This is a genomic window from Nocardia sp. NPDC052001, assembly GCF_040680615.1.
Taxonomy (GTDB): domain Bacteria; phylum Actinomycetota; class Actinomycetes; order Mycobacteriales; family Mycobacteriaceae; genus Nocardia.
The window spans coordinates 516,185-631,527 of record NZ_JBFAXC010000002.1 but is presented as its reverse complement, the minus strand read 5'-3'; the positions used below and the strand labels follow the sequence as shown (position 1 = coordinate 631,527).

103 protein-coding genes (2 of these 103 running past the window's edge) are annotated in these 115,343 nt (G+C 67.5%); 51 read left to right on the top strand and 52 right to left on the bottom strand.

Annotated features, from left to right (window positions below; all coding sequences use genetic code 11):
• The 3 genes from AB0L82_RS11190 to AB0L82_RS11180 all read left to right on the top strand — a co-directional run.
• On the top strand, nt 1–1,229 hold the 3' portion of the coding sequence (locus tag AB0L82_RS11190) for a TIGR02678 family protein (protein ID WP_364633887.1). 322 nt of this gene lie to the left of the window's left edge; only the last 1,229 of its 1,551 coding nucleotides appear in the window; its start codon lies beyond the left edge, outside the window; it ends in the stop codon at nt 1,227–1,229.
• On the top strand, nt 1,229–5,827 hold the full coding sequence (locus AB0L82_RS11185; RefSeq protein ID WP_364633885.1) for an SbcC/MukB-like Walker B domain-containing protein: 4,599 nt from the start codon (nt 1,229–1,231) through the stop codon (nt 5,825–5,827). Before AB0L82_RS11190 ends, AB0L82_RS11185 begins: the two co-directional genes overlap by 1 nt.
• 353 nt (nt 5,828–6,180) lie before the next feature.
• Entirely contained in the window at nt 6,181–7,359 is a 1,179-nt protein-coding gene (locus tag AB0L82_RS11180; RefSeq protein WP_364633883.1) for a hypothetical protein, read from the top strand.
• 170 nt (nt 7,360–7,529) lie between these two features.
• Here the strand turns inward: AB0L82_RS11180 and AB0L82_RS11175 are convergent, their stop codons facing one another.
• Nucleotides 7,530–8,918 carry a metallophosphoesterase gene (locus AB0L82_RS11175; protein ID WP_364633881.1) on the bottom strand — a complete coding sequence of 463 codons (1,389 nt, stop codon included), beginning with the start codon at nt 8,916–8,918 and terminating at the stop codon, nt 7,530–7,532.
• A gap of 298 nt (nt 8,919–9,216) precedes the next feature.
• Here AB0L82_RS11175 and AB0L82_RS11170 point away from each other — a divergent pair, with 298 nt between their 5' ends.
• Both AB0L82_RS11170 and AB0L82_RS11165 read left to right on the top strand, forming a co-directional pair.
• Entirely contained in the window at nt 9,217–9,903 is a 687-nt protein-coding gene (locus AB0L82_RS11170; protein WP_364633879.1) for a VWA domain-containing protein, read from the top strand.
• 92 nt (nt 9,904–9,995) lie between these two features.
• A complete protein-coding gene (locus tag AB0L82_RS11165) occupies nt 9,996–13,838 on the top strand; it encodes a hypothetical protein (RefSeq protein WP_364633877.1) in 3,843 nt (1,280 codons plus the stop codon).
• Nucleotides 13,839–13,861: 23 nt separating this feature from the next.
• Here the strand turns inward: AB0L82_RS11165 and AB0L82_RS11160 are convergent, their stop codons facing one another.
• From AB0L82_RS11160 to AB0L82_RS11150, 3 genes are all read right to left on the bottom strand, one after another.
• Nucleotides 13,862–14,140, bottom strand: a complete 279-nt coding sequence (locus tag AB0L82_RS11160) for a hypothetical protein (protein WP_364633875.1) — start codon at nt 14,138–14,140, stop codon at nt 13,862–13,864.
• Between the two features lie 99 nt (nt 14,141–14,239).
• Nucleotides 14,240–14,662 carry a M15 family metallopeptidase gene (locus AB0L82_RS11155; RefSeq protein ID WP_364635988.1) on the bottom strand — a complete coding sequence of 141 codons (423 nt, stop codon included), beginning with the start codon at nt 14,660–14,662 and terminating at the stop codon, nt 14,240–14,242.
• Nucleotides 14,663–14,913: 251 nt separating this feature from the next.
• On the bottom strand, nt 14,914–16,590 hold the full coding sequence (locus tag AB0L82_RS11150; protein ID WP_364633873.1) for a fumarate hydratase: 1,677 nt from the start codon (nt 16,588–16,590) through the stop codon (nt 14,914–14,916).
• A 209-nt stretch (nt 16,591–16,799) separates the two neighbouring features.
• Here AB0L82_RS11150 and AB0L82_RS11145 point away from each other — a divergent pair, with 209 nt between their 5' ends.
• The 9 genes from AB0L82_RS11145 (at nt 16,800) to AB0L82_RS11105 (ending at nt 23,912) form a co-directional block, all read left to right on the top strand.
• A complete protein-coding gene (locus tag AB0L82_RS11145) occupies nt 16,800–17,690 on the top strand; it encodes a helix-turn-helix transcriptional regulator (protein WP_364633872.1) in 891 nt (296 codons plus the stop codon).
• A gap of 42 nt (nt 17,691–17,732) precedes the next feature.
• On the top strand, nt 17,733–17,900 hold the full coding sequence (locus AB0L82_RS11140; RefSeq protein WP_364633870.1) for a hypothetical protein: 168 nt from the start codon (nt 17,733–17,735) through the stop codon (nt 17,898–17,900).
• Between the two features lie 148 nt (nt 17,901–18,048).
• Nucleotides 18,049–18,552 carry a MarR family winged helix-turn-helix transcriptional regulator gene (locus AB0L82_RS11135; RefSeq protein ID WP_364633869.1) on the top strand — a complete coding sequence of 168 codons (504 nt, stop codon included), beginning with the start codon at nt 18,049–18,051 and terminating at the stop codon, nt 18,550–18,552.
• A 182-nt stretch (nt 18,553–18,734) separates the two neighbouring features.
• Nucleotides 18,735–19,631 carry an STAS domain-containing protein gene (locus AB0L82_RS11130; protein WP_364633867.1) on the top strand — a complete coding sequence of 299 codons (897 nt, stop codon included), beginning with the start codon at nt 18,735–18,737 and terminating at the stop codon, nt 19,629–19,631.
• A gap of 15 nt (nt 19,632–19,646) precedes the next feature.
• Nucleotides 19,647–20,036, top strand: coding sequence for an STAS domain-containing protein (locus AB0L82_RS11125; protein WP_364633865.1), 390 nt, complete (start codon nt 19,647–19,649; stop codon nt 20,034–20,036).
• Nucleotides 20,026–20,439, top strand: coding sequence for an ATP-binding protein (locus AB0L82_RS11120; RefSeq protein WP_364633863.1), 414 nt, complete (start codon nt 20,026–20,028; stop codon nt 20,437–20,439). Before AB0L82_RS11125 ends, AB0L82_RS11120 begins: the two co-directional genes overlap by 11 nt.
• Nucleotides 20,432–21,088 carry a SpoIIE family protein phosphatase gene (locus tag AB0L82_RS11115; RefSeq protein ID WP_364633861.1) on the top strand — a complete coding sequence of 219 codons (657 nt, stop codon included), beginning with the start codon at nt 20,432–20,434 and terminating at the stop codon, nt 21,086–21,088. The genes AB0L82_RS11120 and AB0L82_RS11115 overlap by 8 nt, the downstream gene beginning before the upstream one ends.
• Nucleotides 21,085–23,385: a SpoIIE family protein phosphatase gene (locus tag AB0L82_RS11110; protein WP_364633859.1), complete on the top strand. Its 2,301-nt coding sequence runs from the start codon at nt 21,085–21,087 to the stop codon at nt 23,383–23,385. The genes AB0L82_RS11115 and AB0L82_RS11110 overlap by 4 nt, the downstream gene beginning before the upstream one ends.
• A gap of 191 nt (nt 23,386–23,576) precedes the next feature.
• On the top strand, nt 23,577–23,912 hold the full coding sequence (locus tag AB0L82_RS11105) for an STAS domain-containing protein (RefSeq protein WP_364635985.1): 336 nt from the start codon (nt 23,577–23,579) through the stop codon (nt 23,910–23,912).
• Between the two features lie 99 nt (nt 23,913–24,011).
• Here AB0L82_RS11105 and AB0L82_RS11100 read toward each other — a convergent pair whose 3' ends face one another.
• On the bottom strand, nt 24,012–25,052 hold the full coding sequence (locus tag AB0L82_RS11100) for an LLM class F420-dependent oxidoreductase (RefSeq protein ID WP_364633857.1): 1,041 nt from the start codon (nt 25,050–25,052) through the stop codon (nt 24,012–24,014).
• A gap of 155 nt (nt 25,053–25,207) precedes the next feature.
• Here AB0L82_RS11100 and AB0L82_RS11095 point away from each other — a divergent pair, with 155 nt between their 5' ends.
• Together AB0L82_RS11095 and AB0L82_RS11090 are read left to right on the top strand one after the other, a co-directional pair.
• The gene (locus AB0L82_RS11095) at nt 25,208–25,858 is read left to right on the top strand and encodes a cyclodeaminase/cyclohydrolase family protein (protein WP_364633855.1); all 651 of its coding nucleotides are present in this window, start codon (nt 25,208–25,210) and stop codon (nt 25,856–25,858) included.
• Nucleotides 25,859–25,988: 130 nt separating this feature from the next.
• Nucleotides 25,989–26,738: a L,D-transpeptidase gene (locus AB0L82_RS11090; RefSeq protein ID WP_364633853.1), complete on the top strand. Its 750-nt coding sequence runs from the start codon at nt 25,989–25,991 to the stop codon at nt 26,736–26,738.
• Between the two features lie 34 nt (nt 26,739–26,772).
• Here the strand turns inward: AB0L82_RS11090 and AB0L82_RS11085 are convergent, their stop codons facing one another.
• Nucleotides 26,773–27,621, bottom strand: a complete 849-nt coding sequence (locus tag AB0L82_RS11085) for a bifunctional 5,10-methylenetetrahydrofolate dehydrogenase/5,10-methenyltetrahydrofolate cyclohydrolase (protein ID WP_364633851.1) — start codon at nt 27,619–27,621, stop codon at nt 26,773–26,775.
• Between the two features lie 288 nt (nt 27,622–27,909).
• On the opposite strand from AB0L82_RS11085, the gene AB0L82_RS11080 reads away from it, so the two are divergent.
• The 3 genes from AB0L82_RS11080 (at nt 27,910) to AB0L82_RS11070 (ending at nt 30,430) form a co-directional block, all read left to right on the top strand.
• Nucleotides 27,910–28,770: a YdcF family protein gene (locus tag AB0L82_RS11080; RefSeq protein WP_364633849.1), complete on the top strand. Its 861-nt coding sequence runs from the start codon at nt 27,910–27,912 to the stop codon at nt 28,768–28,770.
• A gap of 74 nt (nt 28,771–28,844) precedes the next feature.
• Entirely contained in the window at nt 28,845–29,720 is an 876-nt protein-coding gene (locus AB0L82_RS11075) for a putative protein N(5)-glutamine methyltransferase (RefSeq protein WP_364633847.1), read from the top strand.
• Nucleotides 29,717–30,430 (top strand): HAD family hydrolase, encoded by a 714-nt coding sequence (locus AB0L82_RS11070; protein ID WP_364633845.1) that lies wholly within the window; start codon nt 29,717–29,719, stop codon nt 30,428–30,430. Before AB0L82_RS11075 ends, AB0L82_RS11070 begins: the two co-directional genes overlap by 4 nt.
• Nucleotides 30,431–30,483: 53 nt before the next feature.
• On the opposite strand, the gene AB0L82_RS11065 is transcribed toward AB0L82_RS11070, so the two are convergent.
• Together AB0L82_RS11065 and AB0L82_RS11060 are read right to left on the bottom strand one after the other, a co-directional pair.
• Nucleotides 30,484–31,308, bottom strand: coding sequence for an SDR family NAD(P)-dependent oxidoreductase (locus AB0L82_RS11065; protein WP_364633843.1), 825 nt, complete (start codon nt 31,306–31,308; stop codon nt 30,484–30,486).
• Between the two features lie 33 nt (nt 31,309–31,341).
• Nucleotides 31,342–32,913, bottom strand: a complete 1,572-nt coding sequence (locus AB0L82_RS11060) for a succinic semialdehyde dehydrogenase (RefSeq protein WP_364633841.1) — start codon at nt 32,911–32,913, stop codon at nt 31,342–31,344.
• A 135-nt stretch (nt 32,914–33,048) separates the two neighbouring features.
• On the opposite strand from AB0L82_RS11060, the gene AB0L82_RS11055 reads away from it, so the two are divergent.
• Nucleotides 33,049–33,714 (top strand): TetR/AcrR family transcriptional regulator, encoded by a 666-nt coding sequence (locus AB0L82_RS11055; protein ID WP_364633839.1) that lies wholly within the window; start codon nt 33,049–33,051, stop codon nt 33,712–33,714.
• An 18-nt stretch (nt 33,715–33,732) separates the two neighbouring features.
• Here AB0L82_RS11055 and AB0L82_RS11050 read toward each other — a convergent pair whose 3' ends face one another.
• Nucleotides 33,733–34,293 (bottom strand): helix-turn-helix domain-containing protein, encoded by a 561-nt coding sequence (locus AB0L82_RS11050; RefSeq protein WP_364633837.1) that lies wholly within the window; start codon nt 34,291–34,293, stop codon nt 33,733–33,735.
• 111 nt (nt 34,294–34,404) lie between these two features.
• Here AB0L82_RS11050 and AB0L82_RS11045 point away from each other — a divergent pair, with 111 nt between their 5' ends.
• Nucleotides 34,405–35,364 (top strand): oxidoreductase, encoded by a 960-nt coding sequence (locus AB0L82_RS11045; protein WP_364633835.1) that lies wholly within the window; start codon nt 34,405–34,407, stop codon nt 35,362–35,364.
• 117 nt (nt 35,365–35,481) lie between these two features.
• Nucleotides 35,482–35,949 carry a hypothetical protein gene (locus AB0L82_RS11040; protein WP_364633833.1) on the top strand — a complete coding sequence of 156 codons (468 nt, stop codon included), beginning with the start codon at nt 35,482–35,484 and terminating at the stop codon, nt 35,947–35,949.
• Here the strand turns inward: AB0L82_RS11040 and hutG are convergent.
• The 4 genes from hutG to hutU are packed head-to-tail and all read right to left on the bottom strand — an operon-like array spanning nt 35,946 to nt 41,242.
• Nucleotides 35,946–36,902, bottom strand: a complete 957-nt coding sequence (gene hutG, locus AB0L82_RS11035) for a formimidoylglutamase (protein WP_364633832.1) — start codon at nt 36,900–36,902, stop codon at nt 35,946–35,948. The two genes, AB0L82_RS11040 and hutG, sit on opposite strands and share 4 nt — an antisense overlap.
• Complete coding sequence (gene hutI / locus AB0L82_RS11030; RefSeq protein WP_364633830.1) at nt 36,899–38,119, bottom strand: imidazolonepropionase; 1,221 nt, start codon at nt 38,117–38,119, stop codon at nt 36,899–36,901. The genes hutG and hutI overlap by 4 nt, the downstream gene beginning before the upstream one ends.
• A complete protein-coding gene (locus AB0L82_RS11025) occupies nt 38,097–39,527 on the bottom strand; it encodes a cytosine permease (RefSeq protein WP_364633828.1) in 1,431 nt (476 codons plus the stop codon). Before AB0L82_RS11025 ends, hutI begins: the two co-directional genes overlap by 23 nt.
• Nucleotides 39,528–39,562: 35 nt before the next feature.
• Complete coding sequence (gene hutU, locus AB0L82_RS11020; RefSeq protein WP_364633826.1) at nt 39,563–41,242, bottom strand: urocanate hydratase; 1,680 nt, start codon at nt 41,240–41,242, stop codon at nt 39,563–39,565.
• A 188-nt stretch (nt 41,243–41,430) separates the two neighbouring features.
• On the opposite strand from hutU, the gene hutC reads away from it, so the two are divergent.
• Nucleotides 41,431–42,201, top strand: a complete 771-nt coding sequence (hutC, locus tag AB0L82_RS11015) for a histidine utilization repressor (RefSeq protein WP_364633824.1) — start codon at nt 41,431–41,433, stop codon at nt 42,199–42,201.
• Between the two features lie 5 nt (nt 42,202–42,206).
• Here the strand turns inward: hutC and AB0L82_RS11010 are convergent, their stop codons facing one another.
• The 5 genes from AB0L82_RS11010 to recC all read right to left on the bottom strand — a co-directional run bounded on the left by AB0L82_RS11010 (nt 42,207) and on the right by recC (nt 53,680).
• Nucleotides 42,207–43,691 (bottom strand): NAD(P)/FAD-dependent oxidoreductase, encoded by a 1,485-nt coding sequence (locus AB0L82_RS11010; RefSeq protein WP_364633823.1) that lies wholly within the window; start codon nt 43,689–43,691, stop codon nt 42,207–42,209.
• Nucleotides 43,692–43,777: 86 nt separating this feature from the next.
• On the bottom strand, nt 43,778–44,620 hold the full coding sequence (locus AB0L82_RS11005) for an alpha/beta hydrolase (protein ID WP_364633821.1): 843 nt from the start codon (nt 44,618–44,620) through the stop codon (nt 43,778–43,780).
• A 22-nt stretch (nt 44,621–44,642) separates the two neighbouring features.
• Nucleotides 44,643–46,526: an exodeoxyribonuclease V subunit alpha gene (recD, locus tag AB0L82_RS11000; protein WP_364633819.1), complete on the bottom strand. Its 1,884-nt coding sequence runs from the start codon at nt 46,524–46,526 to the stop codon at nt 44,643–44,645.
• Nucleotides 46,527–46,569: 43 nt separating this feature from the next.
• Nucleotides 46,570–50,205 carry a UvrD-helicase domain-containing protein gene (locus AB0L82_RS10995; RefSeq protein ID WP_364633817.1) on the bottom strand — a complete coding sequence of 1,212 codons (3,636 nt, stop codon included), beginning with the start codon at nt 50,203–50,205 and terminating at the stop codon, nt 46,570–46,572.
• 49 nt (nt 50,206–50,254) lie between these two features.
• Entirely contained in the window at nt 50,255–53,680 is a 3,426-nt protein-coding gene (gene recC / locus AB0L82_RS10990; RefSeq protein WP_364633816.1) for an exodeoxyribonuclease V subunit gamma, read from the bottom strand.
• A 199-nt stretch (nt 53,681–53,879) separates the two neighbouring features.
• Between recC and AB0L82_RS10985 the strand changes: the two genes are divergently transcribed.
• The 5 genes from AB0L82_RS10985 (at nt 53,880) to AB0L82_RS10965 (ending at nt 58,701) form a co-directional block, all read left to right on the top strand.
• Nucleotides 53,880–54,065 (top strand): hypothetical protein, encoded by a 186-nt coding sequence (locus tag AB0L82_RS10985; RefSeq protein WP_364633814.1) that lies wholly within the window; start codon nt 53,880–53,882, stop codon nt 54,063–54,065.
• A gap of 177 nt (nt 54,066–54,242) precedes the next feature.
• On the top strand, nt 54,243–55,115 hold the full coding sequence (locus tag AB0L82_RS10980; RefSeq protein ID WP_364635982.1) for a tat pathway signal sequence: 873 nt from the start codon (nt 54,243–54,245) through the stop codon (nt 55,113–55,115).
• A 78-nt stretch (nt 55,116–55,193) separates the two neighbouring features.
• Nucleotides 55,194–56,621 carry an NAD(P)/FAD-dependent oxidoreductase gene (locus AB0L82_RS10975; protein WP_364633812.1) on the top strand — a complete coding sequence of 476 codons (1,428 nt, stop codon included), beginning with the start codon at nt 55,194–55,196 and terminating at the stop codon, nt 56,619–56,621.
• A gap of 133 nt (nt 56,622–56,754) precedes the next feature.
• Entirely contained in the window at nt 56,755–57,738 is a 984-nt protein-coding gene (locus AB0L82_RS10970) for a hypothetical protein (RefSeq protein ID WP_364633810.1), read from the top strand.
• Between the two features lie 240 nt (nt 57,739–57,978).
• Nucleotides 57,979–58,701: a hypothetical protein gene (locus tag AB0L82_RS10965; protein ID WP_364633808.1), complete on the top strand. Its 723-nt coding sequence runs from the start codon at nt 57,979–57,981 to the stop codon at nt 58,699–58,701.
• 212 nt (nt 58,702–58,913) lie between these two features.
• Here AB0L82_RS10965 and AB0L82_RS10960 read toward each other — a convergent pair whose 3' ends face one another.
• From AB0L82_RS10960 to AB0L82_RS10950, 3 genes are all read right to left on the bottom strand, one after another.
• Nucleotides 58,914–59,564: an urease accessory protein UreD gene (locus tag AB0L82_RS10960; protein WP_364633806.1), complete on the bottom strand. Its 651-nt coding sequence runs from the start codon at nt 59,562–59,564 to the stop codon at nt 58,914–58,916.
• 95 nt (nt 59,565–59,659) lie between these two features.
• Nucleotides 59,660–60,370: an urease accessory protein UreG gene (gene ureG, locus AB0L82_RS10955; protein WP_364633804.1), complete on the bottom strand. Its 711-nt coding sequence runs from the start codon at nt 60,368–60,370 to the stop codon at nt 59,660–59,662.
• Nucleotides 60,371–60,445: 75 nt separating this feature from the next.
• Nucleotides 60,446–61,078: an urease accessory UreF family protein gene (locus AB0L82_RS10950; protein WP_364633802.1), complete on the bottom strand. Its 633-nt coding sequence runs from the start codon at nt 61,076–61,078 to the stop codon at nt 60,446–60,448.
• 177 nt (nt 61,079–61,255) lie between these two features.
• On the opposite strand from AB0L82_RS10950, the gene AB0L82_RS10945 reads away from it, so the two are divergent.
• Entirely contained in the window at nt 61,256–62,233 is a 978-nt protein-coding gene (locus tag AB0L82_RS10945; protein ID WP_364633800.1) for a zinc-binding dehydrogenase, read from the top strand.
• A gap of 84 nt (nt 62,234–62,317) precedes the next feature.
• On the opposite strand, the gene AB0L82_RS10940 is transcribed toward AB0L82_RS10945, so the two are convergent.
• On the bottom strand, nt 62,318–63,208 hold the full coding sequence (locus tag AB0L82_RS10940; protein WP_364633798.1) for an SDR family NAD(P)-dependent oxidoreductase: 891 nt from the start codon (nt 63,206–63,208) through the stop codon (nt 62,318–62,320).
• Between the two features lie 115 nt (nt 63,209–63,323).
• On the opposite strand from AB0L82_RS10940, the gene AB0L82_RS10935 reads away from it, so the two are divergent.
• Complete coding sequence (locus AB0L82_RS10935; RefSeq protein WP_364633797.1) at nt 63,324–64,106, top strand: hypothetical protein; 783 nt, start codon at nt 63,324–63,326, stop codon at nt 64,104–64,106.
• Here the strand turns inward: AB0L82_RS10935 and AB0L82_RS10930 are convergent.
• A complete protein-coding gene (locus AB0L82_RS10930) occupies nt 64,081–65,547 on the bottom strand; it encodes an MFS transporter (RefSeq protein WP_364633795.1) in 1,467 nt (488 codons plus the stop codon). The genes AB0L82_RS10935 and AB0L82_RS10930 overlap by 26 nt on opposite strands.
• Nucleotides 65,548–65,660: 113 nt before the next feature.
• Between AB0L82_RS10930 and AB0L82_RS10925 the strand changes: the two genes are divergently transcribed.
• Nucleotides 65,661–66,329, top strand: coding sequence for a TetR family transcriptional regulator (locus AB0L82_RS10925; protein WP_364633793.1), 669 nt, complete (start codon nt 65,661–65,663; stop codon nt 66,327–66,329).
• Nucleotides 66,330–66,412: 83 nt separating this feature from the next.
• Here the strand turns inward: AB0L82_RS10925 and AB0L82_RS10920 are convergent, their stop codons facing one another.
• Entirely contained in the window at nt 66,413–66,823 is a 411-nt protein-coding gene (locus AB0L82_RS10920; RefSeq protein WP_364633791.1) for a YchJ family metal-binding protein, read from the bottom strand.
• Nucleotides 66,824–66,835: 12 nt separating this feature from the next.
• Nucleotides 66,836–67,237, bottom strand: coding sequence for a nuclear transport factor 2 family protein (locus tag AB0L82_RS10915; protein ID WP_364633789.1), 402 nt, complete (start codon nt 67,235–67,237; stop codon nt 66,836–66,838).
• A gap of 101 nt (nt 67,238–67,338) precedes the next feature.
• Between AB0L82_RS10915 and AB0L82_RS10910 the strand changes: the two genes are divergently transcribed.
• Complete coding sequence (locus AB0L82_RS10910) at nt 67,339–67,881, top strand: PadR family transcriptional regulator (protein WP_364633787.1); 543 nt, start codon at nt 67,339–67,341, stop codon at nt 67,879–67,881.
• Here the strand turns inward: AB0L82_RS10910 and AB0L82_RS10905 are convergent, their stop codons facing one another.
• From AB0L82_RS10905 to AB0L82_RS10880, 6 genes are all read right to left on the bottom strand, one after another.
• Nucleotides 67,882–68,013: a hypothetical protein gene (locus tag AB0L82_RS10905; protein WP_364633785.1), complete on the bottom strand. Its 132-nt coding sequence runs from the start codon at nt 68,011–68,013 to the stop codon at nt 67,882–67,884. It lies immediately after the preceding gene.
• A 120-nt stretch (nt 68,014–68,133) separates the two neighbouring features.
• Nucleotides 68,134–68,802: an O-methyltransferase gene (locus AB0L82_RS10900; RefSeq protein WP_364633783.1), complete on the bottom strand. Its 669-nt coding sequence runs from the start codon at nt 68,800–68,802 to the stop codon at nt 68,134–68,136.
• A 62-nt stretch (nt 68,803–68,864) separates the two neighbouring features.
• Complete coding sequence (locus AB0L82_RS10895) at nt 68,865–70,586, bottom strand: urease subunit alpha (protein ID WP_364633781.1); 1,722 nt, start codon at nt 70,584–70,586, stop codon at nt 68,865–68,867.
• Nucleotides 70,586–70,897, bottom strand: coding sequence for an urease subunit beta (locus AB0L82_RS10890; RefSeq protein WP_364633779.1), 312 nt, complete (start codon nt 70,895–70,897; stop codon nt 70,586–70,588). Before AB0L82_RS10890 ends, AB0L82_RS10895 begins: the two co-directional genes overlap by 1 nt.
• Before the next feature lie 3 nt (nt 70,898–70,900).
• Nucleotides 70,901–71,203, bottom strand: coding sequence for an urease subunit gamma (locus tag AB0L82_RS10885; RefSeq protein ID WP_364633777.1), 303 nt, complete (start codon nt 71,201–71,203; stop codon nt 70,901–70,903).
• A 100-nt stretch (nt 71,204–71,303) separates the two neighbouring features.
• On the bottom strand, nt 71,304–71,717 hold the full coding sequence (locus AB0L82_RS10880; protein ID WP_364635979.1) for a PaaI family thioesterase: 414 nt from the start codon (nt 71,715–71,717) through the stop codon (nt 71,304–71,306).
• A gap of 266 nt (nt 71,718–71,983) precedes the next feature.
• Between AB0L82_RS10880 and AB0L82_RS10875 the strand changes: the two genes are divergently transcribed.
• The 3 genes from AB0L82_RS10875 to AB0L82_RS10865 all read left to right on the top strand — a co-directional run bounded on the left by AB0L82_RS10875 (nt 71,984) and on the right by AB0L82_RS10865 (nt 74,761).
• Complete coding sequence (locus tag AB0L82_RS10875) at nt 71,984–72,403, top strand: hypothetical protein (protein ID WP_364633775.1); 420 nt, start codon at nt 71,984–71,986, stop codon at nt 72,401–72,403.
• A gap of 37 nt (nt 72,404–72,440) precedes the next feature.
• Entirely contained in the window at nt 72,441–74,108 is a 1,668-nt protein-coding gene (locus tag AB0L82_RS10870) for a sodium:proton antiporter (protein WP_364633773.1), read from the top strand.
• A 128-nt stretch (nt 74,109–74,236) separates the two neighbouring features.
• Nucleotides 74,237–74,761, top strand: coding sequence for a hypothetical protein (locus AB0L82_RS10865; protein WP_364633771.1), 525 nt, complete (start codon nt 74,237–74,239; stop codon nt 74,759–74,761).
• A 38-nt stretch (nt 74,762–74,799) separates the two neighbouring features.
• Here the strand turns inward: AB0L82_RS10865 and AB0L82_RS10860 are convergent, their stop codons facing one another.
• The 17 genes from AB0L82_RS10860 to AB0L82_RS10780 all read right to left on the bottom strand — a co-directional run bounded on the left by AB0L82_RS10860 (nt 74,800) and on the right by AB0L82_RS10780 (nt 96,471).
• Nucleotides 74,800–76,416: a helix-turn-helix domain-containing protein gene (locus AB0L82_RS10860; protein ID WP_364633769.1), complete on the bottom strand. Its 1,617-nt coding sequence runs from the start codon at nt 76,414–76,416 to the stop codon at nt 74,800–74,802.
• A gap of 89 nt (nt 76,417–76,505) precedes the next feature.
• Nucleotides 76,506–80,315, bottom strand: a complete 3,810-nt coding sequence (locus tag AB0L82_RS10855; protein WP_364633767.1) for an ABC transporter ATP-binding protein — start codon at nt 80,313–80,315, stop codon at nt 76,506–76,508.
• On the bottom strand, nt 80,312–81,658 hold the full coding sequence (locus AB0L82_RS10850; protein ID WP_364633765.1) for an LLM class flavin-dependent oxidoreductase: 1,347 nt from the start codon (nt 81,656–81,658) through the stop codon (nt 80,312–80,314). The genes AB0L82_RS10855 and AB0L82_RS10850 overlap by 4 nt, the downstream gene beginning before the upstream one ends.
• Before the next feature lie 12 nt (nt 81,659–81,670).
• Complete coding sequence (locus tag AB0L82_RS10845; protein ID WP_364633763.1) at nt 81,671–82,393, bottom strand: ABC transporter ATP-binding protein; 723 nt, start codon at nt 82,391–82,393, stop codon at nt 81,671–81,673.
• Complete coding sequence (locus AB0L82_RS10840) at nt 82,369–83,217, bottom strand: ABC transporter permease (RefSeq protein WP_364633761.1); 849 nt, start codon at nt 83,215–83,217, stop codon at nt 82,369–82,371. The genes AB0L82_RS10845 and AB0L82_RS10840 overlap by 25 nt, the downstream gene beginning before the upstream one ends.
• Entirely contained in the window at nt 83,214–84,251 is a 1,038-nt protein-coding gene (locus tag AB0L82_RS10835) for an ABC transporter substrate-binding protein (protein WP_364633759.1), read from the bottom strand. The genes AB0L82_RS10840 and AB0L82_RS10835 overlap by 4 nt, the downstream gene beginning before the upstream one ends.
• Before the next feature lie 165 nt (nt 84,252–84,416).
• Nucleotides 84,417–85,595: an ROK family transcriptional regulator gene (locus AB0L82_RS10830; protein WP_364633757.1), complete on the bottom strand. Its 1,179-nt coding sequence runs from the start codon at nt 85,593–85,595 to the stop codon at nt 84,417–84,419.
• 93 nt (nt 85,596–85,688) lie between these two features.
• Nucleotides 85,689–86,516 (bottom strand): NADPH-dependent oxidoreductase, encoded by an 828-nt coding sequence (locus AB0L82_RS10825; protein WP_364633755.1) that lies wholly within the window; start codon nt 86,514–86,516, stop codon nt 85,689–85,691.
• A gap of 80 nt (nt 86,517–86,596) precedes the next feature.
• Nucleotides 86,597–87,658, bottom strand: a complete 1,062-nt coding sequence (locus AB0L82_RS10820; protein WP_364633753.1) for an LLM class flavin-dependent oxidoreductase — start codon at nt 87,656–87,658, stop codon at nt 86,597–86,599.
• A 67-nt stretch (nt 87,659–87,725) separates the two neighbouring features.
• Nucleotides 87,726–89,396, bottom strand: a complete 1,671-nt coding sequence (locus tag AB0L82_RS10815; protein WP_364633751.1) for a copper resistance protein CopC — start codon at nt 89,394–89,396, stop codon at nt 87,726–87,728.
• Nucleotides 89,393–90,064, bottom strand: a complete 672-nt coding sequence (locus AB0L82_RS10810; protein ID WP_364633749.1) for a YcnI family protein — start codon at nt 90,062–90,064, stop codon at nt 89,393–89,395. Before AB0L82_RS10810 ends, AB0L82_RS10815 begins: the two co-directional genes overlap by 4 nt.
• Nucleotides 90,061–91,542 (bottom strand): pyridoxal-phosphate dependent enzyme, encoded by a 1,482-nt coding sequence (locus AB0L82_RS10805; RefSeq protein ID WP_364633747.1) that lies wholly within the window; start codon nt 91,540–91,542, stop codon nt 90,061–90,063. The genes AB0L82_RS10810 and AB0L82_RS10805 overlap by 4 nt, the downstream gene beginning before the upstream one ends.
• Nucleotides 91,539–92,378: an ABC transporter ATP-binding protein gene (locus AB0L82_RS10800; RefSeq protein ID WP_364633745.1), complete on the bottom strand. Its 840-nt coding sequence runs from the start codon at nt 92,376–92,378 to the stop codon at nt 91,539–91,541. Before AB0L82_RS10800 ends, AB0L82_RS10805 begins: the two co-directional genes overlap by 4 nt.
• Nucleotides 92,372–93,304: an ABC transporter permease subunit gene (locus AB0L82_RS10795; protein ID WP_364633743.1), complete on the bottom strand. Its 933-nt coding sequence runs from the start codon at nt 93,302–93,304 to the stop codon at nt 92,372–92,374. Before AB0L82_RS10795 ends, AB0L82_RS10800 begins: the two co-directional genes overlap by 7 nt.
• Before the next feature lie 140 nt (nt 93,305–93,444).
• Nucleotides 93,445–94,542, bottom strand: a complete 1,098-nt coding sequence (locus AB0L82_RS10790) for an ABC transporter substrate-binding protein (protein WP_364633741.1) — start codon at nt 94,540–94,542, stop codon at nt 93,445–93,447.
• Nucleotides 94,543–94,586: 44 nt separating this feature from the next.
• Nucleotides 94,587–95,600, bottom strand: a complete 1,014-nt coding sequence (locus tag AB0L82_RS10785) for a 2-oxoglutarate and iron-dependent oxygenase domain-containing protein (RefSeq protein WP_364633739.1) — start codon at nt 95,598–95,600, stop codon at nt 94,587–94,589.
• Nucleotides 95,601–95,763: 163 nt separating this feature from the next.
• Nucleotides 95,764–96,471: a hypothetical protein gene (locus AB0L82_RS10780; protein ID WP_364633737.1), complete on the bottom strand. Its 708-nt coding sequence runs from the start codon at nt 96,469–96,471 to the stop codon at nt 95,764–95,766.
• Nucleotides 96,472–96,585: 114 nt separating this feature from the next.
• On the opposite strand from AB0L82_RS10780, the gene AB0L82_RS10775 reads away from it, so the two are divergent.
• The 7 genes from AB0L82_RS10775 to AB0L82_RS10745 all read left to right on the top strand — a co-directional run bounded on the left by AB0L82_RS10775 (nt 96,586) and on the right by AB0L82_RS10745 (nt 103,357).
• Nucleotides 96,586–97,623 (top strand): iron ABC transporter permease, encoded by a 1,038-nt coding sequence (locus AB0L82_RS10775; protein ID WP_364633735.1) that lies wholly within the window; start codon nt 96,586–96,588, stop codon nt 97,621–97,623.
• A gap of 188 nt (nt 97,624–97,811) precedes the next feature.
• Nucleotides 97,812–98,885, top strand: coding sequence for an iron chelate uptake ABC transporter family permease subunit (locus AB0L82_RS10770; protein WP_364635976.1), 1,074 nt, complete (start codon nt 97,812–97,814; stop codon nt 98,883–98,885).
• Nucleotides 98,886–98,920: 35 nt separating this feature from the next.
• Entirely contained in the window at nt 98,921–99,772 is an 852-nt protein-coding gene (locus AB0L82_RS10765) for an ABC transporter ATP-binding protein (RefSeq protein WP_364635973.1), read from the top strand.
• 77 nt (nt 99,773–99,849) lie between these two features.
• On the top strand, nt 99,850–100,251 hold the full coding sequence (locus tag AB0L82_RS10760; protein ID WP_067562558.1) for a BlaI/MecI/CopY family transcriptional regulator: 402 nt from the start codon (nt 99,850–99,852) through the stop codon (nt 100,249–100,251).
• A 43-nt stretch (nt 100,252–100,294) separates the two neighbouring features.
• Entirely contained in the window at nt 100,295–101,236 is a 942-nt protein-coding gene (locus AB0L82_RS10755) for a M48 family metalloprotease (protein WP_364633733.1), read from the top strand.
• A 118-nt stretch (nt 101,237–101,354) separates the two neighbouring features.
• The gene (locus AB0L82_RS10750) at nt 101,355–102,686 is read left to right on the top strand and encodes a DEAD/DEAH box helicase (RefSeq protein ID WP_364635970.1); all 1,332 of its coding nucleotides are present in this window, start codon (nt 101,355–101,357) and stop codon (nt 102,684–102,686) included.
• Between the two features lie 38 nt (nt 102,687–102,724).
• Nucleotides 102,725–103,357 (top strand): hypothetical protein, encoded by a 633-nt coding sequence (locus tag AB0L82_RS10745; RefSeq protein ID WP_364633731.1) that lies wholly within the window; start codon nt 102,725–102,727, stop codon nt 103,355–103,357.
• 246 nt (nt 103,358–103,603) lie between these two features.
• Here the strand turns inward: AB0L82_RS10745 and AB0L82_RS10740 are convergent, their stop codons facing one another.
• Complete coding sequence (locus tag AB0L82_RS10740) at nt 103,604–103,801, bottom strand: hypothetical protein (protein WP_364633729.1); 198 nt, start codon at nt 103,799–103,801, stop codon at nt 103,604–103,606.
• 216 nt (nt 103,802–104,017) lie between these two features.
• Here AB0L82_RS10740 and AB0L82_RS10735 point away from each other — a divergent pair, with 216 nt between their 5' ends.
• From AB0L82_RS10735 to AB0L82_RS10720, 4 genes are all read left to right on the top strand, one after another.
• Entirely contained in the window at nt 104,018–105,454 is a 1,437-nt protein-coding gene (locus AB0L82_RS10735) for a GuaB1 family IMP dehydrogenase-related protein (protein ID WP_364635968.1), read from the top strand.
• Between the two features lie 273 nt (nt 105,455–105,727).
• Nucleotides 105,728–107,104, top strand: a complete 1,377-nt coding sequence (locus tag AB0L82_RS10730) for a hemolysin family protein (RefSeq protein WP_364633727.1) — start codon at nt 105,728–105,730, stop codon at nt 107,102–107,104.
• Nucleotides 107,097–108,161, top strand: a complete 1,065-nt coding sequence (locus tag AB0L82_RS10725) for a hemolysin family protein (RefSeq protein WP_364633725.1) — start codon at nt 107,097–107,099, stop codon at nt 108,159–108,161. Before AB0L82_RS10730 ends, AB0L82_RS10725 begins: the two co-directional genes overlap by 8 nt.
• Before the next feature lie 2 nt (nt 108,162–108,163).
• Nucleotides 108,164–109,039 carry a 3-methyladenine DNA glycosylase gene (locus AB0L82_RS10720; RefSeq protein ID WP_364633723.1) on the top strand — a complete coding sequence of 292 codons (876 nt, stop codon included), beginning with the start codon at nt 108,164–108,166 and terminating at the stop codon, nt 109,037–109,039.
• Here the strand turns inward: AB0L82_RS10720 and AB0L82_RS10715 are convergent.
• Nucleotides 109,036–109,521, bottom strand: coding sequence for a hypothetical protein (locus AB0L82_RS10715; RefSeq protein WP_364633721.1), 486 nt, complete (start codon nt 109,519–109,521; stop codon nt 109,036–109,038). The two genes, AB0L82_RS10720 and AB0L82_RS10715, sit on opposite strands and share 4 nt — an antisense overlap.
• Before the next feature lie 162 nt (nt 109,522–109,683).
• Between AB0L82_RS10715 and AB0L82_RS10710 the strand changes: the two genes are divergently transcribed.
• Both AB0L82_RS10710 and AB0L82_RS10705 read left to right on the top strand, forming a co-directional pair.
• Nucleotides 109,684–111,054: a sensor histidine kinase gene (locus tag AB0L82_RS10710; RefSeq protein ID WP_364633719.1), complete on the top strand. Its 1,371-nt coding sequence runs from the start codon at nt 109,684–109,686 to the stop codon at nt 111,052–111,054.
• Entirely contained in the window at nt 111,047–111,721 is a 675-nt protein-coding gene (locus AB0L82_RS10705; RefSeq protein ID WP_364633717.1) for a response regulator transcription factor, read from the top strand. The genes AB0L82_RS10710 and AB0L82_RS10705 overlap by 8 nt, the downstream gene beginning before the upstream one ends.
• Nucleotide 111,722: 1 nt before the next feature.
• Here AB0L82_RS10705 and AB0L82_RS10700 read toward each other — a convergent pair whose 3' ends face one another.
• Nucleotides 111,723–112,985: a hypothetical protein gene (locus tag AB0L82_RS10700; RefSeq protein WP_364633715.1), complete on the bottom strand. Its 1,263-nt coding sequence runs from the start codon at nt 112,983–112,985 to the stop codon at nt 111,723–111,725.
• A gap of 93 nt (nt 112,986–113,078) precedes the next feature.
• A complete protein-coding gene (locus AB0L82_RS10695) occupies nt 113,079–113,543 on the bottom strand; it encodes a helix-turn-helix domain-containing protein (RefSeq protein ID WP_364633713.1) in 465 nt (154 codons plus the stop codon).
• Between the two features lie 102 nt (nt 113,544–113,645).
• Here AB0L82_RS10695 and AB0L82_RS10690 point away from each other — a divergent pair, with 102 nt between their 5' ends.
• From AB0L82_RS10690 to AB0L82_RS10680, 3 genes are all read left to right on the top strand, one after another.
• Entirely contained in the window at nt 113,646–114,026 is a 381-nt protein-coding gene (locus AB0L82_RS10690) for a PPOX class F420-dependent oxidoreductase (protein WP_364633711.1), read from the top strand.
• Nucleotides 114,027–114,190: 164 nt separating this feature from the next.
• A complete protein-coding gene (locus AB0L82_RS10685) occupies nt 114,191–114,961 on the top strand; it encodes an NAD(P)H-binding protein (protein WP_364633709.1) in 771 nt (256 codons plus the stop codon).
• Nucleotides 114,962–115,144: 183 nt separating this feature from the next.
• Nucleotides 115,145–115,343, top strand: the start of a protein-coding gene (locus tag AB0L82_RS10680) for a hypothetical protein (protein WP_364633707.1). 1,373 nt of this gene lie beyond the right edge of the window; 199 of the gene's 1,572 nt are visible here — the first part of the coding sequence; the start codon lies at nt 115,145–115,147; its stop codon lies off the right edge, out of view.

Sequence of the window (115,343 nt, the reverse complement as noted above, 5' to 3'; positions counted from 1 at the left end):
GTGATCAGATTACGCTGTCGGAGTTGGCGGATCAGGTGGCCTCGTACACCGAGCGGGTGGACGGGCTCGATCTGGCGGCGGACCGGGCCGGGGATCGCGACGCGTTCGTCGATGCCGTCGGCTGGCTGGCGGCGCGCGGTGCGGTCACCCTCGCCGACGGTGATGCCGGAGGCTGGGCGAGCGATCCCGAAGCGGGCGAGGCGCTTTACGATATCGACCGATCCGTGGTGTTCGCGCTGTTCCGGCCGCCGCGCGCGCTACAGCATCTGCAGAGCGTGACCGGACTGCTGGGCGAGGAAGCCGGTGGCGGTGATACCCGCTCCCCCGCAATGGCTTTGGCATCGCGTGCGGTGCGGCGGGCGCTGGTGGAGCAGCCGGTCGTCTATGCCGACGATCTGACGGAGCCGCATCGGTCGCTGCTCGCGCAGGAGAAACTCGTGCACGAGGTCGAGCTGGTCACCGGCCTCAAGGCCGAGCGGCGCGCGGAGGGCGTTGCGCTGATCGACAGTTCGGGGCGACTGTCCGATGTGCGGTTCCCGGGTACGGGCACGCTCGCACAGGTCGCGCTGCTGCTGGCCGGTGAGATCGCCGACCTCGTATTGGATCTCGACAATCCCGTCGCGCGCATCCCCCGGCCCGAACGCCCGCGCGCCGACCTGGCGGACCAGCTCGATACCGCCATTCCGGTCACCACGGTATTCGCGCCGCTCGCCGACACCGTGGATATCTTTGCCGCCGAACAGGATTCGGACGACGAGGACGCCGAGCCCGAGATCCCGGACTATCCGTTCATCGAATCGGGCTGGATTCGCGATACCGTGCGCATGCTCACCGGCCGCTACGGCGCGACCTTCGCCGCCCAATGGCAGGCCGATGTCCCGGGACTCACCGTCGAGGTGGTCGGACTGCTGGAGCGACTGCGCCTGATCGAACGGGTCGACACCACCGCATCAGGCTCGCCCGCCTCGGACGACCTCGGTTCCGGCCTGCTCATCCTGCCCGCCCTGGCCCGCTATCGCGGTGCCATCGTCACCATCCGCACCCGCGCGGAAACCGAATTGTTCATCTCACCAACCGATGTCGGCGCGGACAGCACCGCCACGACGCAGCTCGATTCGTCGGGCGCGGGCACCTCCGCGGCTCCGCACCTCGATGGGCCGGAGGAAGACACTCGTGCGGCCGCGGACAATTCCGAGCTTGTCGCTACAGAGAAGGGATCCGGGAGCTGATGGGCGACCTCATTCACGGTGGAGTCCGCTTCGTCCCCAGTCGCGCGGGCATCGTCAACCTGTGGGACTACCGGGATCAGGAGTTCTGTTTCGCCGATGGGCGATTGGTGCTGCGCGGGCCGAACGGGTCGGGTAAGACCAAGGCGCTCGAGGTGCTGTTCCCGTTCGTGCTGGATGGGCGGATCGAACCGCGGCGGTTGAATCCGTTCGCGGGAGAAGAGCGCACCATGAAGTCGAATCTGCTGTACCGCAAGCAGGAGTCGGCGTATTCGTACGTGTGGATGGAGTTCGCGCGCGGCTCCTGGTCCGATCCGGAGACGGTGACCGTCGGCATCGGTATGCGCGCCACCCGCTCCTCGGACAAGGTGACGCGCTGGTACTTCGTCGCCGACGGCCGGGTGGGCGTGGACTTCTCGCTGCTCGGACCCGATGATCGCCCGCTCACCCGCAAACAGCTGGCCGAGCAGATCGGCGGCGACGCCATCGTGGATCGGCCGGTGGAGTATCGCGCCGCCATCGACGCCCGCATGTTCGGGCTCGGGCAGCAGCGGTACGACCAGCTCATCAATCTGATTCTGACGTTGCGCCGCCCGCAGCTGGCCAAGAACCTGGATCCGCGCGGGCTCTCGCAGGCGCTCACCGACGGTTTGCGGCCGCTCGACGAACAGCTGATCCTGGACGCGGCGCGCTCGTTCAGCGATATGGAGGAGGTCGGGCGCACCCTGGAGGGCCTGATCCAGGCCGATTCCGCGACCAAGGCCTTCGTCGGCGTGTACCGCAAATACCTTGCGGTACAGGCGAAGACCGATATCGATCAGGTGCGGGTGCGCCTGGACGCGGTGACGCACGCCAGTACCGCCCTGCACGCGGCCGCCGCGCTGCGCCGGCGCCGGGAAACCGATCGCGCCGCCGCCGAGACCCGCGCCGAGGATTCCGATCGCGCCTATGAGCAGGCGCTCTCCGATCGCGAAACCCTGCAGCGTTCCAGCGCTTACGAGGGCAAACAGCAGCTCGACGATCTCGCCGACGCCGTGCGCCGCCTGGAAACCTCCTCCGGCGTGCACCGCGATAAGGCGCTCAAGGCCCGCCAGACCGTGGATCAGCGCGCTCAGGAATCCGAGCGCGCCACCGCCGCCGTCCAGCACGCCTCCTCCGCGCTGGCTCGCGGTGAGGACGAATTGCGTTCCGCCGCCGAGGAAGCGGGCATCCCCTGGACCTCACTCCCCGAGCAGGCCCGCGCCGATCACCTCACCACCACCGTCCGCAGTCACGCCGAGGAGCGCGACGCCGACGTCCGCGCCGTGCGCCGCGCCCTGACCATGGTCGACGCCGCCGTCACCGAACGCACCCGCGCCGAACGAGCCACCCAGCGCGCCACCGAACTCCGCGAAGCCGCCGCCGCCGAACTCGCCCAGGCCGAGGCCGCGGTAACCCTGGCTCGCTCCAACACCGCCATCTCCCTGCGCGATTGGTGGGACGAGCACCGCGAGGTCTACACCCCCATCCGCGAGGGCCTGTTCGAAGCCCTCAACGACGCCCTCGCCGCCGCGGGCACCGAAAACCCGTCCCCGCAGCGCCACAACGCGGCGGCGGGCATGCTCGGCACGGCGGGCAAGGCCCGCAAACGCAAGGGTGACACCGTCGACCTCGCTGCACCGGACGCGACGAAAGGCTTGTCCGGCCAACGGGACAACGATGCCCTCCACCGAGTCGACGGTGCTTCGGCCACCTCGATTTCGGCCACGGGATCGGGCACGCGCGCCATCCCGGGAACCGCCTTCCACGCCGACACGGAAGACGGCCCGATCCTCGCCACCCCGGCCGAAGTGCTGGCCGAGCGCACCGAACCTCTCACCGAGGAAATTCGCGGCCGCCGCCAGGAAGCCAAGTCGCGTGCCGCACAGGCAAAGGCGCGGGCGGCGGAATTGCGTAGCGAGCGTGAGCAGGTCGCGGCCGAACGTGACGATGCGCCGAAGGCATTCACCGCACGCACGGATGTGCGCGGCGAGCACGCGGGCGCGCCGCTGTGGCGGCTGGTTCGCTTCGCCGATCATGTCGGTCCCGAAGCGGCCGCTGGAATCGAGGCGGCGCTCCAGGCCGCGAACCTGCTGGACGGCTGGGTATGCGCCGATGCCACCCTGCCGCCTCACGCCTCCGACCAATTCCTGGTGCCGCTGCCCAAGGCCCAGCGCCCGAGCGGTCGCACCCTCGCCGATGTGCTTGTGGTGGAGGACGATTCCGACGCCCTCATCGTGCCTCGTCAAACGGTGGCCGATGTGCTGGCCTCCATCGCCCTGCACGAATCGCCGACCACGAGCAAGGCCACAGGCTCGAAGGCCACCAGGGTCACGACCGAGACCACTACTTCCGCAACGGGCGAGAACGCGATCGTAGCGGCTGTCTCGGGCGGCGCTGCCGGACATACCGGCATCTCCTCCCCCGGTGGTGCCGCCGCACTCCCCGCCGCCAATTCGGTTGCCGGATCCGCCGATTCGCTCGCCATTGCCACCGATGGCTGCTTCCGGCAGGGCGTGCAGGTCGGACGGCATGTCAAGGCGGATGCGGAGTTCATCGGGACCACCGCGCGCGCTCGGCGGCGGGAGCTGCGACTGGCGGAGTTGGCCGCGGCCATCGAAGCCGCCGAGGTCGCCGTGCAGGAGGCGCTGGAGCAGGAGGAGGCCGCCACCGCTGAGTTGGGGCGGGTGTCGGCCGCCGCCAAGGCTTTGCCGCGCACGACGGCGGTAACCGGTGCGCTGCGGGCGGTTTCGGAGGCGGCGGGGATGTTGCGGTCGCGGTCCGAGGCGGCGGCGCAGGCGGAGCGGGATCTGGATCAGGCGGTCGGTGAATACGGCGCCGCTGATAAGAAGGTCCGGGCTATCGCGGCCGAGCACAAGGCACCGCGCGATCCGGCCGAGTTGGACGCATTGGCGGCGGCGGTACGGCATTTCGAGAACGCGGGCACCGCGCTGTTGCGGCTGCGCGGGGACTACCAGCGCGAGAACGAACGCTCCCGCGAGGCCGGGGATCGGCTGGACGAGGCCACCGATCTGGCGGAGGCGTTCGCCGAGGAGGCCGAGGCGGCGCGCGGCGGGTACGAGGAGCAGCTGCGCAAACTGGAGACGCTGCGCGAGGCGCTCGGCGCGGGCGCGGCCGATATCGATCGGGAACTGGAGGCCGCGCGCGAGCGCATCGATGCCGCACGCGCGGAACAGAAGTCGGCCCGCAAGGCCGCGCACGAGGCGATCGAGGCCGTCGGCACCGCCGAGGGCGCGCATCGGGCCGCGCACGACACCCTGGGCACCGCGCTGACCGAATTGCTGGCCGATGTCCGGCATTTGGCCCCGTACGCCCGCCCGGACCTGCTGAGCCTGCTGGGCGCGCCGATCGAGAGCCGCTGGCCCAGCAGCGATGCGGCCTGGTCGACCCCCGAACAGCTGCTGTACCGCATCGAGAACGGTGATCCGGAACAGGAGCCCAAGGTGCTCCCGGACGAGGTCGCCGAACTGTTCGAGAACCTCGCCACCGCAACGGCTTCGGTGCGCGCCGGGGAGGCGACCCGCAAGTCCACGCGCAGCGCCGTCACCACCGCGCTGCAGGAGTTCGACGCCGCGCTCACCGCGGCCCGGCAGGATTACCGCCTGCACTGGGACGCGGCGGACGGGCTCACCGTGGTGCAGGTGCACGACGATCACGGCCTGTCGTCGCTGGCGGATTTCGCCGAGCGCATCGGCGGTGCGCGCCGGGATCAGGAATTGCTGCTCACCGATTCCGAGCGACGCATCCTGGAGGACGCGCTGCTCACCGGTCTGGCCCAGCAGATTCACGAACGCACCAGCGACGCACGCGATCTCATCACCCGCATGGGTATGGAGATGAAGCAGCGCCGCATGTCCTCGGGCAATACCATCGGCGTGCACTGGGTGCTGGCCGACAATCTGTCCGAGCCCGCGCGGGCGGTGTGCAAACTGCTCGACCGCGATTCCGCCGAACTGGGCCCGGACGATCTCGCCACCATCCGTGCGCATTTCGCGGCCGAGATCCGGGCCGCGCGCGCGAGCCATCCGGAGCGTTCGTTCCCGGAGATTCTGGCCGCCACGCTGGATTACCGCACCTGGCGGTCGTTCTCGTTCACCATCATCACCTCCGACGGCACCGAGGATCGGCTCACGGTGGCCAGGCACAGCGCGCTGTCCGGCGGTGAGCAGTCGGTATCGCTGCACCTGCCGCTGTTCGCGGCCGCGCACGTCATGCTGGATTCGGCGGATCCGCAGGCCCCGCGCCTGCTGGCGCTGGACGAGGCGTTCGCCGGTGTCGATGACAATGGTAAGAGCGAACTGCTGGGCCTGTCCGTGCAATTCGATCTCGACCTGTTCATGACCGGTTACGACCTGTGGATCACCTACGCGCATGTCCCGGGGTGCTCGCACTACGATCTCGCGCACTCCGCGGCCGAGAACACCGTCAGCGCAACGCTGCTGGTGTGGGACAGCGCCGATCTGCTGGCCGAACACGATGGCACCGATCTGACCGCCGCCCTGGGCTCCCCCAATCGGCGCCGGCTCCCGCACGGTGTGGAAGGCGCGATGGCGCTGCTCTGACGCACGCCGCCCGCGCGCGAATCACGGTCCGCGCGCGGGGCTTACGCGAAGTTCGCTCGTCATGACCGGTTTCGCACGGTTGCGGTGATCGTCACTCGAATCCCGTCCGCGCCGTGTCCAGAGGGCTGGACACGGCTACGGAACCGCCCTTCGGGGGGTGGTCCGAAACACCCCTGGTAAACAACCCGTGCACCACCGGATTACGCGTGTCGCGGCGCGCCACGCCGTAAGGATTGGTGTATCGGCAAATCAACAGTTTCGCCAATGGCGGTGTATCGACTAGAAATGTTTTCCGTGCCGATCCCTATCGAGTTCACCTGTCAGCCATCGAAACTCCCGGGACGGGGGACCCGATGACGATCGAACATCCGCTCGAGGACGAAGTCTCCGTCCTCGCGAAGCGGGTCGAGAAGGCCCGCGGACGCCTGGCCTACCAGTTCGACCCCGCCCTCACCGAAGCGCTCTCGGAGAACGAACTCCAGGCCGAGCGCGAGCTAGCCGAGCGCATTCGCGATGAAGATCGCGCCCAGCGCCTGAAGCAAGTCGAGGCCGCGGCCGCCACGGCTGACCGCGCCCGGCAGACCACCGAAGAAATCGAGAAGGCCGACATTCGGGACTTGCTGATGGCCCGCAAGGCGATTGCCGCGCAGCGGCGCGAATCCAGCCCGCACGCCAAGCTGGCTTCGCTGTACAAGCATCGCGCGTGGTCGCTGCGCGCGCTGGCGGGTGTGGTCGCCGCGGGCATGCTGTGGTCCGCGGTCAACGTGCAGCACAATATCGCTCCCGGTGGCGCGAAGGATCCGCTGTTCTGGTTCAGCTACCTGCTCGAAGGCATGATCAGCGTCTGCCTCGTGATCATCATGATCGGCACCAACAAGGTCGCCGAGTGGGGTGTCATCGACAGCACCAAGCAGGTCGTCGCGGCCGAGATGGCGCTGCTGGGCCTGACGGTCACGCTGAACACCTACCCCTACCTGAAAACCGGTAGCTGGTACGACGTCTCGGTGCACGCCATCGCACCGGTGATGATCGGCGTGGCGCTGCTCATCCACAATGCCGCCAGCGCCCGGTACGGTCTGGCCATCGTCCGCGCCACCGATCAGATCCGGGATCTCCCCGATCCGGCCGAGACGATTCGCCGCACCCTGCCGAGCATGGTGACCTGGCCGACCCGGCCCACCGGGCCCAGCGCCGCCCCGACCATGGCCGCGCCCACCCCGGCGCTGACCGCGGCTCCCGAGGCCGAGGCCGCACAGGTGGTGGAGAGCACCCCGGATCCGGTGCCGGTCAAACCGCAGCCCAAGCCCGCCCCGCGCAAGGAAGAGCGCACCTCGGCCACCAAATCGGCGAAAACCGCCGAGGCCGAGACGCATTCGGACATCAGCGACGGCGGTCCGCCACTGAACGTGTACGACACCGGTCAGTTCCGGATCGCGGAAACCCTCGAACAGGAACTCGCCGAACTCCAGGCCGCCCGCCGTCGCGCTCGCGCCGCGGCCCGCGCCCGCAATGGGGGAACCGACGTCGACTGATACCCGTACGGCACCCGCCACCGCCCGTAGCCAGCGCTGCGGGCGGTATCGGCGGTTTCACGGGTGATCATGCCGCGCCGGGTGATTCGGACGTCAGCGCAGCCGACCGAAGCACCCGGGCGCGATCGGCGCATCGGATCGCGAAGGGGCGAGTTCCCCCTCACGAGTGCTCAGCTCACCCCGGTGAGCCCCGAGAAGTCGCGCAGCACAACGTGATTGCGCGCGGCCAGACTGCCAAGCGCGTGATCGGGATGCAGTCCGAGGTACTGCCTGCGGGTGCGGGTGCTCCACCGTCGCGCCTGTTCCGAGCGCGTCTTGTAGAAGTTGGCCATATAGCCGCCCTCGTAGATCCGCAGCAGCAGGTACCCGCCCGGATACTCCTTGACCGCCGCCACTTCCAGGAATTCGACCGGAATGCCGGAATCGGCTCGGGTGACGCGGTTTCGGTGCGTATGCCCGCTGTGATGCAGGAAGACCCCCGGGGCCGAATGGTAGAGGGCGTGTAGTGCGGCCGCATTCGCCCTGTCGAGCACGAAACCCGGTCCGCCGGGGTTGCTGACCGCCGCGTGCGTCGTCACCGGGTGGTGGCCGAATACGAGCGTCGGCCGATCCGGTTCCGCGTGCAGCAGATCGCGCAGATGCGCCAGTTGCGGGAGGTCCAGGGTGCCCCCGCCGCCGCGCAGCCGCGTGGTGTCCAGCCCCACCAGACGCATTCCGCCCAAAGCGTATTCGCCGAGCTGCTGGTACGGATAGAACACCTCGCCCCAATGGTCCGGTTCGTCCTTGGGCGGCATATCGTGATTGCCGCGGCAGACGAAATAGTCGCGCCCCAGCTCACCCCAGGTGTCGAGTTGCGCGCGCACCGCCTCGGACTGCTCCCGCGTCCCGGAATCGGTCAGATCCCCCGCCGCGATGAGATGGTCCGCGCCCCGGCCGGTTTCGCGTAATTCCTCCAGCACCGCCCGGAGCATGAACTCCGGATAGTGCTCGATATCGATGAGCCCCTCGACCAGTCCGCCCGGCAGCAGTCCGCTGCGCGCCTCACCGTGATGCAGATCGTTCGCCAGCGCGATGGTGCGCAACAACCGTCCCGGCGGCGGCGTCAGCGTGCGGAAGGTGCCCGTCGATTCCGGAGCACCCGAACGCCGCGTCACCAGAGTGCGCGCGGGCACCGCCCGGCAGCTGTCCGAATACGCCTCGAACCGATACTCCCGGCCCGGCTCCAGCCCGGTGATCTCCGCGTAATGGAAAGCGGTGCGCCGAGTTTCGTGCAGGCGCACCGGCAGCGCCCGCAGACTGTCCGCCGGGCCGATCCGCACCTCGGTATCGGCGGGCGCGGGCTGCGACCGTCCCGCCCGATTCCGGCTGCGGGAGGTCCAGGTCAGAATCACGGACGTATCGGTGACGGTGACGACCTCCAGATCCGATACCGTCAGCGAATCGCGTTGTACCCGAGCCCCGTACCCGGCGAAGACCGGGCGCTGTGCCCGCACCGCCACCGCCGCGGCTCCCGTGGCGGCATTGGCCAGCCACAATGTTCGTAATCGCGGATCCAGCACGACCATCTCCGTCCGCCGCCGACTCCTATTACCCGACGGTACGGTTAACGATTGAACGCAGCTATGACCGCACATGACGGGTCAGCCGCCAGCTCAGGACATTTCTCCCGCACCCGCCCCATAACGGCGAATACGCGGTGATCATTCCGGTCCGGAATATCCGGCAAGCCCCCTGACCTGCGCACGAAGGCGCTCGCGAGGGAAAACGCCGGATCTGCGGCGCGCGGCGAATCTACCGTCGACGCAGTCCCAGACGCGTTGCCGCACCGCCGGTTTCGCCCGCCGAAAGGTGATCCCCATGGTGTCCGCCGCCGATCTCCCCGCGCGACCCGAGCCACCGGTACTGCCGGTATGCCTGCTGGTCGATGTCTCCGGTTCCATGTACGGACCGCCGATCGACGCGATGAATCGCATGCTGCCCGGCTTGCGGCACACCGTCCTCGCCGATCCGGTGGCGGGCACCCGGGTGCTGCTGTCCCTGATCGCCTTCGCGTCCGAGGCGCATACCGTACTGCCGCTGACCGAACTGCCGCGAGCGCGCATCCCATTCCTGCAGGCGGGCGGCGCGACCAATTTCCGGGCCGCGTTCCGGCAGGCGCGCACGACCATCACCGAGGGTATTCGCGTCCTGGACACCGGCATTCGCCATCAGCGGCCGGTGGTGTACTTCCTCGGCGACGGCGGCGATACCGGCGAGGATTGGCGACCGGACTGGGAACGGCTGACCGATCCGGCCGACCCCGAGGGAGCCGAGGTGGTGAGCTTCGGGATGGGCGCGGCCGACCGGCAGGCCATCGGCGCGGTCGCCACCCGGCACGCCTTCTTCGCCCGCGACCGCGATCCGGTCGTCGCCACCGGGGACATCCTGGCGGCCGTCGCCGCGAGCATCGTGCTGACCTGCGCGTCCGGCCACGATGCGACACCGGCGCTGACCGTCCCCACGACCACCGGATTGCTATCGCTGCCGGTGGATTCGGCCGTCTGAGGGCACCGCGCGGCATCGGCCCGCGATCCCGGTTCATACTCCTCGGGGCGGCAGAACGCCCGCAGCACAGCACGACAGGGAGTACGCCGCGCATGACCGATGAGACGGGGCCGCTATTCGGCGACGAACTACCGCGTGAGGTATTCGCACAGCAGCTGACCGGTCTCTGGCGGTACGCGGGCAATCCGACCCTGCAGACCGTCGCCGACGCCGCCAACCGGGTCATGCGATCGAGCCGGGGCGAGACCGCCAAACGGCTTACCGTGCAGCGCATCAGCGATTGGCGCAAGGGCCGCAATCTGCCCGCGGTCTTCGAATCGGTGCGGCCGGTGCTGTTCGTGCTCATCGAGATGACCAAGCAGAAATCCGAACCCGTCCCGGCCCAGCTGCTGGATCCTACGCGCTGGCGGCAACTCTGGGTGAGCGCGGTGTCCTGGACGCCCGTCTCGGATTGCCCCTATCGCGGACTGGAGTCCTATCGCACCGAGAACGCCGCACTGTTCTTCGGCCGCGATCGGGTATCGGCCGAACTCGTCGCGCTGGTGCGCAAGACAGGCGATGCGGGCGGCGGAATCGTCATCCTGGTCGGCGCTTCGGGCGCGGGTAAATCCTCGCTGCTCGCCGCCGGACTCATCCCCGGCCTCGGGTCCGAATGGACGATCCGCACCGGAACCCCGAGCGCCCCGCCCGCACCGGCGGACCTCCCGGCCGAGCGCGGCGCACTGATCATCGACCAGTTCGAGGAACTGTTCACCCAGTCCGCCGCCGCGGCCGAACAGCTCGAGTTCATCGAAACCCTCAGCCGCCAGGCCGATTCCGGAACGACCGTGGTGCTCGGACTGCGCGCCGACTTCTTCGCCCGCTGCCTGGAATACCCAGCGCTGGCCGACGCCCTCGGACAGCGCGCCTATGTGCTGGCGCCGATGCGGGCGGCCGAACTCACCGAGGCCATCACCAAACCCGCACGCGCGCACGGACTCAAGATCGAGGGCGGCCTGGTCGAATTGATCAGCGCCGAACTGCTCGGACTCGGCGGTCACGATGGTTCGGGCACCCTGCCGCTGCTGTCCCACGTCATGGCCGTCACCTGGCAACGCGGCGACGGAAATCGGCTCACCCTGGCGAGTTACCGGGCGGCGGGCGGTGTCGCCGGTTCGGTCGCCCAGACCGCGCAGGAGGCGTGGGCCCGGCTGGACGCGGCCGGACAGGAGGCCGCCAAATCCATCCTGCTGCGCCTGGTCACCGTCGGACAGGACACCCGCGATACCCGGCGGCACCTGCCGATCGCCGAATTGCTCACCCACACCGACCATCCCGACGCCGCGGCCGATGCGCTCGAACAGCTCGCCAGTGCCCGGCTCATCACCCTGGACTCCGACACCGCCGCGTTCACCCATGAGATCGTGATCGACGCCTGGCCCGAACTGCGCGGCTGGATCGATGCCGACCGGGACGGGCACCTCATCCGGCAGCGCGCCGAAACCGATGCGGCGGAATGGGTTTCCGCCGGACGCACGCGCGCGCTGCTGTATCGGGGCGATCGGCTCACCCGGGCGCGGGCGCACGGCCGGGCGGTGGCCGGGCAGACCGGCGAATTTCTGGGTGCCGCGATTCGCGCACGGCGACAGCGCATCTGGATGCAGGCCGGACTCGCGGGCACGCTGGCCGTCCTGCTCGTGGCGGCGCTGACCGGTTTCACCAATACCCGAATCGCCAACCGCGAGAAGGACGCCGGATTCTTCGCGAACGTGCTCAGCGAGGCGAGCCGGGTGCAGAGCAGCGATCCGACCCTCTCGGCCGAACTCGCCATCCTGGCCGCCGGGCTGAGACCGGACGATCTCGATGTGGCGTCCCGGCTGATCGGCACCCAGAGCCTGCCCGCCGTCGCCGCGTTCACCGCCGATACCGGACCGGTGTCGATGCTGGCGTACGCGGACGGGGATGTACTCGCGACCGCGGGGGCGGACCGATCCATCCGGCTCTGGAATACCGCGACTCCGGGCGCGGTCACAGCGGCCGGACCTGCGATCACCGATCACACCGGCACCGTGACCGCACTGGCCGCGCTCGGGACACTGCTGATCTCCGGCGGTGACGACCACACCGTGCGCATCCGCGATATCTCCGATCCGGCGCGATCGCGGGTATCTGCCGTCCTCGATACCGGCGCTCCGATCACGGCCCTGGCGCTGGCACACGACGGCCGCACCCTCGCGGTCGCCGATGAGCACGGGGCCGATCTGTACGACCTCACCGATCCCGCCCGCCCCGTACGCCTGCCGATCCGGTTCCCCGTCGACGGCAGGCTGACCACCCTCGGCTTCGTCAGCGATGACCGCACCCTGCTGACCGTCGATCGGGTCACGCCCAACGCCGCCGCGCAGACGCGCACCCTGCGGGCCTGGAATACCGCTCCGGCACAGGGTATTCCGAATAGCGCGGTGCTCGCGCAATCCGCCGATCTGCGGATGATGCCGAGCCCGGCGGGCAATCTCGTCGCCATCGCCGACGATCGCCCCGGCAGCGCGGCGGCGGTCGACAGCGAGGTGCGGCTCATCCGCGTCGACGGCGCCGATCGCACCACGCCGGTCGGCCCATCATTCGCCGCGTCCTCGGCCACCTATCTGCTCGGTATGGCCTTCAGCCCGGATGGGCGCACCCTGGCCACCTTGACCGCCTTCGGCACCGGACTGTGGAACCTCTCCGATCCGGCCCGTCCGGTGGCGCTGGGCCCACTGCTCACCGGCAATGCGGCCGCCTGTCCCCGAATACCGGCCGAACATCGCTGCACCGCGATCCCGGGTGCCCTGCGATTCAGCCATGACGGACGGGTGCTCGCCATCGGATTCGAGGACGGGGCCGTGCAGCAGTGGCTGGTGCCGCCCGCCGTGCTAGGCGGCCAAGCCGGTCAGGTACGACCGGTGATCAGCGCCGACGGCACCCGCATGCTGACCGTCGCGCCCGGTGCGGACGCGCATATCTGGGATACCCACGATCCGGCGGCCGTGCGATTGGCCGGGACCATCCCCACGCCCGATGTCCGGCTACCCGGTCTGGCGGTGACCACGCTGCCCTCGGTCAGCTCCGACGGTAGGTTCGCCGGTCTGGTCATGGACGGCGCGATGACGCTCGTCGATATCTCCGACCCCGCGAAACCGCTTGCGGGATATCGGTTTTCCAACGCCATCGGGCTGGGATTCGCCGTGGACCGGCCGCTGCTGCTCACGATATCGGCGACGCCGCCGAGCTTCCAGGCGTGGAATTACGCCGACCCCGCCCATCCGGTGCCGCTGGGATTGCCCGTGCAGGTGCAGATTTCGCCGAAGGTCGCCTCAACCGGCGTACAGGTGTCGATGACCCGGGACGGTGCGGTGATCGCGGCGCTGACCGACAAGCTGATGCTGTGGGACGCCGATATCCGGAAGCTGGGGCCGCCGCTGGGCGCAACCGGGGCCGACTGGTCCGGTGGCGGTTTGGGGCTCGCGGTCAGTCCCGATCATCGAATCGCCGTCGCGGCGGGCGATTTCGGCCTGGTGCGGCGCTGGGATATCAGCGATCCGGCGAAAATCGAACCGCTGGGCGAACCCTTCCGGGCCAGTGAGATCACCATTACCGCACTGGATCTCAGCGCGGACGGCCGCCTGCTCGCCACCGGCGGCACCGATTCCACCGTCCGGCTCTGGAATTTCGCCGATCCGGCGCATCCGGTGCCCTACGGCCAATCGCTGACCCCGCCGTCGGCCAGCCCCTGGCAGGTCGCCTTCCATCCGAAGGCGAACTACCTGTTCGGCGGCGGCGACAATGGCGCACTGCGGGTCTGGGATCTCGACCCGCGGCACGCCGTCACCCGCCTGTGCGCGCTCCTCGGCTCGCGGATAAACGCCGACCTCGCCGATCACTTTCCCGCACAACGGCTTCCCCGCCTCTGCGCGTGATATCGACTGCGTCCCGGTATTGTTCAGCGACCCGGGATCGGATGGTCGGCCGGGACCACCACCGCCGGCCGCGGCTGGGCGGGAGTGCCCGAGTGCTGGGCGTAGCCGAGCCAGCCGGTGCCCACGAAGATGGCCAGCAGCACGGCGGTGGGGAGTTCGAACAGCAGCCAGCCGGGGGCCATCACCGATTCGCGAGCGGTGGGGTACGGGGTGCGGACCGGATGGGTGAGGCGGTGGGCTCGAACGGGTGGGCGTTGCCTGCCGATGCTGCCGTGCCTCGTATGTTGCTGTTGCCGGACCACCCATTGCCTCCGTAGCTAGAAATGTGCCGAACCCCAGGATGCCGAATCAGCGGCGAGCGCACAGCGGTGAATGAGCGGACAACAGGGTGTCCGGTCTTTTCAGCGCATGCTCGCATTGGGTAGTCGTGCGGGGCAGGACATTCCGGGCACGGTGACCAACTCGAAGTGCCACCACTCATTGTCATAGGTCCTGCACAGGCCCCAGCGGTTGCCATTGTCCTCGAGCCATTGCGCGCCCGCGCGCGGGCCGACATCGATGGCCTGGCCGGAGACGTGCGTGGACTCCTCGGGCGGGAGCACCCACTGGCGGGCCGCCTCCGGACTGCCGTAGGTGCGAATTCCGTCCTCCCACATGGCCTGCTGTTCGGCGGGCGAGCGGTAGCCGGAGGTGATCCAGATGGTCACGCCCTCCTCGCGCGCCTGTGCGGCGGCCGAGGAGTACGCCGAGGCCAGCAGCGGATCCAGGCCCTCGGTTTCGGCGGAGATGGCCGAGGCGGACGGCAGCGGGGGTACGCCGAACACGTTCCCCGGCAGCGGACTCGCGGGCAGATCGATGATCTCCCCGGGCGCGGCGATCGCGGGAGCGGCATGCGCGGACGGCGATGCGGACGGCAGACCCGCGACGAACAGGCCCGCCCCCGCGATCAGCGAGACCGCGGCGGCTCTGCGGGTACCGCGGCTGATTGCCGGATTCGCCCGGTATGCAAGCTTTTCCGGCTCGCATACCGGATTGTCGTCGCGGCGCTCAGCGCGCATACGGCCCTCTTCCTCGTTCAGATTCGTTCCTTGGACCGCTCGCGGACACGCAGCGCGATCGGCTTGGAGGTTTCGGCAAAGAAGTCGTTGCCCTTGTCATCGACCACGATGAAGGCCGGGAAATCCTCGACCTCGATCTTCCAGACGGCTTCCATGCCGAGCTCAGGGTATTCGAGAACTTCGACGGATTTGATGCAGTCGAGGGCGAGTCGCGCCGCGGGTCCGCCGATCGAGCCGAGATAGAAGCCGCCGTGGGCGTTGCACGCCTTGGTGACCTGCGCGGAGCGATTGCCCTTGGCCAGCATGACATGTGAGCCACCCGCGGCCTGGAACTGATCGACGTAGGAGTCCATGCGACCGGCGGTGGTCGGGCCGAACGACCCCGAGGCGTACCCGTCGGGGGTCTTGGCCGGACCGGCGTAGTACACGGCCATATCGCGCATGTACTGCGGCATCGGCTCGCCCGCGTCCAGGCGCTCCTTGATCTTGGCGTGCGCGATATCGCGCGCCACGACCAGCGGGCCGGTCAGCGAAAGCCGGGTCTTCACAGGGTATTTGGACAGTTCGTCGCGGATCTCGGACATCGGCCGGTTCAGGTCGATCTCGACCACGTCACCGCCCAGGATGGCGTCGGTCTGCTCCGGAAGGTACTGCGCCGGTTCCCGCTCGAGCTGCTCCAGGAACACGCCCTCGGGGGTGATCTTGGCCAGCGCCTGGCGATCCGCCGAACAGGACACCGCGATGGCGACCGGCAGCGAGGCGCCGTGCCGGGGCAGGCGGATGACGCGCACGTCATGGCAGAAGTACTTACCGCCGAACTGCGCGCCGATGCCGAAGGACTGGGTCAGCTTGAAGACCTGCTCCTCGAGCTCCAGATCGCGGAAGCCGTGCGCGGACATCGAGCCCTCGGTCGGCATATTGTCCAGATAGTGCGCGGAGGCGTATTTAGCTGTCTTCAAAGCGAATTCGGCGCTGGTGCCGCCGATGACGACCGCCAGGTGGTACGGCGGGCAGGCCGCGGTGCCGAGCGAGCGGATCTTCTCGTCCAGGAATTCCAGCATGCGATCCGGGTTCAGGATCGCCTTGGTCTCCTGGAACAGGAAGGACTTGTTGGCCGAGCCGCCGCCCTTGGCCATGTACAGGAACTTGTACGAGGGCTTGGCGGGATCGCCTGCGGCCGAATACAACTCGACCTGCGCGGGCAGGTTGTTGCCGGTGTTCTTCTCATCCCACATATTGATGGGCGCGAGCTGGGAGTAGCGCAGGTTCAGCTTGGTGTAGGCGTCGAACACACCGCGCGAGATCCACTCCGCGTCATCCGCGCCGGTGAGCACGCCCTCGGACTTCTTGCCCATCACGATGGCGGTGCCGGTGTCCTGGCACATGGGCAGGATCCCGCCCGCGGAGATGTTCACGTTCTTGAGCAGGTCCAGCGCCACGAACCGGTCGTTACCGCTGGACTCCGGATCATCGATGATCTTGCGAAGCTGTGCCAGGTGCGCGGGCCGCAGATAGTGGCTGATGTCATGCATCGCCTCGGCGGTCAGCATGCGCAGCACCTCGGGCTCCACCTGCAGGAAGGTGCGCCCGTTCACCTCGAACGTGCTGACCCCCTCGGTCGTCAGCAACCGATACGGCGTCTCATCGGCACCGATCGGCAGCAGATCCGAATACAGGAAATCAGGCGCGGTCAAGGTTCGCACTCCTCGAGCAGGGCTGGGGGCTGTCCAGCCGACGGTTCAAGCACAGAGACTCTATCCAGCACCCCGACAAGCCCGGCAAGCAGGCGAACCTAAGCCGCTTGGAGGGGCATGGACCAGCGTTCGACGCGCTTCGGCTAACCACCAGTAGACCAATCGCAAGCACGTCTGCAATTGCAGATGCATGAACGAAAACACTGGAAGTGGTACAGAGCACATGCCAGACTCTGGCGGTGCCCAGTCACAACAGACCCCGACAAACTGACCAAACCACCACTCCCACAGAGGCTTTGCCTGAACTACTCGGCAGTTGGTTGCGACGTTTGCGGGATCAGTACGGGAAGACTCAACATGAGGTGGCCGATGCCATCCACTTCGAGCAATCGACAATCAGCCGACTCGAAACAGGCTGGTATCGCACGAATCGCCAGGAGGCGACGGTTCGCGCGCTACTCGAGCTGTATGGCATCGCCGAAAACGACCACAAGAAGTACCTGACCTGGGGCTATCCCGATCAGCGAGGGCCGGACCACAGTCCGAGGCTGGACACCCTCATGGACCTCGAGCCGCTGTGCGAGATTCTCCAATACGAGCAGACCCTGGTCCCGGACCTGCTACAAACCCCCGAATATGCCCGTGCCGCACTCAGTTCCGGACATCTCGACTACACCGACGACGATATCGACCAAATGCTGGACGAACGTCTATGCGCACAACACGCACTCGATTGCACGAAGCCACCGCACCTATGGATGCTCATCGAGAACGTCGTCCTGTGTAGACCACTCGGCGGTAGTGAGATCTGGCGCAAACAGATCGATCACCTGCTGGAGGTCCGGGAACACCCGAACGTCACCTTGCAGATAATCGCCGACCAGGAATGCGGACCCGCATACGTGCGACACCCGTTCACCTGCTTGCGATTCGCGGAGAAGGAACTGCCAGACCTTGTCTGTCTACCGGACCTGGCCGGCACCAAATACCTCAATCGGCCGCATGACACCGAGCGGTATCGACTCTTTCACGCGTTCCTGGCTTCGAAGGCCGCGAGTTCGAACCGGACAGCCCAGCTTCTCACTGCGGCACGGTTGTGAGAGTCCGCAGCGACGTGGACACCGCTCCTGGAAGGCGATTCGATGGCCCCGCAACACAATCCATGGCCGGATCTCGCGGCCCTGACAATCATCACGGCTGCGGTCGTCGCACTAGTGGTCTACGGCAATGCGAACGCAGCGGTGGTCACCGCCGCAGGCGGGCTGATCGCCGGGGTGCTGCGAATCTGGCGCAGTCCGGGCCGACGGTGAAGTCCCCGTCCCCACAACCGTGCGCGGCCCCCGAGTGCGGATTTGTGTGAATCCCGGTGCGGATTGTGCGAATCCGCACAGGTTGCACCTTCAAGTCGGGGGGTGTTACCTGTGATGATGCGCTTGTCGGCGGCGGGGAGGATCTAGCATGGCAGCAGACACCGGGAGTGGAATCGTGACCGAAACCCGTTGGCTCGACGATGTCGAGACGCGTGCGTGGCTGGGATTCGTGTTCACCCGCGACCTCATCGCCGCCGCGGTCGGGCGCGATTCGCTGCGCGAATCCAATCTGACCTATGTCGAATACACGGTACTGGCCCGGCTGGCCGACGCACAGGACCATCGGCGCAGCTTCGCCGAACTGGCCGGGGTGCTGGAATGGTCGCAGAGCAGGCTCTCGCATCAGATCACCCGGATGGAGAAGCGCGGGCTGGTGGCCCGCGAATCGATTCCCGACGATGCCCGGCGCACCGCCGCCGTACTCACCGCCAAGGGCGAGCAGGTACTGGCCGGAGCCGCGCCCGCGCACGTGGAGAGTGTGCGGCGGCACATGATCGATGTCCTGGACAGCGGGCAGCTCACCGCGCTGGCCGATATCTACGACACCTTATTGGCGCACCACCGAAGACCCGATACGAGGAACCCCATCTGAGCGAAAAATACCCGTCGACCGGCGTTTGGTTTGGCACACGGGGGGTAGTGGGTAAGACTAGGCTCGGCACCGGCTTCCGACGGCGGTCGGCACCGAGCGCATGGTCGGCAAACGACCGCCGCGCTAGTTGACTCGAGTGTGTGCACCCCGACCTGGCCTTAGCGAAAGGGGCAGGAGTTTTCATGTCCGACGTGTCCATCAGCCTTTCGGCGGATTCGCAGCCCGCGGGTTCTGTCGACAACCTGCTCCCGCAGCTCGTCGAACACCTGCGGCAGAACCGCACCGAACTGCGCGAGGAGTGGGCCCGTCGCATCACCGATGCCCAGCTGCTGACCGCCATGACCCCGGAGGAGATCTTCTCCGAAGCGACCTCGGTCTACGACAACTACGTCGAGGTGCTCGAGACCGGTAGCGTCGAAGCGCTGCAGGCCTACGCGCGTGATCTGTCCGAACGCATCATCCCGCGAGGCGTCGAAACCGACGAGGTCGTCGGCATCGTGCTGCTGCTTCGAGATGTGCTGGCCCGCAGCCTCTTCGAGAAGTATCAGACCGACTTCGAATTGCTCAAGCGGGTGCTGGACGCGTACGAACCGGCCGCCAACCGCATCGCCAACACCGTGGCCGTGTCCTTCGTGCAGGAGCGCGAGCGCGTTATCCGCCAGCAGCAGGAGGCGATTCGCGAACTCTCCACCCCGGTGTTGCAGGTGCGCGAGCAGCTGCTCATCCTGCCCATCATCGGCGTGCTGGACTCCCAGCGGGCACGCCAGCTCACCGAACAGCTGCTGCGCGCGATTCGCGCCAACCGCGCCAAGGTCGTCGTCATCGATATCACCGGTGTCCCCGCGATCGACTCCACGGTCGCCAACCACCTGGTGCAGACCGTGGACGCGTCCGGCCTGATGGGCGCGAATGTGATCATCACCGGCCTGTCCTCGGAGATCGCGCTCACCCTGGTCACCATCGGCCTGGATCTGTCGAAGATGAACGCGGTCGGCGACCTCCAGGGTGGTATCGAAGAGGCGGAGCGGCTCCTGGGCTACGAAGTGTCGCGTGTCCCCGCTGACCGCGACGGACGGTAACCCGGGACAGGGCTCATGCCGGTACCCATTCTGAAGCAAGGCACCTATCTGATCGCGTCGGTGCAGTCCGCACTCACCGACGCCGATACCGAACGCCTGCAAGACGATCTGATGAAATACGTCAGTAAGTATCGAGCACAGGGCATCATCGTCGATGTCACCGCAATCGACGTAATGGACTCCTTTGCCGCGAGATCACTGCGTACCATCGCCCACATGACCAAGCTGCGCGGCGCGGAGACGGTCATCGTCGGTCTGCAACCCGAGGTCGCTTTCGCGATGGTGCAACTCGGCCTCACCTTCGAAGGTATGCATACCGCACTGGATCTGGAGGAAGGGCTGGCCTGGCTCAACCACAAGATCAGTAATCGGGGCCAGCGAGACGGTCGTGATCGTGGCCGCTGAAGTCATGGTGATCGCGGTGAAGGTGTCCAACGACATCGTGACCGCTCGGCAGGCGGGGCTGGAGCTGGCAAGCACTCTCGGCTTCTCGCTATCCGATCGCACCATGATCGCCACCGCGATCTCCGAAGTGGCGCGCAATATCACCAGTTATGCGGGCACCGGCGAGATCAGGCTCGCGGTCGGCGAACGGGAAGGCCGCCGCTCGATGGTGGTGCAGGCCCAGGATCAGGGTCCGGGAATCATCGATATCGATCGCGCGCTGGAAGACGGCTATTCCACCGGACGTGGTCTGGGACTTGGCCTTCCGGGTGCGCGCCGGCTGATGGACGGCCTCGTCATCACCTCCAAACCCGGGCACGGCACGCTCGTGGAGATGTGGAAGTGGGTGCCGCGGAATGCGTGAGGACGGGTTCATCGGCACGGTCGAATGGGCCGTCGCCGGGCGTGCCCTCCCCGGGCAACGCGTGTCCGGGGACCGCTCCGTCATTCTCGACGCGGGCGGCGGCTCAGTGCTTTTCGCGGTCCTGGACGGACTCGGACACGGTGCGGCGGCGGCGGACGCGGCCGATCGCGCGGCCCAGGTGCTGTCCGAAAACCGCGCCGAGCCTTTGGATGTACTGATTCTGCTGTGTCATCGCGCGATGGCGGACACCCGCGGCGCGGCGGTATCGCTGGCGCTCTTCGACGCCGGTGATCGACTGACCTGGCTGGGTGTCGGCAATGTCGAATCCCGCATTGTCGCGGCGGCTCCCGGCAAACCGGCGATTCGCGCGGCGGCCCTGCTGTCCGGCGGCATCGTCGGCTATCTGCTGCCGCCGAATCTGCAATCGCAGACCGTGCCGATCCGGCCCGGCGATCTACTGCTCATGTCCACCGACGGCATCACCAGCGACTACTCCGACGGAATCGATTTGGCCAAGCCGACTTCCGAGATCACCGCCGATATTCTGGCGCGGCACGCCAAGGACACCGACGACGCGATCGTGCTCGCGGCCCGCCATCGCGGGCATACGGTGCGATCCCTGCACTCACCACCGGAGCACCACGCATGAGTTCGGCGCTGGCGGCCTTCCGCGACGCGTACACCGGTGCGCTGCGGCTGCATCTGCGCGCACCCAATCAGAACACTCTCGCCGAAGGCTATGAACTCGGGCGGCGCGCGCTGGTCGAGGGCGTGAGCATTCTCGACCTCACCGAACACCACTTCCGCATTCTGGAAGAGCAGGGCATGGCCCCGGTCAGCGATGACGAACGCGCCGAGGCCGCACTGGAATTCCTATTGCAGACCATGGCCGCGCTGGACGTGGCCACCCGCGGCTTCCTGGACGGCACCCGCCGGTATGAGCAACAGCGTTCGCGCGCGGACGATCTCGCGGGCCGCGACGCCTTCCGCACCGCGCTGGTGGAATCGCTGCAGGACGGTTTCTTCGTGGTGGACGCGGATGGCACGCTGGTGGAGGTCAATACGGCCTTCGGCGCGCTCACCGGGTACGGCCCCGATGGCGTGCCCTATCCGCTCCCCCATCCGTGGACCGTGGCCGAAGCGCCGCGCTATCCGGACCTGGGCACCGACGCCGCGCGTTTCGTCATGCCGATTCGCCATCGCGACGGCCGCCGCCTCTGGCTGGCCGTCTCCACCAGTTCGCTGGTGAAACCCGAGAACGACGAACGCATTTTCGTCGGCACCATTCGCGATGTGACCGCCGAACATGACGCTCAGGCCCGCGATCAGGCGGTCTCGCGGCTGGCCACCGCGGTCGGCGCGGCTACCAGCGTGGTCGAGGTGCTCACCGTCGGCCTGGAGGAATTGCGCCGGGCGGTCGGCGCGGAATCCGCAGTGGTATCGGTCTGGCCGAATCGCCATACCGGTCCGGAACTCTATGTCTCCGAGGACAATCCGCAGTTGGAGACGGTCGCCGCCGGCGGTATCGCATTGCGGTCCGGTGCGAGCGCGGATCCGATTCCCCTGGGCGGCAGGGAATCCCGGCAGGTACTCGATGCCCGCGCCCGCGCCCTGCTGGATCGGGCGCGACTGCGGCCCGGCCGCACCATGTTCGCGATTCCCGAGGGCGCGTCGAGTTCGGAGGGCATTGTCGCCCCGCTCGGCGAGGCCGGGGATTCGGCGCTGTGGCTGCGATTCGCCACGCCCCGCGCCATCGCCCCCGAGGATTGGGCGCTGTTCTCGCTGCTGGTGGGGCATTTGAGCCTGGCGGTGCAGCGGGCTCGCAACTTCGATCAGGCGCGCTCGACCTCGCTGACGCTGCAGCGCGCCATGCTCGGACCGATCGAATTGCCGCCGCGCTTCTCCGTGCATTACGAACCCGCCCTGCCGCCATTGGAAATCGGCGGCGACTGGTACGACGTGGTGCGCCTGGCGGACGGCACCATGGGCGTGGTGGTCGGCGACTGTGTCGGTCGAGGGCTGTCCGCCGCCGTCGTCATGGGCCAATTGCGCACCGCCGCACGCGCATTGCTGCTACGCGGGGCCGGACCGGCTCAGCTGCTCGCCGAACTGGACACCGTCGCCGCCCGGATTCCCGGCGCCATGTGCACCACCGTATGCGCCGCCATCCTGGATCCCGTGCGCGGTCTGGTGCGCTATTCCAGCGCCGGGCATATGCCACCGGTGCTGGCCGAACCCGGTACGCGCGGAAGGCTTCTCGAAGGCGGGCGGGCGGTACCGCTGGCCACCTTCGACACACCGCGCCGCCCCGAGGCCACCACCGCGCTGGCCCCCGGCTCCACCCTGGTGCTGTTCACCGACGGCCTGGTGGAACAGCGCGGTGTCGATATCGATGATCGCTTCGTCGAGCTCGCCGACGAATTGACCGGCGTCGCTGGACAATTGCCGCGCGAGGTGGCCGATTCGGTGCTGTCGAGGCTACGCCCGGCGGGCGGCTACGACGATGACGTGGCGCTGGTGGTCTATCGCCAGCCGCCCAAACCGCTGCGCCTGGACGTGCCCGCAACCCCGAGCGAATTGTCCCGTATGCGCCGCGAACTCAAATCCTGGCTGGCCGCCGCCGCGATACCGCATGACAGCGCGGGCGATCTCATCGCGGCCGCCAATGAGGCATTGAGCAACAGCATCGAACACGCCTACCTCAACGGAGACTCCGGCCGCGTCGAGCTGACCGCCGAATGTGGGCTCGACGCAGTCACTCTCATCATCACCGATACCGGTATCTGGCGGCCGCAACCGTCGGATCCCGGCCATCGCGGCCGCGGTATCGCCATGATGCGCGCCCTCACCGATGAACTGGAGATCGATCACGCCGGACCCGGCACCCGGGTCCGAATGATCTCCCGTTTGCCCGCAGTCGCTTTCTCGGCGGCCAGTCGCGTGTGAACATGGAAGGCACATATGCGCCATTGCCTTCCTGGCCACGCAGAAACGGTGCGGTAGCTGGGTATTTCGCGATCATCCGGCAACTGAAACGAAATCGATGTCGCAGACGATGCAACATGATTGGACGGATCATGGCAGATTGTTCCAACGTGACCACTAACTCCGGAGACGCGTATCCCCCCGGCGAGACGATGACCACCACGGTCACCGTGCATGACGGCGCCACGGTCCTCGCGGTGATCGGTGAGGTCGACCTGGCGACTGCGCCCGCACTCGAGAACGCGATCGATTCGACACTGTCCGGTAAACCCGGCGCGCTCGTCATCGATCTGTCCGAGGTCAGCTTTCTGGCCTCCGCGGGCATGGCCGCCCTGGTTGCCGCACATCAGCGCGCGGGCGGTACCCGTATCGCCGTCGTCGCCGATGGGCCCGCCACCAGCCGCCAATTGAAGATGACCAATCTGGATCAGGTGTTCGCACTGCATTCCACGCTGGACCAGGCGCTCACCGCACTCACCGAGAACTGAGCTCCGGCACATTCGAGAATCGAGTTCGGGCACAGACGAATCGAGCCCCGCCGCGACGGTCGCGGCGGGGCTCAGCTCTGGTACAGGGTCGGTACGGAATCAGTCGCAGATGGCGCGCAGCTGCTCGATCAGCTTGACCCGATCGGCGGGCGTGGCGGCCAGCGGCACCACATTGAGCGCGGTCACCCCGGCCTCGCGGAACGCGGCCACGCGCTCCTTGACGAAACCGGCCGAACCGATCAGGCACACATCGCGCACCAGATCATCCGGCACCGCCTTGGCGGCCTCATCTTTCTTGCCCTGCAGGAACAGTTCCTGGATGCGATCGGCTTCGGCGCCGTAGCCGTACTTGGTGGCCAGGGTGTGATAGAAGTTCTTACCCTTGGCGCCCATACCGCCGATGTACAGCGCCAGATGCGGCTTCACGAATTCGCGCAGCGGCTCCACGTCATCGCCGATGGCGAGCGCGGGCCCGGCGAACACCTCGAGCTTGCCGAGGGACGGATCACGCTTGGCCAGACCGGCTTTGAGCGAATCGCCCCAGATGTCATCGGCCTTCTCCGGCAGGAAGAAGATCGGCTGCCAGCCCTCGGCGAGTTCGGCGGCGAGCTCCACGTTCTTCGGGCCCAGCGCCGCGAGCAGCACCGGAATGTTTTCGCGCACAGGGTGATTGATCAGCTTGAGCGGCTTGCCCAGCCCGGTGCCCTGCCCCTCGGGCAGCGGGATGTTGTAGTACCTACCCTGGTACTCCAGGCGTTCGCGCTTCCACACCTTGCGGCAGATCTCCAGCGCCTCGCGGGTGCGGCCGATCGGCGCGTCATAGGGCACGCCGTGGAAGCCCTCGATCACCTGCGGGCCGGACGCGCCCAGACCCAGGATGAACCGGCCGTCCGAGACGTAATCCAGACCCGCGGCCGTCATGGCCGTCAGCGTGGGCGTGCGGGTGTACAGCTGCAGAATGCCCGACGCGAGCTGCACCCGTTCGGTCTTGGCGGCCAGATAGCCGAGCGCGCTCACCGCGTCGAACGAGTACGCCTCGGGCACGAAGACGATATCCAGGCCCGCCCGTTCGAGGTCGGCGACCTCGGCGGCTACCTCTTTGAAGCCGTCCGTGTAGTTGATCGATAGACCGATACGCATGACCCGGACCTTACCGATCTGCTCGACGCCCGCTCACACGGGCCGGGTCCGGACGAACCCGGCGGACGGCCCAGCGACGGCCGAGCCACCGCGCACCGGTACCGTTAGCGGCGAATCTCGCTCGATCACACGCACTCTCAAGGAGGCCATTCCTCATGACTCAGGACGCCGAGCGGACCGGCACCAGCTTCGGTGACTCGACCCTGCAGGGCTACCTGGATGAGCTGGCCGCCAAGGTGCCCGCGCCGGGTGGCGGCGCGGTCGCCGCGCTGCACGCCGCGCAGGGAGCCGCGCTGGTCGCCATGGTGGCGCGCTACACCACCCGCGCCAAGGACGCCGAGAACCGGCCGGTCATCGATCGCATCATCGTGGCGGCCGATATCGCCCGTGATCGCGCGCTGGCGCTGGCCGATGCCGATGCCGCCGCCTTCACCGCGGTCGGCGCGGCCTATAAACTGCCCAAGGAGACCGGCGAGGAGCAGGCCGCGCGAGCCGAGGCCATCACCGCCGCCCTGCTGGGCGCGGCGCGGGTACCGGCCGCCGTGGTGGCCGCCGCCGACGAAGTCGTCTCGCTCGCAAGCGAATTGCTGCCCATCGGCAATCCGAACGTGGTCACCGATATCGGCGCGGCCGCCGATGCCGCGCGCGCGGCCGCGGCCAGTTCGCAGCTCAATATCGCCATCAATGTGGCCTCGCTCGACGCCGGGGCGGGCGCGGAGTTCGCTCCGGTGCTCACCCAGATCGAGGAGATCATCGCGCGGGCCGAGGCGCTGCATAACGACGTAGTGCTCTCGATCACCAAATAGCCCCTCGATCAGGCGTTTCCAACTTCCCACGCCGCAAACTAGGTCACGAAGCGGGAACATTTCCGGAAGAATGGGATGATCAGGTCATAGGCTGAGCCTCCAGACCACACCCTTTCGAAGGGATGGACCCATGCGGAAAGCATTGCGCCTTCTGTTCGTCGCATCGACACTCGCGGCAGCAGCCGCATTCGGCTCCGGAGCCGCGGGGGCGGTGGGTGTCTCACCCAATCTCCCGGCGGTGCAGGCGATTACGCCGGGGCCCGGTGAAACGGTCGGGATAGCCGCACCGGTCAGGGTGCGCTTCACCGAACCCGTCGCCGACCGCGCTCGCGCCGAACAGGCTGTGAGCGTGCGCGCCGACACCTCCCTCGCCGGGCACTTCTCCTGGGTAGACGACCGACAGTTGATCTGGACTCCGGCCGCGTACCTGCCCACCTCATCGCCTATCACGGTGTCGGTGGGACGCCTGCACACCCAGTTCGAAACCAACGGCGGCACAACGGCGGACGCGGATATGTCCGCGCACACCTTCACCGTCTCCATCGGCGGGGTACCGGTGCGCACCATGCCGGCCTCGATGGGCAAACCCGGCTGGGAGACCCCGACGGGCACCTTCCCGGTGCTGTCGCACGATCGTTCGGTGACCTTCGATTCGCGCACCATCGGCATTCCGCTGAGCGATCCGCAGGGCTATCTGATTCAAGGTGAATTCGCCGAAAGGCTCACGTGGGGAGGCGTTTACGTACACTCCGCCCCGTGGTCGGTGGATTCACAGGGCAACTCGAACGTCAGCCACGGGTGCATCAACCTCGCACCGGCCGACGCCGAGTGGTACTACGACAATGTCTCGCTCGGCGACCCCGTCACCGTCCACTGGTAGCGAGAACGGCTGGGGGCACCGCCCCCATAGCGTTTCAGCGAGCGGATTCGGCGGCCTGGACCACATGGCGCATGAGCAGCGCGGTGGTGACCGGGCCGACCCCGCCGGGGACCGGGCTCAGAGCCGCTGCCTTGCCGGTGACGGATTCGGCATTCACATCGCCGGTGATTCCGCCGTTCTCATCCTCATTGGTGCCGACGTCGATGACCGTCGCGCCGTCCCGGATGTGCTCGGCGGTGACCAGGCCCGCGCGGCCGACCGCGGCGACGACGATATCGGCGGCCGAGGTCACCGCCGGGAGATCGGCGGTCCGGGAGTGCGCAACCGTGACGGTGGCATTCTCGGCCAGTAGCAGCTGAGCCAGCGGCTTGCCGACGATATTGGAGCGGCCGATCACCGCCACCAAGCGGCCTTCCAGCGGAATGCCGTGGAACTTGGCGAGCTCCACGACCGCCTCGGAAGTGGCGGGCGGAAAGCCCGGCAGGCCGGAGGCGAGCAGGCCCAGCGAGAGCGGGCTGACGCCGTCCACATCCTTGGCCGCGGCGATCGCCAGGCTCACATCATCGAGACCGACGCCCTTGGGCAGCGGGGTCTGCAGCATGATCGCGTCCACGGACGGGTCGGCGGACAGTTCGGTGAGCTTGGCGCGAATCTCCTCGGCGGTCGCCTCGACACCGAGATCGACGTTCTCACAAGTGATTCCATTGCGCTCGGCGGCGCGATTGAGCGACTTCACGTACCAGGCGCTGGCCGGATCGTCATTGGCGATCACCAGTGCCAGGCGAGCCGGGGTCCCGTTCTCGGTGAGCGCGGCGGCGCGAGCCTTGGTGTCGGCATTGATGGCGGCGGCGAGTTCCTTGCCGATGAGCGAAGTCGTGTCCACGGAAGTACACCCTATCGCCCGGGCGATGCCGCCCGGTAACCCGCGCACGCCCGATGGACTCCGCACCCGGGCCGCGGTGCGCGATCACACGCGCGGGCGCGCGTTCGCGACACGCGCGTATTCCCGCCCGTGGTGACCGTCAAACCCACGAAAATCACTTCGGCAAATACCCGACAACGGCCGTGGTCAGCCGTATTGTGTCCCCAATCGGTACCGAGCCACCAGTCAGCAAAGTGAGTAGATAACCCAGCAAGCATGCGTGACCCTCTTTCGGAAAGGTCGACAGCAGTGCAGATCGCCAGGCGTTTTCCTACAGTTCTCGCGGCGGCGGCAGCCGCCCTGACCCTGTTCGGCCCGGGCATCGCCCACGCCGACCCCGGCCCGCTCTACAACTCCGCACAGGACAATTTCACCGACGGTGACGCCGGCGCGGGACTCGCGGACCTGCGGAACCTGCTCGCCGAATCCCCCGATGACGCGCAAGCGCTTGCCCTGCAGGCCATTTGGTCCGATTACACCGGCGATCTGCTCACCCGCGAGGTGGCGCTGAACCGGCTGCAGGGCGTCGACCCGCAGCTCGCGGACCGCACCCGCAACCTCTTCCACGCCATCGGCGCGGCCGTGGGCACGCTGCCCAATCCGATTCCGGCCATCGCCGGACCGAGTACCGGTATCGCCGTGCTGGGCTACGGTCTGCTGCCCGACGGCAGCATGCGGCCCGAACTGGTGAACCGGTTGCAGGCGGCCTGGCTGCAGGCCATCGCCTCGCCCATGTCCCCGATCCTGGTCACCGGCGGCAACCCGCAGAACGGCATCACCGAGGCCGCGGCCATGCAGGGCTGGCTGATCGGCCACGGCATCCCCGCCGCCCGCATCATCGCCGACCACCGCGCGGGCTCGACCGTGCAGAACGCGCTGTACGGCGCGGATATGCTCCGCAAGGCGGGCGCGACCAGCGCGATCGTGGTCACCTCCCCCAATCACATCCGGCGCGCGGTGGCCGATTTCATCGTCGCGGGCATCCCCGTCGTCGGTGCCACCACCTCCCTGGAGCAGCTCGTCTCCCAGCTCCCCCCGCCCGCCAAGAACAGCCAGCGCGGCATCTACCTCGACGCCACCCGCACCATGCTGCTGCCCGTCGAACGCTGATCCCCCGAACTCCACACCGTGCCCGTTTCGACCCGCGTGGGAACCTGGCGGGTCGGAACGGGCACAATTGCGCGGTGAGCACTACCGGAATCGATACCCTTATCGCTCGTCTGCGGACAGCGGGGTGCGTTTTCGCGGAGGATGAGGCGGCGCTGCTGATCGCGGCGGCCACCGATGACGAACAGCTGGAAACGCTGGTCGAACGCCGGATCGCGGGCTTCCCGCTGGAACATCTGCTGGGCTGGGCCGAATTCCGGGGGCTCCGGGTGGCGGTCGCGCCGAATGTGTTCGTGCCGCGGCAGCGCACCGGATTCCTGGTCGAACAGGCAATCGCCCTGGGGCGCGCGATGATTCGAACCGCGAGTGCCGATCGAAACGACGAAACGAAGGATGTCACCCTGAGCAGCAGTGAGCCGATGACCGTACTCGATATGTGCTGCGGCAGTGGCGCATTGGGCATGGCCTTCGCGATCGAGGCTGCGGCCGAAGGCATTCGGGTCGATTTGACCGCGACCGATATCGAGCCCGCTGCCGTGGCGTGCGCGCGAACCAATCTCGCACCGCTCGGCGCACGAGTCGTCGAGGGTGACCTCTTCACGCCCGTGCCGACCGAACTCCGCGGGCGAGTGCGCATCCTGCTGGCGAACACCCCGTACGTGCCGTCCGCGGCCATTGCCTCCATGCCGCCCGAGGCCCGCGATCACGAACCACGCGTGGCCCTGGACGGCGGTGCGGACGGCCTGGACGTGCTGCGCCGCATCGCGGCGGTCGCCACCGACTGGCTGGCCCCGGGCGGACATCTGCTGGTCGAGGAGAGCGAGGCACAGGCTCCGCGCGCCGTTCAGCTCATGCGCGACCACGGTCTGCACGCCCGCATCGCCGAGGATGACGAACTCGGCGCGACCGTGGTCATCGGCACCCGGCCCGCGCTATCGGGCGCGGCCGCATGAGTATTCGCGGGATTCTGTTCGATATCGACGACACGCTCATCGATTATTCGGCGACGGCTCGGGTCGGTTTGCTGCGGCATTTGCGGGCGGAGGATCTGCTGGATTACTTCCTCTCGCCCGAGGAGGCGGTGCTGCTGTGGCGGGCGCTCGAGGAGGAGGAGTATCCGCGATTCCTGGCGGGTGAGCTCACTTTCACCGGGCAGCAGCAGTTGCGGACCAAGCGTTTTCTGTCCCATATCGGGGTGAAGGAGCGGGATCCGGTGGCGTGGTTCGCGCGCTATGCCGCGCGGCGCGATACCGCGTGGGCGGCGTTCCCCGATGTGCCGCCCACGCTGCGCGGGCTGTCCGGGCAGGTCGCGCTCGGGGTGGTGTCCAATTCGTCGCGGGCGCATCAGCAGGGCAAGCTCGAGGCCGTCGGATTGCATGAGCATTTCGGCGATGCGGTGCTGTGCTCGGCGGAATTCGGTGCGGCCAAACCGGATCCGAGCATTTTCCGGGCAGGCTGCGCGATGATCGGCCTGCCGCCGGATCAGGTCGCCTATGTCGGCGATCGCTTCGACACCGACGGTATCGGCGCGCGCGATGCGGGCCTGCGCGCCTACTGGCTCGATCGCACGGCGCGCGGGGTGGCGCATCGCGACGGCGTCACCGTCATCCCGTCGCTATCCGAATTGAGCGCGACCACCTTCGGGCACTTCGACCCGCACTGAGCCGAGCGCGCCGCCGGACATCAGGTCCGGCGGCGCGATATCGTGCCGAAAAGCTATTTGCGGCCGGTGAATTCGTCCATCGAGTGGTAGACGCCGACGGAGTTGAGATAGAAGTCGCGCACCTTGAGCGGGAGCAGCCCGGAGATGGCACGGTTCAGGCGCGAGGTCCAGGGCAGCACCACCAGCGGCGACCCCTTCTTCATTTCCTCCCAAGAGGTGTTCACCACCGCGTCCTGTTCCAGGATCGGGGTGAACAGGAAACCCTTGGCGCCGTCGAACATTCCGGTGTTGATGTAGGTCGGGCAGACCGTGGTCACCTTCACATGCGTATTGCCGGACTGCTCCAGTTCCAGTCGCACCGAATCCGACCAGCCCAGTGCCGCCCACTTGGAACCCGCGTACACGCTCATGCGGGGATTGGCGACCAGCGCCGCAGAGGACGCGATGTTCAGCACGCGCGCGTCGCCGGTGCCGTTGACCATGGCGGGCAGGAATTCCAGCGTGATGTACATGGGCGCAAGGGAATTGATGGCGACGGTCTTCTCGATATCGCCGCGGTTCTCGGTCTCCCAGAAGTATCCGTTGCCGCGCACGATGCCCGCGTTGTTGATGAGCACATCGATATCGCCGACCTCATTGCGCACCGCCGCCCCGGATTCGGCGATGGCGTCACGATCGGATACGTCGACCACATAGTGGTGAATCCGGCTGCCGCCCAACGCCGCCAGTTCGGTGGCGGTCTGCTTGAGCGCCTCGGCGTTGATATCCCACAGCACCACATCGGCGGCCCGTTCGCGCACCGCGCGCTCGGCGAACGATTTGCCCAGGCCCATGGCCGCGCCCGTGATCAGAACCTTCTTGCCCGCAACGTCTTTCATTACCCCGGTACCCCTTTGTCTCGAGTCAGCGAATCACTTCTGGCGCAGCGTCTTCATCACGCCCAGGAAGAGCGTCATGGTCTTGGCCCACACCTGCTCGGACATGCCGGGCAGCGGGGCGATGGGCAGCATGCGCTGCACCGCGATGGTCTGGGTGTCCACGTATTTGAGCAGGCCCTCGGGACCGTGCCGGCGGCCGGTGCCGGAGATGCCGAGCCCGCCGGACGGTGCGGCGACCGAACCCCAAGCGGCGATGAAGCCCTCGTTGACGTTCACCGATCCGGCGTTCACGCGGGCCGCGACCTCGCGCCCGCGCTCGGTATCCCGGCTCCACACACTGGCATTGAGCCCGTACGCGGTGTCATTGGCCTGCGCCACGGCCTCATCGTCACTGGCGACACGGTAGACCGAGACGACCGGGCCGAAGGTCTCCTCGCGGTACACGGTCATGCCCTCGCGCACCTCGGCCAGAATGGTGGGCTCGTAGAAGTACGGGCCAAGTTCCGGGCGGGCCTTACCACCGGCGAGCACCTTCGCGCCCTTGCTCACCGCATCGTCGACATGCGTGCTGACGGTGTCGATCTGACGCGGGAAGGTGAGCGAGCCGATCTCGTAATCGAAATCGAGGGTCTTGCCCAGGCTCAATTCCTTGGTGTTGGCGACGAATTCGGTGATGAACTGGTCATACACCTTGTCGTGCACGTAGATTCGCTCGATCGATTCGCACAGCTGCCCGGCGGAGGCGAAGCAGGCGCGCACCGCGATCTTGGCGGCCTTGGACACATCGGCGTCTTCGAGCACCAAAAGCGGGTTCTTACCGCCCAATTCGAGCGAGTACCCGATGAGCCGCTCCCCCGCCTGCTGGGCGATGGTGCGGCCGGTGGCGCTGGAACCGGTGTAGTCGACGTAGTCGGCGCGCGCGATGACCTCGGGTCCGAGCTTCGCGCCGCGACCCAATACCGCCTGCCACAGACCCTTGGGCAGGCCCGCGCGCTCGGCGATATCGATGGCCCACAGCAGGGTCAGCGCGGTCTGATTGTCCGGGCGGCCGATGACGGCATTACCGGCGAGCAGTGCGGGCAGTGCATCGGAAGCGCCCAGCGCCAGCGGGTAGTTCCACGGCGAGATGACCGCGACCACGCCCTTGGGCCGGTTGCGCACCTCGACCTGGGTGAGTACCGGCATGACGCCGCGCGGTTTGCGGTGTGCCAGTAGGCGTTTGCCCTCGGCGGCGTAGTAGCGGGTGTTCACCGCGACATCGGAGACCTCGTCGAACGCGTGCACACGGGACTTACCGGTCTCGAGCTGCACGATATCGAGGATGGTGTCCTGTTCGGCCAGCACCAGATCGTGAATGCGGCGCAGCAGCGCGGCGCGCTCACCGACCGGCGTCCTGGCCCACTCGGCCTGTGCGGTGCGGGCGGTGGCGAACGCGGTCTCCACATCGGCGATGGAGGACTGCGGCAGATCGGCGATCTTGGCGCCGGTGGCGGGTGCGAACACCTCGACCGAGGGCGCGCCGCCCGCGACAGCGTGCGCGAGCAAGCGCTGCACCAGGTCGAACGGCAGTGCGTCAGCGGCGGCGAGCTGCGGGGCAGTCGACATTGGTCGCCCTCTCGATAGCGCCCGCGGGTCCGGCCGCGGTGCGTGGAAGCAATTTTCTGAACACCTCTGTTAGGTGAACACTAGTGTTAGATTAATGTCCGTGCCACACCCCATGTCAAGCACCTGGAGCAGTCGATGACCTCGGCCACCCCCGCCACCCGCCGCGGCCGCCCGCCGCAAACGGCCCAGCAGGCCGATCAGGTGCGCGCCCGCATCGTGCTGGCCACCGCCGACGTCTTTGCCCAGCACGGTTCGCGCGGTTTGAGTGTGGCCCGAATCATCGAGGCCGCGGGCTTGGCGCGCCCCACCTTCTACCGCTATTTCGCCAATGCGACCGAACCGCTGCACGCGGTGCTGGCCATCTCCAATGACGATCTGGTCGGCGGTATCCGCACCGCGCTCGAACGCACCGAGGAGCCGGTGCAATTGGGCATCAATATGATCGAGGCCTACCTCTACTGGGCCGACGGCCACGGCCCCATGCTCTCGCCGCTGTTCGCCGAACTCCACGATCCGGGCTCCCCCGTCTCCCCGTACCGCGAGCGGGCCATGGACGATATCCGCGCCCTCATCCGCGCCAAATTCGAGAAACTCGGCCGCCCCACCCCCGCCGACCTCGACCTGGACACCTGCCTGCAAACCTGCGAATTCGTCGTCTACCGCATCTCCGCGAACGGTGAACCGACCCCGGAAACCATCGCCGCGGCCCGCCTCACCATGATTCGCAGCTGTCTGGTCACCCTGGGCAGCCGGGAAGACGTCGAATACGCCCTCACGATTCCGGGCCTGTTCGCGGGCTGAGCGTTCCCGCCGAGCGCGTCAGCGCGCGGCGCGCAGCCCATCGCAGATGATGGACACGATCGGCTCGACCACGGTGATATCGCACGACATGGTGCCCGCCAGTAGGGCTTTCACCTCGTCGTAGCCGACGTCGGCGCGCACCGCGCCGGCGCGCTGGGCATGGTCCAGCAGATCCCGCAGGCGGCCGGGCATATCGTGCCCGGCTCGCTGTCCGGCGCTCTCGACGTCGAATCCCGAGCCCGCCAAGGCTTGTGCGAGGCCGCGGTGGGTCGCACCCTCGCGCACGATGGCGGCGAAGTAGGAGAAGAAGGCCGGGCCGGGTTCCTCGGTACGGGCGAGATCGTCGGCCAACTGGACCAGTGCCGCCATGCGATCGATGAGGATCGCCGCGAACAACTCTTCCTTGGTCGGAAAATGCCTGCTGACGGTTCCGGTGCCGACCCCGGCCCGGCGCGCGATCTCATGGACGGGCACCGACAGCCCCTCGGCGGCGAAGACCTCGGCCGCCACCCGCAGCACCGTGTCTCGATTCCGCTGGGCGTCCGCGCGCAGGGGTCGATCGTTTCGCGGGTTTTCCATAGGCGGCACAGGGCCTTTCGCATCGGACGACAAACGGGATGGCCATCCCGTATAGTCCTAACCGGGATGCGCATCCCGATTCTAACGACTCCCTCGTGATCGAAGGCACGGATGAACTCGACGACACCCGGGCAGCGCTTCACCGCCGCCCGCATTCCCGATCAGAGCGGCCGTACGGCCGTCATCACCGGGGCCAATACCGGCCTCGGCTTCGAAACCGCCCGCATGCTCGCCGAACACGGCGCGACCGTGGTGCTGGCCTGTCGCGATCTCGGCAAGGCCGCTGCCGCCGCGGCACGCATCCGGACCGCCGCACCCGGCGCGGAGGTGCGCGTCCAGCACTTGGATCTGGACTCGCTCGCCTCCATTCACGCCGCGGCCGAACAACTCCGGGCCGAGCATGCGCGCATCGACCTGCTGATCAACAATGCGGGCGGTATGCGCACCCGCTACGCGGTCACCGAGGACGGCTTCGAATCGACCTTCGCCACCAACCATCTCGGCCCGTTCGCGTTCACCGGACTGCTGCTCGATCGACTGACCACGACACCGGGATCGCGCATCGTGACGGTCAGCAGCATCGGGCATCGACGCGGCGATATCCATTTCGACGATTTGCAATCCGAGCGCGAATACCGTTACAGCACAGCATATTTCCAGTCCAAACTGGCGAATCTCATGTTCACCTACGAGCTGCAACGCAGGCTCGCGGCGGCGGGCGCGCAGACCATCGCGGTCGCCGCGCATCCCGGTAACGCGCAGACCGAATTCGGCCGCGAACTGCCCCGGATCGCACAGCTTCTGCTGCACCCCGGGGCCCGGGTCATCACCTGGTGGCTGCTCCAGAGCGCGGCCATGGGCGCACTGGCGTCCGTGCGGGCCGCGGTCGATCCCGAGGCGCGCGGCGGGGACTATTTCGGCCCGCCGGGCCGCCTCCAGTTCACCGGTTATCCGGCCAAGGTCGAATCCACCGCGAAATCCCACGATCGAGCAGCCCAACTGCGGCTGTGGGCCGAATCCGAGCGACTCACGAAGGTGATCTATCCATTGGCGCAACGGGTGGATCACTGAGTCGCCGAGCTCGCGCGACACGCTGTCGGAGTACTCGGGGCGACGCGGTGACGCCGAGTTCGTGAATACCTTCCGCCGCCTACGGCATCGATGCCCGAAATGGACCTACCGTGGGGTATGCGTACTTTCGTACATCTGCTGCTCTTCGCCTGTGCCATCGTGATCGCCGTCGGAACATTCGGCCCATTGCTCGGCAGCGTGAACGCGCGCGATGTCCGGCTGGAGGATCTGCGCAATGGCTTCGATGCCGGTAAGACCCTCGATCAGGTCGGCCAGCAATCCGCGTCGTTCTGGTCCTCGCTGGCCGTGGTGCTGCTCGGGGTGGCGGTGGTCGTGCTGATCTCCGCGCTCGTCGGCTCGCGGGCGCTGGGCGGTCTCGGGGTGCTGGCCGGGCTGGCAGCGCTGGGCGTACTCGCCTGGCGACTGTACGACAGCTTCGACCAGCAACTCCGGGACGACTACCGCGATCTGCTGAACGGTAGCTGGGGCCTGTACCTGGTGGGCGGGGGATTGGTGGTGGCGTTCCTGGCGCTGCTGTTCTCCCGTGAGCGCGTCCGCCCGATCGGAGCTCCCGCCGCCCGCTAGGGGTGGCGGGTCACGATGCGGTGGATGAGCCGGGCGGCGGTGCGCGCGGTGCGGTTGTCGATATCCAGGCCGGGGTTGAGTTCGGCGACGTCGACCGCGATCAGCTTGCCGCTCATGGCCACTCGGTCACAGACGCGCTGAATGGTCTCCAGCGGAACGCCGTACGCCGCCGGGGCGCTGACCCCGGGGGCGACGGCGGCCGGGAGCACATCCAGATCGATGGTCAGATACAGCAGATCGACCGCGTCGAGCAGATCGGCGACGAAGGCGTCGACGAGCGCGTAATCGGCTGGGCCGCAACGATCGTCCAGTAGATAGTGCACGTCGAAGCGGTCGGCGGTGTCGAACAGCGCGCGGGTATTGCTCGGCTGGCTGATGCCGAGCACGTCGTAGCGAATGGACGTGCCCGCCGCGTGTTCGGCCTCCAGTATCTGTCGAAAGGGCGTACCGGAACTCGGGGTCGCCTCACCGCGCAGGTCGAAATGCGCGTCCAGATTGAGGATTCCGAGCCGGGTGCCCGTTCCGCGTGCCTGTGCGGCGGACACACCCAGATAGGTCCCGTACGCGACCTCGTGCCCGCCGCCGAGCACGACCGGCAATCGGCCGGAGTCGATGGCCGCGGCGACAGCCCGGCCCAATCGGGCCTGCCCCGATTCGAGGTCGGCATCGGTGACCGCGACCGTTCCGGCGTCCTCGAGCAACACCGGATCATTGAGCGCCATGGATGCCAGCGCGGCGCGCAAGGCATGCGGACCCGCCGCCGCGCCCTGACGGCCCTTATTGCGGCGCACACCCTCATCGCTCGCGAAACCGATGAGGGCACAGCGGCTTTCGGTAGCGGCCGGATCGTACGGCCGGATGGCCTGATGCCACCGCAGATGCTCGGGCGTATCGCCGTCGTTGCGCCCGGTCCACGCGGCGGGCGGGATATCGACCGGAATCTCCGCGCTCATACCGCGACTCCCGGGGTGACGAGCACGCCGTCCTTCCAGACCTCGCGCACCAGCGCCACACCGGGCCGATAGGCCAGGTGCAGGTACGAGGGCGCGTCCAGGGCAATGGCATCGGCGCGGGCACCGATGGTCAGCTGACCGATATCGTTGCGCCGCAATGCCTTCGCACCACCCATGGTCGCCGACCACACGGCTTCCGCAGGAGTCATATGCATTTCGCGCACCGCGAGGGCGATACAGAACGGCAGGCTGGTGGTGTAGCAGGTGCCCGGATTGCAATCCGCGCCCAGTGCCACCGTGACCCCGGCATCGAGCAGCGTCCGCGCGTCCGGATAGGAGTTGCGGGTGCAGAAGTCCGCACCCGGCAGCAGGGTGGCCACCGTGGAACCGCTTGCCAGCGCGTCGATATCGGCCGAGTTCACATAGGTGACGTGATCGACCGAGGCCGCGCCCATCTCCACCGCGAGCCGCACCCCCGGCCCCTGCCCGAGCTGATTACCGTGCACGCGCGGGATGAGCCCGTGCGCCACACCGGCTTTCAGCACCGCCTGGGACTGCTCCTCGGTGAACGCCCCGCGCTCACAGAACACATCGATCCATTTGGCGTGCGGCGCACAGGCTTCGATCATCTCATCGCACACCATGGCCACGTAGTCATCGGCGCGGCCCGCGTATTCCGGCGGCGGCACATGCGCCGCCAGCAGCGTGACCTCATCGGTGAACCGCCCCGCGACCTGTGCGCTGCGCAGTTCATCGCGGGTGGTCTGCCCGTATCCGGTCTTACATTCCACCGTGGTGCTGCCCGAGCGCAGCGCCTCATTGAGCAGCCGCCGCACATTGGCCTCGAGTAGTCCCTCATCGGCGGCGCGGGTGGCCTCGATGGTGGTACGGATACCGCCGGCGGTGTACGGGGTTCCGGTCATGCGGGCCGCGAATTCCTCGGCCCGCTCACCCGCGAACACCAGATGCGAATGGCTTTCCACGAATCCGGGCAGCAGCGCCCGGCCGCCGAGGTCGACGCCGTGATCGGCGGCGGGCGCGTCGGCGCTGTCGCCGACCCACGCCACGCGGCCGTCGGTGAAGGCGATGGCGGCGTCGCGGCGCACGCCCAGCGTCCCCTCGCCGATGGCTGGATCATTGGTGACGAGCGTTCCGATATTCGTGACGACCAGGCTGGTCACGGTCGAATTCCTTTCAGGCTCGGGCCATCTCGGCATCGGGCGGATAGATCATCTGCTCCGGCGGAGTGGCGGTGCGCTTGGCGAGCGGGTAGTAGAGCCCGGCGGTCACCACGATGCCGACGATCCAGGAGATATCCGCGCCGCCGAGCATGTCGGTGACGGGTCCGGTGTAGAACTTGGTCGCCAGGAAGGGAATCTGCACCCCGACGCCGATGAAATAGCACGCCAGCGCGGGGACATTCCACGCCCCGTAGCGACCGGAGGCGTCATAGAGCGCGGGAATGTCGATGCGCTCCTTGGAGATCAGGTAGTAGTCGATCAGATTGATCGCACTCCACGGCGTGAACACCATGAGCAGCGCCAGCACGAAATTCTTGAAATTGGCCAGGAAATCCGCGCTGGCGGCAATGGCGATCAGGGTCGCCACGGTGGTGAAGCCGATGATGTAGAGCCCGCGCGCCAGGGTCGAAATGCGCGAGCGCCCTTCGAAAGCGGTCACCGTGGTGAGAATCGACATGAAACCGCCGTACGCGTTGAGCACGTTCACGGTCAGCTTGCCGGTGACGATCACCAGATAGATGAGCACCGCTACGGCGGCAGGTCCGGCGAGATCACCGATGAAACCGACCTGATCCTTCATGAACGATTTGCTCGCCACCGCGGCGATGAGCGCACCGAAGGTCATGGACCACTGCGAGCCGATCACGGTGCCCGCGAAGGTGGACCAGAAGGTGGCCCGATCACTGGTCGAGCGCGGCAGATAGCGCGAGTAATCGGCCACATACGGTCCGAAGGTGAGCTGCCAGCCCGCGCCCAGCGAGATCGCCAGCAGGAAGGTAGCGGTCTCGAAACCCTTCACCCCGAGCTGCGCGGTGACGTCGTATTCGGCGAACAAACGGATTGCCAGATAGGTGAATCCGACAATGCCCACCACCGTGGCGATACGGCCGACGATATGAATGAGCTTGTAGCCGGTGACCGCGATGAACGCGGTGAGCAGTCCGAAGATCACCATGCCCAATTTCGGGCTGTCGATATGCAGCACCTTGGCCACGGCCTGACCGGCCAATACGGTGCCGGTGGCCGCGAACCCCAGATACATGACGATCGCCAGCAGCAAAGGCAATATCGCACCCCGCACCCCGAATTGCGCCCGGCTCGAAATCATCTGCGGCAGGCCGAGTTTCGGCCCCTGGGCGGAATGCAGCGCCATTACCGCGCCACCGGCGATATTGCCGATGAGCAGGCCGATGATGGCCCAGAGCGCATCCGCTCCGAAAATGACCGCGAGCGCTCCGTCGACAATCGCGGTGATCTGCATATTCGCCCCGAACCACAGGGTGAATTGGCTGCGCGGACTGCCGTGCCGTTCCGCATCGGGAATGACATCGATGGTGTGGCGTTCGGGGGTGAGTACTACCTCGGCGGGACCGTCGTGCGTCATGGTCTCAGCCTTTCCTGCTTGGCGACCGCGGTGGATCAGTGCTGATTCTCGGACATGGGGATGCGGACTCCGCGCGTGCGGGCCGTCTCGATGGCGTGTTCGTATCCGGCGTCGGCGTGCCGGATGACACCCATGCCCGGATCGTTGGTGAGGACGGCCTCGATCTTGCGCGCGGCCAATTCGGTGCCGTCGGCGATGATGACCTGTCCGGCGTGCATGGACCGGCCCATGCCGACGCCGCCGCCGTGATGCAGCGATACCCAGGACGCGCCGGAGGCGGTATTGAGCAGCGCGTTCAGCAGCGGCCAGTCGGCAATGGCGTCCGAACCGTCCTTCATGGCCTCGGTTTCGCGGTACGGCGAGGCCACCGAACCCGAATCCAGATGATCGCGGCCGATGGCGACCGGCGCGGAAAGCTCACCGCTGGCGACCATTTCGTTGAATTTGCGTCCGGCCAGATGCCGTTCGCCGTAACCCAGCCAGCAGATGCGCGCGGGCAGGCCCTCGAAGGCGACCTTCTCCCCCGCCAGGGTGATCCAGCGCTTCAAATGCTCGTTGTCCGGGAACAATTCGAGGATCGCCTTATCGGTGGCGGCGATATCGGCGGGATCGCCCGACAGCGCTGCCCAGCGGAACGGGCCCAGCCCCTCTTCGAACAGCGGGCGAATGTAGGCGGGTACGAAGCCCGGGAAATCGAAGGCGCGATCGAAGCCGCCCTTGCGGGCCTCATCGCGAATGCTGTTGCCGTAGTCGAAGACCTCGACACCGCGATCCAGGAAACCGACCATGGCGCGCACATGCGCGGCCATGGACAGCTGGGCCTGTTCGGTGAACCAGACCGGATCCTTCTCGGACATGGTCTTCATATCGCCGAAGTCGACGCCGATCGGCAGGTACGCGAGCGGATCGTGCGCCGAGGTCTGATCGGTCACGATATCGATGGGGGCCTCGCGTTCGAGCAGCGCCGGAAACACCTCCGCCGCATTGCCTTCCACGCCGATGGACAGCGGCCGCCGGGCATCGCGGGCCTCGATCGCCAATTCCAGGGCGTGGTCGAGGTTATCGGCCTTCACATCCAGATACTTGTGTGCGATACGCCGGTCGATGCGGGTGACATCGCAGTCGACGCAGATGGCCACGCCCTCGTTCATGGTGACGGCCAGCGGCTGCGCACCACCCATACCGCCGAGACCCGCTGTGAGTGTGATGGTTCCGGCGAGGGTGCCGCCGAATCGCTTGCGCGCCACCGCACCGAAGGTCTCATAGGTGCCCTGCAGAATGCCCTGGGTGCCGATGTAGATCCAGGATCCGGCGGTCATCTGCCCGTACATGGTGAGCCCGAGCTCTTCCAGGCGGCGGAATTCCTCCCAGTTCGCCCAGTCGCCAACGAGATTGGAGTTGGCGATCAGTACACGCGGAGCCCATTCGTTGGTGCGGAAGACACCAACCGGCTTCCCCGACTGCACCAGCATGGTCTCGTCGTTGTGCAGCGTCTTCAGCGTGGCGACCATGGCGTCGAAGGCTTCCCAGGACCGCGCCGCGCGGCCCGTGCCGCCGTAGACCACCAGGGCGTCCGGATGTTCGGCCACCTCCGGATCGAGATTGTTCATCAGCATGCGCAGCGCTCCCTCCTGCTGCCAGCCGAGCGTGGTGAGCTCGGGGCCGCGCGGAGCGCGCACGGGTCGGGCCTCGTGGCCCGGGGAGTTGATGTCCATGGGATTCCTCGTCCTCGGCTATTTCGCACCTGCGGCCCGGTGACTCCGTTCGCGCTGGGCCGTGAATGTGTGCTGGATCGCATTCTGCAACAGTTGTATAGTCCTGTCTATACAACTGTCAAAATCGCGGGATCCGGGCCGGTAGGCTGCATGCTCGGAACGTGCACACGGTAGGGAGCGGTACGGGGATGGCAACGGTCGCGGGATCGAACAGCTCGGGCGAGACCTCCCTGGCCACCCTGTTCGCCGAGGCGGGCGGCGATGCCGTGCCCGCGTACGAGCGGATCAAGCAGTTGGTGATCAACCAGGTGCGTTCCGGGCGCTGGACGGAAGGCGATCAACTGCCGTCCGAGCATCAATTCGTGGCGGCGCTCGGACTGTCCCGCATGACGATCAACCGGGCGCTGCGCGAACTCACCGCCGAGGGCTTGATCGTGCGCATGATGGGCGTCGGCACCTTCGTGGCGAGCACCAAGGGTTCCTCACCGCTGTTCGAGGTGCGCAATATCGCCGATGAGATCCAACAGCGCGGGCATAGGCATCGCACCGAGGTAATCCTGGTGCGCGAGGAGAAATTGGACGGCACGCAGCCTTCGCTGCGGGAGTCGCTCGGCCCCAGGGCTTTCCATTCGGTGCTGGTGCATTTCGAGGATGACACCCCGATCCAGGTCGAGGACCGGTACGTCCATCCGGCGCAGGCTCCCGGCTATCTGGAGCAGGATTTCGCCGCCACCACGCCCAATGACTACCTGAGCCGGGTCGCACCGCTGGTGCGCGGTGAGCACGTGGTGGAGGCGGTGCTCGGCAGCGCCGAGGAATGCCGCCTGCTGGGCATCGATCGCAGTGAACCGTGCCTGCTCATTCGCCGGCGCACCTGGTCCGAACAGGGCCTTGTGAGCGTGGCCCGGCTGGTGCATCCGGGCTCACGCAATCGTCTCGAGGGCGTCTTCGGGCGCTGAGACCGCTACCGCGCCTTGGCAGCCCGGGCCGACTCCCCCGCGCGTTCGAAGCGCATATCCGGGTCCGCGATCTTGCCGTAGCGCAGCGTGGGCAGATCGCGCAGATAGTTCTGACGCAATCGCCACGGCACCCGATCACCCTGTTTGGGCAGGTGATCCAGGGCGCGCAGCACATAGCCCGGCTGGAAATCCAGGAACGGCGCGGTGCCGACCGAGGGGTCGCGGATCGGGGTGGCTTTCGCGTAGCCGTTCGAATCCATATAGCGCAGCAGCCGAACCACGTACTCGCACACCAGATCCGCCTTGAGCGTCCAGGAGGCGTTGGTGTAGCCGATGATGAACGCGAAATTCGGGACGTCGGAGAGCATCATGGCCTTGTACGCCATCGCATTCGGGAGTTCCACTTTCTCCCCGTCCACCGTCAGTTCCAGGCCGCCGAAGGCGATGAGGTTCAAACCCGTTGCGGTGATGATGATATCGGCGTCGAGTTCACGACCGGATTCGAGCTTCAGGCCGGTTTCGGTGAAGGTCTCGATGAGGTCGGTGACCATCTCCAATCTGTCCTGGCGAATGGCGCGGAACAGATCACCGTTGGGCACCAGGCACAGCCGCTGATCCCACGGCTTGTAGCTGGGATTGAAATGCGTCTGGATATCGTAACCGGCTGGGAGCCAACGCTTCTGGAGGCCGAAGATCCACGAGCGCATACGTTTGGGATAGCGCTGCGAGATCTGATACATGGCGGTGCTGAGCGCGACATTCTTGGCCCGGGCCAGACCGTAGGCCGCCCGCGCGGGCAGGATGCGGCGCACCCGGTCGGCGAAGGCATCGCGGGCGGGCATGGAGATGATGTACGACGGTGAGCGCTGCAGCATGACCACATGCGCGCCCTGATCGGCCAGCGCCGGGCCGAGGGTCACCGCGGTCGCGCCGGAACCGATGACCACGACCTTCTTGCCCGCCACCTCGAGCTGTTCGGGCCAGTGCTGCGGATGGACGACCGGACCCGAAAAGCGTTCCATACCGGCGAATTCCGGGGTGTAGCCCTCGTCGTAGCGGTAGTAGCCCGAACAGCTGAACAGGAAATTCGCGGTGATGGTCACCGTTTCGCCATCGTGGTCGGCGGTCACCGTCCAGCGCTCATCGGCGGTCGACCATTCCGCGCGCAGCACCCGATGCCGATACCGAATGTGCTTGTCGATACCCGCCTCCGCGGCGGTATCGCGCACATAGTTCAGAATCGAATCGCCGTCGGCGATGGCCTTGTCCCCGAGCCACGGCCGGAAGCGATAGCCGAGGGTGAACATATCCGAATCGGAGCGAATTCCGGGATAGCGGAACAGATCCCAGGTCCCGCCGATGCCCTCGCGCATCTCCAGAATCGCGTAGGTGCGCCACGGAAACGCGGTCTGCAGATGATGGGCCGCGCCGATTCCGGACAGTCCGGCGCCGACGATGAGCACATCGACGTGCTCGGGAGTGCTGCTCATCGATACTCCTCCGATTCGCAATATGACGGTGCCCGCGCACCCGATTCAGCGTATCCAGCACCGCACCCGCGCAGGGGCGAAGCGCACTACGAACGCGAGAAGAATTCGCCGATGATCCCGGCGACGAGTTCGGGGGCCTGTTTGTCGATGCCGAAATGATCCAGGCCCGGGACGGTGCGGCGCTCGCAGTGCGGCAGGGTTTCCGCGAGCCGGGTGTGGTCGGGATCGGTTCGGCGCTGCGGATCCTTGTCCCCGTCCATGAGCAGCACCTCGGCGGTGATCCCGGCATAGGCGCGATAGGTGTCGTTCAGCCGGATGATCTCGCGATGCTCGCGCAGATTCTCGGCGAGCTGGCTCACCACCATGTCCTTCTCGGGCGCGTTCATGAAGAGCGGCATCATGCGCCGGAACATCCAGCGCGGCACCTTGCGCATATTCTCCGGGCCCATGGCGCGAACGAATTCGACGAAGGCGTCGAAGGGTTTGCCCTGGTCCAGGTATCGCTCATAGGCGGGCATCCAGTCCGAGGGCACCGATCCGGCGATCGAGACGCCCGGTTCGTACAGGGCGAGCTTGCGGATATCCGGATTGTCCCGCGCCGCTTCCAGCGCGATCAGCCCGCCGTAGCTGTGCCCGACGATCAGTCCCGCACCGGTTTTGTCCTGGAGTGCGCGAATATCCTCGCACTCCAGGCTGATTCGATAGTCCGGCCCCTGCGGTCCGCTGTCACCGCGCCCGCGCCGCTCCAGGGTGTGCACGGTGAACCCGGCACCGAGGGCGGCGGCGAAGCGGGCGAAACCGCTCGCCACGGACAGCACGCCCGGGAGCACGATCACCGGCGGCCCGTGGCCCACCGTCAGATACGCGATGCGAGTGCCGTCCGCGGACAACACGGTATCGGCGAACTGTTCGAACCCGGTGTCTGCCATGGCACCCCTCCGGGTTACCAGGCTACGCGCGCAGACCGCTCGCGCGCAGTACCCGGCGGCCGATCGCGGCCCGAATCGATTCGTCGGTGCCCAGCACCCGCACATGTTTGCGGGCGCGAGTTATGGCCGTGTACAGCAACTCTCGGGTGAGCAGCGTCGATTCCGGTCCGGGCAGCACCGCGGTGACGGTGTCGTACTGACTGCCCTGACTGCGGTGGATGGTCATGGCATAGACGGTGGTGACGCCCGGGAACTGGGTGGGGTGCACCAGATACGGTTCGGTGCCGCGCTGTAGCGCCGCGCGCAGCGTGCCGTCGGGCATGCGCACGATGACACCGGTATCGCCGTTGTAGATGCGGGCCTCGTGATCATTGGCGGTGACCAGCAGCGGCTGACCCGGATACCAGTGTCCGGGACCGGGTTCGGTGCTGATGCCCGCGGCGGCCACCCAGCCCGCGGCCATGCGATCCCAGCGTTCCACACCGTATGGACCCTGGCGGTGCGCGCACAGCAGGCGATGCGATTCCAGGGCGGTGAGCGCGGCGGTGGCATCCCCGGCCAGTGCCGCGTCGGTGGCGGCGTGCGCGGCGCGCAGGACGTCCGCGCGCACCTCGGTGTGATCCTCGGGTGTGTGCAGGGACAGTTCGGTGCCGCCCGCGCGCAGCAGATCGAGGGCGGTATCGGCGTCTCCGGCGCGCACGGCCACCGCGAGTTCGGCGATGCGGCCACCGAAGCGGCGGCCCCGGGTGAGGCGCACGATGCCACCGCGCAGGCGTTCCCGTTCGCGGGCGGACAGCGCGTCGGGATGTGCGGCGGTATCGCGCATTTCGCCGCCCAGGATCTTGTCCAGGGCCGGATTCGCCTGTCCGGCAATCGGTCCCGCCACCAGGTCGGCGAGCACAGCGCCAGCGTCGACCGAGGCCAGCTGATCCGGGTCGCCGACCAGCACCAGGCGGGCGTCGGGACGCACCGCGGGCAGCAGGCGGCTCATCATGGTCAGCGAGACCATGGAGGTCTCGTCCACCACGATCACGTCATATGGCAGCCGGTTGAATTCGTGATGCTTGAAGCGGCTCGCGCCGCCGCGCTGCCAGCCGAGCAGGCGATGCAGGGTGGCGGCGGTGAGTTCGGGCAGGCCGATATCGCCCGCCTGTTCACGCACCGATTCCTGTAGGCGCGCAGCGGCTTTACCGGTCGGGGCGGCCAGGGCGATGCGCAGCGCGGGCGCGCCCGGCATCGCTTCCTGATGCGCGACCAGCAGGGCCAGCACGCGGGCGATGGTGTGCGTCTTACCGGTACCTGGGCCGCCGGCGACCACGGTGGTCCACTGGGTCGCGGCCAGGGCCACCGCGAGGCGCTGCCGATCCGGCGGCTCCCCCGGGCCGCCCTCACGCGGGAACAGCCGATCCAGTTCGCGCCGAATGAGTTCCGCGTCCACCATGGGCTGGGTGGTGGAGCGTTCGGTGAGCACCTGCCGGATCGTCTCCTCCTGCCGGTAGTACCGGTCCAGGTAGAGCAGCGGTCCATCCGTGGATCCCGGCGGATCGATGAGGCGTAAGGGTCGCAGCGGTCCGGCCGGGCTGCCGCACACCAGCGGGCTCTTGCGCAGTTCGGCGATCACGGCGTCCACATCGGGCCAGGGCAGGGTGGCCGGATCGATCGAGGACTCTTCGGTCCCTTCGGCATCCACGCCGATCTCGTGCATGCGACGCACCTGGAGACAGACCGAGCCGGACCGCACCGCGCGCACGGCCAGCGCGGTGGCGAACAGCACCAGCGGTGAGTTCTCCTGTCCCAACCGGCCCAGTCGCACCGCGACGTGCACATCGGCCGCGGACAGCACACCGGCGGCATTGAAGATCTGCATCGCGCCGGTTCCGCGCTGCGCCAACTGAATCGAGGTCACGCGATCACCCGCCCTCGCACGATGACAGTATCGATATCGCGGCTCATCGGGCGGCCTCCGGGTCCATGGGTTCACCCGCGAGCAGGCGGGACAGATCCTCCACCAGGGCGGGCGGCGGCATCCAGTCGAAAACGCCCGCGCCGTCCGGAGTGTCGGGGCCGATCATGCCGCGCACGAACAGGTAGCGGATACCGCCGAGGTGCCGGGCCGGATCGTAGCCGGGCAGCCGCCAGCGCAGATACCGGTGCAGGGCAACCGAATACAGGATCGCCTGCAACGGGTAGTGCGAGCGCATCATCTCGGCGGCCATGCGCTCGTGGGTGTAGTGCGCGACGGTGAGGTCGCCGGTGCCCAGGCGGTTGGTCTTGTAGTCGACCACCACGAAACGCGGTCCGGGAATGCGCAATACGGCGTCGATACTGCCGGTGAGGAAGCCACGCAGCGGGGTGTCGTCCAGATGTTCGAGCTGATCCGCGTAGGGGACGAAGACATCGCCGGGCGGGAGGTGCCTGCGCAGCAGTCCGGCGATCTGCGGCACGCTCACCCGGGTGGCGGTGGGCTGATCGCCGCCCGCGAGCGGCAGTTCGAAATCGAGTTCGCTGAGCCGGTCGCGCGCGGAAATCTGTGCCAGCGAACCGAATCCGATGGGCGTGTGCATGACCGCAAGCAGGGCGTGCGCGAGCACTTCGGGATCGGCGTCGAACATCTGCTCGGCGACCGCGTGCGTGCAACGGGCGCGCATCTCGGCGGCCAGATCGACGGCGTCGGTATCGACGTACTCCAGGATCTCGTGCACCAGGGTGCCGAATTCCGCGCCGTAGGGCAGCGTGTTCATGAGTGACGGTGCGGCCGTGGTGAATACGTCCAGGTCGTCGGCGAGCACGCTCGGGGTGGCCGGTTCATCGGCGACGCCGCCGCCGTCGGGCTGATCACCGACCGGCATGGCGTCGTGCGCTCCGGCGGTGAGCGCCGAGTACGAGGTGCGCCGCCAATCCTGATCCAAATGGCGGTGGAAGCGCGCCACGGCCAGATCCGCGGCGGTGGTGGCGGTGTGATCGCGGGGCAGCCGGGCGCGGCGGATCTCATGCACCGGTTCGATGGCGATGACGCCGGGTTCGGCGGTGCTCGCCCATTCCGAGATGCGGCTCAGCACCATCGAATCGGCGGGTACCGCGACCTTGTCCGCCACGGCCGGGCTGCCGGGTTCGCGGCCCAGAATCATGCGGTGCAGGGGTGCGGTCTGGGTGTCGAAGGCGGGCGCCCACCAGGCCACCACCTGTGCGCCCGCGCGGGTCAGCGCCACGTACAGCAGGCGCAGTTCCTCGGCGGCCTCCTCCGCTTCGGCACGCGGTTTGCGCGTGTTGTAGCCGGAGGCTTCCGGACCGCCCACATCCAGCACGCGGCGGCCCTGGTCATCGTGGAAGAGCAGGGTCTGCGGATTGCGGATCTTGGCGGCATCCCATGCGAAAGGCAGGTAGACGACCGGGAATTCGAGTCCTTTGCTGGCGTGCACGGTGGCGATCTGCACGGCCGCCGCGTCCCGGTCCAGGCGGCGGCTGCGATCGGCCACACTGCCCGACGCCGGATCGCGGACCCGATCGGCGAGCCAGCGGGTGAGCGCGCTCAGGCCCAAACCCTCACGCAGCGCGGCATCGTCGAGCAGCTGGGCGATATGGCGCAGATCGGTGAGCTGGCGTTCACCGCCCTCCAATCCGAGCAGGCGCGGCGCGAGTCCGGTTTCCGCGCTCATCTTCTCGAAGACCGCCGCGAATCCCGCGCGGGCGAACAACCGGGCCGAATCGCGCAGTTCGGCACTGAGCCGTCCCACCAGATCCGCACCGCCGGAATCGATCTCATCGGCGGCGAGCCCGAGCAGCGCGGTACCGGCGGCCAGGCGCACCCGGTCGGCGCGATGCGGCTGCTCCAAAGCGTGCAGCACCCACAGCCACTGGGTCGCCGACGGCGTGCCGAAAACGCTCGCACCGCCCGCCAGCACCGAGGCCACCCCGGCGAGTTCGAGTTCCTTGCGCACCAGGTCGAGCTGGTTCCGATTGCGCACCAGCACCGCGATATCGCCCGGGCCGAGCGGCCTTTCACCATCGGCGTCGATGGTGGTGCCGGATTCGAGCAGTCGCACGATATCGGCCGCCACATCGGTGGCCACGCGTTCACGCTGGCGGCCGACGGTCGGATAGCCGGAACGATTGAGCGGTCCGGCACCGGTGCGCGGTAAACACCTGAGTCGGAATGGAATCACCGCTTCGGGCTCCCCGGTCAGCCTGCTGAACGGCCGGGTCGCGGCCACCGTGTGCACGGTGATCTCCTTATGCCCCAGGGCCGCTCCACCGTGCAGATGCTCGAGCGCCGCCAGCAGTCCGGCATCGCTGCGCCGGTTGGTGGTCAGTTCGCGCCGGGAGTCCGCGTGCGCCACCGCATCCAGATAGCTGAGCACTTCCGCGCCCCGGAAGGCGTAGATCGCCTGTTTGGGATCACCGACCAGCACCAGCGTGGTGTGCCCGTGGAAAGCGCGCCGCAGAATGTCCCACTGCAACGGATCGGTGTCCTGGAACTCGTCCACCAGCGCCACCCGGAATCGATCCCGGATGCGCTGACAGGCGCGCGGGCCGTGCTCGGCGTCGGCGAGCACATCGTGCAGCAGCACCAGCAGATCGTCGAAATCGCGCAGTCCCGAAAGCTGTTTGCGCCGTGCGGTTTCCGCGCGCGCCGCCGCCGCGAAGGCGACCCGCTCCCCCGCCGGATCGAGTTCGGACTCGACCTCGGGCACCAGCATGGCGGCCCCGTCGTGCACGGCCGCGGCCGCCAGGCGCTGCGCGTCGGCCGGACTGAACGGCGGCAGCTCACGCGCGTACCGGCTCAGGTACAGATCATCGGCGACGGTGGACACCACCTCGTCGACATTCTCGACCAGCCGGACCCCCGGATCCTGCTCCCCCGCCAGACCCAGCTCATCGAGCATGCGCTGACAGAAACTGTGCGTGGTGGCGATGGTCCCCGCGTCGAAATCCGACAGCGCCGCCAGCAGCCGCTCCCGACGGGCCGCCACCTCCGCCGGATTCGCCTGCGCCAGATGCCGAATCAGCTCATCCCCGGTGGCCTGCGCCCGCTCCGGTTCCGCCAGCGCCGCCGCCACCGAGACGAACCGGTCCCGCGTCCGCTCGCGCAACTCCTGGGTGGCCGCCCGGCTGAACGTCACCAGCAGCAATTCCGAGATATCGACCCCGGCCTCGGCCACGAACCGCACCGCCAGGCCCACGATGGCATAGGTCTTCCCGGTCCCGGCGCTGGCCTCGAGCACCGTGGTCCCCACCGGCAGCGGTCCGGTCAATTGAAAGCCGCTCCCCGAATCCTCCTGCTCACCAACGACATTCGGCACCGGATCGGTGACATTGTCGGCGGCCCAGAGTCCTTCGCTCTGCGACGGCGCCGTATCCGCGTCGACCTCCGTCTCGTCAGCCGTACCGCCGGTCATCGCACCCGAACGCGCGGTGGGCGCGTCGGGGGTGACGTCCGCGCCCAGGGTGAACAGGTCCGCGCCGTCGTCGCCCACCGGATCCGGGTGGGAGTCGCCGCCGGCGGAGTCGTCGCGGTGGCGGGCTCGGGTGACCGCCGGGCGGACGGAAAGGTCCGGGTCGGTGAGCGAGAACAGGTCGTCGGTCATCCGCGCCTTTCGCATTCGGGGCCGGATTGTGGGGCCGGGCGGTGGATCGTCATGGCTGGCCTTGATTCTCGTTGCTGAGCAACGGATTCCAGAGACGGCGCGCCAGTTCACCGAAACGAGTCGGTTCGGCTTCCAGCGCGGTGGGCGCGGTGGTGAGCGATTCGGTCAGCTGATGGAAGCGCGGGGTGGGGCCCAGGACGTAGCGCAGATAGCGGTCGGTGTGTTCGCCGTAGCGGCCGGGACCGTCCTTCCCGCCGTCGAATTCGTGTTCGGCGGCGAGCAGGGCGTCCTCGGCGGAGGAGCCCTGGCAGCGGCGCTCGGCATAGGCCGCCGAGGCCGCGGGTGCGATGGGCAGCGCCTCGGCCAGGCCCTCGTCCCGCAGTGCGGCCAGATCGCGCAGCAGCAGGCGAGCGGCATGCGCATTGGGGGCGACGAGCGTGGATTGCCATGCGGGACGCGACATCTTGCCGCGGCCGATGGTGATGGCCCGCCAGCTCTGATGGTCGCCGGTGGCGGCGAGCGCGAGCAGCCGCACCCAGGCCGCTATCCGGTGTTTGGGTGCGAGCCGGGAGAAGGTGGTGCGCAGCAACGCGTCATCGTGCACATCGGGGACGGTGCCGGTGAGGCGGCGGCCGTCACCCAGATCGACCGCGATATCGACGGTGCGGGAGGGGATTTCGTGTAACGGCTGCGCCACCCGCACCAGGCGGTCGACGGTGTTCTCCACCTCGTCGAGCACGGCCGCGCCGAGCGCGAACGGCGGCAGCGAACCGCGCCGCCATTCGGCCGCGCGCAGGGCGTTGGGGTCCACCCCGGTGAGCCGGGCGGACAGCATGCGTTCACCCATACCCCATTTGGTGAGCCCGTCCAGCTCGATGGGCAGCCGGTCGGCGATCTCCTCCTCGCTCTCGGGGACGCGAATTCCCAAGCGCTGCCACAGGAACGCTCGAATGGGATGTTCGGCGAAGGACACCAGATCGGCCAGTTCCACATCCCCGCGTTCGGTCGCGGGCAGTGCGGCGGCCAGGAACGGCGGGCGCGGGGCGGGCGGTCGCTGGGCCGCGAGCGCACCGGCGAGCGCGACACTGTCGAAGCTGAACGGCTTTTCGGGATCGAAATTGCGACGGTCGAAGGGCTGCAAAGGATGCCGCATGACGACGTGCTCGAGCCCGGCGGGACCGACGTGCGCGCGCACGGTGTCCAGCAGTTCGGCCAGCGGTATCGCGGGCGGCCGATGCGCACCGGTCACCGGATCGGATCCGGTGTGCAGCAGGACGAGTCGCTCCCCCGCCGCCATGATGGCGTCCAGGAGCAGTTGCCGGTCCTCACTGCGCGGATCGCGATCGCCCGGGCAGCGATGCCGCGCCAGCACATCGTCACCGTCCACGCCGCCGGTGCGCGGGAACACCTCGTCATCGAGCCCGAGCAGCACCACCACCCGATGCGGTACCGACCGCATGGGCACCATGGTGCACACGGTCAGCTCACCGGTGCGGAAGTTGGCCCGTGACGGCCGTCCGGCCAGCCTGGCGGCCAGTAGTGCGGCGATATCGGTGAGCCGCAAGGGAATCTGCCCGGCGTGCTCGGTGGCGGCGGCCAATTCCCGGCGCGCCTGCACGCCCTGCCAGCCCTGGGTCAGCGGCACATCGGTGAGCAGATCCAGCGCTCGCCCGAGCACCGAAGCCCATTCCGACGCGGGCCGCGCGGATCCGGCCGGTTCCTCGAGCGTCGGGCCGCGCAGATCCCGCAGGCATACCGCCAGCCGGTCCACGAATTCCGCGAAGCGCCCGGCCAGATCGATGTCATTGCTGTCGACATCGTCCAGCGGCAGCACCAGATCCAGCCAGTCCTCGCTGGATTCACCGGCCGCCACACCCAGCAGAATGCGATCGACCGCCGCGTTGAGCGTGTTCTGCGCGAAATCGCCCAGCCCGAACGCCTGCCGCTGCCGCTGCCCGATCCCCCAGCGCGCCCCGGTCTCGGCGGCCCAATCGCGCAACCGCTCGATATCGTCCTCGTCGAACCCGCAGCGCAGCCGAACCGGTTCCGTCGCAGCCAGATCCAGCACCTCGGTGACGGTGACCCGCCCGTCGGCCAGCTCCAGCAGCGTGGCGATCACATCCAGCAGCGGGTTCACCGCCCGCTGGGCGCGATCGGCCAGCCGCACCCGCAATCCGTGCGCCGGATGCCCCGGCGCCGATCCGTCCAGGGACCACTGTCCGAACGCCGCGCGCACCAGTGGCGCGTAGCTCTCCACATCCGGGCACATGACGATCACATCGCGCGGCTCCAACGTCGGGTCGGCGCTGAACAATCCGAGCAGCGCGTCCCGCAGCACCTCCACCTGCCGAGCCGGACCGTGACAGGAGTGCACCATGATGCTGCCGTCGGCCAGCGCCGGTTCCGGCATGAGCGACCACCGGTCCTGCCGGATGGCGGCCTGCAATTCGGTCAGCAGCGTGCGCGGCGTGATCGGCTCCAGCCGCGAATCGGGCGCACCCGCAAGCGAATCCGGCGTACCGGACGGCTGCGTCCGCGGATCCGCCATTCCCGGCCGGTGCGGCTCCGGGGCGGGGTGGTAGGTGTCGATATGGTCGTAGCCCGCGAGCCGCTGCTGCAATTCCCGCACATCCCGGCCCAATGCCGCGAGCAGCGGATGCCGCACCCGCACACCGGAATTCGGGATCACCTCGGCATCGGCGAGTTTGGTCCACAGCGCCGGGCTCGGATGCACCAGCCACAGGTGCACGCCCCGCCCGGCGGACAGCGCGGACAGCACCTCGAGCTGATCGGTGGTCAATCGGGTCACCCCGAACAGCGAGAGGCGATCGGGCAGTGACACCACGGCCGGATCGGTCCGCAGACGCGCGCAGGCGTCCGAAAGTCGTTCGGCCGGAGAGGGTTCCCCGACCGCCGCGCGCAGTCGCCGCCACAGTTGCGGCTGCCAGAGCAGATCCTCGGGCAGTGGATGCCCGGCCCCGTCGGTATCGGAACCGGCCGCCCAGTCCGTGATCATGCCGGGCCGCTGCATGGCGTAACCCGCGAACAATTCCGCGATCCGCGCCGCCGTCGCATACCGCCGCCCGACCCGATGCCCGCCCGCGTCACCATTGCCGAGATGCCGTGCCAGCACGGCACTCCAGGGTTCGGACAGCACCCCGTCCAGTACCGGCAGCAGCGTCCACACCACGCGCTCACCGGCCCACGGATCATCCTCGGGCACCCAGCCCGTCGCCTCGGCCAGCACCCGCGCCACCAGCGCGGCGGGGTCCGCGAAATCGATATTGGCCGCGACCCCGTCGGCGTGCGCGGCGCTGCCGAGCACCACCCCGAGGCGCTGCTGCAACCAGCGCTCGATGCCCTTGGCCGGAACGGCTACCACTTCCGGGGTGAACGGATCGCCGAGCGGTGCGGCGAGCAGCTCGGCCAGCGCGTCGGCGAGCGTGTCCGCACGCTCGGCCCGGTGAATGTGCACGACCTGTGTTTATACAGTCAGCGAACGACATGCAATCACCGGGTCCCTCGGCTCGCCGGGTGACACCTGCCACACGCCGGAGATTAGCTAGGGCGCGTCACCCCGAAATTCGAGTGTGGTATGCGACAGTGCTTTTCGGGGAGGTCGATTGTGCTGTGAGGAAAGGCTGGTTGCGTCGATGTCTGCGTCGGTGATTCCCATGATCCCGAGGCGCGGGTTCACTGTCCGGCGGGTCGGAGAACGCTGGGAGCTGGTGAATTCCCGCTACTACGGGCGCACCGTGGTACTCGCGTCGTGGCCCCGGGATCAGCATGCCGAGGCATTCGCGCACTGCTATCGCCTCAACGGTCGCAGTGTCGAGGAACTGACCGCCGCATTCCGCTGAACACCCCTTTTCGCACGGCGTGTCCGCCCGCCTTGCGCCGCAAGGCAATCCGGCGCGCCGAAGCGAAATTCGAAACCCGCTGTGACAGCGGGTTTTCCATAGCACAGCCAGTCAATCCACTCAAGACGTGCACATCGGGCATTGTGATGTCTATTGTTTCCCACCGTGCGTTCTCCGATGGCCCGGAACTCCCGTGTGGCCGCCTCCGCTTGCGTCCTCGCCGCCGCTGCCCTGATTCCCGCTGCGCCGGTATTCCTCCCCTCCGCCGCCGCGCGGCCCGTACTCGCGCAGGGCTGCCTGCCGGGATTCGACTGCGATTTGAGTAATCGCATCGCGTCGGTCGACAACTACCTCGCGGGCAGACCCGGTATCACCGGATATGTGGTGCGCGACCGCGTCTCCGGCGGTATCTACCGGAACGCGAACTCGGACAACATGTTCTGGACCGCCTCCACCATCAAACTGGCGATCGCGGAGGATCTGCTGAATCGCGCCCGCACCGGCGCGATCGTGCTGGACCCGGGCGACCGCTCGCTGATGGAGTCCATGCTGGCAACCTCCAACGACAATGCCGCCGACATCCTGTGGAACAAATTCGCAGGTCTGGACCGCATGGCGTTCAACAACGCCTTCCGCGCCAACGGTATGGCCGGGCTCGTTCCCATGCAGCCCAGCACCTCCCTGGAGCAGATGAAACTGTTCCCGGACTGGGGCTTCCAGCAGTGCTCGCCCTCGGATCTGGATCGGCTGATGGACAATGTCCTCACCCGCATGCATCCGGACGATCGCGCCTACCTGGTGGACCGCATGCGCCGCGTCGACACCAATCAGCACTGGGGCGTCTGGGGCGCGGGCGCGGCCATGCAACCCGGTCTCAAGAACGGCTGGTCCGACGAACAAGGCGGCTGGGTGGTCAACTCGGTCGGCTTCGCCGGACCCGGTGAGCGCTACACGCTGGCCATCATGACCGAACAGGGTCCGAACGGTAGCTACACCGACGGATCCGAGACCACCACCCGGGTGGCGCAGCTGCTGTTCGCGGGTCGATGAGCTGAACCGGCGACCATCGCACTACCCTTGACGTGAGAAGTGTCGTAGTTTCACCGTCTGGCTAGGAGCAGGGACTAGATGAACGCCGATAATTCCGTCGCACAGCGCCACCGCGTGGTGGTGATCGGGTCCGGGTTCGGCGGCCTCTTCGCTTGCAAGCACCTGCGGAAGGCCGACGTCGACATCACGCTCATCTCCAAAACCTCCACCCACCTGTTCCAGCCGCTGCTGTACCAGGTGGCCACCGGCATTCTGTCGGTCGGTGAGATCGCGCCCGCCACCCGCATCGTGCTGCGCAAACAGCAGAACGTGCGGGTGATCATGGGTGAGGTCGACGAGATCGACGTCAAGGGCGGGACGGTGACCTCGCGCCTGCTCAACCAAGACACCGTCACCCCCTTCGACAGCCTCATCGTCGCCGCGGGCGCACAGCAGTCGTACTTCGGCAACGATCAGTTCGCGACCTACGCGCCCGGTATGAAGACCATCGACGACGCGCTCGAACTGCGCGCGCGCATCCTGGGCTCGTTCGAAGAGGCCGAACTGGCCAAGGATCAGGAGACCCGCGATCGATTCATGACCTTCGTGGTCGTGGGCGCGGGCCCCACCGGCGTCGAATTGGCCGGGCAGATCGCCGAACTCGCGGACCGCACCCTCGATGGCACCTTCCGCAATATCGATACCCGCGACGCCCGCGTGATCCTGGTCGAGGGCGCGGGCGCGGTGCTCGCGCCGATGGGCCCCAAGCTCGGCGGTAAGGCGCATCAGCGGCTGGAGAAGATGGGCGTGGAGATCCAGCTCAACGCCATCGTCACCAATGTCGACGCGCGCGGGGTCACCATCAAGGACGGCGACGGCACCCGGCGCATCGAATCCGCGTGCAAGGTGTGGTCGGCCGGTGTGCAGGCCAGCGGACTCGGCAAGATCCTGGCCGAGCATTCCGAGGGCACCGAGACGGACCGGGCCGGGCGCGTGATCGTGGAACCCGATCTGACCATCAAGGGCTACCCCAACGTCTTCGTGGTCGGCGACCTGATGTCGGTACCGGGCGTACCCGGACAGGCGCAGGGCGCGATCCAGGGCGGTACCTACGCCGCCAAGGCCATCAAGGCGGGCCTGGCCGGACACGAACCCGCCGAGCGCAAGCCGTTCAAGTACTTCGACAAGGGCTCGATGGCCACGGTGTCGCGGTTCTACGCGGTCTGCCAGGTCGGCAAACTCGAGTTCAGCGGTTTCCTGGCCTGGCTGGCCTGGCTCGGACTGCACCTGTATTACCTGGTCGGTTTCCGCAGCCGGTTCGTCACCGTGCTGGAGTGGTTCACCTCGTTCCTGGGCCGGCATCGCGGGCAGATGGCCGCCACCGAACAGTGGGTGTTCGCGCGCCTGGCGCTCGAGGCGCTCGATAAACCCGAGGATGCGCGCGAGCTCGCCAAGCAGATCGGCGGCGAATCCGCTTCGGAGAACGGCAAATCCGTGGCGAACGCCAAGGACGCGGCCGCCTCGTAACGACACGCTGGCGGTCGCCGATGGCGGCACGCCACGCGGGGATGCCCTGACCGGGCGGCACCGGTACCAATCCGGCATGCAGTCCGGATCCGAATGTCCGACATCTGTCGACATTCGATCGGAAAGGTCATCCATGGGCAAACGCCAACCGGCTGATCAAGTTTCACCGCGCCGCCGCCGTCTCGGGTCGCTTGCCATCGCGGGAGCGCTCCCGCTGGTAGCCGCCCTGTCCACCACCGGAACCGCTGCGGCGGACCCGGTTTCGACCGAGGACAATCAGTCCACGGTGGTGGAGAAGCAGCCCGGCACCGACGCACAGCCCGGTCTCGTTCTCGATTCGCCGTTCGGACAGCTCTCGGTTCCGGTCCCCCCGATGATTTCGGACGAGACCAAGCCCGAGGCCAAGCCGACCGCGGGCCAAGCGGGTTCCTCCGCCGAAGCCGCACCGGTGCTCGAGACCGAGGGCGTAGAAACGGTCACCGCGCCCGCACCCGTCGTCCGGGTAGGCCGCAATTCCTCCACCGGCGTACGCGATATCCCCAATGGCCCCGTCGCGGCGGTGGACATGCAGGGTCTGCGCATGCCGAACCCGGCCCTCGCGGCCGATGTCGCGCCCATCGCGGCGCCGGAAGGCAAGCTGCGTTTCGGCGATACCGTGATCGACATCCCGTCGTTCCTCACCCCCGAGCAGGCCGCTCAGGTCAATGAGCTCTCCGCGGGCGCGGAGGCCAACCTGGCGCGCACGCTCGACTCGGCCGGCTTCGAGCCGAGCCGGTCGGATCGCATCGCCGCGCAGACGGTCGGCACCGCCGCCGTCGGCGCCGCGGTGGGCGTCGGCGTGGCCGCGCCCGCCGAGATCGCCGGTGCGGTCATGGGCGGGTTCATCGGGGCCATGGCGGGCACGCCGTTCGCACCGGCCGGCTGGGTCTTCGGCCCGGCCATCGGCGCGACCGCGGCGGTCTCCCTGATCGCGATTCCCGCGGCCACCGTAGGCGCGAGCATCGGTGCGGCGGTGGGCATGGCCAATGGCGTGCTCGCGCCCGCGACCGGTCCCGCGGCACCGGTGGACCAGCCCGCGGCCTCCGCCGACGATGCCGGAGCAGCTATCAGCGAGTGATAGCCGTTTTGCCGGGGCCGGAATCCATCAACTGGGATTCCGGCCCCGTTCTCGTGAATACGCAAGCAAATAGCTAACTTTCGGCAATGCGGACGTTCTACGCGAGTACGAAATCCGACCAATCCGGTTGACCGACGGGTCCGAATGTCGGGCGTCGATGTTCCCCCGAGCAAGAAAGGTCGTGAATTGGCCGCAGGCAAGCACAGAGCCCTCAACCCGCATCGCAATAAAGTCGGAAACGTGGTGGCGGCGGGCGCCGTTCCGCTAGTCATGGCGATCGTCGGAACCGGAGCCGCGAATGCCGCACCGGTGCAAACTGATCCGGTCGCGCAGCACGATGGCGCGGCTCCCCAGTGGCCCGCCGCCGATGCGCCCAACGTGATGCCGTACGAGGGCCTGCAGATCCCGAGTGACACCAAGAGCTCCATCCAGTGGTCGCGTCAGGCCCCGGACAAGAGCTACCTGGCGCCCGTCGGCGCACTGCACGCACCGATGCCGGTGCCCGCGGTGCCCCCGATCGCCCCGCCCGCCGGTAAGTTCCGGTTCGGCGATGTGATCGTCGACGCGCCGAACTGGATCGATAGCGAACAGGCGATCCAGATCAATGACAACTCCGCTCAGACCGAGGCCAATCTCGCCACGTTCCTCGATTCGATCGGGTTGGAGCGCAGCCGTTCCGACCGCATCGCCGGCCAGACCGTCGGCACCGCGGCCATGGGAGCGGTAGCGGGTGCGAGCGCATCAATGCCGATCGCTCTCACCTCGGCGACCGTCGGCGCGGCCCTGGGCCTCGTGGTCGGACTGCCGTTGTTCCCGGTCGGCCTGGTGGCCGGACCCGCGGCGGGCGCCGCGGCCGGTGCCGCGGTGATCGCACTGCCCGCAGCCGCGGCCGGTGCCGCGGTGGGCGCCGTGGTCGGTGCCGTGAACGCGTTCAACGCTCCACCGCGCGTCGTCGCGAACTGAGTTCGGTTCGCCGACAAGCTTTTCGCGCAACAGTGTGCACGGCGGGAACCAGGGGTGAGGTCTGGTTCCCGCTGTTGCGCGTCGATCCCCATCCAACCGGAAAGAATGGAGTGCCCGCATGTTTCGATTCTTCGGACACCGCATCAGCGCCGACTGGATTTTCGCGCTGCTGAACCTCGACTCGTTCGCCTCGGCACTGCGGCCCTGACGGGCTAGACGCGCAAAAACGTTGCGGTACGGGTGAACAGGGTTCCACCCGCGGCGAGCGGCAGCAATGCCGCTGCCACGCCGGTGAATTCGGCCGGGCGCTCATCCGGGTAGGTCAGAATGCTTTCCAGCGCACGGGGTCCGGACAGCGCGTCATCGGTGCACGCGTCGGCCCCGAGATCCAGGCGATGCCGTAGCAGCGGCACATCACCGATATCGGCATTCAGCTCACCGGACCAGTAGCCGTGATCCTCGCCGATGCGACCGACCTGCACCCGCTCCCGAAGCCGCAGCCGCGCACCGTCTTCCAGCCGCACGGTGCTGAGCGTCTCATGCTCCGCCCCGCCCGCGACCACGGTCGGCTCCGGATCGAAATCCAGTTCACCGCCCGCCGCCACCTCGACATGCCAGTGCGCGAACGACTTCGGAGTCGCTCTGCCCGGCAGTGCGATGGTGGCCGCCACCGAGCGCACCGACAGGCGCGCGCCCGCGCCCACGGTGATTCGGATATCCACCTCGTCACCGCCCAAAGGCGTTGCGGCCGTGCCGATCAGATGCACCGTATCCGGACCGGTGAGCCGCGCCGCCAGACCGCCCACCGCGTGAATCCGCGGCAGCTCCCCGGCGGCGGCATCGATCCGCAGTTCAGTGCGCACCGGTTGTCCGTTCACCGGCCGCTGTGCCGAACGCGACGCTCAGGGCCCCGGGCGCGGCGACCCCGGGCCCCGCGGCGTCCACGCGCGCAGCGAGGTCAGTGTGTGTGCACGGCACCGGACTTCGCATCCTGTTCCGCGGCCAGGGCCAGCTGTTCGCGCACCCAGGTCAGCACCGGGGTGGCGGCCGGATCCTCGGTGAGGGAGGTGAAGACGAAGGGGCGGCCTTCGCGCACCTTGGTCGAATCACGGTCCATCACACCCAGATCCGCGCCGACCATGGGGGCGAGATCGGTCTTGTTGATGACCAGCAGGTCGGACCAGGTGACACCCGGGCCGCCCTTGCGCGGCACCTTATCGCCGCCCGCGACGTCCACCACGAAGATCTGGGCGTCGATCAGGCCCGAGGAGAAGGTGGCGGTGAGATTGTCGCCGCCCGATTCCACCAGGATCAGATCCAGCGGCGGATTGGCCTCGATGAGGTCATCGATGGCATCGAGGTTCGCGGTGATGTCATCGCGAATGGCGGTGTGCGGGCAGCCGCCGGTCTGCACCGCGGTGATGCGCTCATCCGGGAGCACCGCATTGCGGCGCAGGAAGTCGGCGTCCTCGGTGGTGTAGATGTCATTGGTCAGCACGGCCAGGGACAGCTCATCGCGCAGCTGCCGGCACAGCGCGGCGACCAACGCCGTCTTACCCGAACCGACCGGTCCGCCGACGCCGATCCGCACCGGTTCCCCCGGCGTGCGCTCGCGCTTGGGCCGATCGTGGTGCTCGTGCGGTTCCCCGTCGATGAAATGAGGTGGCATGTAGGTGTGCTCCTTTCCGGGCTTCATCCTGTCGGACGCACGTAAAGCGCTTGTTACCCGGCTCGATTCCGCAGGTCAGGAGGCGAACAATGGCATATCGCGGGCCAGATGACGCTCGGCGAGCACATCCTGGAGCGGATCGGACAGCGCGACCAAACCCTTGGTCGCCGACCGCGCGGTGCGATCGCAGACCTCACCGAGCCTGATGGTGCAGGCCGCCACGGCCGCCGGATCCAGGGCCAGCAATCGCTGCGCCGCCGTGGCCGCACCGGTCATGGTCGTGTAGACCACCACCCCGGCGATCTCCTCCGGTGACGCCCCGCAGACCGCACCGACCACGCCGAACACCGTGGACAGATGCGGGCGCGGGCCCAGTCCGCGCCAATCCGCCTGCGGCCAGACCTGTTTCGCCAGCCGCAGCAATCCGCGACCCTGCGCCCGCGACGCCGTGCGCGCGGACGGCGACGGCGTCCGGGCATCGGCCTCGAGCTCTGCCCGAGCCGGATCCAGCGCACCCGCGCACACCGCCGCGGCCAGCGAGGCCGCCACCGCGCCGGACGTTCGGATACGCCTGCGCAGATACAGCTCCACCGAGGCCACATCGCGCAGCAAACCCGAGGACACCGCCTCCTCCACGCCGCCCGAATGCACATGCCCGCCGATGGGCAGCCGGGAGTCGGCCAGGGTCAATAGCGTGGCCAGACTCATCGCCGCACCTCCGGATATCGCATCGCCCGATCCTAAGCGGCCGGGTTCCGGGCACACGTCTCCGGCTCGATCCGCCGCGTCACGAGAGCCGAGTGCGAGATCGAAGGTCTTGACCTGAACCCCGGTCGAGGTTGCAAGCTTGGGCGCGCGACCAGCTTTCGATCTCCAGGAGTTCTCATGCACGCCATTCGCCTGCACGCCTTCGGCCCCGCCGAGAATCTCGAGTACACCGAAGTGCGGGATCCCGAGCCCGGACCCGGACAGGTGCGCATCGCGGTCGCCGCCTCGGGCGTACACTTCATCGACACCACCATCCGCAAGGGCATGGCGATGGGACCGATCCAACTACCGGAACTGCCCACCATTCCGGGCCGGGAGATCGCGGGCATCGTGGACGCCATCGGATCCGTGGCCGACGAAAACTGGCTCGGACGCAGGGTTGTCGCGCATATCGGCCAGGTCCCCGGCGGCTACGCCGAGTTCGTGGTCACCGAAGTCGAACGGCTACAGCAGATTCCGGCGGAGCTGGATCCGGCCGCGGCCGTCGCGATGATCGGCACCGGCCGAACCACCATGGGCATACTGCAATTCGCCGATATCTCCCCCGAATCGGTTGCGGTGGTGCTGGCCGCGGCGGGCGGTATCGGCACCCTGCTCGTGCAATATCTGAAGAACGCCGGGGCGACCGTGATCGGCCTCGCGGGCGGTCCGGAGAAAGTGGATCTGGTGTCCCGCAACGGAGCCGATCTGGCCGTGGACTATCTGCTCCCCGACTGGCTGGATCGCATCCGAGCCGAATACGGCGACCGCCCCGCCACATTGCTGTTCGACGGCGTGGGCGGTGGTGTCAGCCGCACCGCGATCACCCTGCTGGCCAAGGGCGGCCAGTGGCTGACCTACGGTTTCGCCGCCGGACCGACCGGAATCACCGAAGCGGAACTGACTGACCTGGGCATCACCCCGGTCGCCACGCTCGGCCCGGCAATGTACGAACGAGCCGGAGGCATGCGCGCCCTCGAAGACCGCGCCCTCGCGGAAGCCGCCGCCGGACGCCTGGTCCCCGGCCTGCACCGCTTTCCTCTCGCCCAAGCGGCCGCTGCCCACCGCGCCCTCGAATCCCGGGCCACCACGGGCAAAGTCGTCCTCATCCCTTAGGCCCGAGACCGCGCGTCGGCACGATCAGCCGCCGCCCGCGGGACGACCGCGAGTACCGATTCGCGCCGGCGACGTGCACGGCGATCAGTGGCGAAAGCTGCGCTCCATGAGGCGCTGCGCGGCTCCGCGCCGGAGGTCGGTCCACGCCTGTACGGGTCCGGTCCACCACGGGGAGATCTCGCGTGGGCGGGAGACCACCGCGTGGCAGATGAGGTTGGCGGCCTCATCCGCCGTCAGCCCGGGGACGCCGGTGAAGTCGGTGGGTGCGCTCATTCGGGTGTGCACCAGGGGCATGTAGATGGAGGTGGTCGTCACATCGTCGGCGGCGATTTCGGTTGCGACGGTGCGCAACCAGACATCGAAGGCCGCTTTGGACGCGCCGTAGGCCGCCCAGCGCGGGGCCGGGGGCATGCGCAGACCCCAGGTGGAGATGTTCACGATATGGCCGTGGCGGCGCTCACGCATACTGGGCAGCAGGGCCAGCAGCAGGCGGACCGGGCCGAGGTAGTTGATATCGATGGTGCGGGTGAAATCGTGGAAGCGGTCATAGGATTCGTCGACGGGCCGGCGAATGGATTTGCCCGCGTTATTGATTACGACATCCACGTGACCGTGTTCGGCGAGCAGGGCCGCGCCGAGTTCGGCGGTGGCGTCCATGTCGGTGATATCGGCCCGGTACACATGCGCGATACCGCCGTCCGCGCGGATTTGCGCGGCCACCTTCTCCAGATCATCGAGCGTGCGCGCCACCAGCAGTACGGTCGCGCCCGCGGCCGCGAGTTTGCGGGCCGCGGCCTTGCCGATACCGTGTGACGCGCCGGTGATCAGAATGATCTGACCCGCCACGGCCTCGCGCAACGATTTCTCGCGTGGGCGGGTGGTCGGATAGAACAGCCTGGTCGCGACGCGTTCCGCGAAGGGACGGCCGTTCGATTCGGGCTGCTGCCGGTGGTCCGAGGTCGAGTTCTCACCCACGCCTCGACTCTAACCGCCCGACCGGTCCGCGACCGGAGTTGAGTGGAAATACCCAGGGCGCGAGGCACTTTGCCGTACCAGGATGGAGGCAGTGCACGGGGAGAGGACGGGGATGATGTCGGTACGGGAGCAGCGGGAAGGGCCGCCGGAGCGTATTTCGATAGCGGGCTGGGTCGCCCGAATAATCGCGGTGGTGGTGTTCGTCCCTTTGCGATTGCTGTGGGAGGGCTGCAAATTCGTGGGCCGCGCGATCGTCGCGGCGGCGGAGTTCTGCTTCGACAAGCTCATCGAGCCGCTGGCGAAACTGCTCTGGTACTGGCTGATTCGCCCGGCCTGGGCGTTCTGCAAGGATTTCCTGTGGGGCCTGCTGATCCAGCAGCTGCTCTGGGGCATGATCCTCACCCCGCTCGGCGCGCTGATTCTCGACTTCCTGCTGCGCCCGCTCAAACGGGCGGTGGAGGAATGGCTGTGGCGGCGCATTCTGAAGCCCGGCCTGATCTGGCTGTGGGACAGCGTCATCGAACCGGTCGGCGACTGGATCGGCCGCTGGATTCTGGTGCCTGTCGCCAAAGCCGTGCTGTGGCTGGTCTATTCACTCGGCAAATGGCTGATCGTATGGCCGCTCCACCAGCTGTGGCGCTGGGTGCTGCGCCCGATCCTGCTGGCGCTCTCGGCCGCACTGCTCTTCGGCTGGCGGGTCGCCACCACCATTGTGCGAGTGCTGGTGGTGACGCCCTGCCGCTGGCTGTACCGCACGGTGCTGCGACCGATTCTCGCGGTCTGCGGCACGGCCTGGCGGGCCACGGTGGTCCGCCCGGTCCGCTTCCTCTACCTACGGGTGATCACGCCGATGAACAAGGCCGCGGCCGAACTCATGACTTCACTTTTCGGCCACTGATCACGGCGATCACCGCCATGATCGCGAGCAGGATCGCACCGGCCGTGGTGGCGACGTGCATACCGTGCACGAAGGAATCGCGAGCGGAGTCGATCAGCGCGGTATCGCCATTCGCATGGGTGAGGGTCTCCCCCAGCGTCGATCCGAAGTCACCGCCGGACCGGAAGACCAGCGCCGCAAGCGAACCCAGCAGCGCCAGACCCAGACCGTTGCCGAGTTCGAAACTGGTCTCGGAGATGCCGACCGCGGAACCGGCCCGCTCCGGCGGCACCGCGGCCACCGCTACCTCGGACACCAATGTGAAGGCCATACCGAAACCCGCACCGGCGACCACGGTTCCGGCGATGTACCAGCCGATACCCCCGTTGACGCCGATACCGAGCAACATAAGGTTGCCCGCCGCCGCCATGCTGAGCGCCAGCACGAACGCGGTCCGGGTGCCGAGCAGGCGGCCGATGCGCGCACCGCTCACCGAGCAGACGAACACCACGATCGCCATCGGAATACCCAGCAGCGCCGCTCCCAGAGCGTCGCGCCCGGTCACCGATTGCAGGTACACGCTGGTCAGATAGCTCATACCCGCCAGTGCCAACATGCCGACGGTGCTGGAACCGATTGCGACGGAGAACAATCCATTGCGGAACAGGCTCAAATCCAGCAGTGGTTCGGTCAGATGCCGCTGCCGTCGCACGAACGCGATCAGCAGCAGTACCCCGATGACCCCGATACCGATCACCGGCAGATCGAAGCCCTCGGCCGCGAAATGCTTGACCGCGTACACGATCGGCAGAATGCCGCCGATGGACAGCACCACACTCGGCAGGTCCAGGGGTCCGAGCGCGGCCGAACGATGCTCGGGCAGCAGCAGCGGCCCGAAGACCAGCAGCACCACCAGCACCGGGGTATTGATCAGGAAGACCGAGCCCCACCAGAAGTGGTGCAGCAGTACGCCGCCGATGATCGGCCCGACCGCCGACCCGCCCGCGAAGAACGCGGTCCAGACGCCGATGGCGGTCGCCCGCGCCCGCGCCTCCGGGAACATGGTGGAGATCAGCGCCAGGCTGGACGGCAGCAGGGTCGCGCCGCCGACGCCCATGAGCGCCCGCGCGGCGATGAGCACGCCCGCGCTGGGCGCGAAAGCGGCCAGCACCGAGGCCAATCCGAAGACGGTAGCGCCGACGAGCAGAATATTGCGCCGCCCGATGCGATCGCCGAGATTGCCCATGGTGATGAGCAGGCCCGCGATCATGAAGCCGTAGATATCGAGAATCCAGAGCTGCTGGGTGGCCGAGGGGTCCAGATGTTCGGTCAGGGTGGGCATGGCCAGATACAGCACGGACATGTCCATCGACACCAGCAGTACCGGCAGCAGTAGCACCGCGAGTCCGGCCCACGCGCGGCGCGGCGTGCGTACGACGGGACGCGCGAGAATGCTGGTCATCACCTATCCTCCGAGCTGATCAAGGGGCTTTACGAGAAGAGCGCGCGTACGTCGTACGCGCGGCCGGAGTACAGTGTACGCAGATCCGCGGCGGGAAGGAAAGAATTCATCCGATGACCGAGGCCAAGCTCACCCGGGCGGCGATCGTCGATACCGCCATCACCCTGGCCGACGAGTCCGGAATCGACGCCCTGTCCATGCGCCGGATCGCCGAGCGTATGGGCGCGGGAGCCATGTCGCTGTACCGGCACATCCCCAATAAGGACACGTTGCTCGCGGCCATGACCGATGAGGTCTCGCGCCGCAATCCGTACCCGCCGCCCGGTCAAGAGGTCTGGACCTGGCGCGATCGCGTGCGCATCGCCGCCGAGGTGGATTGGCGGCTGTACCAGGAACATCCGTGGGTGCTGTTCACCTTCGCGGTCCCGCGCTACAACTTCGGCGAGAACAGCCTGGTCGTATTGAGCTGGCTGGTCGAGGGATTCAGTGAACTCGGCGTGAGCACCCGCGAGGCCACCCGCATGTCGCTGGCGGTCTGGAGCTATATCGCCGGGGTCGCGCTCCAACATGTCAGTGCGCGACTGCTCATCGACCGCGATTCCGAAACCGAGGAACGGTCCGGTCTCACCGCGCTTCTGGAGGGTGCGCCGCGCTGGCCCACCCCGCCCGCGCTCACCGATCTGATCGGCACCGGCGAGGACGATCTACTGAACCCGGAACAGCTCCTGGAATCCGGTCTGCGGGCGATCTGCGATGGTTTCGAGGCCAGAGCGCGGCGGTAGCGCGGCGAATCAGCCTGTCCGGCACCATCGGCCGCGATGCATCGAGTGCAATCGTGCGGTCGGCGCGAATCCGCGCCCACCGCTCACCCTTCCACGTCGCCGTCGAGGTAGACCCAGGCCCCGCCATCGCGGCGGAAACGGCTGTGCTCACGCATTTCCCCCGCCGTACCGCCCGATCGATAGTGCGCGCGGAATTCCACGGTGGCCTCGGAATGGAACGGCCCGCCACCGGTCGTGGCGAGGATTTCGAGCCGCTCCCAGCGCAGACCGGGATCGAAATCGACATCGGCGGGGCGGGTCTCCGGATCCCAGCTGCGCAGCAGATACGCCTCGTCCCGCACCGCGAAGGCGCTGTATCGCGAGCGCATCAACTGTTCGGCCGTGGTCGCCGCCGCCTCACCCCGATGCAGGCGCCCACAGCAGTCCGCATAGCTCGCGGGCAGGCCGCAGGGACAGTCCGCGGGGGCGGGACGGGGTTTTCCGCGCTTCGACATCCGAACATTCTGTCAGTAGAAGCTGCGGCCGCCTTGACCGCCGGAGACCGACCACACCTCCACGATCTGCCCGTTCTCGGTGCGCAGGATGTCATTGCCGCTGAGCGCGACCGCGGTGCCGTCCGGGCGGGTGATGCGAGCACCGTAGGGCCGGGCGATCAATCCCGTTCGGGTGTCATCCATTTCGACCACCGGCAGGCCCTGCACCTCGAATTCCAGACCGGGTCGCTCGGCCCGGAAGACCTCGATCTGCTTCGTGAAGGCCGCACGATCGTGGATGTCGTCGTATTCGACCGCACCCGGCTGGGCGTAGCGCAGGGTGAATTCGGGGGCCATGATCTCCCCGGCCAGGGCCAGGTCACCGTTCCACATGGCGGTCCAGCGGTCGAACAGGTCGATGGCGAAGTCACGCATGGTCAAGCTCCTCAATAGTATCTCTGATACGGTCTCGCTGGAACGAACATATAGTCTCAGTGATACGGTGTCAACAGGAACCGAAGGAAAGGGGCTGCGCGATGGCCGAACTCGGCCAGCAGGACCACATCGTGCTGGGATTGATCGCCAGGCATGGACCGCTCACGCCCTATGAACTCAAGGCCAGGGTCGAGGAGAGTGTCGAATACTTCTGGCCCATCCCGCACGCGCAGCTCTATCGCATCCCGCCGCGCCTGGCCGAGCAGGGATTACTGCGCGAGGAGGCCGAGACCGAGGGACGCCGCCGCCGCGTCTTCCATCTCACCGCGGCGGGGCGCGCCGAATTGTCGCGCTGGCTGGGCGATCCGGTGGCCGCCCCGCCCGAGACGCGCGATCCGGCGCAGGTGAAACTGTTCTTCGCCGATCTGGGGCAGCCGGAAGACGTTGTGGCGCTGGCGAATAAGCAGGCGGCCGAACATCGCCGATGGCTGGAGCTCTATCGGAAACTGCACGCCGAGATCGATCCGGCCGATAGCGAGCGGGCGGTCTCGCGGGGACGCATTCTGCAACTCGGCATCAAGCATGAGCGGGCGTACGTCGATTTCTGGGAGGATCTGGCCGCGCATCCGGACGATGCGACGTAGCTAGCTCGGGTAGTCACCCTGCAGCATGATGGCCGCGAGCACGCCGACCGTGAGCGCCAGCAGGGCGATGGGGGCGATCAGAATCGCCAGACCACGCAGGCGTTCTCGGGTGCGGCTCGGATGTTCACTCATGCCATCGAACGTATTGATTCAAAATTCGGCCGACAACCGAGTATTGGCAAATTCTCGGCATATCGGATGAATCTGGCAGGAAACCGCCAGGTCACCCGATAGCCGTGAGCTCAGACACGCTCAGTCCTGATCGACCACCACGGCATAGGCGAAACCGTCCCAGCCCTTACCGCCGACGGTCTGCAGCACGGTGGCGTCCAATCGTGGTTCGGCGGCGAGCAATTCGATGACCTCGCGGCTGGCCCGCACCGCGGCATCGGACGAATCCGCCTTCCCGATACCGCCATTGCGGACCACATTGTCGACGATGACGACCGATCCGAGCCGGGTCAGCTGCAGCGCCCACCGCACATAGTTGGCGTTGTTCACCTTGTCGGCATCGATGAAGACCAGATCGAACGGTTCCGGGTTCTCCCCCGCGAGCACCGGCAGACTGTCCAGGGCCGCGCCGACCCGAATCTCCACGCGGTCACCGACTCCCGCGCGATCGAGGTTCTCCCGCGCCACCTCGGCGTGCTTGGGTTCGTATTCGAGGGTCAGCACCTGACCCTCCTTACCGACCGCGCGCGCCAGCCAGGTGGTGCTGTAGCCACCGAGCGTTCCGATCTCCAGCACTCGGCGGGCCCGCGACGACTTGGCGATGAGGTACAGGAATTTCCCCTGCGGCGGTGACACATCGATGGCGGGCAGCCCGGCGGCGGCGTTCGCGCTCAGGGTCGCGGAATCCCCGTCTCCCACCAGGGTATCCACGAGATAGCGATCAACTTCGGCCCAGTCGGAAGTGGTCATATGGCCAGTCTGCCACGCGTTCCGACCGGGCCGCGGAGATTAATTCGGCCTGATCGCAGCCCTCAGAACAGGAAATACCGCTGTGCCATGGGCAGTTCGGTGGCGGGTTCCTCGGCCCACACCTCACCGTCGATGCGCACGGTGAAGGTATCGGGATCGACCTCGATGCGCGGCATGGCGTCATTGCGCGGCATATCGGACTTACCGCGCCTGCGGACATTGGCCACCGGCACCAGTTTCCGATTCACCCGCAGGCGATCGGCCAGACCGTCCTCGATGGCCTGTTCGGAGACGAAATGCAGCGAGGTACCCGCCGCCACCGCCGGGGACGCGCCGAACATGGGCCGCGGCAGCACCGGCTGCGGGGTCGGAATCGAGGCATTGGCATCGCCCATGGCGGCCCAGGCGATGGTGCCGCCCTTGAGCACCGCGTGCGGGCGCACCCCGAAGAAGGCCGGTTCCCACAGCACCAGATCGGCGAGCTTGCCGACCTCGACCGATCCGATCTCCTGATCGAGACCGTGCGCCACGGCCGGGCAGATCGTGTACTTGGCGACGTACCGCTGCACCCGATTGTTGTCCGCCGCACCATCTCCCGGCAGTGAGCCGCGCCGCCGCTTCATCACGTGCGCGGTCTGCCAGGTGCGCATGACCACCTCGCCGATGCGGCCCATGGCCTGGGCGTCACTACCGATCATGGAGATCGCGCCCATATCGTGCAGCAGATCCTCCGCCGCGATGGTGGAGGGCCGAATCCGGCTCTCCGCGAAGGCCAGATCCTCCGGAATGGAGGGGCTCAGGTGATGGCACACCATGAGCATGTCGAGATGCTCGTCGAGGGTGTTGACCGTATGCGGCCGAGTCGGATTGGTGGAGCTGGGCAGCACATTCGCGTACGCGGCGACGGTGATGATGTCGGGCGCGTGCCCGCCGCCCGCACCCTCGGTGTGATACGAGTGGATGGCCCGCCCGCGAATCGCGGCCAGGGTGTCCTCGACGAATCCGGCCTCGTTCAAGGTGTCCGAATGCAGCGCCACCTGGACGCCCGAGGCGTCGGCGACGGTGAGGCAGGCGTCGATGGCCGCCGGGGTGGTGCCCCAGTCCTCATGCAGTTTGAAACCGGCCGCGCCGCCGCGCAATTGCTCCCACATGGCTTCCTGGCGCACGGTGTTGCCCTTGCCGAGCAGCACGATGTTCACCGGCCAGCCGTCGGTGGCCTCGAGCATGCGGCCCAGATGCCATGCGCCCGGGGTGACGGTGGTGGCCTTGGAACCCTCGGCGGGGCCGGTGCCGCCGCCGACCAGCGTGGTGATGCCGCTGCCGATGGCCTCGTCCAGGATCTGCGGGCAGATGAAGTGCACGTGGCAGTCGATGGCCCCGGCGGTGAGGATGCGGCCGTTGCCCGCGATGATCTCGGTGGAGGGTCCGATCACCAGATCCGGATGCACGCCGGTCATGGTGTCGGGGTTACCGGCCTTGCCGATGGCGCTGATGCGACCGTCGCGAATACCGATGTCGGCCTTGATGATTCCCCAGTGATCGATGATGACCACACCGGTGATGACGGTATCGGGGGTGCCCTCGGCGCGGGTGGCGCGGGCCTGGCCCATGGATTCGCGCAGCACCTTGCCGCCGCCGAAGACGGCCTCGTCACCGGCGAGTCCCGGTCCGCCGCTGCGGTCTTCGGTGATCTCGATGAGAAGGTCGGTGTCCGCCAGGCGGATTCGGTCGCCGGTGGTGGGCCCGAACAGCTGGGCGTAGCGGGCGCGGGAGAGTTCGGCCATCAGGCGTCCAGCTTTCCGGGAGGGGTGAGGCTGATACCGTGCACTTCGCGGGTGCCGCCCAGCGGAACGAGCGAAACACGCTGGCCCAGACCGGGTTCGAAGCGTACGGCGGTACCGGCGGGAATATCGAGGCGGCGGCCGTGCGCGGCCTCGCGATCGAATGCCAGCGCGGAGTTGGCCTGCGGGAAATGCACGTGGCTGCCGACCTGAACCGGCCGGTCACCGGTGTTCACCACATCGACCTCGATGCGATCGGCTCCGGCATTGAGCTCGATAGTGCCTTCGGCACAGAGGAATTCACCAGGAATCATGACTCAGCCGATCGGGTGGTGGACGGTGACGAGCTTGGTGCCGTCCGGGAAGGTCGCCTCGACCTGTACGTCGTGAATCATCTCCGGCACCCCCTCCATGACATCCGCACGCGTGAGCACGGTGCGCCCCGAGGTCATCAATTCGGCGACGCTGCGCCCGTCCCGCGCGCCCTCGAGCACATGATCGACGATGAGCGCCACCGACTCCGGATGGTTCAGCTTGAGTCCGCGAGCCTGCCGCCGCCGGGCCAGCTCGGCCGCATAACTCAGCAGCAGGCGTTCCTGCTCGTGCGGCGACAGTCGCATTCGGGCTCCTCGGCGAACGGCGTGGCGGGTCGTCGGCCATTCTGACATGACCCGCGTTACCTGGATGTTTCGTCCGAGATCAGCCCTATCGCGCCGCGATTCAGCCCTGTGCGGCGAGGTTCTGCAGGCGCACCTGACCGCGCGCCACGGTCCGATCCTGTTCATCGGTGATCACCACGACCCACAGCTGCTGCGACCGCCCGCGATGAATCGGCGTCGCGACCCCGCGCAATACGCCCTCGCGCACCGCCCGCAGGAAGTCGGTGTTGTTGTTGACCCCGACCACGGTCCCGCGATCGCCCAGCCACACGCTGCCCGCGACGCTGGCCAAAGTTTCGATGACGGTGCAGTACACCCCGCCGTTCACGATTCCGGCGGGCTGATGCTGGCTCGGCGTCACAACCCATTCGGCCGCAACCCGATCCGGGCTCATCTCGGTCATCTTCAGCCCGAAGGTGTCGACGAAGGTGCCGGCGGCGAATTGGTTCATCAGCTCGGGAGTCACATCGGCCATGGACTTGATCGAGGAGAAGTCATCGGTCATGACCTCACACTCGCATGTCCGCCCGAAATACGAAGCGGCGGGCTCCCCTTGGATAGGGGAACCCGCCGCGGCAATGGACCGGGGGTCTCGGCAGCCCTCCGGACACTCGCTCGGTCCCAACGCCGATTCCAAGTGTAGGTCAGGCTTACCTAACAAAGCAAGCCCTTCGCCCGGTCCGTCCACTCCGGCGAATCTTGTCATTGACAACTTAACTTCCATTGTGGAATGTTGGCGGTATGCCAAAGATTCCGTGGATCGCGGTCGCCACCCCCGCCACACCCGAGGTGCAGTGCATGGCCTCACGCCTGCAGGTCACATCACTGCGCGATGTGCCCGGCTTCCTGATCGCCTCGATGGCGCTGTGGCGACAGGCCCGCCGCTCGCCCGGAGCGGTCGGCGTGGCCCTGGACGCCGAACTGTTCAAGGGCACGTTCTGGACCTATTCGGCCTGGACCGATAAGGCCGCCATCTACGCCTATGCGGGCGCGGAGCCGCATAGGTCGACCATCGAGCGCAAGCGAAAAGTCATGAAGGACGCCACTTTCACGTTCTTCAGCGCACCGGCCGCCGAATTGCCGATGAGCTGGGACGAGGTCCGCACGCGGATCGCCACACAGGCCGAAGCCGACCGGTCGGCACACCGACCCGAGGAGTAACCGGGAATCGGCGGCGATCGCTGCCACTATTGGCCGGGTGACCGAACTGCTGATCGTGAGCGTGACCGCGCTCCTGATGATCGCCGCCTCGGCCGTAGCGGGTCCCCGGCTCGGGATCGCCTCCCCGCTGGTACTGGTGGCGATCGGTGTCGTGGTGAGTTACCTGCCGATGTTCGCCGGAGCTCATATCGAGCCCGAGTGGATTCTCGAAGGGGTGCTGCCGCCGCTGCTGTACTCCTCGGCGGTCTCCATGCCCGCGATGAACTTCCGGCGCGAATTCGGCGCCATCAGTGGACTTTCCGTGGTGCTGGTGGTGGGCACAGCACTGGCGCTGGGCCTGTTCTTCATGATCGTCATCCCGGATGTGGGCTTCGCGTGGGGTGTGGCGCTGGGCGCGATCATCAGCCCGACCGATGCGGTGGCGACCTCGATCATCAAACAGACCTCGGTCTCCAAACGCGTGGTCGCAATGCTGGACGGGGAGAGTCTGCTCAATGACGCGACCGCGCTGGTACTGCTGCGCACCGCGATCGTCGCCACGGCCGCGACCTTCTCGTTCTGGAGTTCGGTCGGTGAGTTCGTGTACTCGGTGCTGGTGGCCGTCCTGATCGGCTGGTGCGTCGGGCGGCTCAATCTGATGATCCGCAAACGCGTGACGGATTCGACGGTCAATACCGTCATATCCTTCACGGTCCCGTTCATCGCGTCGGTGCCGGCGGAACTGCTGGGCGCATCGGGTCTGGTCGCGGCGGTGGTGGCCGGTCTCATTACGGGAATCCGTGCGCCACGGGATCTTTCGCCGCGCAACCGGCTCTCGGATTCGCAGAATTGGCGCACCATCGAACTCGTGCTCGAGGGCGCGGTCTTCCTGACCATGGGTCTGCAGATCCGCGCCATCGTCGCCAAGGTGCACGACGATCACGGCGGAGTCGGCACGGCCGTGCTGATCGCCGCGGGCGCCCTGATATTGACGCTCGCGGTGCGCGCGGCGTTCGTCGCCCCGCTGCTGCGCGTGCTGTCGAGCAGCGTCCGCCGCGGTGAACAACTGCAGCCCCGGCTGGAGAGCATGCAGGAGAAGATGAGCACCGATGCGGGCAAGCAGGAAATGCTGTCCCGGTCGACCAGCCGGCGCACACTCTCCGAGCACGATATCGACCGCCTCGCCCGGCGGGTCACCAAGGGGCTGGCCAATATCGAGTACTTCCTGCGCGAACCGCTCGGCTCCCGCGAGGGCGCGGCGGTCGTCTGGGCGGGGATGCGCGGCGCGGTGACCGTGGCCGCCGCGCAGACCCTGCCCGAGGACACCCCGCAGCGTTCGGTGCTGGTGCTCATCGCGTTCGCGGTCGCGCTCATGTCACTGGTCGTGCAGGGCGGCACCATCGGGCCGCTGTTGCGGATCCTGCCCGCCGATACCGATCCGGGCGAGTCCGAGGAGCAGACCCAGACCGAACTGACCCGGATCATGGAAATGCTGCGCGAAAGCGCGCAGACTGTCCCCGAACCGCCGCATCTCGACGGCGAGCCCAGCCGGGAGACCTTCGAAACCGCGCGCGACCATCGCCTCGCCGTGATTTCCGCTCAGCGCTCCGCACTGCTGGACGCCCGCGATAACGGCACCTTCGACGCGGATGTGCTCGCGAACGCCCTGGCCAATCTCGACGCCACGGAGATCGCGATCGAGCTGCGCGGCACGCTCACCGGCTGAACGCGCCGAGGGTGTCCGCTGGGACAATCGGGCACCCGGGAGTTTGAACGGCTGGACAAGAACCGCTGGTACGTGGCGTACGACTATCGAATGGTCCACGTTCCAACTGTTCGTAAGGATCTGTTCCCATGAAGAAGAATCTCGTCACCATCGCCGGCACGGGAGTCATCGCCCTGGCCGCGCCCGCGCTCATTCTCGCGGCGGGCACGGGTACCGCGGGCGCGGCGACCGTGACTCCCCCGGCCCCGGCGGCGCAGCAGCAGCCCTCGAATCCGATCGCGAGCGGTGCGGCGGTCGGCGCGGGCATCGGCGCCGGTGTCGGTGCGGTCGGCGGCGGTATTGTTGGCGGGGTCGCCGGGCTGCCGGTGGGTCTGGCCGGAGCCGCGATCGGCGTGCCGATCGGTGCGGCCACGGGCGCTGCCATCGGCGGTGTGGCCGGACTGCCCGCGGTCCCGCTCGAAGGGGTCACCGTTCCGGGTGGCGCCATCACCGGCGGATTGGTCGGCGGCGCACTGGGTTTCGCGGCCGGTGAGGCGGTACCGGTGGCGGTCGGCGCGGGTGTCGGCGCGGCGATCGGTACCGGTGTGGGTGCGGGCATCGGTGCGGCGGTGGGCGCGACGAACCCGAACGCGGTACCGAATGTGGTGCACTGACCGCATCCGCGACGGCTACCCGGGATCGCGAACCGCGATCACCGGAGGCCGCGCCGCAGGCGTAACAGCCGAAGTTCCAACTGCGCCAGCAATATCGCGTCCGCGTCCTGCAGATCCAGTCCGCTGACCTCCTGCACCTTGCGGAGGCGATATCGCAGCGTATTGATGTGCACATGCAGCCGGGCCGCCGCCGCGTCCAGCACGCCGCCCGATTCGAAATACGCGGACAGCGATTCCAGCAGTTGCCCGTTCGTGCCCTGTTCATCGGCCAGCACGCGCAGCGGGCCCGAGAACGGCGGCAGGTCAAGCGAATCCGCGTAATCGGCGAGGCGGCCGAGCAGCATCGGCAGTGCCACATCCGCCAATCGCGCACTCGCGGAGCCGGGTTCGCGCAGCATGGCGGTCAGGATCGCATCGGCCTGCGCCCGCGCCACGGCGACCCGCGACACCGCCGCGATCGCGGGGGCGACGGCAATGCGATAGTCGGTGCCGTCAAGCGAGCGGCGCAGGAAATCATCTGCCAGCGAACGAGTTTCGGTGACGGCGGCATCGTCGTCGAGTCCCGGCCAGCCCAGCAGCGCATAGAGCACGCCGTCATTGCGCAGCACCACGCTGGATGGATGGACGGCGCCGAGATAGTGCTCGAAGAGGCTGTCGACTCTCCGCCGATCCGCGATCAGCGAACCGTCTCCCCTGCCCGGTGCAGCGCGCGGATCCTCCGCGCCGATCGCGAGCACCACCAGCGGTCCGGGCGTCAATCCGAGCCGATTCGCCGCGATCACCGCTCCCGGCCCACCCGCGAAGATGGTCTCGCCCAGTTCACGGCGCTGCTGCCGGATGGCCGAGGGCGGATTCATGGTCAGCTGTGCGAGCTGCAATGCCACGATGCGTGTCAGGTACCGCAATTGCCCGGCGGTCTCCGCCGATAGCGGCTCATGCACCACGATCCAGATATAACCGAGAATGACACCGCCGCTGCGCACCGCGATCGCGACCCGGGGCAGCGGCTGACCGTCGATCGAATGCGCGGGCACGAACACCGGATCCGGGGATTTGGCGATTTCGGCGAGCACGCCCTCCTCGGCGAGCAGCCGCACCCAGCCCGGGCGCACCGAACGCACCAGAATCGATTCCACGCGCAGCACGTCGGCCCCCTGCTGCCCGGTCGACCAGGCCAGCACCTCGGAGGATTCGGATTCGATGGTGACCGGTCCGCCGACCAGGGTGCTGATCGAATCCGCCAGTGCGAAAAGCTCATTCGCCGCCGAACCATCGGCGGCGGGCCGCGATCGGACGCGGTCGATGAGCCGCTGGCGCAGACATACCGCCACATCCAGCCATGCCATATCCTCGCGCAGCCACACCACCGCGATATCGGCGGCCAGATCCGCGGCGATCTTCGCGGACGTCCCCTTGACGACCACTCCCGCGACGCCATCGCGTTCGGCGGCGGTGAGCAGGGCGCGCACCCGATCCTCACCGTCCACCCCGACTGCCAGCACCAGCGCGCCTGATTCGAGTGCCACATCGACGGAATCGAATAGCTCGATACTCGTCACCGGCCGATCCGGCGCGCCATTCGCCTCGAGCAGTCGCGCGATTCCGTCGTCCAATCCCTCGACGATGTCCTGGACAGTAGCCACATCATTGCCCATAGCTTTGAAAATAGCCGCCAGCTATTACATTCTGCACTTAATCAGGCAGTGAAAAAGTAGACATCGACTAGCCGGAAGTTCGCTGTTATTCAGGCGTGCATCGGCTCCGATTCCACGGCGTCGCCGACGTAGGCCGACCACAGCCGCCGATAGGGGCCGTCCTGTTTGAGCAGATCGCTATGGCGGCCGGTTTGCAGCAGACGACCCTCGCCGACCACCACGATGAGGTCGGCGGTGGCCGCGGTCGCCAGGCGGTGCGCCACCACGATGGTGGTGCGGCCCGCCGTCAGCACCTCCACCGCGGTCCGGACCCGGGCATCGGTGGCCAGATCCAGCGATGCGGTGGCCTCATCGAGGATGAGAATGTCCGGATCGACCAGTTGGGCCCGGACCAGGGCCAGGAGTTGGCGCTGGCCCGCCGACAGGGCCGCACCGTGCGCGCCGATGGGCTGGCGGTAGCCGTGTTCGAGGGCGGCGATCATCTCGTGCGCGCCGACCGCCCGTGCGGCCCATTCGATTTCGGCCGGGGTGGCATCGGGTTTGCCGTACGCGATGGCGGCGTGCACGGTATCGCCGAACAGGAACGGTTCCTGCGGCACCACACCGAGGCGATGCCGATAGTCACGCAGCCGGTAGTCGCGGATATCGACGCCGTCGACCAGCACCGCGCCGTCGGTGGTGTCGTAGAGCCGCGCGAGCAGTTTCACCAGGGTGGATTTGCCCGCGCCGGTCTCGCCGACCACGGCGACCTGCTGACCGGGCGCGATCCGCAGATCGATACCGGACAGCACCCGGGTTCCGGCGGTGTCGTAGGCGAAACCCACACCGCGGAATTCGATATCGCCCGCGAGCCCTTCGACCGGGCGGGCATCGGGCGCGTCCGGGGTGGCGACCTCCTCGCGCATGAGCACACCGAGGCGCTCCACGCCGATCACCGCCTGCTGATAGCTGTCGAACACCTGCGACAGCTGCTGGATCGGCGCGAACAGCAGATCCACGTACAGCAGGAATGCGATCAAAGTGCCTGCGGTGAGCACACTTTCGCGGACCTGATGCACACCGACCGCAAGCACGGCCGCGGTGGCGATCAATGACATGATCTCGATGAACGGGAAGAACAGCGCCATCAGCGTCTGACTGCGCAGTCGCGCGTTGCGATATCCCCAGGAGCGCCGGTCGAATTCGCGCTGATTCACCGCTTCGCGGCGGTACGCCTGCGTCACCGCGATGGTGTCGACATTCTCCTGTAGATAGGCGTTGGCGGCGCTGACCTGCTCACGCGCCAGGTTGTAGGCGGGCACCGAGGCGCGGCGGAAGGCGATGGTCGCCACCACCAGCACCGGGAGCAGCGGCAGCACCACCGGGGCCAGCCCGGCGTCGATGACGACCAGCGCGACCACGACTCCGGCGATGGTGAGGGTGCTGGTGAGCGCCACCGCGAGACCGGTCTGCAGGAACGTGGACAGACCGTCGACGTCGGTGATCATGCGGGTCATGATGCGCCCGGCCAGTTCTCGTTCGTAGAACTGCAATCCCAGGCGCTGCAATTGCGCGAACACCTTGACCCGCAGGCCGTAGAGCAGCCGCTCCCCCGCGCGCCCGGTGACCCGGACCTGCGCGACCGTGATCGCCCAGTCCACCGCGACCACCACCAGCGCCAGGCTCGCGGCGATCAGCAGGACGCCGCGCGCGTTCTCGAGCACGCCGTGGTCGATGCCGAAGCGCACCAGGAAGGGGATCAGGATCTGTGCCAGGGCGTCCAGGGCGACCAGACCCAGACCGGCCAGCAGCGGCAGCGCGAACGGGCGCAGCAGCCCCGGCAGATTGAAGGAGGTGTCGGGGGTGTGCGAGAAGTGTTCGGGCACTTCGGGCTCCCCGGACAGCGGCGGCAGGCGGTCGATGAGGGCCTGGACATCGCCGCTGGGCGGTGCGCCCGACATCATGCCGCCGCCGACGCCGCCCATCGGCCCGGGCGCGCCCGCGGCGCGCTGGGAGAACGCCTTGGCGATCTGTTCGAGCACCCGGCTCTCGTCGCCGTCGGATTCGGCCTGCGCCCAGAGTCCTTCGGTGGGAACCGATTCCGCATCGGTCGCCAGATCGATGGCGATGCTCGCCGGATCGGGCGGGGTGAACAGGGCGTGGAACAGTTCACCCGAGCGCTGTAGTTCGTGCAGGGTGCCGAGTTCGGCGATGCGGCCGTCATCGAGTACCGCGACGCGATCGGCCAGCGCCAGTGTCGAAATGCGGTGCGCCACCACGATGGTGGTGCGCCGTCGCACCTCGGCGGCGATGCGGGCGAAGATCTGCTCCTCGACCTGGGCGTCGATGGCCGAGGTGGCGTCATCGAGCACCAGGATCGGCGCATCGGTGATCAGTGCGCGCGCGAGTGCGAGGCGCTGGCGCTGTCCGCCCGAAAGCCGCTGTCCGCGTTCACCGATGAGCGTATCGAGGCCCTCGGGCAGCGCGGTCACGAATTCGTCGGCGGCCGCCAATCGCAGTGCGTGCCACACCTGCTCGTCATCCGCCTCGGGGCGGCCGTAGGCGACATTGGCGCGCACCGTATCGGCCATCAGCGCGGTGTCCTCGAACACCATGGCGACCTGGTCGCGCAGTTCCGGCAGTTCCCGAATATCGATGCCGTCCAGCAGGATTCGACCGGCGTCCGGATCGAAGAGCCGGGGCAGCAGCTGCACCAGAATCGATTTGCCGGAGCCCGCCGCGCCCGCGATGGCCACCGTCTCACCCGCCTCGACGATCAGATCCAAGCCGTTCAATACCGGCGGCTGATCCTCGAATCCGAAACGCACATCCTCGAATTCGATGCGCGGCGCGTGGTCGGCCCGTACGGTATCGAGAGCCCTGGTTCCCGCCGCCCCCGTCTCGGCGGGAACCGGTGTCTCGATCACCTCGCGCACCCGATCCAGGGATGCCTTGCCCTGCTGGCTCACCGTGAGCAGCATGGAGAACATGCGAATCGGCGTCACGAATGATCCGAGATAGGTCATGAACGCCAAAAACGTGCCCAGCGTGATGGATTGGTGCAGGGCGAGCAGCCCGCCCACGATCAGCACGAGCGCCTGACCGGCGGCCGGAATCGCCTGCATCAACGGTGTGAAGCGGCTGGTGATCCGGGTGATCCGCAGTCGCGACCGGTACAGATCGCGCGCGGATTCGGCCAGCCCGTCCAGCTCGCGTGATTCCTGTCCGAAGCCCTTCACCACGCGCACCCCGGTCACCGCGGCCTCCACCCGCATGGCCACCTCCGCGGCGCGCGCCTGGGCGTCCCAGTTGGCCGGGAACAGTTCGCGCTGACTGCGTTTGGTGATGAACCACAGCGCCGGGATGACCAGCAGCGCGATCGCGGTCAGCGCCGGGGACATGGTCGCCATCAGCACCAGCGACACCCCGAGTAGTACCGCGTTCCCGGTGACCAGCGGAACCAGTTGCAGGAACATCTGAATCAGCGTCACATCGGTGATGGCGCGGCTCACCACCTGCCCGGTGTACAGCCCGGCCCGCTGCCGCCCGTTCAATCGCAGCAGCGCCGCGAACAGATCGCGGCGCAAATCATGCTGTACGTCCAGCGACAATCGCGAGGACCCCACCCGCCGGGTGTATCCGGCCCCGAACCGCACCACGCCGATCACGAGCAGCAGCGCCACCCACGGCACCACCGATGCCGCACTCGCGGTCAGCGTATCGACCACATGCCGCACGATCAGCGGCAGGATCGCGGTGAGCACCGCGGCGATCACCGACCCGACCGCCGCGGCGACCACCGTCCGCCGGTGCGCGCCGCACCGCCGCAGCAGATACCGAATCCATCCGGTGGCCTCGGAACCGGCCGCCGGGGCCGATTCCGAGGCCGCGGAACCGAAACAGTCTGAGCCCGAACTCATCCGGCGACCACGAGCGCGCCGACGGCGTCGAACTGGTTCACCGGGCGCTCGAGCCCGTAGTGCCCGCGCAGGGTGGTCTCGGTGTACTCGGTGCGGAACAGGCCGCGCCGCTGCAGGATCGGCACCACCTCGTCGACGAAGCGCTCCAGCCCCGAGGGCAGCACCGCGGGCATGATGTTGAAGCCGTCGGCCGCCCCGCGGGTGAACCACTCCTCGATGGTGTCCGCGACCTGTTCGGCGGTACCGGCGAAGGTGTGGTGCCCGCGCCCGCCGCCGAGCCGGGCGATGAGCTGGCGCAGCGTGAGTCGTTCGCGCCGAGCGAGATTCACGATCAGCGTGAACCGGCTCTTGGCCCCCTGGATCTCATCCTCGGTGGGCAGATCGTCGGGCAGTTCACTGTCCAGGTCCAGATCCTCGACCGGAATGCCCCAGGTGCGGGCGAGCTGACGCTTGGCGTATTCGGGCGAGATGAGCCGCTCCAGTTCGGCATCCAATTCCCGCGCGTGTTCCTCGGTATCGCCGATGACGGGCACGATGCCGGGCAGGATCTTGATGGTCTCGGGATCGCGGCCGATCGCGACCGCGCGGCGCTTGAGGTCGGTGTAGAACTCCAATCCGTCCTCGATGGTCTGCTGCGCGGTGAACACCGCTTCGGCGTAGCGGGCGGCGAATTCCTTACCGTCCTCGGAGGATCCGGCCTGGACCAGCACCGGATAGCCCTGCGGCGACCGCGGCAGGTTCAGCGGTCCGGCGACCTTGAAGTACTCACCGTCGTGATCGATCTTGCGGACCCGGTCCGGATCGGTGTGGATGCCCGATTCCTTATCGGCGAGCACCGCGTCATCGGCCCAGCTGTCCCACAGTTTCGTTGCCACATCGACGAATTCGGCGGCCTTGGCGTAGCGCAGCGCGTGATCGGGCACATCGTCGAGGCCGAAATTGCGGGCCGCGTCCGCGCCCGCGGTGGTGACGATATTCCAGCCGACCCGCCCGCCGGACACCCAGTCCACCGAGGCGAATCGGCGTGCCAGGTTGAACGGGGAGTTGTAGCTGGTGGACGCGGTGGCGATGAGCCCGATCCGCGAGGTCTGCACCGCGATCGCGGTGAGCAGCACGGTCGGCTCCAGCTTGCCCGCCGGGCGGCGGCCGGTATCGCCGAACAGCACCGGGCTGTCCGCGAAGAAGATGGAATCGAGTTTGCCGCGTTCGGCGATCTTCGCCAGATTCACGTAGTGGTCGATCTTGGTATTCGCGTTCGGATCGGATTCCGGCAGCCGCCACGAGGCCTCGTGGTGTCCGGTCGACATGAGAAACGCGTTGAGGTGCAACTGCTTCGGGGACATGCGGTTCCTTACTCAGACTCCGGCCGGGACGACGCCCAGCGCGGTCAACAGGGTGCGGCGGTAACGCTGGAATTCGGGCTCGCCCGGATCACGGTGCGCCGGCAGGTCGATGGGCAGATCGACGGTGAGGCGTCCGGCGTCCAGCACCAGTACGCGCTGTGCCAGGGTGATCGCCTCGTCCACGTCATGGGTGACCAGCAGCACGGTCGGGGTGTGCCGCGCGATCAGCTCGCGCAGCAGCTCGTGCATCTTGATGCGGGTGAGCGCGTCCAGCGCGCCGAACGGTTCATCGGCCAGCAGTAGATCGGGCTCGCCGACCAGGGCGCGGGCCAGTGCCACGCGCTGCTGTTCACCGCCGGACAGCTCGGACGGCCAGGCGCGGTCGCGGCCGGTCAGCCCGACCTCGGCCAGCAGGTCGCGGCCCTCCTGGCGGCGGCTGCGCGGTTGTCCGTACAGCACATTGCTCAGTACCCGCTGCCACGGCAGCAGTCGCGAATCCTGGAATACCACCGAGGTTTTCGCGGGCACCCGGAGCGTGCCGGACCCCTCGACATCGCGATCCAGTCCGGCCAGTGCGCGCAGCAGCGTACTCTTACCGGAGCCGCTGCGGCCGAGCAGGGCGACGAACTGACCGGGCGGGATGGTCAGCGAGATATCGTCCAGCACAGTGCGATTCCCGAAGGAGCGCACCAGATCCCGGGTGCGGACGCCTAGTTCGAGATCGTGCGACGCCATGACAGCACCCTGCCTTCGATCAGTCGGATACCGGCATCGGAGATCAATCCGAAGACCCCGTACAGCACCAGGCAGACCAGGATGACATCGGCCTGACCGTAGTTCTGAGCGCTACTCATCATCTTTCCCAATCCGTCTGTGGCATTGACGGATTCGACGACGACCAGAAACAGCCAGGCCGAGGTGACCCCGAGCCGCAGCCCGAGGAAGAAGCCCGGCAGCGAACCCGGGATCACCACGCTGCGAATGAACTGCAACCGCGAAACCCCTTGCACCTCCGAAAGTTCCACGAATCGCTTATCGATGGCGGTGAGCGCGGCATGGGTTTGCAGGTATACCGCGACCACCACCCCCAGAGTGATCACCACGATCTTGAACGTCTCACCGATGCCCAGCCACAGAATCATCAGCGGAATCAGGCCCAGGCTCGGAATGGCGCGCTTGACCTGTAGGGGACCGTCGATCAGCGATTCGCCGAGCCGGGACAGTCCCGCGATCAGCGCCAGCACGGTGCCGATCACAACGCCGACGCCGAGACCGATTCCGGCCCGGGTCAGCGAGGCGAGGGTGTTCTCGACCAGGGTGCCGTCGCGGATCAGATCCCAGCCGGTGCCCAGGACGGTCCACGGCGCGGACAGTTTGCGCTGATCCAGCAGGCCGTAGTAGCTGCCCGCCGACCAAGCGGCGAGCACCACGACCACGCCGAGCAGGCGGGCGAACGGTACCGGTTTACGAAGTCCCAGGCGGCGCAGGCGACGCCGTTCCACGAAGGTCTCGGCGGGCCGGGCGGTGGTGAGCGCCGGGCGCGGCAGTGCGAGTGTCATTGCGACTCCTTGGTCCGGTACTGGGCGGGCACCGCATCGGAGGCGAGCTGTTCGAAACGCCGATCGAAAAGTTGCGCGGCGTCGAACGTCGAACCGAAATAGCCGGAGCGGGTGACCAGGTCGACGGTTTCCTGCTCCCACTTGATGGCGTCATCCCATTTCGCGGGATAAAACGGCTTTTCCACGGTGGTCAGAATTCGTTTGGCGTCGTCCGCCGAAACCTTCTGATCCTTAACGTAATACGCGTCCAGCCACTGGTCCGGATGCTCCCAGGCCCAAATATCGGTGCGCGCCCAGACCTTCACGAATTCGGTGACCGCGGCGAGTTTGGCGGAATCCTGAAGTACCACGGTCGGTGCCCACAGCACGGTCAGCGCGTCCACGGCGGGGGTGTTCACCGCGCGAGCGCCCTGGCTGCCGTACTGGGCGAGGTATTTGGTGGTCGACGGCTCGGCCAGCGGTGCGACATCGATCTGCTTGCCCTGCAACGCGGTCAGGAATTGCGGGCTGTTCAATTCCACGAGCTTCACATCGCTGAGCGGGATACCGGCGGCCTGCAAGGTGCGCAGGATGACCACGCCCTGAGCCTGACCGGGCGAGAATCCGATGCGCTTACCGCGCAGATCGGCGAGGCTGGTGATATTCGAACCGGGCGCGGTCGCAAGCTGATACAGCGGCGTCGAGCGCACCTTGACCCCGACGATCTTCGCGTCGACGCCGGTGGCGTGCGCGTGGATCGGGGGAATTCCGGCATTGGTGGCGACATCGAGCGCACCGCCGCGGAAGGCTTGGATCACATCGGGTCCGGCCTGCACCACGGGCCAGTCGGAGACGGTGAACGACAGCGGATTCGGCTGACCCGACGCCTCCAGGGCGACCCGGGTGGTGTTCACCGAAATGGAAAGTTTGGTGCCGGGCGGCACCGTGGTCGGCAGCGCCGCCGAAAGATCGGTATCGCCGCCCTTGGTGGCGCAACCCGCGACCAATAGTGCGGCGGCCAGGACCAAACCTAGCCCGGGAATAGCAGAGCGCATTGATGACTCCTGATAGAACTGCGTCGGAACGAATTTGAGGAATCCGGGCAGCAATGACAGGAGCGGGTCTCGGACCGGAGCGCGGCGGCAGGATTTCGCATATGAGGACTCTGGCGGAAAGCGTTGCGATCGGGCAACATTCGTTCGACTTAAAATAAGTGCGAATCAAATCCCGACCGGCCGCACCGCCTGTTCGGCGGCGGCCACCACCGCGAGCGGATCGGTGAACAGCCGCTGCAGCACCGCGGCCCCGGCGGCGGTCTCCAGCACCCGGCCGAAGAACGACGATCCCGAGATCACCTCCTCGGGCCGCGCGCAGGCCGAGAACCGGCGCACACCATCCAGATACGCCGCGCGCACGCCCGGCACCCGAATGAGTCCGGGATCCACGATCACCACCGCGTCCGGATCGAGCAGGTCGATCACCACCGCCACCACCCGCGCCAGAATGCGTGCGCGATTCACGAACAGCGTCTGCGCCGCCGGGTCGCCGACCGCCACGGACACCAGATCGGGAACGCCGCGCACGGACAGACCCAGTTCGTGCGCGGCGGCCACCAGCGCGCGATCGGTGCACTGCGCCAATTCGGATTCGGCGGTATCACCCCCGGCCAGCCGGGTGATCGCGCCCGCGGCCGAGCGCGGGCCGTAATGCACCCGCCCGTGCACCGAGAACGCGACGTCGATGACATTGCCCGCGAACAGCACCACGGTGGCCGCGGTGCTGCCCGCATGCCCGAAGAGCTGTTCGGCGTGCACCAGCGCGCGGGTGTGACTGTCCATGGTCACCGGCAGTCCGGTGTGCCCCGAAAGGTATTGCCGCACCTCCACATTGCGCCACGGCAGGGTGCCGTGCTCGATGACCGTTCCGGCCGCGCTGTCCACCCAGCCGCCGATGGCGACGCCCAATCCGATGACGCGCTCGGTCAATTCGGCCCGCAACCGCCGCACCTCGGCGGCAGCGGCGGCCAGAATCACCTCCGGTTCCAGGGTCGCGTGCGGTATGCGATGCGAAAGCCGCACGGTCCCGGCGATATTCAACACCGCGACGGTGCAGTGATCGGCGGCGATATGCACCCCGATCACCACATTGCCCGCGATATCGAGCACCAGCGGCGAATGCGGACGGCCCATTCCGGCCGGTCCGGCCGTCTCCGGCAATTCGATGAGCAGCCCGGCCGCGGTCAGCGCCCGCACCTGCGAGGTCACGGTCGCGGGCGACAATCCGGCCAGCTTCGCGATCGCGCTGCGCGGCGCGGTGCCCTCCTCGAGCACCGCCCGCAGCACCGCTCCCGCACTCTTGTCCCCGCTCACCATCGGCACCTCCACAATCGAGCGATCCACGCCCGTCCTCGAAACCGGCCACCATCTCTCGGACACCGTCGCCGCCGCGTCCGGAAGCGCTCGTGACCCGGCACGACACCGGCGACCGGTTCGTCAGCGCAGCGGGAAGCCCTGTGCCGCAAGCTGATCGCGGAGGCGATCGCGACCCTTGAGTGCGGCGGCCGAGGCCAGCCGGGCCAGCACGCGCTCGGTCCAGGAATGTTCGAGGCGCTGTTCGGAGTAGAACTCGGCGATCCGGGTCTCGTACTCGGCGATATGCGCGCTCTGCGCGTCCGCGTCGTATGCCTCGGCGTGCAGTACGGCGTCCTGCGGCAGGCGCGGCTTCACCCGCGCGCCCTCGCTCGGATCGGGGGTGCCGACCACCAGTCCGACGACCGCGAAAACACCCGGCGGCAAAGCCAATTCGGCGGCCACCTGCTCCGGATGGTTTCGGATCGCGCCGATGTACACGGTGCCCAGGCCCAGCGATTCGGCGGCCACCAATGCGTTCTGCGCGGCCAGCGCCGCGTCCAGGAACGCCACGTAGCTGGACTCCAGGTAGTCCGCGCCCTCCAGCGGGGCGTCGCGCTCGGCGGCCAGTCCGCGCAACCGGGCCAGATCCGCGGTCCACACCAGCAGCACCGGGGCCTGCCGAATGTGTTCCTGATCCCCCGCCAGCGCGGCCAGCCGCGCCTTGCGCTCGGGATCGCGCACCGCGATCACACTCCACGCCTGCAGATTCGAGGAGGTCGGCGCGGATTGCGCGGCCGAGATCAGCAGCCGCAGCGTCTGGTCCGAGATCGGATCGGGCAGATACCGGCGTACCGAGCGATGCTCGTGCAGCACCCGCAGCACCGGATTCCACTGCGCGGGCTCGACCGGGGCGGGGTCTCGGTAGCGCTGGGCCACCACCTGTTCCGGGGACGGGGCGATCTGAGTCATGGCGAGTATCGTCGCCGCGATGACCGTCCGAGTCAGCTATTGACCGCAGCTCGATTCGAACCCACAGCCGGGCCGGGGGCTCACAGCTCCGCGAGCAGCGGGAGCAGCTGCGTGCCCTGCCGTTCGATCTCGGACAGGTACGGGGTGTCGGACAGCACGAAATGCGTGATGCCGAGATCGCGATAGCGCCGCAGGGATTTGGCGACGTCCTGCGCCGAACCGACCAGCCAGGTGGTGCCCGCGCCGCCCCCGCCGAAGCGGCCCGGCGTGGTGTAGAGGTTGTCGTCCAGCACCTCCCCGCGTGCGGCCAGATCGAGCAGGCGCTGCTGCCCGACCGCCGTCTGCCGCCAATTCTGCTGTTCGCCCTGCCTTTCGGCCATCTCCGCCACCTTCGCCTCGGCATCGGCCCAGGCCTGTTCGGTGGTATCGCGCACGAAAGTGGTGACGCGCAAACCGAATTCGAGCGGTGCGTGCTCACGGCCCAGTTCATCGCTCAGCGCGCGCAGTCGTTCGATGCGCTCGCGCACGCCTTCCAGGGGTTCACCCCAGAACAGCTGCACATCGGCTTCGGTCGCGGCGACCCGTTCGGCCGCATCGGACGCGCCGCCGAAGTAGAGCGTGGGATGCGGGCGTCCCTCGCGCGGCGTGATCCGGGGCACCACCGTGGAATTGGTGACCTGGTAGTGCTCACCGCGATAGGTGACGTTCTCTTGCGTCCAGAGCTTGCGCACCAATTGCAGGAATTCCCTGGTGCGCCCGTACCGCAGCGCCTGATCCTCCTCGCTCTCACCGTATGCGGGGAGATTGTCCTTACCGGAGACGATATTGATCCGGACCCGGCCGCCGGAGAGGTGATCGAGCGTCGCGGCGGCGGTGGCGAAATTCGCGGGCCGCCAATAACCGGGGCGGACGGCGATCAGCGGTTCGAACTTCTCGGTGCGCGCGGCCAGCGCGGTGGCGACGGTGAAGGTATCCGGACGCCCCCACCCGGTACCCAGCAGCGCACCCTTCCAGCCGTGCTCCTCCAGCGCCCGCGCCTGCGTGGTCAGCGCGTCCAGACTGTTGTGGCCGATGCCCGCGGTATCCCCGCGATGCCCCGGATCGATCTGATTGGGGATGTACCAAAGGAATTCGACACTCATGGCGGTGATTCAACCCGCGCGCGGACCCACCGCTTAGACATAAATTCCGCGCGATTCCAGATAGCGATCACCACACCCGATACCGCAGGGTCGCCGCGTATCCGTCGACCCGGCTCGCCACCACCGTGAGTCGCAACCGCCACTGTCCCGGCGCGGGCACCCGCACGGACTGCGATACGAAATAGTCCGGCCCGAGCCCGACCGGTTCCACCCGCCGGAACGGCACCTCGATCGGAACGGACGCATCGTCCCCGGTGCTCAACTGCCCGGTCACCTCGAGCACCGTCACCGGCGTCCCCGCCTGATCCCGCAGGCGCACGGTGAATTCCTGCCGCCCCACCTGCGTCCCGTCCACATCGACCACCGCGGTGAGCGGTCCGAGTCGAGCTTGCAATGTGGCCGCAGGATTGTAGGTGTCCCGAGCCGGGGCGACACCGGTGAGCAGCGCGCTGACGATCAGCACCGCTATCTGAATCCCGAATTCCGTGCGGACGAGCCGGCTCCCGCCGTCCCCGCCGGCCACCCGGCGCATGGCCACCGCCGTTCCCAGCGCGACCACCACGAGCCCGACCTTCGCGAGCAACAGCAGCCCCCACGACGTATGCCACAGCGCCGCAAGCGGATACACCGCCCGCCAACTCTGGACCACCCCACTCACGACCACCACCGCGACGGCGGCCGCGGCCACCGGTCCGAAAGCGCGGACCACCCGCAGACGAGCATCGGTGCGCCAAGCCAGCAGCACCAGCACGACACCCCCGACCCACACCGCCATGGCCAGCAGGTGCGCGATCGTGGAAACCAGTGCCAGCCAACGGAATTCACCCGACACCGCATGCCCGGACACCGCCGTCGCCGCGACCGCCACGATCGCACCCACACCGAACAGCCGCTCCCGCACCCGAGCACCGAGCACCATCCGGTGCGGTGATACCGCTCCGACGGTCCCGGTTTCCCCGTCCACCTCACGAATCGCGCCGCGCCCCGCCGACCGCGAACCGCCGATCAGAAGTGCCCAGGAGGCGGCGAACCGCACCACGGCCGCCGCACCGATCACGGTCGCGACGGACTGCGACCACACTCGCGGGTCGGACCAGCCGGTCGCACCCGCGAGCCGACCCGGTGTGGCCGCGAAGATAAGGAGCGCCGTAACCGCCATGGTGGCGGCCCCCACCCACGTCAACTGCCGCGCGACCAGTGTCCGGCCGCCCGGTGGCCAGACCAGCCGGGCCGCGACCGGAATCCCGACGCCCAGTGCGAGACCCGCGTATCCGAGTCCGGTGAGCAGCCGCACCACGGTATCCAGCGCGGCCCGCAACGGATCGGGCGGGGGCGTACTCACGCTGAGATCCGGCGGCACCCCGATCCCGAACACGATCGACCCCGACACCAGATGCCCATCGGCGGACAGCAGCGACCAGCCCAGCAGATACGTGCCATTCGAGAGCCCGGATCGCAAGGGCACCAGAAGGGTTCGGCCGCCGTCGGCAGTGGATAGTCCACCGCCGTCAGCGCGCCGCCCCTCGCTGTCGAGCACGGAGATCGCATCGGCCGCCGCGGTCACCGGTTCGTCGAAGCTGACCGAAAGCCGTTCGGGCGCATGCTCGAGCATCGCCCCGTAGGCCGGATCACTGCCCACCAGCACCGCGTGCGCGGCAGCCGTACCGGCCCCGCTCCACAGTGCGAGAAGGACCAGTCCGAGGAGCGGAACGATCCGAAACGCCTTGCCCGGATTCACTCCTCACGTACTCGCCGCAGTCGCGGTGCGAGGGTCAGTCCGACCGCTGCCACCGCGAGAATCAGCGCCAGTCCGGACAGCCAGCCCGCGACGCCGGAATTCTGTACCGGCGCAGCGGCTTCCGAATGGGTGTGGCCATCGCCGTTCACGGACGTGAGGCGCAGGACGGGGGCGGGCCTATCGGGTTTGGTGCCGTCGGCGGAACGCTCGATCCAGGAGACCGTGGTTCCGTCGCTGTAGGTCTGGATGGCCGGGAACGCCAGTTCGGCGACGTGCGGCAGCGGGCCGATCAGCAGCTTGAATTCGCCGAATTCGCCCGGGCCGATCTGCGCACCGTCCTTGGCGGTGAACACCACCGACGAGACGTAATCGGAGACCTTGTGACCATGCCCGTCATCGACCGGGGTTGTCAGGGTCGCGTGTTTGGCCTCGGCCTGCCAGCCCGGCGTCGGCTGAGTGCGCACGGTGGCGAGTGGATGATCCACCGGCAGCGTCACTTCCACCTTCACCGTCCCCGCCGTGGCGGATTCGGTGGGCACCCGGACGGTGACCACCGCCGACCCACCCGGTGCGGCGTCGGGGGCGGTCACGGTGACGTGCGCCGACGCCACGCCGGGAGCAGTGAGCGAGAGTGCCGCGACGGCCAGCGCGGTCAACGCGTATCTCACGACGCGGTCCCTGCCGCGGCTGCCGGGGTCACGACGTGATCGGCCGACCGGTCCGCATCGGCCGGATGGGTCGAATCTGCTTCTGCGGCTCGGGAAGTCAGCCGTGCGGCATCGACCACGCCGATGATTCGTCCCTCACGCGTGATGACCACCGGGCCGGTCCGCCCATCCAGCCGAGTCACCGCGTCCGCCAGCGGAGCCGTCGTGCCGACCACCGGCAGCGGATCGGACAGGTGCTCGCTCACCGGATCCGTATCGGGTGCCTCGGCCAGCCCGCTCAGTGTGATGCTGCCGAGCAGTTCGGTCGCCACCAGCGGTCCGGATGCGTTGCGCTGCAATACCACCGGCAGCGCCTCGGCCGTGCCGAGCAGTTCCCGCGCCGTCGCGACCGGTGCGCCCGACAGCACCACGGGCACGGCCGCACCATCCAGATTCCCGAGGATCGAGCCGACGGTCGGCCCGGTCACCGGGCCGGTCAGCTCGAAACCGAAGGTGCCCAGCCACTCGTCACTGAAGTATTTAGACAGGTAGGCCCGCCCGGAATCCGGTGCGAGCACCACCACGACATCATCGGGTCCGAGTACACGCGCGGTACGGAGCGCGGCGGCGATCGCCGTCCCGGAGGATCCGCCGAGCAGTAGCCCTTCCTCCCGCGCCAGCCGGTGCAGCACCCGAATCGCCTCGGCGTCGACGACCTGTTCGATACGGTCGACCACATCCACCTGGTACGCCTCCGGCCACAGATCCTCCTCTGTCTCGGGGTGCAGGAAGTGACCGACGGCCTCCACGAACCAGATTCGGCCGTCGCCGCCACCGTACACAGAGGTTTCCGGGTCCGCGCCGATCACCCGCACCGACCCGCCGGATACCTCCTTCAGGAAGCCGCCGGTACCGCTGATGGTGCCGCCGGTGCCGATGCCCGCGACGAAATGCGTTATGCGCCCGTCGGTTTGCGCCCAGATCTCGGGACCGGTGGTGGCGCGGTGCGCGGCGGGATTGGCGGGGTTGTCATATTGCCCGGCGAACCACGCGCCGGGGATCTCCTCCACCAATTTCAGTGCGACACTGCGCAAATGCTCCGGATGCCCGACCGGGCGCAGTCCGGGCGTGATGTGTACTTCGGCACCGTAGGCGCGCAGCAGCGCCTTCTTCTCGGCACTCACCTTGTCCGGCACCACCACGATGGTGCGGTAGCCGCGCGCCGCGGCGACGGCGGCCAGACCGAGCCCGGTATTGCCGGAACTGGCCTCCACCACGGTACCGCCCGGACCCAATTCCCCGGACGCCTCGGCGGCCAGCAGCATGGCGCGCGCCGCGCGATCCTTCACGCTGCCACCGGGATTGAGGTATTCGAGTTTGACGTACACGGTGGCCTGAATGTCATCGGTGACCCGGTTCAGCCGCACCAGCGGCGTATTGCCGATGGCATCGGCGAACGAGTCGTACGTGCCCGCGGTGGCGGCGGATACGGCGGTCATGCGGCGGCCCTGCCTGTCTCGCCGAGCGCGTCGAACAGCACCCGGCGTAGTCGGAGATATTCGGGATGGTCGTGATCACGCGGGCGCGGCAGGTCGATCGCCAAGTCCCGCACCACTTTTCCGGGCCGCGGGGTGAACACCACCACGCGGTCGGCCAAGCGCAGGGCCTCGTCGACATCGTGAGTGACCAGCAGCGCGGTGAAACTGTCGCGCTCCCACAGCCGGGCGATCTCGGTCTGCAGGGTGGCGCGGGTGAGCGCATCCAGTTTGCCGAGCGGCTCATCGAGCAGGAACAGCCGGGGCCGGTTCACCAGCGCCCGCGCCAGCGCGACCCGCTGGGCCATACCGCCGGACAGCTGCGCCGGATAGGAATCGCGAAAACCCTGCAGACCGACCAGTTCCAGTGCGCGATCGACCTGCTCCCGGTCGGTATCGAGCGTGCCGCGCGCCTGCGGCCCCAGCGTCACATTCTGCTCGACGGTGCGCCACGGAAACAGCGTCGGATCCTGGAACATCAAGGCGCGGTGCGGATCCGGCCCGTCGATGGTTTCGCCATCGGCGCGCACCGCACCCCGGGACGGTTTGTCGAGTCCGGCCAGCAGCCGCAACAGCGTCGATTTTCCGCAGCCGGAAGGCCCGAGCAGTGCCACGAACTGCCCCGGCTCGATCCGCAGCGACACATCGGTGAGCACCCGCAACCGCCCGAGCTCCTGCGCCCGGGTCGGCACCGGCGCGGGCCTGCCCAGCACCCGATCCAGCAGACCGCGCTGGCGCGCCCCCGCCACCGCGAATTGATGTGACACGCCGTCGATCTCGACGGCGATCCCGTTCACCATCGCACCAGATCCTTCTCCCAGGCGAGGACGCGATTGCGCACCCGCAGCAGCACCGTGATGGCGGTGGCGCACAGCGCGATCATGATCACGATCGCCGCGTACATGCGCGGATACGCCGCCCAGCCCTTGGTCCACTGGATGTACCAGCCCAGACCGTTCTTCACACCCAACAGTTCCGCCACCGCCAGCGCACCCAGCGAGGCGCACAGGCCCATGAACAGCCCGGTGAAAATGCTCGGCAGCGCGCCCGGTACGGCGACCCGCCAGATCAGGAAGCGATTGGACGCCCCGAGCGTCTGCGCCACATCGAAATAGCCGCGCGCGACACCGGATACGCCCACCCGGGTCAGGAACGACACCGGGAACCAGACACCCAGCGCCACCATGAACAGACTGCCCGCGTAGGTGCTCGGGAACAGAATGAACACCACCGGCAGAATCGTCGCGGGCGGCACCGGACCCAACGCCAGCAATACCGGATGCGCCCAGTACGCAACGGTTTTCGACCATCCCGCGGCGATCCCGGTAGCGAGGCCGCCGATCGCGCCGATCAGGAATCCGGCGATCAGCAGCAACAGCGAATGCCAGGTACAGGACAGCAGCAGCCCACCGTCCTCGGCGAACACCGACAGCATCTGCTGCGGTGAGGCGAAATGCGGTGGTTCCAGCCACCCGGTCTTGGCGGTGCTGTACTCCCACACCAGCGCCCAGAGTGCGAGGACGCCCAGCAGCGGCGTCCAATACCGCAGCCGCACCGTGACGGTACGGCTGCGGTAGGCGATCAACGCCCACAGCGTGAGGGCCGCGGTGATCACCCCGAACAGGATTCCGGCGGGGCGCGGTGCGGCGACCGTCAGCCGATCCGGCACCGCCAGCGTGATCGCCGCCGTCAGCGCCCACAGCGACCACGCCGCGATGAATCCCACTGTCGTTGGATACCGCTGCCGCACGGGAGCTTTCGCATCGCCGGACCCGTTGCCGGGCACAGACACAGCGGCACGGTCCGAGACCGCACCGGTAACCCCCGAATCACCTACCGCGACAGCGGAACCGCTGGACGCGGTGGTCACCATGTCAGACCCAGATCGGCGAATACCTTGTTGGACAGCGCACGCGGATCGGTCTTCTTGTCCAGGTACCCGGTCTTGGCGAATTTCTCGATGCCCGGCTCGATCTCGGGCTTGAACTTGATCGCCGAGGGATTGAATCCGTAGGTCTTCAGTGTCGTCTCGACCAGCGACCGGTCCGCCGCCACATACTTGTTGTCGACCTCGATGCCCGCGGTCTCGGCGACATTCGAGCCGACCCAGCGACTGCCCTCCGCCCACGCGGTCACCAGCGAACGCGCGATATCGGGATCCTCGCGCAGTAGTCGGCCGTTGATCGCCGTCGCACAGCAGAACAATTCACGATTCGCACCCTGCTGATTACTGGTGAGCTCGCGCGCCTGCCCGCGCAACTGCGGCACCAGCGCGACCGGATCGCTGCCCGCGATCGCCTGAATCTCCCCGCGCGCCAGCGCATCCCCGAGCTGATCACCCGGGAACACCCGCCACTGCACATCTTCGGAGGGATTCAATCCGGCATCGAGCAGATCCAGCGAGAAGAACGACATGGAGGAATCGCCGATCGCGCCCACCCCGATCGTCTTACCCCGCAGTTCGGCAACGGTTTTGATGGGACTGGTCGGCGGCACCGCCAGCCGCAGGCAGCCCTCGTGCAGGCCCGCCGCCAGTTTGGCGTCGATGCCCTGTTCGATCGGCTTCAGCCAGGAGAAGAAGATGCCCGGCGCGGCATCGAGCTTCCCGGCCCCCACCGCATCCTTGATCTCATCGGCACCGGTCTTGATGACCTCGACCTTCAACCCGTGCTTGGCGAAAATCCCCTGGTGCAGTGCCGCGTACAGCGGCGCTTCGCAGACGCCGCCGCCGAAACCGATCTTCAGGGCGCGATCCACCGGCCCGGAACCGGGCGTGCGCCGCGTGGTCAACCAGGCCGCCAACCCGCCACCGGCGACCACCGCCGCCGCGATTCCCGCCCCCGCGAACAGCTTTCGCCGCGACAGCGCCGGAGGCTCCAGCTCCCCGGCCGGAGTTAGATCTTCGTCTTCGTCGTTCGGTACCGCGGCACCCTCGGGCCGTATCTGCTCGTCATCGCTCGCCATCGCTTCAAGGTCTCAAAATCGCTTCGCCACGAACAGATTTCGAGTCAGCGCGAGCGCAATGACCCGGACTCGACTTCGGGCCACCATTTCTTCGCGACCTCGGGATGTGAACGTAGCCAGCCGATGAGCGCGTTCTCACCGTAGTGCGCCAGCAGCGGATTGGCGGCATCGGCGCTCACCCCGCGTGCCCGCGCGGCCAATTCGGTGGGCAATTCGAGTGGTTCGACCACGGCGTCCAAGCGCGGACCCAGAAAGAACGGCACCGAATACCGGTCGACCCCGGCGGGCGGACTCACCACACGATGATCGGTGGCGATCAAATATCCCTGCGTCGCGATCTCCAGCATCTCGCCGATATTGAAGACGAAACTGCCCGGCACCGGCGTCACATCGATCCAGCCGTCCGGGCCGCGCACCTGGAGCCCGCCGACCTCGTCCTGTTGCAGGAGCGCCAGATAGCCGTAGTCCTTGTGCGCGCCGACGCCCTGATCATCGCCGGTGGTGTCACGGCCCGGATAGTGAATGATCTTCACGTGCGTGGTGGCCTCCGCATCGAACCAGGCGTCGAAGTAGCCCTCGTCCTGTCCGAGCGCGGCGGCCAAGGCGCGCAATACTTCCCGGCTCACCCGCAATGCCTCGGCCTGCCAGGCCAGGGTGACCGCGCGCAATTCCGGCAGTGCGGGCGGCCACTGATTGGGTCCGATCAAACGCTGCCAGATCGGATCCCCGGGCGCCCCGGACAACGCTGCCCGCTCGGGCCCGATATCGATCTGCTCCCGCCGATCCGGCGCGCCCGCGGTGTATTCGTGCCCGGTCGAGGTGTAGCCCCGGAACTGCGGTGAATGAATATTCTCGATCTCGAGCCGCTGTTCCAGCGGTAGCGCGAAGAACCGCCGCGCCACCTCGAAAATGCCCTCGGTCAATGTCTGCGGCACCCCGTGCCCGATGACGTAGAAGAATCCGACTTCGTGTGCGGCATAGCGCAACTCGTCGAGAAACGCGTCCCGATCCGGCCCGCGGAAACGGGAGATGTCGATGAGCGGTAATCGATCGGTCATCACAGATCCTTCGCGCGGCGGGCCCCGACAGTGCTCCCTTTCGACGCTAACCGCCCGCACCGCGCGGTGACCCACTTGCGCTCACCGTGATCGGTTTCCCGTCGCCGAACTCACCGGGCAGCCCGCTCGAAGCAGCTGCCCGGTATCACCACCTCGCCGCGACCTATCGGACGACGTAACCCCGGCGCACCGGCAGACCGCGATCCTCCAGTGCCGCCAGCATGTCCTGCCCGCGCTGCGCGCCCACCGTGGACGAGGTATTGGCCAGCGCCGGAACATAGGTCGCCGCGCCGACGATCGACTCCGCCACCAGCGACCAGAACCGCCGCACGCCCAATCCGGCGCAGCGCAGCATCGCTTCCTGGATCAGCCGCAGCGCCGGTTCACACCGGTGCGCCAGCCAGACGTACAGCGCGGGTTCGCACGGCAGCGCCACCACACCCGGCTCACCGGTCAGCCGGTCGCCGTCGACCACGCGAATCGTGGTGTCCGCCAGCCCCGCCCAATCGATACCGCCGTCATTGTCGGTATGGATCCACAGGTTCTCCAGGCCCGGATCCCAGGCCCGGCCCTCGGACACCAGCATGGCCATGACCCGGCCGATGACCGCGTGGATGAGCGCGGTGGCCACCACCTCCGCGGCGATCTCGGGATTGCTCATCTCGGCGGCGTGGCGGCGGTACATCATCTCGATCCGGCCTTCGCGTATTCCGTCCGCCAACCGCCACCATCTCCGTTTGCCCTGTTCGGACATGGCGGCGACGGCATACACCCGCGGGTGTTCGGGTTGCAGGCCGCGCAGCCGGGCGCAGGCCCTCCCGAAGGCGATCCGGGAATCGCGAGGCGGGCACACGGTTACGGGCTCGAGCATCGAACCTCCTCTTTCATCGGACTTCCGGCCACTGTGTACGCAACGAGAATTGAAGATAGGTTAGGCTTACCAAGCTAACGAGAGCAATCAATGTGTCAGGAGTAGTTCGTCACCGTGCCCGCCGTAGTCACCATCAGACGGCGACGTCTGTCCGGACTCCTCCTCCTGGCCGCGCTGCTGGTCTGCGCGGTGCTCGCCAGCATCGCGCTCGGCTCACGTTCCCTACCTCTCAGTGCGGTATTCGACGCACTCACCTGTCCGGGCGGGTTACCACTTTCCTGCCCCGCCGACGGAACCGCCGCGCAGATCGTGCGCGAATTGCGGCTCCCCCGAACCGGACTCGCCCTCGTGACCGGGCTGGCATTGGGCATGGCGGGTGCACTCATCCAGGGCTATACCCGAAACCCGCTCGCTGATGCGGGACTGCTCGGAATCAATGCGGGCGCGGCGTTCCTGGCGGCGCTGAGCATTCATCTGTTCGCGCTCACCGCGACCACGCAGTACATCTGGTTCGCGCTGGCGGGTGCGCTGATCGCGGGCATCGTCGTATTCGGGGTGTCCTCGATCGGCGGCGGTAAGGCCAGCCCGCTGAGCCTGGTGCTGGCCGGAGCCGCCGTGACCGCGTTCCTGCAGGCCATGACCAATATCGTTGTGCTGCTGGACGAGAACGCGCTCAATACCTATAGGTACTGGGTCGTCGGCGATGTCGCGGGACATGACGCGGCGGTATTCCAGCAGGTGCTGCCGTTCCTCATCGTGGGCGCGGGCCTGGCGCTGGCCGCCTCACCCGGGCTGAACCTGCTCGGTCTCGGCGATGACGTGGCGCGCGGCCTCGGTGTGAACCTCGCCCGCAATCGGGCATTGGGCCTGGCCGCGGTGGTGCTGCTCGCGGGCGCGGCCACCGCCGCCGTCGGCCCGATCGCCTTCCTCGGCCTGATCGTGCCGCATCTCGCACGCTCGGTCACCGGCCCCGACTACCGCTGGCTGGTGCCGTATTCGGCCCTGCTGGGAGCCATCACCCTGCTGATCGCCGATACCGTGGGCCGCGTGATCGCCCGCCCCGGTGAACTCCAGGCCGGAATCACCCTCACCGTGATCGGCGCACCGTTCTTCATCCTGCTGGTCCGCCGCCGAAAGCTGGTGAGCCTGTGAGCGATCCCACCCACATCGACGGCACACCCACCGAATCCACTCCCGGGCAGGCGGACACGACGGCCGATCACGCCATCGCGGTGAAACCCCATGCCGAACAGGCGAAAACGACACTCGGTCGTGCCATCACGGTGAAAGCCGCTGCCGGACAGTCGAAGGCGGCGCGGGTCGAACCCGAATCCGCGCGGCTGCTGGGCCGGACGCGACCGGCGGTACGCATCGCCGGGTATTCGGCGGTACTGCGAGCGCGGGCACTGCTCACCGCCGCCGTGCTCATCGCGATTCTGCTCACGCTTTTCGCACTCGATATCAGCACCGGCGAATTCCATATTCCACTCGGTCGGGTACTGGATGTGCTGGGCGGCGGCGGATCTCGCGCACAGCGGTTCGTGATTTTCGACTCACGTCTGCCGCGCGCGCTGACCGCCGTGATCGTCGGTGCCGCACTGGGATTGGCGGGCGCGATCACCCAATCCATCCTGCACAATCCCCTCGCGAGCCCGGATATCCTCGGCATCACCTCGGGCGCGAGCTGCGGTGCGGTGCTGATTCTGGCCGGAACCGGCGGCGCGACCACCGGAATCGCTGCGACACTGGGCATTCCGCTCGCCGCGCTCGCGGGTGGTCTGCTGACCGCGGTCGCCATCTATCTGCTCGCCTGGGGCCGCACCAGCACGGGCGATCACGGTGTCATGGGATTTCGCCTGGTGCTCATCGGCATCGGCGTGAATGCCGCACTGCTGTCGGTGGTCAGCTGGCTGCTCACCCGCGCGACCCTGACCGATGCCGCGCACGCGCAGCTGTGGCTCACCGGATCGCTGGATCGCTCGGACTGGTCCACCCTGGTGCCCGCCGGAATCGGTGTGGGCATCACACTGCTAATAGCCGCCGCGTCGAGTCGCACCCTCGCGGCCCTGCGGTTCGGCACCGACACCACTCGTGTTCTGGGCGTTCGCATTCAGACCCAGCAAGCGCTGCTGCTCGGTGCGGGCGTCACGGCGGCCGCGCTCGCGACCGCCGCGGCCGGACCCGTCGGCTTCGTCGGCCTGGCCGCACCGCAGATCGCGCGCCGGTTGCTGCGCACCCCCGGGGAACCCATCGTCGCCTCGACGCTGATCGGCGCGATCGCCGTGGTCGGGGCGGATCTGGTGTCCCGCACCATACTTCCCGTCGATCTGCCGGTCGGGGTTGTGACCGCCGCGGTCGGCGGACCGTTCATGCTGTACTTGCTGGTACGCGCCAATCGGAAGGCGACCCTGTGACGATTCGAAGCGAGACGGTGACCACCGCGCGCGATGTGACGGACTCCCCCACTGCCGCAGTGACTCTCGCCGCCGAGAACATCACCCTGGGGTACGGCGATCGCGTGATCGTCGACGGACTCTCGCTCGATATCACACCCGGTGTGATCACCACGGTCATCGGCCCGAACGGTTGCGGCAAGTCCACCCTGCTGCGCGCACTGGGCCGACTACTCAAACCGCGCGACGGCCGAATCGTCTTGGACGGCAAGGCGATATCGTCCATGAAGACCCGCGATATCGCCCGCATGGTCGGCATGCTGCCGCAGACCCCCGTCGCCCCCGAGGGCCTGACCGTCGCCGATCTCGTCGCGCGCGGCCGTCACCCGCATCAATCCTGGTTGCGGCAGTGGTCCGCAGATGACGAGACCGAGGTCGCCACGGCGCTCGCACAGACCGGTATCGCCGATCTCGCCGACCGCACCCTCGATGAACTCTCCGGCGGTCAACGCCAGCGCGCCTGGATCTCCATGGCGCTGGCGCAGGGCACCGATATCCTGCTGCTGGACGAGCCGACCACCTACCTCGATCTCGCGCACTCCCTCGAGGTGCTCGATCTGGTGGACCGCCTGCACGCCGATTTCGGCCGCACCGTGGTCATGGTGCTGCACGATCTGAACCTGGCCATCCGCTACAGCGATGAGCTCATCGTCATGTGCGCGGGCCGGATCGTGGCGCAGGGCCGCCCGGCCGATATCGTCAATTCCGAGCTGCTGCTCGAGGTTTTCGGTCTGCGCGCCGAAGTTCTGGAGGATCCGGTCTCCGGACGCCCGATGATCGTGCCGATCGGCACCCGGCACGTACATGGCGCCGACGGGCAGGATCCCGCGCCGACCAGCGAGGTATGACCAATACCACACAGCTACCGACCGGTTACGACGACTTGTAGTACGCATTTGTGTCGTTGCCTCCGTAAACTTGTGGGATGGCAGGTCTTGGTGAACTCGAGAAAGCGGTCATGGACCAGTTGTGGTCGGCCGATGAACCCCAAACGGTGCGGCAGGTGCACGAGGCCCTCGCCGAGCGCCGCGAGCTCGCGTACACCACGGTGATGACCGTTCTGCAGCGTCTCGCGAAGAAGAACCTCGTACTACAGCAGCGCGATGACCGCGCGCATCGGTATGCCCCCGTGCACACCCGCGACGAACTCGTCGCCAGTCTCATGGTGGACGCATTGCAGCAGGCCGACGAAGTAGGCTCGCGCCGAGCCGCACTCGTGCACTTCGTGGAACAGGTAGGAGCCGATGAGGCTGCCGCTTTGCGAGACGCACTCGCTAAGCTCGAAGCCACCGAGGCGGCACGCAAGGAGCCGAAAGACTCCAAGTAGCCCCGACCTCGGCCCAGGCCCCCACAACGCAGTGAGCTGAGGAATGGATCTGACAGCGCCGGTATTCGCCGGTCTCGCCCTCTTGTTGGCGGGACCGATCCCGGCGCTGCTCAGCAGAGCCACCTGGCCGTATCGGAGTCCCCGTGCGGCGCTGGTGCTCTGGCAGGCCATCGCTCTCGCCGCCGTCCTGTCCGCCTTCGGTTCCGGGCTCGCCATCGCCAGCCGACTGCTGGTGCCCGGCGGTGACGGACGGCCCACCACCACCCCGAGCAAGGAGATCGCCGCCCTGGGCCTGCCACTGTGGCTCGCCCTGGTGACGGTCTTCGCGCTCACCCTGCTCATCGGGGCGCGGCTGATCTTCTCGGTCATCCGCGTCGGCGTGCATACGCGCCGGCGACGCGCCAAACACCGCATGCTGGTCGATCTGCTCGATCAGGGCGGCGTGGCACGGAAATCCGCGGATATCCGGGTGCTCGCCGCCACCGAACCCATTGCCTACTGCCTGCCCGGGCTGCGCCGCCGCGTCGTGCTCAGCCAGGGCACCGTGACCAATCTTTCCCAAGAGGAGTTGACCGCAATCGTCAGCCATGAGCGCTCGCATCTGCGCGCCCGCCACGACCTGGTGCTGGAGGCATTCACCGCCGCACACGAGGCGTTCCCCCGGGTGGTGCGCTCCAAATCCGCACTCGATTCGGTGAAACTGCTGATCGAATTGCTGGCCGATGATTCCGCGGTCAAGGTCACCGGGCCGACGCCGCTGGCGCGCGCCCTGGTCGCCTGTTCGAATTCGCCCGCGCCGCAGGGTGCGATGGCGGTCGGCGGGCCCACCACCCTGATTCGCATTCAGCGCCTGGCCGGGCCGATCGGCGATATTCGCATCGCGAGCGCGGCATATCTGGCCGCCGCCGCCATCCTCGTGGTCCCGACCCTCGCGGTCGCGATTCCGTGGTTGCAGGAACTGAGCCGATTGCTCAGCCGTGCCTGAGCCGCGGAGCACGACTCCCCAGCAGCACGACGTGGCGGACACCGCGGCTCCCGCGGTACCCCGTTTCGCCTCTTCCGCGGCGGGCGCGCGCCGGTTCGCCGATCTGGGCCTGCCGCCGATGCTGGTACAGGCACTACGGCGCAATGGGATCGATACGCCGTTCCCCATTCAAGCCGCGGTGATCCCGGACATTCTGGCCGGTCACGATGTATTGGGCCGGGCCGCAACGGGTTCCGGTAAGACCCTGGCGTTCGGGCTGCCGATGCTGGTGCGACTGTCCGGCGCCTCGACCGCGCCGCGCCGTCCGCGCGGGTTGATCCTGGTACCCACGCGTGAATTGGCGATCCAGATCGAGACCGCGCTCGATGAGCCGTCGCTGTCCATGGGCCTGCGGCTCGCCATCGCCGTCGGCGGACTGGCCATCAAGGCGCAGGACGAGAAGCTGGGTCGCGGCGTCGATCTGCTCATCGCCACGCCCGGGCGGTTGACCGATTTGATCGGCCGCAAGGCCGTGGATCTCTCGGACGTGCAGGTGCTCACCGTCGACGAGGCCGACCATATGGCCGACCTCGGCTTCCTGCCGCAGCTGACGGCCGTGCTGAATCGTGTTCCCGCCGAATCACAGAAACTGCTGTTCTCGGCGACCCTGGACGAGGCCATCGGCGAGCTGGTGCAGCGGTACCTGCACTCCCCCGTCACCCATACGGTCGCCGAACAGCCCAATGCGAGCGCCCCTGCCGCCGATGCCGTTGCCGCGGAATCGGATTCCGATCTCCCCGATATCGCGCACTACGCCCTGCATGTGCGCCGGATCGAAAAGCGCCCGGTGGTCACCGAAATCGCGGGCCGCAAGGGCCGCACCCTGCTGTTCGTGCGCACCCAGCACGGTGCGGACAAGCTGGCCGGCAAACTGCGCGAGGTCGGTATCGCCGCCGCCGCGCTACACGGCGGTCAGGGCCAGAATCAGCGCACCCGAACCCTCGCCGCGTTCGCGGATGGCAGCTGGCCGGTGCTGGTCGCCACCGATATCGCCGCGCGCGGTATCCATGTCGACGATGTCTCGCTGGTCGTGCACGTCGATCCCCCGGCCGATCCGAAGGACTATCTGCACCGCACCGGCCGCACCGCCCGCGCGGGCGCGTCGGGCACGGTGGTCACCGTCGTCACCCCGGACGATCGTCAGGAAGCCGCCGAATTGGCCCGCCGCGCAGGGGTTTCCGTCACCGATCTGGAAGTGCGGCCCGGCGATCGCCGCCTGGCCGAGATCACCGGGGCGCGCCGCGCCTCCGGCCGACCCATCCACGATCCGGCCACGGTCGCGGCGGCCGCCAAAGCCGCTGCGGCACCGCCGGATCCGGCACCGGAACGCCCCCGCCACCGCATCGATCCGCGCACCGGCGGGCGCAAGCACACCAAGAAGCATAAGCCGAAGTCACGCGGCGGCCGCTGACCGCGCCGACCGGACTTCGCCGAGGTAAAGTCCGCCGCGTGAAATTCATGTTCGGATGCGCCCTTGCCGTCGCCTGCGCGGCGACGGGAATGCCTGTGGCGCAAGCGGTTACCCCTCCCACCTGTGCCGAGACACCCAATGGGTACACGGCGGAGTGGCAGGCCAGTTGGTCGATGTACGAAGCGGGACAGCACAATCCGGCCGAGTCCCGCGCCGCGGTGGTGGTCGATCTGCCGATCACCATCAACGCCCCGCTCGAGCGGGTCTGGTCGGTCTACTCCAACCTGCGCAACGATATCGGCCGCCACCCCTTCCTGAAGGATGTGATCACCCACCGCACCTGCGACGATTCCGGCGTCGAGGTGGTGGATTTCACCGCCCTGGAAGACATTCCGATGGGCCCGGTCACCTTCCCCGGCCACACCCAGGCCGAACAGCGCCTGCACCCCGCCGAGCACTACTACACCTCGGACAGCTGGGACATCCCGAATATCACCACCCACCAGTTGATCACCTTCACCGCGAACGGCGATGGCAGCACCACGGTCAACGAGCACATCACCTTCCTCGCCGATGCGACCCTGATCCAATTCACCGCCGATAACGGGGCTTCATCTCACCGCGCCTACCAGACCGCTCTGAAGCGAGATATCGAAAACGGCACACTCTGAACCCGAATCGCCACGGGCCGCCGCCCCGGACACGATTCGATCGCAGGCCCGACACACCGGCAATCGCAGCCGATTTGCGGGCTCGCAGTGCGCGATTCACCGGTTAGGCAACCATTCGGCAAACATCACCGGGACCCCTCGGGGCGAGAGTCCGACCCAGCTACCAGTCGATGGCGAAGGTCGTCCGCTGCCCCGAGCGGGTCAGGCGCTCATGCGCACAGTCTGCCCGTGAGACGCCGGGGAAGCTCAGCGGCGGCGGGCCCAGCCGCCGCGGGAGCGCCACTGGCCGCCCGACGGGATGCGGGAGCTGAAGCCCGCCAGGTGTAGTGAAAGGGCAAGCAGCCCACCGATGATGAGTAGCTCCACACCGAATGTGGTGCCTCGATTGACGAGTTCCAGTAGTAGCGCGATGGCGAACAGTACTGCGGCTCCGATAGCGAACATATCGTCGCGATACCCAGCCGCAGCCGTTTCGATCGTCCTACCGGGATGCCGATCACGTCAGGTCGGCGGTGCGGCCGGATCACATGTGAGCGAGGCGACAACCGAGTTTCGAGTACACTGGCCTGCTGCATGCGTGACACCAGGTAGCGCGCCAATACCTGACATCGAAGCATGGAACACGACAACCCCACGTCAAACCATGAGGCGGCAAACACCGTGCAGTTCCTCCCCGGGCAGACTCCGCCCTACGACCTGACCTATGACGATGTCTTCCTCGTCCCGAATCGGACGGATGTGGCGTCGCGATTCGATGTCGACCTGTCGTCGAGCGACGGAACCGGCACCACCATTCCCCTCGTGGTCGCGAATATGACCGCCGTCGCCGGCCGCCGCATGGCCGAGACCGTGGCCCGCCGGGGCGGCATCGTGGTGCTGCCGCAGGATCTTCCGATCCAGGCCGCGGCCGACACCATCGCCTTCGTCAAGAGCCGCTCGCTCACCGCCGACACCCCGGTCACCCTGGATCCGGAGGATTCGGTCTCCGACGCGCTGGCGCTGATTCACAAGCGCGCGCACGGCGCGGTGGTGCTCGTCGAGAACAACCGCCCGGTCGGCGTGGTCACCGAGGCCGCGTGCAGCGATGTCGACCGTTTCGCGCGATTGAGCACCGTCGCCGACACCAACTTCGTCAGCGCGCCCGCCGACGCGTCCCCGCGTGAGGTCTTCGACCTGCTCGAGGCCGGTCACTCCAAGCTCGCCGTCCTGGTGAACGCGGACGGCACCCTCGCGGGCGTGATGACCCGCACCGGCACCATTCGCGCGGGCATCTACCAGCCCGCCGTCGACGCCAACGGTCAGTTGCGCATCGCCGCGGCGGTCGGCATCAACGGCGATATCCCTTCCAAGGCAAAGGCTCTCGTCAACGCGGGCGCCGATGTACTGGTGATGGACACCGCGCACGGCCATCAGCAGAAGATGCTGGAGGCGCTGCGCTCGGTGGCCGCCCTGGATCTGGGCGTGCCGCTGGTCGCGGGCAATGTGGTCTCGGCCGCGGGCACCCGCGATCTGATCGAGGCGGGCGCGGACATCATCAAGGTCGGTGTCGGCCCCGGCGCCATGTGCACCACCCGCATGATGACCGGCGTCGGCCGCCCGCAGTTCTCCGCGGTCGCCGAATGTGCCGCCGCCGCAGCCGAATTCGGTAAGCACGTGTGGGCCGATGGCGGCGTCCGGCATCCGCGCGATGTGGCGCTGGCCCTCGCGGCCGGTGCGGCCAATGTCATGATCGGTTCCTGGTTCGCGGGCACCTACGAGTCGCCCGGCGATATGCGCATCGATCGCGACGGCAACCGCTACAAGGAGAGCTTCGGTATGGCCTCCAAGCGTGCGGTCGCCGCGCGCACCGCCACCGATTCGGCCTTCGACCGCGCCCGCAAGGCCCTGTTCGAGGAGGGCATCTCCTCCTCGCGCATGCGCCTGGACGCCGAACGCCCGGGTGTGGAGGATCTGATCGATCACATCACCTCCGGTGTGCGCAGCTCCTGCACCTACGCGGGCGCGCGCTCCATCGCCGAATTCCATGACCGGGCCGTGCTCGGTGTGCAGTCGGCCGCCGGTTTCGCCGAGGGCCGTCCGCTGCCTTCGGGCTGGTAAACCGGCTCGAATTGGGCAGCCATCCCGGCGGGGACCGCACGGAACCCGCCGGGTTTTCCCATGCCCGGCCAGGTCACGCTGAAGGCGAGCGGGCCAGCCGGTAACATGTCGACCATCGGATCGTGCCGACCCGTCACGATCTACCCCATGCGAAAGGAACCAGTTGTCACCCGCGTCCGAGGGCGCCGTTCAGGAGGGCTCCTCTACCGAGCCGGGTGACAAACCCGGCGCCATCGCTCCCTCAGCCACACAGACGGCCGGGTGGTGCTGACCGTGTCAGCCCTGCTCACCGTTCTCAGCCTGATCGGTTTCATCGCACTGACCGCCGGTACAGCGTTATTCGTTGCCGCGGAATTCTCGCTCACCGCCCTGGAACGCAGCACCGTGGAGGCGCACGCCCGCGACGGCGACCGCCGCGCCCGGCAGGTGCGCCAGGCGCATCGCACGCTCTCGTTCCAACTTTCCGGGGCGCAGCTGGGCATCACCATCACCACTCTGATCACCGGTTATATCGCCGAACCGGTATTGGCGCGGCTGCTGGAACCCATATTCGACGCCTTCGGCCTGGATGCCGGTACCTCGCATGGCATTTCGCTGGCGCTGGCACTGATTCTGGCGACCTCGCTGTCCATGATCTACGGCGAGCTGGTGCCGAAGAACATCGCCATCGCCTCACCGCTGGCCACCGCACGCTGGACCGCGGGGCCGATGATGTGGTTCTCCATGGCATTCCGCTGGCTCATCAATTTCCTCAATGGCGCGGCCAACTGGGCCGTGCGACGCCTGGGCATCGAACCGGCCGAGGAATTGCGTTCGGCGCGTTCCCCGCAGGAATTGGGTTCACTGGTCCGCACTTCCGCATTGCACGGCGCGCTGGATCAGCGCACCGCGCAGGTGGTGGATCGCTCACTGCAATTCGGTGAGCGCAGCGCGGAGGAGCTCATGACCCCGCGCGTGAAGATCGAATCCCTCGATCAGAACTGCACCATCGCCGATCTCATCGAATGTGCCAGTCGCACCGGGTTTTCCCGCTTCCCGGTGATCGACGGTGATCTGGACAACACGCTCGGCGTGGTGCACGTCAAACAGGCGTTCACGCATCCGGCATCGCAGCGCCGGATCATCAAGCTCAAGGACATCTGCCAGCCCGTACCGATCGTGCCCGCCAGCCTGGACGGTGACGAAGTGCTCGAACGCGTGCGCGCGGACGGTATGCAGGTTGCGCTGGTGGTCGACGAATACGGCGGCACCGCCGGCATCGTCACCATGGAGGACCTGATCGAGGAAATCCTCGGCGACGTCCGCGATGAGCATGATGAAGAGGAACTCGATGTGCGCCGCACCTCCACCGGCTGGGACTGCTCCGGGCTGCTGCGCGTCGACGAGGTCTCGCGCACAACGGGTTACGACGCGCCCGACGGCGAATACGAAACCCTCGGCGGTCTGGTGCTGACCCGCCTGGGCCGCATCCCGGTCACCGGCGATGAGGTGCTGCTGCCCGAACCCGGCAACAACCACGCCATGGATCCGCATACCAGCGGCGGCTGGATCGCCAAGGTGGAGCGCATGGACGGCCGTCGCATCGACCGGGTGCTGCTGCGCCCCGTCGACGCCGAGGAACTGGCCGAATGGGAGCTGCGCCATGGGTGATTGGACAGCGGTATTGCTGGCCCTGGGGCTGCTGCTGGGTAACGCGTTCTTCGTCGGCGCGGAATTCGCGTTGATCTCCGCGCGCCGCGATCGCCTGGAAGCGCTTGCCGCACAGGGTAAGCGCAGCGCCAATACGGTGATCGAGGCGGCGCAGAATCTGTCGATGATGCTGGCGGCGGCGCAGCTGGGCATCACCATCTGCTCCATCCTGCTCGGCCGCGTCGGCGAACCCGCTGTGGCGCATCTGCTTTCGAGTGTCTTCGATCTGGTCGGCATGCCCGATTCGCTGCTGCACCCGATTTCGTTCGCGGTGGCGCTGGCGATCGTGGTGGTGCTGCACATCCTGCTCGGCGAGATGATTCCGAAGAATATCGCGCTGGCCGGACCGGAACGCTCCGCGCTGCTGCTGGTTCCGGTGCATCTGATGTGGTTGCGCCTGGCGCGGCCGCTGATCGCGGTCTACAACCTGGCGGCGAATCTGTCGCTGCGGGCGCTGCGCATCGAACCCAAGGATGAACTCGATTCGACGGTGTCCTCGGTGGAATTGGCCGAGATGTTCGGCGAATCGCATTCCGAGGGGCTGCTGGACGAGGAGGAGCACCGCCGCCTGACCCAGGCGCTGGGTTCCAGTGACAGCATCGTCGCCGATGTCATGGTGCCGCTGGACAAGACCCGGTCGGTCCCGCTGCGCGGGGAGGGCACCACGCTCGGCGATATCGAGAACGCGGTGACCGAGACCGGTTTCTCGCGCTATCCGGTGCGCGCCGGTGACGGTTCGCTGGTCGGCTATCTGCATGTCAAGGATGTGCTGGATCTGGTGGCCGATGATCAGGCCGGTCCGTCGACGCCCATCCCGCGCACCGATATCCGCCCGCTGCCCACGGTCAGCACCGGCGCCACCCTCTTCGAGGCCCTGGCTCGGTTGCGCCGCACCAATTCCCATCTGGGCCGGGTGGTGGACAGTCGCGGGAATACCGTCGGCATCGTCGCGCTCGAGGATCTGGTGGAGGAGTTCGTCGGCACCGTCCGCGACGCCACCCACCGCATCGCGGAGTAACCATGCCGGTTGTGCGACAGGAGATTCCGGTGCTCGCGCCCGCCGATTGGCGGGCGCGAGCCGCCACACACCGGGAACGGGTCGAACGGCTGGTCGGCCCGTATCTGGCGCAGCGCGCGGCCGGGACCAAACATCCGGTCATCGACTTCCTGTTCACCTACTACGGCAATAAGCCCGCCCAATTGCGACGCTGGCACCCGGGTTTCGGCATCGGGCTGGCGGATGCCGCCGACTACGCCGAAACCCGGGGCTATCACCTGAATTCGGATATCGCCGCGTACACCGCCGACCCGGCGTTCCTCGAAAAGCGCCGGGACACCATCGAATTCGTCACCCGGCTGCTCTCGGCGACGGCCGCCCGCCCGGCGCAGCTGTCCTGCTTCGGACTGCACGAATGGGCGATGGTGTATCGCACCGATGAGGTCCGCCATCAGCAGGTGCCGTTGCGGCTGGGCACCGCCGGGACGGACGCGGTGGTCGAGTCGATGCAGTTGCGCTGCACGCACTTCGACGCCTTCCGCTTCTTCACCCCCGAAGCGGTACCCCTGAACATAGAACCGCTGACCCGCGCGGATCAGGAACATCGCGAACAGCCCGGCTGCCTGCACGCCAATATGGATTTGTACAAGTGGGGTTTCAAGCTCACCCCGCTGATCGCCTCGGACCTGCTGTTCGACTGCTTCGAATTGGCCTGCGCCGCACGGGAACTCGATATGAAGGCCAGCCCCTACGACCTCTCGGCGTACGACTACGAGCCGATTCGCATCGAAACCCCCTCGGGCCGAGCAGAATACGTGCGCAGGCAAGCGGACATCGCAACCCGCGCCGCTGTACTGCGCGACCGCCTCGCCGACAGCTGCCGAGCGCTCCTCGACTAACGCTGTGCCGGTTCAGTTCTCGCGGGCAGGAGCAACAGATTCAGCAGGCCCGCGGAGACGGCGGCCAATAGGGCTCCATCCACGTAGTGGAATGCCATCGCCCCGAAGTACGTGGGCCCACCCCAGGCATTGACGACGAAGTTGGGGTCCAGACCGCCCAGCACCTGCATACCGCAGCGATAGGGGAAGTACACCAGCATCGCCAGCGGTATCACCGACAGCAACAGACGCGGCAGCGCGGACAGCCGACGAAAGATCGACCGCACCGTCCACGCGAGCCGATGCGCGGCAGTGCTCCCCAAGGGCGCGAGCAGCAGCCGGGGAGACCGAGTACCGCTGCGACGCAACACCATCACCGCCACCAAAGCGGCCAGCACATACAGCACCACATGCGGCCAAAAGGCATCGGTACCCGCCACGTGCACCTCACGCTGCGGCGATCGGCCGAGATAGATCGCACCGCCGGAAACGATCCCCGCCACCAGGGAAGTCCCGGCAACGCACACCGCTGGCCGCGAGAACCTGAACCGGAAGCCGGAAGCCGGTGGGCGCGGCTGGCGCGATGCAGGGCCGACTGCCGCGCTGTACGTGGCGCGGCGGGCGGGGTCGGGATCGGAGGTGTTCATAGCTGTAACTGTCGCGTCTTGACGCGGGTCTTGTCGTCCATCCCGAGCCTGGAATCACTGCCCGGCGCACGGCTGATTCGCGGTGGCGTCTCCACCTCGGGGATGACATCGCGAGGCCGATGCCTGGCCGTCCATCAGCGGATTACCGTCAACACCATGGTGATCACCTCATTACCGCCGGAACGGACCGTGCGAGCGGCCCCGTGGCATCAGCGGCTCATCCCGGCCGGGCGGGCGGATCACACCGGCCCCGATTGGGTCGATTTCGCCATTGCCGCAGCCTGTTTCGCGGCGTTCACGGTGCCGGTGCTGATCACCGGGAACGGTATCGGCTCGCGGACCGCGATCACGCTGTTCGGGCTCGCGGCCGTTCTTCCGCTCGTCGTCCGGCGGCGCTGGCCGGTGGCGGTCACGATCGCGGTGGCGGTGGTGCTGTGCGCCGCCGCGCTGGCCGGTGTTCGGTTCACGCCCTGGGTCAGCAATACCGGTCCGGCTTTCGCGATCGCGGTGCTTACGCTCGCCGACCGCCGATCACGGCGCGAATCTCTGCTCGTCACCGGCCTCGGGCTCGTCGCGATAGCCATCACCGCGCAGTTCGGCCTGAGCTGGCATCCCGATCAGGATCAGGACTTCGTACAGCTGTTCATCGCGATTCCGGCGTGGCTGGCCGGTGACGCGTTGCGCACCCGGCGTGAGTACCGGCGTGATATCGCTGTGCAGCAACAATTTCGGGCCGTGGATTCGGAGCGGCGCATCCGCGCCGAGGAGCGGTTGCGGGTATCGCGCGATGTCCACGATCTGATATCGCACACCCTGAGCATGGTGGCCGTGCGCGCCGGGGTGGCCAGGCTGCTGCTCGACGAACAGCCGGATGAGGCGCGCCGCGCGCTCAGCGCGATCGAAGACGCCAGCCGGTCGGGGCTGACCGAATTGCGGCAGGTCCTGGCGCAATTACGCGAACCGGGGCAGCGGGAGGAGCCGGGCGAACCGGGCCTCACCGAGATCCTCGGCCTTGTCGACGACCTGCGCCAGAGTGTCGCGATCGTGGATTACCGCGTCATCGGGCAGCCCCGCGACTATCCGGCGCTGCTGGAGACGACCGCCTACCGCATCGTTCAGGAAGCGCTCACCAATATCGTCAAACACTCGCGTACCGCCCACGCCGAACTCGAAATCCGGCATACACCAACCGAATTGACCATCACCGTCGCTGACGACGGACCCGCCGCACCACCTACTGGAAACCCATCCACCGGCTCCGGCCTCGGCCTGATCGGCATGCGCGAACGGGTCGCCCTGTTCGGCGGCCATTTCGACTCCGGTCCGCGTCCGCAGGGCGGCTTCGAGATCACCGCGACCTTCCCCGTCGATAATGACCCCCATGCCTGACACCGCCCCGATCCGGGTACTCATCGCCGATGACGAAGCCCTGGTGCGCGCGGGCTTCCGCGTCCTGGTCGACTCCGCACCCGATCTCACCGTGCTCGGCGAGGCGGGCAATGGCGCGGAAGCGGTGCAGCTGACGCGCCGCCTGCGCCCCGATGTGGTGCTGATGGATATCCGCATGCCGATCATGGACGGCCTGGAAGTCATGCGGCATATCGCCGCCGATACCGCGCAGCAGCCGCGCGTGCTCATCGTGACCACCTTCGATCAGGACGAACACGTCTTCCAGGCACTCCGCAGCGGTGCCAGCGGCTTCCTGCTCAAAGACTCACCGCCGGAACAGTTGCTGCACGCGATCCGCGTGGTGGCTAAGGGTGATGCCCTGCTGACACCCAGCATCACCCGCCGCATGATCGACGAATTCGCCCGCCGCCCAACCACTCCCGATCGGCGGCCGGATATCCGCACCGGACTCACCGACCGCGAGTACGAGGTCCTCATTCACGTCGCGTCCGGCCGCACCAATGCCGAGATCGCGAGCACCCTGCACGTCAGCGTCGCGACCGTCAAAACCCATATCGGCCATCTGCTCACCAAACTCGATGCGCGCGATCGCACCCAGCTGGTGGTGCTCGCCTACGAATCCGGAATCGTGGTTCCCGGAGCCTGATTCACGCACCGCCCAGAGCTCGCAGCGCGGATTCTATTGCCGCGAGCCGGTTTCGGGCTTCGTCCGGGGCGATCGGGGTTCGCAGCTCGATGGCCAGTCGACCCTGGAAGGTGGACAGCACATAGGTATTGGGCGGCTTGAACGGTGAGTCCGGGGCCACTCGATGCTCGAACATCATGCTCTGGAAGTCCTCGAACTCGAGTTGCTCAGGTATGCGCGGTGTCGGCACCACTCCCCAGTTGCTGGAGACGATTCCCACCGGCCGTTCGGATGCGGGTACCTGACCGAGTCGCGCGACGGCGGCGGTCATGGTGTCGAAGAAGCGCAGGCCCGCCTGATGTACTTCCCCGCTGTCCAAGCCTTTTCGCAGGTCGTCGGTGACGGCGCGAGCGACCTCGGCGGTATTGCCGAGGTCCCCCGTCGGAGTGAAGTTCACGAAGCCCAGCGGATCGGTGGCCGCCGGATTCGCGACCGGCGGTGAGATTCGATTGCGCAGATCCACCGGATAGCTGTATTCGAACCGCTCCGCGGGCACCCCGCCCTGTTCGGATTCGACTCGCAGAATCAGCGCGGAGACCACGCCGTTGAGCGTCGTCTCCTGTTCGCGCGCGTATGCCAGCAGTCCCGCGGTCACGACCGCGTCCAGGCGACAGCGCGTCGCCGCGACGGTGTACACCCGTGTCGCATCGGGTGTACGAGACGGCCGCACCGGCGCGTCGGGACTCGCCGGCGACGCGGCGGGTTCCGCGATATCGTTGTCCGCCTTGACGATTCCCCTATCGGCGAGCACCTGCTCCAGCGATTCCGGATAATCCCACGGTGTGAGGTCGACCTGCTCCCCGCGCACGGCGGCCGTGTACAGCGACCACAGATCCCCCAGCAATTCGAGCGAGTGATAGCCGTCGGCAATGCTGTGGTGGGTGAACAGGGTGACCGCGGCCCGATCTCCGTCGAGCACCACGTGCAGACCCGACAGCGCATGCTCCTGATCCACGCACGCTCCGGACACCGGCGCGTCGAGGTCTCCCGCGCTCACCACCACCCCGGGTAGCGGTCCGGGCCGGGCCACGATCGCATGCCCCTCGTCCTCCGGTTCCAGCACCGCCGCCAGCACCGGATACCGCTGCCGCAACCCCGCGAACGCCGTGGCGAGTGCGGCGATATCGAGCTCACCGCGCACCCGTACGCGATAACCGATGTAGGCCCCGACCAATGCGAAGACCCGCTCGCTGGGGGCAAGGGAACGGATACGACCAACAGACACACATGCTCCTCGGGGAGTTGGAATGATGAGACGACCGCAGCAGCCACTATTCCGAAATCGGCAGTCTCTCGCCAATTCCCCTGGATTCCAACGCTATTCGCCCGATATGACGGCCGCTCCCGGGCCGGGGAGAACGTCGACGTCCGGTGCGTGCAGGGGTTGTCCGCAGTGCGCGCAGGTGAGATCCACCGCGCTGATCTCACCGCAGGCGTGGTGGCGATAGAGCACCGGCGGCCCCGCTTCACCCGCCAGCCACTTATCGCCCCAGCCGACCATGACCATGAGGACATCGATCAACTCGGTCCCCTTCTCGGTCAGCACATACTCGTAGCGCGGCCGGTTGTCGTACGGGCGACGCTCCAGCACACCGCATTCGACCAGGTGATTCAGCCGCTCGGTCAGCACCTTGCGAGAGATCCCGAGATCGGACTGGATCTGCTCGAACCGACTGAACCCCACCCAGATATCCCGCAGGATCAACGGCGACCACGGCTCACCGATCACATCCAGGGTCCGCGCGATCGAGCAGGCCATCTCACTGAAGTTCGTGCGTTGCATGAAAGAAGTCTACCAATCGGGGTTCCCTAAGGGAACTTAAAGCGCTACGGTTATGGCGTCTCCTAAAGGAACTAACCCCCATCTCCGACACGAGGTACCACCATGACCATCACCCCCGAAATCCGCGCCGCCCTCGACAGCACCCCGGTAGCCCACCTGGCCACCCTCCTCCCCGACGGCTCCCCCCACTCCATCCCCCTCTGGGTAGGCACCCACAACGACCACATAGCCATCCTCACCGGCCCCACCTCCCGCAAAGCCCGCAACCTCCACCGCGACCCCCGAGTAGCCCTCTCCCTCACCCCACCCGACAACCCCTACCAATCGATCATGATCCGCGGCCGCGTAGTGGATTGGCTCGAAGGCGACGAAGCCTGGAACGTCATCGACGCCATCGCCATGAAATACCTCGGCCAGCCCTACTCCCGCGAGGAAGACCGAGTAGTCGCCCTCATCGCCCCCGACCACCAAACCATCGGCTGATTCGCCTGTGGCGCAGCTACTTCGGAGCGGCCGTGGCGGAGCGACCGATCCCGGCGCTCCGCCACGGCCCGAGCATGCCAGGCGGAGAGCGCCATCGAGGCGTGGCGGTTGTCACCCGGTCGGGGTTATTGCCGGGTGGGATGGACGGGGAGTAGGTGTTGGGTATGGGGACAATTCTTGTTACCGGCGGGACCGGGGTGCTGGGGCGGGTAGTCGTCGAGCGGTTGCGGGCGGGCGGGCATGAAGTGCGCGTGCTTTCGCGGCAGTCGGGGGCCGGGACGCATGTGGGGGATCTCGTATCCGGAGCCGGGGTGGGCGCGGCGGCTGCGGGAGTGGATGCGATCGTGCATGCCGCCTCGAATGGCCGCAGGTTCGGGAATCCCGATGTGGCGCAGACGGATACGGTGATTCGGGCTGCCGCCGAGGCGGGAGTGGGGAACCTTGTCTATGTCTCGATTGTGGGAATCGAGCGGATTCCGTTCCGCTACTACCGGAATAAGGTCGCGTGCGAGCGACGGATAGCCGAAAGTGATGTGCCGCATACGATTTTGCGAGCTACCCAGTTTCACGAATTGATCGCCTCGGCGCTGTTCGCCGCAGGGCGGCTGCCGATTGCGCCATTGCCGTTGGATTTCCGATTTCAGCCCGTGTCCGCCGCCGAGGTGGCGGTGCGAACGGCCGAGTTGGCGACCGGAACACCGCTCGGATTCGCTCCGGATTTCGGCGGCCCGGAGGTGCTGACTTTGCGGGAGTTGATTGATATTTGGCGACAGGTTCATGCCCGCCCCCGGGCGGTTCCGATGCCGTTGCCGGGACGCGTCGCGAAGGGATTCCGGGCCGGGTTCAATACCTGTCCCGAGCACACCGATGGGACGCTGAGCTGGGCAGAGTACATCAAGACCGCCGTGCGCGACCCGTACGCCGCCGAGAAGTAGCCCCGCACGCGATCCCGACCCTCGATCCGGCTCGATCGAGCCGGTTTCGAGAACTCGTTCAGGGCGGACCTACCGAGCAGTCAGTTTATGGGTTACGGTTCCGAGACGTAACCGTGACCACACTGCATACCCCTGTGTGCGGGCCGTCACGATGGCAGCTTCTGAGGGAACGGGGGCACCGCGATGAGGCGGTTCTCGGGAATGCGACGGTCCGCAGGGCTTTTCGCGGCGGCGCTATTGGGCGCGGCCATGCTGCCGATGAGTGGGGCATCGGCGGATCTGACGGACGATATCGGCAACGCGGTACAGCAATTCCTCGATGTGGGACGCACCTCGGTACCGCGCGCGGACTGCGGGCCGGATTCATTGCCGGAAAGCGGAA

Bases quoted from the DNA above. Each gene is read 5' to 3' on its own strand.
- AB0L82_RS11185 (WP_364633885.1), top strand. From the start codon at position 1,229: ATGGGCGACCTCATTCACGGTGGAGTCCGCTTCGTCCCCAGTCGCGCG.
- AB0L82_RS11180 (WP_364633883.1), top strand. From the start codon at position 6,181: ATGACGATCGAACATCCGCTCGAGGACGAAGTCTCCGTCCTCGCGAAG.
- AB0L82_RS11170 (WP_364633879.1), top strand. From the start codon at position 9,217: ATGGTGTCCGCCGCCGATCTCCCCGCGCGACCCGAGCCACCGGTACTG.
- AB0L82_RS11165 (WP_364633877.1), top strand. From the start codon at position 9,996: ATGACCGATGAGACGGGGCCGCTATTCGGCGACGAACTACCGCGTGAG.
- AB0L82_RS11140 (WP_364633870.1), top strand. From the start codon at position 17,733: ATGGCCCCGCAACACAATCCATGGCCGGATCTCGCGGCCCTGACAATC.
- AB0L82_RS11135 (WP_364633869.1), top strand. From the start codon at position 18,049: ATGGCAGCAGACACCGGGAGTGGAATCGTGACCGAAACCCGTTGGCTC.
- AB0L82_RS11130 (WP_364633867.1), top strand. From the start codon at position 18,735: ATGTCCGACGTGTCCATCAGCCTTTCGGCGGATTCGCAGCCCGCGGGT.
- AB0L82_RS11125 (WP_364633865.1), top strand. From the start codon at position 19,647: ATGCCGGTACCCATTCTGAAGCAAGGCACCTATCTGATCGCGTCGGTG.
- AB0L82_RS11115 (WP_364633861.1), top strand. From the start codon at position 20,432: ATGCGTGAGGACGGGTTCATCGGCACGGTCGAATGGGCCGTCGCCGGG.
- AB0L82_RS11110 (WP_364633859.1), top strand. From the start codon at position 21,085: ATGAGTTCGGCGCTGGCGGCCTTCCGCGACGCGTACACCGGTGCGCTG.
- AB0L82_RS11105 (WP_364635985.1), top strand. From the start codon at position 23,577: ATGACCACCACGGTCACCGTGCATGACGGCGCCACGGTCCTCGCGGTG.
- AB0L82_RS11100 (WP_364633857.1), bottom strand. From the start codon at position 25,052: ATGCGTATCGGTCTATCGATCAACTACACGGACGGCTTCAAAGAGGTA.
- AB0L82_RS11095 (WP_364633855.1), top strand. From the start codon at position 25,208: ATGACTCAGGACGCCGAGCGGACCGGCACCAGCTTCGGTGACTCGACC.
- AB0L82_RS11090 (WP_364633853.1), top strand. From the start codon at position 25,989: ATGCGGAAAGCATTGCGCCTTCTGTTCGTCGCATCGACACTCGCGGCA.
- AB0L82_RS11070 (WP_364633845.1), top strand. From the start codon at position 29,717: ATGAGTATTCGCGGGATTCTGTTCGATATCGACGACACGCTCATCGAT.
- AB0L82_RS11065 (WP_364633843.1), bottom strand. From the start codon at position 31,308: ATGAAAGACGTTGCGGGCAAGAAGGTTCTGATCACGGGCGCGGCCATG.
- AB0L82_RS11060 (WP_364633841.1), bottom strand. From the start codon at position 32,913: ATGTCGACTGCCCCGCAGCTCGCCGCCGCTGACGCACTGCCGTTCGAC.
- AB0L82_RS11055 (WP_364633839.1), top strand. From the start codon at position 33,049: ATGACCTCGGCCACCCCCGCCACCCGCCGCGGCCGCCCGCCGCAAACG.
- AB0L82_RS11050 (WP_364633837.1), bottom strand. From the start codon at position 34,293: ATGGAAAACCCGCGAAACGATCGACCCCTGCGCGCGGACGCCCAGCGG.
- AB0L82_RS11045 (WP_364633835.1), top strand. From the start codon at position 34,405: ATGAACTCGACGACACCCGGGCAGCGCTTCACCGCCGCCCGCATTCCC.
- AB0L82_RS11040 (WP_364633833.1), top strand. From the start codon at position 35,482: ATGCGTACTTTCGTACATCTGCTGCTCTTCGCCTGTGCCATCGTGATC.
- hutG (WP_364633832.1), bottom strand. From the start codon at position 36,902: ATGAGCGCGGAGATTCCGGTCGATATCCCGCCCGCCGCGTGGACCGGG.
- hutI (WP_364633830.1), bottom strand. From the start codon at position 38,119: ATGCCGAGATGGCCCGAGCCTGAAAGGAATTCGACCGTGACCAGCCTG.
- AB0L82_RS11025 (WP_364633828.1), bottom strand. From the start codon at position 39,527: ATGACGCACGACGGTCCCGCCGAGGTAGTACTCACCCCCGAACGCCAC.
- hutU (WP_364633826.1), bottom strand. From the start codon at position 41,242: ATGGACATCAACTCCCCGGGCCACGAGGCCCGACCCGTGCGCGCTCCG.
- hutC (WP_364633824.1), top strand. From the start codon at position 41,431: ATGGCAACGGTCGCGGGATCGAACAGCTCGGGCGAGACCTCCCTGGCC.
- AB0L82_RS11010 (WP_364633823.1), bottom strand. From the start codon at position 43,691: ATGAGCAGCACTCCCGAGCACGTCGATGTGCTCATCGTCGGCGCCGGA.
- AB0L82_RS11005 (WP_364633821.1), bottom strand. From the start codon at position 44,620: ATGGCAGACACCGGGTTCGAACAGTTCGCCGATACCGTGTTGTCCGCG.
- AB0L82_RS10995 (WP_364633817.1), bottom strand. From the start codon at position 50,205: ATGACCGACGACCTGTTCTCGCTCACCGACCCGGACCTTTCCGTCCGC.
- AB0L82_RS10985 (WP_364633814.1), top strand. From the start codon at position 53,880: ATGATCCCGAGGCGCGGGTTCACTGTCCGGCGGGTCGGAGAACGCTGG.
- AB0L82_RS10980 (WP_364635982.1), top strand. From the start codon at position 54,243: ATGGCCCGGAACTCCCGTGTGGCCGCCTCCGCTTGCGTCCTCGCCGCC.
- AB0L82_RS10975 (WP_364633812.1), top strand. From the start codon at position 55,194: ATGAACGCCGATAATTCCGTCGCACAGCGCCACCGCGTGGTGGTGATC.
- AB0L82_RS10970 (WP_364633810.1), top strand. From the start codon at position 56,755: ATGGGCAAACGCCAACCGGCTGATCAAGTTTCACCGCGCCGCCGCCGT.
- ureG (WP_364633804.1), bottom strand. From the start codon at position 60,370: ATGCCACCTCATTTCATCGACGGGGAACCGCACGAGCACCACGATCGG.
- AB0L82_RS10950 (WP_364633802.1), bottom strand. From the start codon at position 61,078: ATGAGTCTGGCCACGCTATTGACCCTGGCCGACTCCCGGCTGCCCATC.
- AB0L82_RS10945 (WP_364633800.1), top strand. From the start codon at position 61,256: ATGCACGCCATTCGCCTGCACGCCTTCGGCCCCGCCGAGAATCTCGAG.
- AB0L82_RS10935 (WP_364633797.1), top strand. From the start codon at position 63,324: ATGTCGGTACGGGAGCAGCGGGAAGGGCCGCCGGAGCGTATTTCGATA.
- AB0L82_RS10930 (WP_364633795.1), bottom strand. From the start codon at position 65,547: ATGACCAGCATTCTCGCGCGTCCCGTCGTACGCACGCCGCGCCGCGCG.
- AB0L82_RS10925 (WP_364633793.1), top strand. From the start codon at position 65,661: ATGACCGAGGCCAAGCTCACCCGGGCGGCGATCGTCGATACCGCCATC.
- AB0L82_RS10920 (WP_364633791.1), bottom strand. From the start codon at position 66,823: ATGTCGAAGCGCGGAAAACCCCGTCCCGCCCCCGCGGACTGTCCCTGC.
- AB0L82_RS10915 (WP_364633789.1), bottom strand. From the start codon at position 67,237: ATGCGTGACTTCGCCATCGACCTGTTCGACCGCTGGACCGCCATGTGG.
- AB0L82_RS10910 (WP_364633787.1), top strand. From the start codon at position 67,339: ATGGCCGAACTCGGCCAGCAGGACCACATCGTGCTGGGATTGATCGCC.
- AB0L82_RS10905 (WP_364633785.1), bottom strand. From the start codon at position 68,013: ATGAGTGAACATCCGAGCCGCACCCGAGAACGCCTGCGTGGTCTGGCG.
- AB0L82_RS10900 (WP_364633783.1), bottom strand. From the start codon at position 68,802: ATGACCACTTCCGACTGGGCCGAAGTTGATCGCTATCTCGTGGATACC.
- AB0L82_RS10895 (WP_364633781.1), bottom strand. From the start codon at position 70,586: ATGGCCGAACTCTCCCGCGCCCGCTACGCCCAGCTGTTCGGGCCCACC.
- AB0L82_RS10890 (WP_364633779.1), bottom strand. From the start codon at position 70,897: ATGATTCCTGGTGAATTCCTCTGTGCCGAAGGCACTATCGAGCTCAAT.
- AB0L82_RS10885 (WP_364633777.1), bottom strand. From the start codon at position 71,203: ATGCGACTGTCGCCGCACGAGCAGGAACGCCTGCTGCTGAGTTATGCG.
- AB0L82_RS10880 (WP_364635979.1), bottom strand. From the start codon at position 71,717: ATGGCCGATGTGACTCCCGAGCTGATGAACCAATTCGCCGCCGGCACC.
- AB0L82_RS10875 (WP_364633775.1), top strand. From the start codon at position 71,984: ATGCCAAAGATTCCGTGGATCGCGGTCGCCACCCCCGCCACACCCGAG.
- AB0L82_RS10865 (WP_364633771.1), top strand. From the start codon at position 74,237: ATGAAGAAGAATCTCGTCACCATCGCCGGCACGGGAGTCATCGCCCTG.
- AB0L82_RS10860 (WP_364633769.1), bottom strand. From the start codon at position 76,416: ATGGGCAATGATGTGGCTACTGTCCAGGACATCGTCGAGGGATTGGAC.
- AB0L82_RS10855 (WP_364633767.1), bottom strand. From the start codon at position 80,315: ATGAGTTCGGGCTCAGACTGTTTCGGTTCCGCGGCCTCGGAATCGGCC.
- AB0L82_RS10850 (WP_364633765.1), bottom strand. From the start codon at position 81,658: ATGTCCCCGAAGCAGTTGCACCTCAACGCGTTTCTCATGTCGACCGGA.
- AB0L82_RS10845 (WP_364633763.1), bottom strand. From the start codon at position 82,393: ATGGCGTCGCACGATCTCGAACTAGGCGTCCGCACCCGGGATCTGGTG.
- AB0L82_RS10840 (WP_364633761.1), bottom strand. From the start codon at position 83,217: ATGACACTCGCACTGCCGCGCCCGGCGCTCACCACCGCCCGGCCCGCC.
- AB0L82_RS10835 (WP_364633759.1), bottom strand. From the start codon at position 84,251: ATGCGCTCTGCTATTCCCGGGCTAGGTTTGGTCCTGGCCGCCGCACTA.
- AB0L82_RS10825 (WP_364633755.1), bottom strand. From the start codon at position 86,516: ATGACTCAGATCGCCCCGTCCCCGGAACAGGTGGTGGCCCAGCGCTAC.
- AB0L82_RS10820 (WP_364633753.1), bottom strand. From the start codon at position 87,658: ATGAGTGTCGAATTCCTTTGGTACATCCCCAATCAGATCGATCCGGGG.
- AB0L82_RS10805 (WP_364633747.1), bottom strand. From the start codon at position 91,542: ATGACCGCCGTATCCGCCGCCACCGCGGGCACGTACGACTCGTTCGCC.
- AB0L82_RS10800 (WP_364633745.1), bottom strand. From the start codon at position 92,378: ATGGTGAACGGGATCGCCGTCGAGATCGACGGCGTGTCACATCAATTC.
- AB0L82_RS10790 (WP_364633741.1), bottom strand. From the start codon at position 94,542: ATGGCGAGCGATGACGAGCAGATACGGCCCGAGGGTGCCGCGGTACCG.
- AB0L82_RS10785 (WP_364633739.1), bottom strand. From the start codon at position 95,600: ATGACCGATCGATTACCGCTCATCGACATCTCCCGTTTCCGCGGGCCG.
- AB0L82_RS10780 (WP_364633737.1), bottom strand. From the start codon at position 96,471: ATGCTCGAGCCCGTAACCGTGTGCCCGCCTCGCGATTCCCGGATCGCC.
- AB0L82_RS10760 (WP_067562558.1), top strand. From the start codon at position 99,850: ATGGCAGGTCTTGGTGAACTCGAGAAAGCGGTCATGGACCAGTTGTGG.
- AB0L82_RS10755 (WP_364633733.1), top strand. From the start codon at position 100,295: ATGGATCTGACAGCGCCGGTATTCGCCGGTCTCGCCCTCTTGTTGGCG.
- AB0L82_RS10750 (WP_364635970.1), top strand. From the start codon at position 101,355: ATGCTGGTACAGGCACTACGGCGCAATGGGATCGATACGCCGTTCCCC.
- AB0L82_RS10740 (WP_364633729.1), bottom strand. From the start codon at position 103,801: ATGTTCGCTATCGGAGCCGCAGTACTGTTCGCCATCGCGCTACTACTG.
- AB0L82_RS10725 (WP_364633725.1), top strand. From the start codon at position 107,097: ATGGGTGATTGGACAGCGGTATTGCTGGCCCTGGGGCTGCTGCTGGGT.
- AB0L82_RS10720 (WP_364633723.1), top strand. From the start codon at position 108,164: ATGCCGGTTGTGCGACAGGAGATTCCGGTGCTCGCGCCCGCCGATTGG.
- AB0L82_RS10705 (WP_364633717.1), top strand. From the start codon at position 111,047: ATGCCTGACACCGCCCCGATCCGGGTACTCATCGCCGATGACGAAGCC.
- AB0L82_RS10695 (WP_364633713.1), bottom strand. From the start codon at position 113,543: ATGCAACGCACGAACTTCAGTGAGATGGCCTGCTCGATCGCGCGGACC.
- AB0L82_RS10690 (WP_364633711.1), top strand. From the start codon at position 113,646: ATGACCATCACCCCCGAAATCCGCGCCGCCCTCGACAGCACCCCGGTA.
- AB0L82_RS10685 (WP_364633709.1), top strand. From the start codon at position 114,191: ATGGGGACAATTCTTGTTACCGGCGGGACCGGGGTGCTGGGGCGGGTA.